Annotated in this window: 93 protein-coding genes and 1 tRNA gene (2 of these 94 running past the window's edge); 38 read left to right on the forward strand and 56 right to left on the reverse strand. The window is 57.7% G+C overall.

Annotated features, from left to right (window positions below):
- From purB to FDY93_RS13545, 4 genes are all read right to left on the reverse strand, one after another.
- On the reverse strand, positions 1–836 hold the 5' portion of the coding sequence (purB, locus tag FDY93_RS13530; protein ID WP_138236378.1) for an adenylosuccinate lyase. It extends 532 nt beyond the left edge of the window; 836 of the gene's 1,368 nt are visible here — the first part of the coding sequence; the start codon lies at positions 834–836; its stop codon lies off the left edge, out of view.
- A 70-nt stretch (positions 837–906) separates the two neighbouring features.
- Entirely contained in the window at positions 907–1,542 is a 636-nt protein-coding gene (hflD, locus tag FDY93_RS13535) for a high frequency lysogenization protein HflD (protein WP_138236287.1), read from the reverse strand.
- Positions 1,539–2,738, reverse strand: a complete 1,200-nt coding sequence (mnmA, locus tag FDY93_RS13540) for a tRNA 2-thiouridine(34) synthase MnmA (RefSeq protein WP_138236288.1) — start codon at positions 2,736–2,738, stop codon at positions 1,539–1,541. Before mnmA ends, hflD begins: the two co-directional genes overlap by 4 nt.
- A 268-nt stretch (positions 2,739–3,006) precedes the next feature.
- Entirely contained in the window at positions 3,007–3,642 is a 636-nt protein-coding gene (locus tag FDY93_RS13545; protein WP_138236289.1) for a pseudouridine synthase, read from the reverse strand.
- Between the two features lie 218 nt (positions 3,643–3,860).
- Here FDY93_RS13545 and icd point away from each other — a divergent pair, with 218 nt between their 5' ends.
- Positions 3,861–5,111 (forward strand): NADP-dependent isocitrate dehydrogenase, encoded by a 1,251-nt coding sequence (gene icd / locus FDY93_RS13550; RefSeq protein WP_138236290.1) that lies wholly within the window; start codon positions 3,861–3,863, stop codon positions 5,109–5,111.
- Positions 5,112–5,393: 282 nt separating this feature from the next.
- Here icd and cspD read toward each other — a convergent pair whose 3' ends face one another.
- Positions 5,394–5,678 (reverse strand): cold shock domain-containing protein CspD, encoded by a 285-nt coding sequence (cspD, locus tag FDY93_RS13555; protein ID WP_138236291.1) that lies wholly within the window; start codon positions 5,676–5,678, stop codon positions 5,394–5,396.
- A 357-nt stretch (positions 5,679–6,035) separates the two neighbouring features.
- On the opposite strand from cspD, the gene clpS reads away from it, so the two are divergent.
- On the forward strand, positions 6,036–6,431 hold the full coding sequence (clpS, locus tag FDY93_RS13560; protein ID WP_138236292.1) for an ATP-dependent Clp protease adapter ClpS: 396 nt from the start codon (positions 6,036–6,038) through the stop codon (positions 6,429–6,431).
- Positions 6,432–6,554: 123 nt separating this feature from the next.
- Positions 6,555–8,843: an ATP-dependent Clp protease ATP-binding subunit ClpA gene (gene clpA, locus FDY93_RS13565; RefSeq protein ID WP_138236293.1), complete on the forward strand. Its 2,289-nt coding sequence runs from the start codon at positions 6,555–6,557 to the stop codon at positions 8,841–8,843.
- A 126-nt stretch (positions 8,844–8,969) separates the two neighbouring features.
- Here clpA and infA read toward each other — a convergent pair whose 3' ends face one another.
- From infA to trxB, 4 genes are all read right to left on the reverse strand, one after another.
- Positions 8,970–9,188 (reverse strand): translation initiation factor IF-1, encoded by a 219-nt coding sequence (gene infA / locus FDY93_RS13570; RefSeq protein ID WP_010130378.1) that lies wholly within the window; start codon positions 9,186–9,188, stop codon positions 8,970–8,972.
- A 165-nt stretch (positions 9,189–9,353) separates the two neighbouring features.
- Positions 9,354–10,085: an arginyltransferase gene (locus tag FDY93_RS13575; protein ID WP_138236294.1), complete on the reverse strand. Its 732-nt coding sequence runs from the start codon at positions 10,083–10,085 to the stop codon at positions 9,354–9,356.
- 195 nt (positions 10,086–10,280) lie between these two features.
- Entirely contained in the window at positions 10,281–11,015 is a 735-nt protein-coding gene (aat, locus tag FDY93_RS13580; RefSeq protein ID WP_220446195.1) for a leucyl/phenylalanyl-tRNA--protein transferase, read from the reverse strand.
- A 98-nt stretch (positions 11,016–11,113) separates the two neighbouring features.
- Positions 11,114–12,055 carry a thioredoxin-disulfide reductase gene (trxB, locus tag FDY93_RS13585; protein ID WP_138236295.1) on the reverse strand — a complete coding sequence of 314 codons (942 nt, stop codon included), beginning with the start codon at positions 12,053–12,055 and terminating at the stop codon, positions 11,114–11,116.
- A gap of 697 nt (positions 12,056–12,752) precedes the next feature.
- On the opposite strand from trxB, the gene FDY93_RS13590 reads away from it, so the two are divergent.
- From FDY93_RS13590 to FDY93_RS13620, 7 genes are all read left to right on the forward strand, one after another.
- Positions 12,753–15,023 carry a DNA translocase FtsK gene (locus FDY93_RS13590; RefSeq protein ID WP_166215815.1) on the forward strand — a complete coding sequence of 757 codons (2,271 nt, stop codon included), beginning with the start codon at positions 12,753–12,755 and terminating at the stop codon, positions 15,021–15,023.
- 88 nt (positions 15,024–15,111) lie between these two features.
- Positions 15,112–15,744 carry an outer membrane lipoprotein periplasmic chaperone LolA gene (lolA, locus tag FDY93_RS13595; RefSeq protein WP_138236297.1) on the forward strand — a complete coding sequence of 211 codons (633 nt, stop codon included), beginning with the start codon at positions 15,112–15,114 and terminating at the stop codon, positions 15,742–15,744.
- Positions 15,737–17,101, forward strand: a complete 1,365-nt coding sequence (locus FDY93_RS13600) for a replication-associated recombination protein A (protein WP_138236298.1) — start codon at positions 15,737–15,739, stop codon at positions 17,099–17,101. Before lolA ends, FDY93_RS13600 begins: the two co-directional genes overlap by 8 nt.
- A 97-nt stretch (positions 17,102–17,198) precedes the next feature.
- Positions 17,199–17,573 carry a fluoride efflux transporter CrcB gene (crcB, locus tag FDY93_RS13605; RefSeq protein WP_138236299.1) on the forward strand — a complete coding sequence of 125 codons (375 nt, stop codon included), beginning with the start codon at positions 17,199–17,201 and terminating at the stop codon, positions 17,571–17,573.
- Between the two features lie 18 nt (positions 17,574–17,591).
- Entirely contained in the window at positions 17,592–18,866 is a 1,275-nt protein-coding gene (gene serS / locus FDY93_RS13610; protein WP_138236300.1) for a serine--tRNA ligase, read from the forward strand.
- Between the two features lie 18 nt (positions 18,867–18,884).
- Positions 18,885–20,264, forward strand: coding sequence for a siroheme synthase CysG (cysG, locus tag FDY93_RS13615; protein ID WP_138236301.1), 1,380 nt, complete (start codon positions 18,885–18,887; stop codon positions 20,262–20,264).
- A 171-nt stretch (positions 20,265–20,435) separates the two neighbouring features.
- A complete protein-coding gene (locus tag FDY93_RS13620) occupies positions 20,436–20,648 on the forward strand; it encodes a hypothetical protein (protein WP_240914244.1) in 213 nt (70 codons plus the stop codon).
- Positions 20,649–20,691: 43 nt separating this feature from the next.
- Here the strand turns inward: FDY93_RS13620 and FDY93_RS13625 are convergent, their stop codons facing one another.
- Positions 20,692–23,049 (reverse strand): penicillin acylase family protein, encoded by a 2,358-nt coding sequence (locus FDY93_RS13625; protein ID WP_138236303.1) that lies wholly within the window; start codon positions 23,047–23,049, stop codon positions 20,692–20,694.
- A gap of 378 nt (positions 23,050–23,427) precedes the next feature.
- Between FDY93_RS13625 and FDY93_RS13630 the strand changes: the two genes are divergently transcribed.
- The 6 genes from FDY93_RS13630 to FDY93_RS13655 all read left to right on the forward strand — a co-directional run bounded on the left by FDY93_RS13630 (position 23,428) and on the right by FDY93_RS13655 (position 31,000).
- Complete coding sequence (locus FDY93_RS13630; protein ID WP_138236380.1) at positions 23,428–26,043, forward strand: TonB-dependent receptor; 2,616 nt, start codon at positions 23,428–23,430, stop codon at positions 26,041–26,043.
- Positions 26,044–26,231: 188 nt separating this feature from the next.
- Positions 26,232–27,620 carry an ergothioneine biosynthesis protein EgtB gene (gene egtB, locus FDY93_RS13635; RefSeq protein ID WP_138236304.1) on the forward strand — a complete coding sequence of 463 codons (1,389 nt, stop codon included), beginning with the start codon at positions 26,232–26,234 and terminating at the stop codon, positions 27,618–27,620.
- A gap of 2 nt (positions 27,621–27,622) precedes the next feature.
- Positions 27,623–28,597 (forward strand): L-histidine N(alpha)-methyltransferase, encoded by a 975-nt coding sequence (gene egtD / locus FDY93_RS13640; RefSeq protein ID WP_138236305.1) that lies wholly within the window; start codon positions 27,623–27,625, stop codon positions 28,595–28,597.
- A complete protein-coding gene (locus tag FDY93_RS13645; RefSeq protein ID WP_138236306.1) occupies positions 28,581–29,114 on the forward strand; it encodes a DUF411 domain-containing protein in 534 nt (177 codons plus the stop codon). Before egtD ends, FDY93_RS13645 begins: the two co-directional genes overlap by 17 nt.
- Before the next feature lie 85 nt (positions 29,115–29,199).
- Positions 29,200–30,171: a hydrolase gene (locus FDY93_RS13650; protein WP_138236307.1), complete on the forward strand. Its 972-nt coding sequence runs from the start codon at positions 29,200–29,202 to the stop codon at positions 30,169–30,171.
- Between the two features lie 94 nt (positions 30,172–30,265).
- A complete protein-coding gene (locus tag FDY93_RS13655) occupies positions 30,266–31,000 on the forward strand; it encodes a hypothetical protein (RefSeq protein WP_138236308.1) in 735 nt (244 codons plus the stop codon).
- A 216-nt stretch (positions 31,001–31,216) separates the two neighbouring features.
- Here FDY93_RS13655 and FDY93_RS13665 read toward each other — a convergent pair whose 3' ends face one another.
- Complete coding sequence (locus tag FDY93_RS13665; protein WP_138236309.1) at positions 31,217–31,549, reverse strand: hypothetical protein; 333 nt, start codon at positions 31,547–31,549, stop codon at positions 31,217–31,219.
- Positions 31,550–31,742: 193 nt separating this feature from the next.
- Positions 31,743–33,011, reverse strand: coding sequence for a tyrosine-type recombinase/integrase (locus tag FDY93_RS13670; RefSeq protein ID WP_138236310.1), 1,269 nt, complete (start codon positions 33,009–33,011; stop codon positions 31,743–31,745).
- Positions 33,012–33,331: 320 nt separating this feature from the next.
- Between FDY93_RS13670 and FDY93_RS13675 the strand changes: the two genes are divergently transcribed.
- Entirely contained in the window at positions 33,332–35,764 is a 2,433-nt protein-coding gene (locus tag FDY93_RS13675; protein WP_138236311.1) for a phosphoketolase family protein, read from the forward strand.
- A 127-nt stretch (positions 35,765–35,891) separates the two neighbouring features.
- Here the strand turns inward: FDY93_RS13675 and FDY93_RS13680 are convergent, their stop codons facing one another.
- On the reverse strand, positions 35,892–37,781 hold the full coding sequence (locus FDY93_RS13680; protein WP_138236312.1) for a jacalin-like lectin: 1,890 nt from the start codon (positions 37,779–37,781) through the stop codon (positions 35,892–35,894).
- A 437-nt stretch (positions 37,782–38,218) separates the two neighbouring features.
- On the opposite strand from FDY93_RS13680, the gene FDY93_RS13685 reads away from it, so the two are divergent.
- Positions 38,219–38,710: a Crp/Fnr family transcriptional regulator gene (locus FDY93_RS13685; RefSeq protein ID WP_138236313.1), complete on the forward strand. Its 492-nt coding sequence runs from the start codon at positions 38,219–38,221 to the stop codon at positions 38,708–38,710.
- A 26-nt stretch (positions 38,711–38,736) separates the two neighbouring features.
- Here FDY93_RS13685 and FDY93_RS13690 read toward each other — a convergent pair whose 3' ends face one another.
- Together FDY93_RS13690 and FDY93_RS13695 are read right to left on the reverse strand one after the other, a co-directional pair.
- Positions 38,737–39,246 (reverse strand): acyl-CoA thioesterase, encoded by a 510-nt coding sequence (locus FDY93_RS13690; RefSeq protein ID WP_138236314.1) that lies wholly within the window; start codon positions 39,244–39,246, stop codon positions 38,737–38,739.
- Positions 39,247–39,294: 48 nt separating this feature from the next.
- Positions 39,295–40,362, reverse strand: a complete 1,068-nt coding sequence (locus FDY93_RS13695; protein ID WP_138236315.1) for a DNA-binding protein — start codon at positions 40,360–40,362, stop codon at positions 39,295–39,297.
- A 213-nt stretch (positions 40,363–40,575) separates the two neighbouring features.
- On the opposite strand from FDY93_RS13695, the gene FDY93_RS13700 reads away from it, so the two are divergent.
- Positions 40,576–41,583 (forward strand): site-specific integrase, encoded by a 1,008-nt coding sequence (locus tag FDY93_RS13700; protein WP_220446196.1) that lies wholly within the window; start codon positions 40,576–40,578, stop codon positions 41,581–41,583.
- 38 nt (positions 41,584–41,621) lie between these two features.
- Here the strand turns inward: FDY93_RS13700 and hypE are convergent, their stop codons facing one another.
- Genes hypE through FDY93_RS13755 form a run of 11 tightly spaced genes read right to left on the reverse strand, consistent with a single transcriptional unit; the run spans position 41,622 to position 51,650 of the window.
- Positions 41,622–42,659, reverse strand: coding sequence for a hydrogenase expression/formation protein HypE (gene hypE / locus FDY93_RS13705; RefSeq protein ID WP_138236317.1), 1,038 nt, complete (start codon positions 42,657–42,659; stop codon positions 41,622–41,624).
- Positions 42,649–43,755, reverse strand: a complete 1,107-nt coding sequence (gene hypD, locus FDY93_RS13710) for a hydrogenase formation protein HypD (RefSeq protein ID WP_246068580.1) — start codon at positions 43,753–43,755, stop codon at positions 42,649–42,651. The genes hypE and hypD overlap by 11 nt, the downstream gene beginning before the upstream one ends.
- Before the next feature lie 3 nt (positions 43,756–43,758).
- Positions 43,759–44,001, reverse strand: a complete 243-nt coding sequence (locus tag FDY93_RS13715) for a HypC/HybG/HupF family hydrogenase formation chaperone (RefSeq protein ID WP_138236318.1) — start codon at positions 43,999–44,001, stop codon at positions 43,759–43,761.
- Entirely contained in the window at positions 43,992–46,361 is a 2,370-nt protein-coding gene (gene hypF / locus FDY93_RS13720) for a carbamoyltransferase HypF (protein WP_138236319.1), read from the reverse strand. The genes FDY93_RS13715 and hypF overlap by 10 nt, the downstream gene beginning before the upstream one ends.
- A complete protein-coding gene (locus FDY93_RS13725; RefSeq protein WP_138236320.1) occupies positions 46,351–46,623 on the reverse strand; it encodes a hydrogenase/urease maturation nickel metallochaperone HypA in 273 nt (90 codons plus the stop codon). The genes hypF and FDY93_RS13725 overlap by 11 nt, the downstream gene beginning before the upstream one ends.
- Positions 46,605–47,090, reverse strand: a complete 486-nt coding sequence (locus FDY93_RS13730; protein WP_166215863.1) for a hydrogenase maturation protease — start codon at positions 47,088–47,090, stop codon at positions 46,605–46,607. The genes FDY93_RS13725 and FDY93_RS13730 overlap by 19 nt, the downstream gene beginning before the upstream one ends.
- Positions 47,087–48,451, reverse strand: a complete 1,365-nt coding sequence (locus FDY93_RS13735) for a Ni/Fe hydrogenase subunit alpha (RefSeq protein ID WP_138236322.1) — start codon at positions 48,449–48,451, stop codon at positions 47,087–47,089. The genes FDY93_RS13730 and FDY93_RS13735 overlap by 4 nt, the downstream gene beginning before the upstream one ends.
- Positions 48,438–49,259 carry an NADH-quinone oxidoreductase subunit B family protein gene (locus FDY93_RS13740; protein WP_138236323.1) on the reverse strand — a complete coding sequence of 274 codons (822 nt, stop codon included), beginning with the start codon at positions 49,257–49,259 and terminating at the stop codon, positions 48,438–48,440. Before FDY93_RS13740 ends, FDY93_RS13735 begins: the two co-directional genes overlap by 14 nt.
- Positions 49,235–50,053 (reverse strand): FAD/NAD(P)-binding protein, encoded by an 819-nt coding sequence (locus FDY93_RS13745; protein ID WP_138236324.1) that lies wholly within the window; start codon positions 50,051–50,053, stop codon positions 49,235–49,237. The genes FDY93_RS13740 and FDY93_RS13745 overlap by 25 nt, the downstream gene beginning before the upstream one ends.
- Positions 50,050–50,532: a cyclic nucleotide-binding domain-containing protein gene (locus tag FDY93_RS13750; protein ID WP_138236325.1), complete on the reverse strand. Its 483-nt coding sequence runs from the start codon at positions 50,530–50,532 to the stop codon at positions 50,050–50,052. The genes FDY93_RS13745 and FDY93_RS13750 overlap by 4 nt, the downstream gene beginning before the upstream one ends.
- Positions 50,529–51,650: a 4Fe-4S dicluster domain-containing protein gene (locus FDY93_RS13755; RefSeq protein WP_138236326.1), complete on the reverse strand. Its 1,122-nt coding sequence runs from the start codon at positions 51,648–51,650 to the stop codon at positions 50,529–50,531. Before FDY93_RS13755 ends, FDY93_RS13750 begins: the two co-directional genes overlap by 4 nt.
- A 132-nt stretch (positions 51,651–51,782) precedes the next feature.
- Between FDY93_RS13755 and FDY93_RS13760 the strand changes: the two genes are divergently transcribed.
- From FDY93_RS13760 to FDY93_RS13770, 3 genes are read left to right on the forward strand one after another with little or no spacing between them, the layout of a single operon-like run.
- Positions 51,783–52,331 (forward strand): GNAT family N-acetyltransferase, encoded by a 549-nt coding sequence (locus tag FDY93_RS13760; protein ID WP_138236327.1) that lies wholly within the window; start codon positions 51,783–51,785, stop codon positions 52,329–52,331.
- Between the two features lie 24 nt (positions 52,332–52,355).
- Entirely contained in the window at positions 52,356–53,354 is a 999-nt protein-coding gene (gene gap, locus FDY93_RS13765) for a type I glyceraldehyde-3-phosphate dehydrogenase (protein WP_240914247.1), read from the forward strand.
- 23 nt (positions 53,355–53,377) lie between these two features.
- A complete protein-coding gene (locus FDY93_RS13770) occupies positions 53,378–54,346 on the forward strand; it encodes a 1-phosphofructokinase family hexose kinase (protein ID WP_138236329.1) in 969 nt (322 codons plus the stop codon).
- Positions 54,347–54,379: 33 nt separating this feature from the next.
- On the opposite strand, the gene FDY93_RS13775 is transcribed toward FDY93_RS13770, so the two are convergent.
- The 3 genes from FDY93_RS13775 to FDY93_RS13785 all read right to left on the reverse strand — a co-directional run bounded on the left by FDY93_RS13775 (position 54,380) and on the right by FDY93_RS13785 (position 64,578).
- Positions 54,380–54,835, reverse strand: coding sequence for an Hsp20/alpha crystallin family protein (locus FDY93_RS13775; protein ID WP_138236330.1), 456 nt, complete (start codon positions 54,833–54,835; stop codon positions 54,380–54,382).
- 117 nt (positions 54,836–54,952) lie between these two features.
- Complete coding sequence (locus tag FDY93_RS13780) at positions 54,953–63,466, reverse strand: GH36-type glycosyl hydrolase domain-containing protein (protein WP_171018986.1); 8,514 nt, start codon at positions 63,464–63,466, stop codon at positions 54,953–54,955.
- Between the two features lie 122 nt (positions 63,467–63,588).
- Positions 63,589–64,578 carry a universal stress protein gene (locus FDY93_RS13785; protein WP_138236332.1) on the reverse strand — a complete coding sequence of 330 codons (990 nt, stop codon included), beginning with the start codon at positions 64,576–64,578 and terminating at the stop codon, positions 63,589–63,591.
- Between the two features lie 235 nt (positions 64,579–64,813).
- On the opposite strand from FDY93_RS13785, the gene ppsA reads away from it, so the two are divergent.
- Positions 64,814–67,231, forward strand: coding sequence for a phosphoenolpyruvate synthase (gene ppsA, locus FDY93_RS13790; protein WP_138236333.1), 2,418 nt, complete (start codon positions 64,814–64,816; stop codon positions 67,229–67,231).
- Between the two features lie 33 nt (positions 67,232–67,264).
- On the opposite strand, the gene FDY93_RS19495 is transcribed toward ppsA, so the two are convergent.
- On the reverse strand, positions 67,265–67,453 hold the full coding sequence (locus FDY93_RS19495; RefSeq protein ID WP_166214646.1) for a hypothetical protein: 189 nt from the start codon (positions 67,451–67,453) through the stop codon (positions 67,265–67,267).
- Here FDY93_RS19495 and FDY93_RS13795 point away from each other — a divergent pair.
- Complete coding sequence (locus tag FDY93_RS13795; protein WP_246068581.1) at positions 67,428–68,483, forward strand: TerC/Alx family metal homeostasis membrane protein; 1,056 nt, start codon at positions 67,428–67,430, stop codon at positions 68,481–68,483. The two genes, FDY93_RS19495 and FDY93_RS13795, sit on opposite strands and share 26 nt — an antisense overlap.
- Before the next feature lie 203 nt (positions 68,484–68,686).
- On the opposite strand, the gene FDY93_RS13800 is transcribed toward FDY93_RS13795, so the two are convergent.
- Both FDY93_RS13800 and FDY93_RS13805 read right to left on the reverse strand, forming a co-directional pair.
- The gene (locus tag FDY93_RS13800; protein ID WP_138236334.1) at positions 68,687–69,034 is read right to left on the reverse strand and encodes an AzlD domain-containing protein; all 348 of its coding nucleotides are present in this window, start codon (positions 69,032–69,034) and stop codon (positions 68,687–68,689) included.
- 28 nt (positions 69,035–69,062) lie between these two features.
- Positions 69,063–69,770 carry an AzlC family ABC transporter permease gene (locus tag FDY93_RS13805; RefSeq protein WP_138236335.1) on the reverse strand — a complete coding sequence of 236 codons (708 nt, stop codon included), beginning with the start codon at positions 69,768–69,770 and terminating at the stop codon, positions 69,063–69,065.
- A gap of 304 nt (positions 69,771–70,074) precedes the next feature.
- Between FDY93_RS13805 and FDY93_RS13810 the strand changes: the two genes are divergently transcribed.
- The 4 genes from FDY93_RS13810 (at position 70,075) to FDY93_RS13825 (ending at position 76,187) form a co-directional block, all read left to right on the forward strand.
- Positions 70,075–71,742 carry a VRR-NUC domain-containing protein gene (locus FDY93_RS13810; RefSeq protein WP_138236336.1) on the forward strand — a complete coding sequence of 556 codons (1,668 nt, stop codon included), beginning with the start codon at positions 70,075–70,077 and terminating at the stop codon, positions 71,740–71,742.
- Positions 71,739–74,243, forward strand: a complete 2,505-nt coding sequence (locus FDY93_RS13815) for an ATP-dependent DNA helicase (RefSeq protein ID WP_138236337.1) — start codon at positions 71,739–71,741, stop codon at positions 74,241–74,243. The genes FDY93_RS13810 and FDY93_RS13815 overlap by 4 nt, the downstream gene beginning before the upstream one ends.
- A 2-nt stretch (positions 74,244–74,245) precedes the next feature.
- The gene (locus FDY93_RS13820) at positions 74,246–75,061 is read left to right on the forward strand and encodes a CLCA_X family protein (RefSeq protein ID WP_138236338.1); all 816 of its coding nucleotides are present in this window, start codon (positions 74,246–74,248) and stop codon (positions 75,059–75,061) included.
- Positions 75,062–75,269: 208 nt separating this feature from the next.
- Entirely contained in the window at positions 75,270–76,187 is a 918-nt protein-coding gene (locus tag FDY93_RS13825; protein ID WP_246068583.1) for a mechanosensitive ion channel family protein, read from the forward strand.
- On the opposite strand, the gene FDY93_RS19500 is transcribed toward FDY93_RS13825, so the two are convergent.
- Complete coding sequence (locus FDY93_RS19500; RefSeq protein WP_166215906.1) at positions 76,177–76,329, reverse strand: hypothetical protein; 153 nt, start codon at positions 76,327–76,329, stop codon at positions 76,177–76,179. The two genes, FDY93_RS13825 and FDY93_RS19500, sit on opposite strands and share 11 nt — an antisense overlap.
- Before the next feature lie 92 nt (positions 76,330–76,421).
- Here FDY93_RS19500 and modA point away from each other — a divergent pair, with 92 nt between their 5' ends.
- From modA to modC, 3 genes are read left to right on the forward strand one after another with little or no spacing between them, the layout of a single operon-like run.
- The gene (gene modA / locus FDY93_RS13830) at positions 76,422–77,246 is read left to right on the forward strand and encodes a molybdate ABC transporter substrate-binding protein (protein ID WP_246068584.1); all 825 of its coding nucleotides are present in this window, start codon (positions 76,422–76,424) and stop codon (positions 77,244–77,246) included.
- A complete protein-coding gene (modB, locus tag FDY93_RS13835; RefSeq protein ID WP_220446197.1) occupies positions 77,233–77,925 on the forward strand; it encodes a molybdate ABC transporter permease subunit in 693 nt (230 codons plus the stop codon). Before modA ends, modB begins: the two co-directional genes overlap by 14 nt.
- Positions 77,915–79,063 carry a molybdenum ABC transporter ATP-binding protein gene (modC, locus tag FDY93_RS13840; protein WP_138236339.1) on the forward strand — a complete coding sequence of 383 codons (1,149 nt, stop codon included), beginning with the start codon at positions 77,915–77,917 and terminating at the stop codon, positions 79,061–79,063. Before modB ends, modC begins: the two co-directional genes overlap by 11 nt.
- 10 nt (positions 79,064–79,073) lie before the next feature.
- On the opposite strand, the gene FDY93_RS13845 is transcribed toward modC, so the two are convergent.
- The 3 genes from FDY93_RS13845 to FDY93_RS13855 form a co-directional block, all read right to left on the reverse strand.
- Complete coding sequence (locus tag FDY93_RS13845; RefSeq protein WP_138236340.1) at positions 79,074–79,880, reverse strand: TOBE domain-containing protein; 807 nt, start codon at positions 79,878–79,880, stop codon at positions 79,074–79,076.
- Between the two features lie 169 nt (positions 79,881–80,049).
- Positions 80,050–83,223, reverse strand: a complete 3,174-nt coding sequence (locus FDY93_RS13850; RefSeq protein WP_138236341.1) for an efflux RND transporter permease subunit — start codon at positions 83,221–83,223, stop codon at positions 80,050–80,052.
- Positions 83,224–83,228: 5 nt separating this feature from the next.
- Positions 83,229–84,443, reverse strand: a complete 1,215-nt coding sequence (locus FDY93_RS13855) for an efflux RND transporter periplasmic adaptor subunit (RefSeq protein ID WP_138236342.1) — start codon at positions 84,441–84,443, stop codon at positions 83,229–83,231.
- A gap of 373 nt (positions 84,444–84,816) precedes the next feature.
- Between FDY93_RS13855 and FDY93_RS13860 the strand changes: the two genes are divergently transcribed.
- The 3 genes from FDY93_RS13860 to xthA all read left to right on the forward strand — a co-directional run bounded on the left by FDY93_RS13860 (position 84,817) and on the right by xthA (position 88,875).
- Positions 84,817–85,458: a TetR family transcriptional regulator gene (locus FDY93_RS13860; protein ID WP_138236343.1), complete on the forward strand. Its 642-nt coding sequence runs from the start codon at positions 84,817–84,819 to the stop codon at positions 85,456–85,458.
- 389 nt (positions 85,459–85,847) lie between these two features.
- Positions 85,848–87,950, forward strand: coding sequence for a carboxy terminal-processing peptidase (locus FDY93_RS13865; RefSeq protein ID WP_138236344.1), 2,103 nt, complete (start codon positions 85,848–85,850; stop codon positions 87,948–87,950).
- Positions 87,951–88,059: 109 nt separating this feature from the next.
- Positions 88,060–88,875 (forward strand): exodeoxyribonuclease III, encoded by an 816-nt coding sequence (xthA, locus tag FDY93_RS13870; protein WP_138236345.1) that lies wholly within the window; start codon positions 88,060–88,062, stop codon positions 88,873–88,875.
- Between the two features lie 69 nt (positions 88,876–88,944).
- On the opposite strand, the gene FDY93_RS13875 is transcribed toward xthA, so the two are convergent.
- From FDY93_RS13875 to FDY93_RS13950, 16 genes are all read right to left on the reverse strand, one after another.
- Complete coding sequence (locus FDY93_RS13875) at positions 88,945–91,152, reverse strand: hybrid sensor histidine kinase/response regulator (protein WP_138236346.1); 2,208 nt, start codon at positions 91,150–91,152, stop codon at positions 88,945–88,947.
- Positions 91,153–91,221: 69 nt separating this feature from the next.
- Positions 91,222–91,431, reverse strand: coding sequence for a DUF2788 domain-containing protein (locus tag FDY93_RS13880; protein ID WP_138236347.1), 210 nt, complete (start codon positions 91,429–91,431; stop codon positions 91,222–91,224).
- Positions 91,432–91,572: 141 nt separating this feature from the next.
- On the reverse strand, positions 91,573–91,842 hold the full coding sequence (locus tag FDY93_RS13885) for an acetyltransferase (protein WP_138236348.1): 270 nt from the start codon (positions 91,840–91,842) through the stop codon (positions 91,573–91,575).
- A gap of 348 nt (positions 91,843–92,190) precedes the next feature.
- Positions 92,191–92,679 (reverse strand): type II secretion system protein GspM, encoded by a 489-nt coding sequence (gspM, locus tag FDY93_RS13890; protein ID WP_138236349.1) that lies wholly within the window; start codon positions 92,677–92,679, stop codon positions 92,191–92,193.
- 65 nt (positions 92,680–92,744) lie between these two features.
- Complete coding sequence (gene gspL, locus FDY93_RS13895; protein ID WP_138236350.1) at positions 92,745–94,121, reverse strand: type II secretion system protein GspL; 1,377 nt, start codon at positions 94,119–94,121, stop codon at positions 92,745–92,747.
- Positions 94,122–95,093 (reverse strand): type II secretion system minor pseudopilin GspK, encoded by a 972-nt coding sequence (gspK, locus tag FDY93_RS13900; protein WP_138236351.1) that lies wholly within the window; start codon positions 95,091–95,093, stop codon positions 94,122–94,124.
- On the reverse strand, positions 95,093–95,959 hold the full coding sequence (gene gspJ / locus FDY93_RS13905; RefSeq protein WP_138236352.1) for a type II secretion system minor pseudopilin GspJ: 867 nt from the start codon (positions 95,957–95,959) through the stop codon (positions 95,093–95,095). The genes gspK and gspJ overlap by 1 nt, the downstream gene beginning before the upstream one ends.
- A complete protein-coding gene (gene gspI, locus FDY93_RS13910) occupies positions 95,956–96,372 on the reverse strand; it encodes a type II secretion system minor pseudopilin GspI (RefSeq protein WP_138236353.1) in 417 nt (138 codons plus the stop codon). The genes gspJ and gspI overlap by 4 nt, the downstream gene beginning before the upstream one ends.
- On the reverse strand, positions 96,362–96,973 hold the full coding sequence (locus FDY93_RS13915; RefSeq protein ID WP_138236354.1) for a type II secretion system protein: 612 nt from the start codon (positions 96,971–96,973) through the stop codon (positions 96,362–96,364). The genes gspI and FDY93_RS13915 overlap by 11 nt, the downstream gene beginning before the upstream one ends.
- 18 nt (positions 96,974–96,991) lie before the next feature.
- The gene (gene gspG / locus FDY93_RS13920; RefSeq protein ID WP_138236355.1) at positions 96,992–97,420 is read right to left on the reverse strand and encodes a type II secretion system major pseudopilin GspG; all 429 of its coding nucleotides are present in this window, start codon (positions 97,418–97,420) and stop codon (positions 96,992–96,994) included.
- Between the two features lie 84 nt (positions 97,421–97,504).
- Positions 97,505–98,725: a type II secretion system inner membrane protein GspF gene (gene gspF, locus FDY93_RS13925; RefSeq protein ID WP_138236356.1), complete on the reverse strand. Its 1,221-nt coding sequence runs from the start codon at positions 98,723–98,725 to the stop codon at positions 97,505–97,507.
- Position 98,726: 1 nt separating this feature from the next.
- Positions 98,727–100,205 carry a type II secretion system ATPase GspE gene (gene gspE / locus FDY93_RS13930; protein ID WP_138236357.1) on the reverse strand — a complete coding sequence of 493 codons (1,479 nt, stop codon included), beginning with the start codon at positions 100,203–100,205 and terminating at the stop codon, positions 98,727–98,729.
- Positions 100,205–102,187, reverse strand: coding sequence for a type II secretion system secretin GspD (gspD, locus tag FDY93_RS13935; RefSeq protein WP_138236358.1), 1,983 nt, complete (start codon positions 102,185–102,187; stop codon positions 100,205–100,207). Before gspD ends, gspE begins: the two co-directional genes overlap by 1 nt.
- Before the next feature lie 88 nt (positions 102,188–102,275).
- Entirely contained in the window at positions 102,276–102,959 is a 684-nt protein-coding gene (locus FDY93_RS13940) for a type II secretion system protein N (protein WP_138236359.1), read from the reverse strand.
- A gap of 224 nt (positions 102,960–103,183) precedes the next feature.
- A complete protein-coding gene (locus tag FDY93_RS13945; protein WP_138236360.1) occupies positions 103,184–104,113 on the reverse strand; it encodes an electron transfer flavoprotein subunit alpha/FixB family protein in 930 nt (309 codons plus the stop codon).
- A complete protein-coding gene (locus FDY93_RS13950; RefSeq protein WP_138236361.1) occupies positions 104,113–104,862 on the reverse strand; it encodes an electron transfer flavoprotein subunit beta/FixA family protein in 750 nt (249 codons plus the stop codon). The genes FDY93_RS13945 and FDY93_RS13950 overlap by 1 nt, the downstream gene beginning before the upstream one ends.
- Positions 104,863–105,302: 440 nt before the next feature.
- Here FDY93_RS13950 and FDY93_RS13955 point away from each other — a divergent pair, with 440 nt between their 5' ends.
- The gene (locus FDY93_RS13955; RefSeq protein WP_138236362.1) at positions 105,303–106,940 is read left to right on the forward strand and encodes an electron transfer flavoprotein-ubiquinone oxidoreductase; all 1,638 of its coding nucleotides are present in this window, start codon (positions 105,303–105,305) and stop codon (positions 106,938–106,940) included.
- 166 nt (positions 106,941–107,106) lie between these two features.
- Here the strand turns inward: FDY93_RS13955 and FDY93_RS13960 are convergent, their stop codons facing one another.
- The 4 genes from FDY93_RS13960 to FDY93_RS13975 form a co-directional block, all read right to left on the reverse strand.
- The gene (locus FDY93_RS13960) at positions 107,107–109,830 is read right to left on the reverse strand and encodes a TonB-dependent receptor domain-containing protein (protein ID WP_138236363.1); all 2,724 of its coding nucleotides are present in this window, start codon (positions 109,828–109,830) and stop codon (positions 107,107–107,109) included.
- A gap of 161 nt (positions 109,831–109,991) precedes the next feature.
- Positions 109,992–111,653 carry a serine/threonine protein kinase gene (locus tag FDY93_RS13965; protein ID WP_138236364.1) on the reverse strand — a complete coding sequence of 554 codons (1,662 nt, stop codon included), beginning with the start codon at positions 111,651–111,653 and terminating at the stop codon, positions 109,992–109,994.
- Positions 111,654–111,934: 281 nt separating this feature from the next.
- Positions 111,935–112,489: a DUF1285 domain-containing protein gene (locus FDY93_RS13970; protein ID WP_138236365.1), complete on the reverse strand. Its 555-nt coding sequence runs from the start codon at positions 112,487–112,489 to the stop codon at positions 111,935–111,937.
- Positions 112,482–113,189: a TetR/AcrR family transcriptional regulator gene (locus FDY93_RS13975; RefSeq protein ID WP_138236366.1), complete on the reverse strand. Its 708-nt coding sequence runs from the start codon at positions 113,187–113,189 to the stop codon at positions 112,482–112,484. Before FDY93_RS13975 ends, FDY93_RS13970 begins: the two co-directional genes overlap by 8 nt.
- A 327-nt stretch (positions 113,190–113,516) precedes the next feature.
- On the opposite strand from FDY93_RS13975, the gene FDY93_RS13980 reads away from it, so the two are divergent.
- From FDY93_RS13980 to FDY93_RS13990, 3 genes are all read left to right on the forward strand, one after another.
- Positions 113,517–114,365: an acyl-CoA thioesterase gene (locus tag FDY93_RS13980; RefSeq protein ID WP_138236367.1), complete on the forward strand. Its 849-nt coding sequence runs from the start codon at positions 113,517–113,519 to the stop codon at positions 114,363–114,365.
- 122 nt (positions 114,366–114,487) lie between these two features.
- Positions 114,488–114,564, forward strand: a tRNA-Pro gene (locus FDY93_RS13985).
- A 212-nt stretch (positions 114,565–114,776) separates the two neighbouring features.
- Positions 114,777–115,343, forward strand: the beginning of a protein-coding gene (locus tag FDY93_RS13990; protein ID WP_181954064.1) for a hypothetical protein. Its footprint extends 612 nt past the window's final position; 567 of the gene's 1,179 nt are visible here — the first part of the coding sequence; the start codon lies at positions 114,777–114,779; its stop codon lies beyond the right edge, outside the window.

The raw sequence follows: 115,343 nt of genomic DNA on the forward strand, positions 1-115,343 counted from the left end.
ATGTAGCCCCAAATATCCCGGTCAAAGTCGATCAGGATGGTGTTGAAACGCGCGATGGCATCGAACAGTTCTGCAATGTAGTCGTGGGGTTCGATCTGGGTGGTGTAGGGGTTCCAGCTGAGGCCCAGTGAGGTCACGAATTCCTCCGCGTTCGCCTGCCAATCCACGTCCGGATAGGCAGACAGGTGAGCGTTGTAATTGCCTACGGCGCCATTGATCTTGCCGAGCAGCTCCACGTCACGTATCTGTTTGACCTGGCGGCGCAGGCGCGCGACCACGTTGGCCATCTCCTTGCCCACGGTGGTGGGGCTGGCAGTCTGGCCGTGGGTGCGTGACAGCATTGGCACATCGGCGAAGTTTTTCGCCAGGGTCGCGATCTCATTCACGATCTGGTTCATTGCCGGCAGCAGTACCTGATCGCGACCTGCGCGCAGCATCAGGGCGTGCGAGAGGTTGTTGATGTCTTCGGAGGTGCAGGCAAAGTGAATGAATTCGCTCACGGCGGCCAGTTGTTCGTCGCCTTTCACTTTTTCCTTGAGGAAATATTCCACCGCTTTCACATCGTGGTTGGTGGTGCGCTCGATTTCCTTGATGCGCTCGGCATCCTGCAGGGAGAACTGGCTGACAATATCGTCGAGGATCTGGTTGCTGTTACCAGTAAATGCCTGCACTTCCGCAATTTTGTCGTGGCGCGCCAGCTGCTGCAGCCAGCGCACTTCCACTTCCACGCGCGCGCGGATCAGGCCGTACTCACTGAAAATATCCCGCAGGGCCGCGGTTTTGCTTTCGTAGCGTCCATCAATGGGGGAAACCGCGGTAAGGGCGGATAGCTCGATGGTCATGGTGTGTCTCCGATATCAATATCAGCCGCTTGTGGGTACTTTCCCCGCGGCGGAAAAATAAAAATCAGTGTTCAAGGGTTTCGTACTTGGCCACCAGTGCATCCATGGCGGCAATCAGTTTCTTGCGCTGAAACAGCAGGTGCAGACGACGCCCGCCGAGCTGACGCCAGAGCATGGCGGAGCGCACACCGGCAAACAGCATGGTGCGGATCTGGTTGGCAATGCGCTGCTGTTGCAGGTAATTGAAATCTCCAAGCACCTGGATGCGGAAACGGAAGGTGCTCAGGGTGTCGCTGTAAATACTGGCGAGGTTTGCGTAGACGTTCTCGTGGCCGATGCCAAAGTGGTCGGTCTGGGTGCGGGCCTTCTCCAGGCGGCTGCCAATGATCGACAGCAGTCCGGGTTTTTTCGCCAGTTGGCGCTGAAGGTACAGGATCGAAAGCACATAGCGCAGGCAGTCGGTGTATTCCGGATGGCTGCGGGTGGCGAGCAGCTGGCGCGCGCCGCGCAGGCCCGCGAGCACTTTTTCCACGCCGCCGAAGACGTCCTCGGTGGTTTCGGGATTCTGCTGAAACAGGCTGAAGACCGCGGTTTCCATTTGCTCCGCCGGTGCGGTGCCGGTTTTGGCCAGCCGTTCCACCAGAATGGCCGCCTGGAAAACGCCGGCCAGCGCCAGTGCCTGATCTCGCCAGTTACTCAATTGTTGCTCCCTGCAGCTTGTTTGGTGTTTGCGATGTGCGGCTGTTCGATTTCACCGATGCCGGTCGCCTGCTCGATCACCGCGCCACCCAGGCATATTTCACCTTGATAAATGACCACGGACTGGCCCGGTGTCACGGCGCGCTGAGGTCTGTCGAAGGCGATCACCAGATCGCCGCTGTCACCGACGCTGACTAGGCAGTCCTGGTCCTCCTGCCGGTAGCGGGTTTTGGCCGCTGCGCGGAATTCACGTGCCGGCGGAGCGCCATTGATCCAGTGGGTCTGGGAAGCGGTGAGGCCTGTGGAGTAGAGCAGGGGGTGGTGCTTGCCCTGAGCCACGATCAGGACATTGCGCTCGAGATCCTTGCCCACCACATACCACGGCTGGTCGCCGGCACCTTTGACGCCGCCGATACCGAGCCCCTGGCGCTGGCCGATGGTGTGGTACATCAGGCCGCTGTGCTGGCCCATGACTTCGCCTTCGGGGGTCTGCATTTCTCCCGGTTGCGCCGGCAGGTACTGCTCCAGAAAATCCTTGAAGCGGCGCTCGCCAATAAAACAGATACCGGTGCTGTCTTTCTTGCTGTGGGTGATTAAACCGTGTTCTTCCGCAATGCGGCGCACTTCCGGTTTTTCCAGTTCGCCGATGGGAAACAGTGAGCGGGCAAATTCCGCTTCGCCCACAGCGTGCAGGAAGTAGCTCTGGTCCTTGTTGGCATCCAGCCCTTTCAGCAGGTAGGTGCGGCCATTTTCATCCCTCCGGCGCGTGTAGTGGCCGGTGGCAATGGCGTCGGCACCGAGCATCCCGGCATACTCCAGGAACACCTTGAACTTGATTTCACGGTTGCACAGGATGTCGGGATTTGGTGTGCGTCCGGCTTTGTATTCCGCCAGGAAGTACTCGAACACGTTGTCCCAGTACTCGGCGGCGAAGTTGGCTGTGTGCAGTTTGATGCCGAGGCGGGCGCAGACCGCTTCCGCATCCGCCAGATCCTGCTTTGCCGTGCAGTATTCGGTGCCGTCGTCCTCGTCCCAATTCTTCATGAACAGGCCTTCCACCTCATAACCCTGCTGCATCAGGAGCAGGGCGGCCACCGAGGAGTCCACACCGCCGGACATACCGACGATGACTTTTCTGGGAACATCTGCTAACTGGTCAATGGAGCTGGAGTGCACAGAGATATCCGAATCTGACATGGAATACCGGGTCATTACTACAGTGAGGGGCGCGACGGACTTTTCAACCCAAACGCCAAACCCCGAAAACGCCAAGTTTCGCGAAGCCCACCGAGGGGCGGAAAATGGGGGCGCATTTTACCTGCGAATCCGGTTGCTGACCAATCCGGAGAGGCAAGACTTGGTGCGCGCTCTGGGCGCGCAGCTAAAAAAATACGCGCCAGCTCCCTAACAGCCTAGCCGAACGGCTCGAAACCCTTTCCTCCGCGGTCCGATCACTACGTTTCAATCAGCGTTTGCGGCCCCGGTCGGGCCTGGATTTATAACTTCCAGGCCGCGCCGTGGGTCTGTTCTTGCGCTCAGGCTTAGCCGGCATCCGGGGGAGAGCGACCTCGACCTCCCGCTGTTCTCCGGGTTGCAGGCCATTGAGGTTCCAGCTGCCGACCGATTGTCGGATCAGGCGCAGGGTGGGGTGGCCAACGGCGGCCGTCATACGCCGCACCTGTCGATTGCGGCCCTCGGTAATCGTCAGTTCGATCCAGCTGGTGGGAATGGACTTGCGCTCCCGTATGGGAGGGATGCGGGCCCAGACATCCGGTTCGGCGATGACCTGCGCTTTCGCGGGTGCAGTGCGGCCGTCCTTCAGGTCGACCCCATGGCGCAGCATATATAGCGCCTCTTCGGTCACGTCACCTTCGACCTGTGCCCAATAGACCTTGGGCTGTTTGTGCGTCGGGTGTGCAATCTGGTGCTGCAGGCGACCGTCGTCTGTGAGCAGCAATAAGCCCTCGGAGTCGTAATCCAGCCGGCCGGCGGCGTACACCCCGGGCGTTCTGATGTAATCCGCCAGAGTGGGGCGGCCCTCAGGGTCGGTGAACTGGCAGAGGACCCCGTAGGGCTTGTTAAGCAGGATAAGTCGACTCATGGGGGCTGTCTGGGGTGGACCTACGGCCTCGGTTGTAATGAAACTACAAAAATGGGTGGATGCTGATATAATCCCGCCGATTTTTAGCCGGCTCGGCGTATGCAACGGCGCAAACAATGGGCGGCAACCATGACCGGCAGTGGAAATTTCGGCGCATTATGCCGGTTTTCCCTGGAAAAAGCCGGGCGTTTAGTCAAAGAGTTACGGGAGTCAACTTAATGGGTCATATCCAAGTGCCGGCCAACGGCGAAAAAATCACAGTCAACGCAGATGGTTCTCTGAACGTACCGAGCAACCCGATCATTCCGTTTATCGAAGGTGACGGCATCGGCGTGGATATCACCCCGGTTATGATCAAAGTGATCGACGCCGCGGTCAGCAAGGCCTACGGCAGCGACAAATCCATCGCCTGGATGGAGATCTTCTGCGGCGAGAAAGCGGCTGAAACCTACAGCGGTGACTGGTTCCCGGCGGAAACCCTGGAAGCGATCAAAGATTACGTTGTCAGCATCAAAGGCCCGCTGACCACTCCCGTGGGCGGCGGCTTCCGCTCCCTGAACGTTGCCCTGCGTCAGGAGCTGGATCTGTACGTATGTCAGCGTCCGGTGCGCTGGTTCAGCGGTGTACCTTCTCCGGTGAAAGAGCCGAACAAGGTAGACATGGTGATCTTCCGTGAGAACTCCGAAGACATCTACGCCGGTATCGAATGGAAAGCAGGCACCGACGAAGCGAACAAGGTCATCAAATTCCTGCAGGAAGAGATGGGCGTGAAGAAGATCCGCTTCCCGGAAAACTGCGGTATCGGCGTTAAGCCGGTTTCCGAAGAGGGTACCAAGCGCCTGGTGCGCAAAGCCCTGCAGTACACTATTGATCAGGACCGCGACTCCCTGACCCTGGTGCACAAAGGCAACATCATGAAGTTCACCGAAGGTGCCTTCGCCGACTGGGGCTACGAAATTGCCCGCGAAGAGTTCGGCGCTCAGCCGATCGACGGCGGCCCCTGGTGCAGCTTCAAAAACCCGAACACCGGCAAGGAAATCGTGGTCAAGGATGTAATCGCCGACGCCATGCTGCAGCAGATCCTGCTGCGTCCGGCCGAGTACGACGTAATTGCCACCCTGAACCTGAACGGCGACTACCTGTCCGACGCACTGGCCGCGCAGGTAGGTGGTATCGGTATCGCTCCGGGTGCCAACCTGTCTGACGAAGTTGCCCTGTTCGAAGCCACTCACGGTACTGCACCGAAGTACGCCGGCCAGGACAAAGTTAACCCGGGCTCCTTGATCCTGTCCGCGGAAATGATGCTGCGTCACCTGGGCTGGAACGAAGCCGCCGAGCTGGTTATCAAAGGTATGGAAGGCGCGATCGAAGCGAAGACCGTTACCTATGATTTCGAGCGCCTGATGGATGGTGCCGAGCTGAAATCCTGCTCTGCCTTCGGTGAAGAGGTCATCAAGCACATGGCTTGATTGGTCGCTGACTGAAAAAAGCCCCGCATCGCAAGGTGCGGGGCTTTTTTTTGCTTAGGGCATTTTTGCTTAGGTCACTGGATGTGGCACGAATGTGCCAGTGCTGGTACGTCAGCGACTTCCTGAGAGGGTGGCTCAGTGGGCTCGCGCAGGGGTATTCTCGAAAATCCCTGGATTGTGCCTGGAGATTTTCCGATCAGGCAGGCCTGGTTTCCGGGGCCCCCGCGAGGAGGTGTATTCCGGGTAGTGACGGGCCTATGCGCCCGATTTTTCACATCGCTATCAATCGAGTGCTTCTTCGGTCTCTTTCTCACGCACTACGTGCGCCTGCGGTGCCGGCGCAGGTGTTCGGGGCGTGTTGGCCGTGGCGAGATTAATATTCGCTGCATGATAGCCTTTATCGCCCTGAATGATATCGAAGATGACTTGCTGGCCGGCTTTCAGGGTACGGTAACCCTCCATCTGAATAGCCGAGTAATGCGCGAACAGATCCTCCCCGCCCTCATCGGCGAGAATAAATCCGTATCCCTTGGCGTTATTGAACCACTTGACGGTACCGGTAGGCATGGCGAAATCCCTCTAAATTGCCGGGGCGACTGCTGGCCGCCTAAAAATTTTCATTATTGTTATCGCGCTTCATGCGCTTCCTTATTCGCAATTCGCACAGAGTCATTTGTACGACTAAATGCTAGTGCTCTCTCATCCGCTTGGCGCGGGTAATACCTCTTGTAGCCAAGACCCTGGTAGTTGTCAAGCGAATCAGCGTTCCCGGACTGTGCCCACTGGCGTTTGGGGTTACAATGGCGTTTTACGATTTTCGCTACAGTGACTGATAGCAGCAAACCATTCCTGATTTGCCCCTGGTTAGAAGCGCCAGGGCGTCAGTACTGTGAACTAATTCCTGAAACCTGATTGACTTGCGCTATGGGAAAATCACAAATCATTAAACTACACTCGAACGATAGCGAGGGAGAGGACGGCTACCAATTTGGCGAGTCCGGTGGCGATACCGCGCTGGCCGAAGCCAGGCCGAGGCTCAAAAGACCACCGATGTACAAGGTGGTCATGCTCAATGACGACTACACACCAATGGAGTTTGTGGTCGAAGCGCTGGAGCTGTTCTTTTATGTAAACCGGGAGCGCGCCACTCAACTGATGTTGCAGGTGCACACTAAGGGAAAAGCGATCTGCGGTGTCTATACTCGGGATATAGCGGAAACAAAGGCCGCGCAGGTAAATCAGTTTGCTAGAGACCACGAGCATCCGCTGCTGTGTGAAATTGAAGCTGACGATGCCGATGAAAACGGCGAGGAGGGTTGAAATAGCAGTTCCGGCGCCTGTGTCCAGTAAGGCGTAAATTTCCCGGCCGTAGGGCGGAAAACATGAATACCGGGTGTTTAATTCCAACCCGGATGACATTGGCCAGTAAGGTTTGAGGTTCAGATGCTCAGCAAGGATTTAGAGGTAACGCTCAATCTAGCGTTTAAAGGTGCACGGGCGAAACGCCATGAGTTCATGACCGTAGAGCACCTTTTGCTGGCGCTGCTGGACAACGAATCCGCGGCGGATGTTCTGCATGCCTGCGGCGCGGATCTCAGTGCGCTGCGGCGGGAGCTGCTTGAGTTTGTGGACTCGACCACCCCCTTGATTCCGGAGAATGACACGGAGCGCGAAACCCAGCCTACGCTCGGATTCCAGCGGGTGCTGCAGCGCGCGGTTTTTCACGTGCAGTCATCCGGAAAAAAAGAAGTGACCGGAGCCAATGTGCTGGTGGCGATTTTCTGTGAGCAGGAAAGTCAGGCGGTTTACTATCTGAAGCAACAGAGTGTGGCCCGAATTGATGTGGTGAACTACATCACCCACGGTATTTCCCGTGTCAGCTCTTCCGGCGGCAACAACACCCACCACAGCCCGGACCCCTCGCCGGAGCAGGTGGATGAAGATCTGGGCGCAACATCTGAAGCTGGTGGTTCCGATCCATTGGAAAGTTATGCTACCAACCTCAACCAGGAAGCAATTCTTGGCCGTATCGATCCGCTTGTCGGCCGTGCGCTGGAAGTGGAGCGTGTCACTCAGGTACTCGCGCGCCGCCGCAAGAACAATCCGCTATTGGTGGGGGAGTCCGGTGTCGGTAAGACCGCGATTGCGGAAGGGCTCGCCCGCCGTATCGTTGACGGCGAAGTGCCTGAGCCACTACAGAACAGCACCATTTACTCGCTGGATCTCGGCTCCCTGTTGGCGGGCACCAAGTATCGTGGTGACTTTGAGAAGCGCTTCAAGGCCCTGTTGGCGGAGCTGAAGAAGCGCGACCACGCGGTGCTGTTCATTGATGAAATTCACACCATCATTGGTGCGGGTGCCGCATCCGGTGGTGTTATGGATGCGTCGAACCTCCTGAAACCGCTGCTCTCCAGCGGCCAGATGCGCTGCATCGGTTCCACCACATTTAACGAATACCGCGGTATTTTTGAAAAAGACCGCGCACTGTCGCGCCGCTTTCAGAAAATCGACGTGCATGAACCTTCTGTCGAGGAAACCGTGCAGATCCTGCAGGGGCTGAAGTCCTGCTTTGAAGATCACCACAAAGTGCGCTTTACCGATGCTGCGCTGGAAGCCGCCGCGCAGTTGGCTAATCGCCACATTACCGAGCGCTTCCTGCCGGATAAGGCCATCGACGTGATTGACGAAGCCGGCGCCTACCAGGCGCTGCTGCCTGCCGACAAGCGCACCGATATTATCTCTGTTAGCGAGATTGAGCAGGTCGTGGCGAAAATGGCCCGAATTCCTGCCAAGAGCGTGTCCGCGTCCGACAAGGCGGCGCTGGCGAAGCTGGACGACAACCTGAAAATGGTCGTGTTCGGTCAGGATGTCGCCATTGAGGCGCTCAGTACGTCCATCAAGCTTGCCCGTGCCGGTCTCGGTGCGGAAGAGAAGCCCATAGGCTCCTTCCTGTTTGCTGGCCCCACTGGTGTGGGTAAAACCGAATTGTGCCGCCAGTTGGCGAAGGTCATGGGGATCGAGCTGATTCGCTTTGATATGTCGGAGTATATGGAGCGCCATACGGTTTCCCGCCTGATTGGTGCACCTCCCGGCTATGTGGGTTTTGATCAGGGTGGCTTACTGACAGATGCGGTCACCAAACACCCGCACAGTGTGGTTCTGCTCGATGAAATCGAGAAGGCGCACCCGGAAGTGTTCAATCTGTTGCTGCAAGTCATGGACCACGGCACCCTGACGGACAACAACGGCCGCAAGGCTGACTTCCGAAATGTGATCTTGATTATGACAACCAACGCCGGCGCGGAATTGATAAGCCGCCGCTCGATCGGGTTTGCCAATCAGGACCACACAAGCGACGGGATGGAAGAGATCAAGAAGCTCTTCACGCCCGAATTCAGAAACCGCCTGGATAGTATTATTCAGTTCGGCGCGCTGAGCATGGATGTGGTTAAAACCGTGGTGGACAAATTTGTCGTTGAGTTGCAGGCGCAGCTGGACGAGTCCAGAGTCACACTCGAGGTGGACAATGCGGCTCGTGAATGGCTCGCTGTTAACGGATACGACGAGAAAATGGGTGCGCGCCCAATGGCGCGCCTGATCCGCGAGAAGCTGCGCAAGCCACTTGCGGAGGCTGTGCTGTTTGGAGATCTTTCGGAAGAGGGCGGCAAGGTGGAAGTGACCGTGGAAAATGATCAGCTCAAAATCAACACCGCGGTGCCGGCGCTGCATTGACGCTGTTCTCCATCTGGGCAGGCTCCACAGGAAGAACTGCGCAACCAAAAAAGCCACCTTGAAGGTGGCTTTTTTGTTGTCCGGGTCTTTGCGCTTCAGGATTATCGGCGCGGGCCGGAGCGGTATTCAGCGGGCGCGGTAGGTGATTCGGCCTTTACTCAGATCGTAAGGTGTGAGTTCAACTTTGACCTTGTCACCGGTCAGGATGCGGATGTAGTTTTTGCGCATCTTGCCGGAAATGTGCGCGATTACCACATGTCCATTTTCCAGTTTTACTCGGAATGTGGTGTTGGGCAGGGTGTCGATCACCTCGCCTTCCATTTCAATGTAATCGTCTTTTGCCATGCGGCAGGAACCTTTGATTAATGTGTACTTGCTATTCCGCCAGATAATTATGGCTCGCAAAATTGAGCCCGGCGGTACGACGGGCGTGCATTTTGCACGAAAAGTGGCAGTACGCCAAGTGAAACCACGAGTGCGGCGGAAAAGGGGGAGAATCGTGATTGGGCCTCAGGGTTGCGCCCCGTCTGACTTGAGCGTCCAGCGCCCGCCCTGGAGTATCTCCAGGGGTTGGAACTGGCTCTTATACGCCATTTTCTGGCATGCCGCTATCCAATACCCGAGATACAGACTGGGCAGCCCCAGCCGGCGGGCCCATTCAATCTGGTAGAGAATGGAGTAACTGCCGAGACCACGCTTGATTTCGTCGGGATCGTAGAAGGTGTAAATGGCCGATACGCCGCCAGTCAGAACATCGGTGACCGCCGTCGCCAGCAGCTTTCCGCGCGCGCGGAATTCGAGATAGCGGGTGGTGCCCCACGCATTATTGAGGAAGCTGCGAAACTGCTCCCTGGAAGGGGGGTACATTTCGCCATCCGCGTGGCGCTCTTCAATGTAGCGCGCGTACAAATCGTAGTGTTCGCCGGTGTCGATATCGTAACGGTGAAATACGTCCAGGTCGCGATTGCGGCGCCAGCAGCGGCGCTGGGCGCGGTTGGGAACAAACAGTTCCACCGGTACCCGTGCAGGAATGCAGGCCTGACAGTCGGTGCATTGAGGCCGATAGAGATAGTTGCCACTGCGGCGGAAGCCAAGCTCCGAGAGGCGGCTGTACAGTGGCTGATCTACTGGTATCTGCGGGTCGACGAATACAGTGGTGGCTTCCCGGTCATCCAGATAGCCGCATGGGTGAGGTAATGTGGCGAGCAGGCGCACGGAATCCAGCTGGGAATACTGGCTCATGCCTAGGGGCTTCCTGTAGTGGAGTCATATAGCGCGTGTTTTGCTGCCATTGTCGCTCTCTGTTATGTCGGCGTAACTAATTCAACTAGCGAGACCTGGAGTATCGGGCGGGGAGGGTGGCGCCCAGCAAGTACCGTTAGACCTGGATTCGAGGGTAATTTGCCGACGTTAAAAACACAAACCGGCAGCTGGTCACTACGCGTCGAAGAGGGATGGTGACAGCTCCGCAGGCCACGGATGAAGGAAATCCGGTTTATTCACTTCGGTCTCAAGGATTGCTTCGAACGATTCTCTGGGCACTTCTTCCGCACCGAGGCTCAGCAAATGCGGGTTGCTGACCTGGCAGTCGATCAAGCGGCAATCCCATTCGGCCAACTGTCGCACCAGATAGGCGAAGGCCACCTTGGAGGCATTGGTTGCATGGTGAAACATGGATTCACCAAAGAACATGCGCCCCACCGCGAGTCCGTACAGGCCTCCCACCAGCTCCCCATCCAGCCAGGTTTCCACAGAATGCGCATGACCAAGACGATGCATGGTTGCATAGGCTTCCACTATGTCATCGGTGATCCAGGTGCCGGACTGCCCGGCGCGTGGGGTCGCAGCACAGTTGCGTACCACACGATCAAAGGCGCGGTCGAATGTGATCTGGTAGCGTCCCTGGCGGATCACCTTGCGCAGGCTGCGGCTGAAGGTCAGAGTTTGCGGGCGCACAATACAGCGGGGCGACGGAGACCACCAAAGGATCGGCTGGTCATCGGAAAACCATGGGAATATTCCCCGGCGGTAAGCCGCGAGTAGCCAGTCGGGCGTCAGATCACCCCCAACGGCCAACAGACCATTGGGGTCTGCAAGCGCCTTGGCTGTGTTTGGAAAGCCAATGCGCTCCGGGTCCAGCAGGGCGAGTATCTCGTCGGTACCTTGGCTCAAGGAAAGCCCCTGTCGGCGGTTTCGTTGTTGATGCGTTCAAAATCCACGGAAGAAAAAGGCGGCTATACAGCCGCCTTTGCTGGAACCTGAGTGCAGGCTTATTGGGCGTCGAGATAGCGCTCCGCATCCAGCGCTGCCATGCAGCCGGTGCCGGCAGAGGTCACTGCCTGGCGGTAAATGTGATCGGACACGTCACCAGCGGCAAATACACCGGGGATGGAGGTTTGCGTTGCGTTGCCGTTGAGGCCGCTCTCCACCACGATGTAGCCGCCATTCATTTCCAGCTGGCCTTCGAAGATATCGGTGTTCGGTTTATGGCCGATGGCGATAAACACACCGGACACATCCAGCTCTTTGGTTGAACCGTCCTGCACATTTTTCAGGCGCACGCCGGTCACTCCCGCGTCATCACCCAGTACTTCCTCAAGGGTATGGTGCCAGCAAAGTGTGATGTTGCCATTTTGCGCCTTTTCCATCAGGCGATCCTGCAGGATCTTTTCTGCACGCAGCGTATCGCGCCGGTGCACCAGGATTACTTCGCTTGCGATGTTGGATAGGTACAGGGCTTCTTCGACAGCGGTATTGCCTCCACCCACTACCACAACTTTCTGATCGCGATAAAAGAAACCGTCGCAGGTGGCGCAGGCACTTACGCCGCGACCCTGAAAGGTCTGCTCAGAGGGAAGGCCGAGATACTGGGCGGAAGCGCCGGTAGCGATAATCAGCGCGTCGCAGGTGTAGGTCTCGTTACCCTTGAGGATAAAGGGGCGCTGCTTGAGGTCAACCTCGTGGATGTGATCGAAAAGAATATTGGTCTCGAAGCGCTCAGCGTGCTGCTGCATCTGCACCATCAGGTCTGGCCCCTGCAGATCGTGCACGCCACCCGGCCAGTTTTCCACTTCCGTGGTGGTGGTGAGCTGGCCTCCCTGCTGCATGCCGGTGATGACCACCGGTTTCAGGTTGGCGCGGGCCGCATAGATAGCCGCGGTATAACCGGCAGGGCCGGAGCCGAGAATAATCAGTCGGTGATGATTGCTCATGAAGGAACTCTCAATACTTCAATGTATAAAATTTGATCGCGAAAACAGCGCGCCAACGTCGCCGCGGTGGCCAATCATTACGGCGTCCGCGGGAGCAAGGCAATATGAATTGCGGCGAAATAATGGCTTAAACAGCAATATCGAGTCGCCGTTGGCAATATCAAGGTGCCGCCATTCGATATACAGGTATGGCCGGCAAAAAACGCCCGCAATAATAGGGGAGGTGACCCGGTGAACCAAATAGTTTGGCCTTATTTATCTTATTGCGGGTCTTTATAGGCTGAGTGAATGGTGGGCTGTGACGCTGTTTGATCGCTTGGATACTGAGACAAGGCTGTCATCTAATTCATCTAGTTTTATGTTAGGAATGCCTTAAGAACTAGATGTAAATTATTGTTTTTAAGAGAAAATTTATAAGTTAATGTGATTTGTTAACTGCGTGTGTGGTGGAAATTGCACCGGGGCTGTAGTACACAGAGTGCTGTAGTGAACCGGCACTTTCCGCGGTGACAACGCAAAAATTGACACTGTGTCGGCGCGCTTGATGCGAGACCGCAGTAAAATCCCGGCATCCGGCGCCAGGTGCGCTGCAAGATAAGTCGAGCGAGCTTCCACTGCCCGCGAAAATGAATATTGAGGTAAGCCATTGAAGGCTGAAAGCGAAACCGAGTCTGGTCCCGCCATTCCAGACTCACTCATGGCACGCATCCTGCGCGAGGGCGCGTTGATAGCCCTGTTGGCGGGCGCGCTGCTGGTGGGTATCAGTCTGCTGAGTTATAGCCCTGGAGATCCGGGCTGGTCCCACACCGGTAGCGGTGGCGGTATCGACAATGCCATCGGCCCCACTGGCGCGTGGCTGGCGGATGTCTGCCTGTCGTTGTTGGGATGGATGGCCTATCTGTTCCCGATTCTGATCGGCTGGCGTGCCTACCGTATTCTGCGCGACAAAAATGCGCGCTTTCACGGCCCGCTGTTTGCGTTGCGGGTTGGTGGCCTGCTACTGCTGTTGGTGTCCGGAGCGGCCCTTGCCACACTGTGCTTTGCACCGTCGGCCGAGCCATTGCCATTCTCAAACGGCGGAATTGTAGGCACCTCGGTGTCAGGTTTTATGGAATCCGGCCTGGGCTATGTTGGTGCCACCATATTGCTGCTCGCCATGTTTGCCATTGGTGTAACCGTGTTTACCGGTATGTCGTGGCTAAAGCTGTTTGAAGATATCGGGCGCAGTGTGCTGTATGTGTTCAGTTGGATGGGGCAGCGCGTGGCACGCGCGCGCAAAGACCGAGAGGAGCAACGGGTTGCCCGCGAGGCGGTGATTGTGCGCAAAGCGGCGGTTGAAGAAGAAAAGCAGCGTACCGCCAAGCGCCAACCGCCGCAGATCGCGCCGGTGGCGCCGCCGCCAAAGCAGAGCCCGCGCGCGGTGAAGGAAAAACAGGGTGAGCTGTTCAAGGGCCCGGTAACCGGCGACCTGCCACCGCTATCCCTGTTGGACGCTCCGGAAGCCAACAAAAAGGCCGGCTTCAGTCGCGAAGCCCTGGAGGCCCTTTCCCGCCTGCTGGAACTGAAACTCAAAGACTTCGGTGTGGTTGCCGAGGTTGTTTCGGTATTGCCAGGACCGGTGGTGACCCGATTTGAAATCCAGCCTGCCGCCGGGGTGAAAGTCAGCCGTATCACCAATCTGGCCAAAGACCTCGCGCGCTCCCTGGCCGTGATCAGTGTGCGGGTGGTTGAGGTAATCCCCGGAAAATCGGTCGTCGGGATCGAGATTCCCAATGAAAATCGGCAGATGGTGCGCCTCTCGGAAGTATTGGGCTCTGAGCTCTATGAAAAGGCGGGGTCCGCGCTGACGCTGGCATTGGGGCACGACATCGCCGGCCAGCCGGTGGTGGCGGACCTGGCAAAAATGCCACACCTGCTGGTGGCTGGTACCACCGGTTCCGGTAAGTCCGTAGGCATCAACGTGATGCTGCTGAGCCTGTTGTACAAATCCACACCGGATGAGGTCCGCCTGATTCTTGTGGATCCGAAAATGCTGGAACTCTCGGTGTACGAGGGTATTCCCCATTTGCTCACGCCGGTAATCACCGACATGAACGACGCCGCCAACGGCCTGCGCTGGTGTGTGGGGGAGATGGAGCGACGCTACAAGTTGATGGCGGCGATGGGCGTGCGCAACCTGGCGGGTTTCAACCGTAAGGTGAAAGAGGCGATTGCCGCCGGCGAGCCGCTGATTGACCCGATCTGGCAGCCGGACCCCATGTCCAGTGTGCCAGAGGCAGAGCAGACTGCTCCGCACCTCAAACCGCTGCCCGCCATCGTGGTGGTGATCGACGAATTTGCCGACATGATGATGATTGTCGGCAAGAAGGTGGAGCAGTTGATTGCGCGGATCGCGCAGAAGGCCCGCGCCGCGGGCATCCACCTGTTGTTGGCTACCCAGCGCCCCTCCGTGGATGTGATTACCGGTCTGATCAAGGCCAACGTGCCCACGCGCATGGCGTTTCAGGTCTCCTCGAAGATCGATTCACGCACCATTTTGGATCAGGGCGGCGCCGAACAGTTGCTCGGTCATGGCGACATGCTATATCTGCCGCCGGGTACAGCCCTCCCCGTAAGGGTGCACGGCGCCTTTGTGGATGACCACGAAGTGCACCAGGTTGTGGCGGACTGGTGCCGCCGCGGCGAGCCCGAGTTCATCGACGGCATCGTGGACGATTCCAACAACAGTATCCCGGTACCCGGTATGGCCACCGAGGGTGGCGAGGACGACCCGGAAACGGATGCGCTCTACGACGAGGCGGTCGCATTCGTGGCCAAATCCCGCAAGGCGTCCATTTCTTCCGTGCAGCGCCAACTGCGCATCGGCTACAATCGCGCCGCCCGCATGATTGAGGCGATGGAAGCGGCCGGTGTGGTCTCCGCCCAGCAACCGAATGGCAACCGCGAAGTGCTGGTGCCGGCGCCTTGAGTTTCCAATCAGCGAGCCAGGTTCAGTCCAGGTTCACCTGTCGAGGGCTAGGCTTTAGAGACTGGATCAGCAAATCTGGAACGCAACTATGAAATGCACATTTGGGAAACGCACACTGGGCATTCTTTTTATCGCATTGGGGCTTGGCGTCGGCACGACCGGCGCAAGCGCGGATGCCAGTGACGAGCTGAGCCGCCTGCTGCAGCCCCTTGGCTCCATCTCCGGCGGGTTTCGGCAGACCCTAAAGGACCAAAACGGCAAAACCCTGCAGAAGAGCAGTGGCAACTTTTCCGTCCAGCGCCCGGGGAAGCTTCGCTGGCAAACTGGCGAACCCTTTTCGCAGTTGCTGGTGACCAATAACCAGAAGCTGTGGCTGTACGATCCGGATCTGGAGCAGGTGACCATACGTCCGGTGGACAATCGCATGAAGGAGACGCCCGCCCTGTTGCTCGGCGGGAAGGTAGAAGAAATCCGCGGCTCCTTCAGCGTGGAAAACAAGAAAGGGGCTTACTACCTGACCCCCAAGCGCGCCTCTGCGCCCTTTAAATCCATGGTGATCCGCTTTGATAGCAAGGGGTTGCCGGCGGCCATGACTGTGCGCGATGGCATGGGTCAAACCACCGACATTCAGTTCAATGGCATGCAGGCCAACCCGAAGCTGTCGTCTTCCATATTCAACTTCAAACCGCCGAAAGGGACCGACATCATCCGCGATGAATGATCTTTTCCAGGCGCCGCCCCGGCACCAGCCTCTGGCCGCGCGCATGCGGCCGCAATCTCTGGCCCACTATGTGGGCCAGACGCATTTATTGGGTCCCGGTAAGCCACTGCGCGAAGCGGTGGAGCGGGGGCAGCTGCACTCCATGGTGCTCTGGGGGCCGCCCGGTGTGGGTAAAACCACTTTCGCGCGTTTGCTCGCGGAAGAGTGCGACGTGCGCTTTGCCACCTTGTCGGCGGTTCTCGCCGGAGTAAAGGAAATCCGCCAGGCGGTTGCCGAGGCTGAGCAACACGCGGCCCAGTTCGGGCGCGGCACCATCCTGTTCGTGGACGAAGTGCATCGCTTCAACAAGGCCCAGCAGGATGCATTTTTACCGTACGTGGAGGAGGGCACGGTAACCTTTGTCGGCGCCACCACGGAAAACCCGTCGTTTGAACTGAACAATGCGCTGCTCTCCCGATGCCGGGTATATCTGCTGCGCAGTTTGAGCCAGGAAGAACTGGTCGGCCTGTTGCAGCGGGCCCTGTCGGAAGATGAGGAGTTGCGTACGCGCAACATCCAAATGACCCCGGAAGTGTTGGAGCGCATTACCTTGAGCGCTGATGGCGACGCTCGCAGCGCGCTGAATCTTCTCGAAATCGCCTGCGACCTGTCGCGGGAAGAGGGGGGGCGCCAGGTTGTCGACGACGATGTTCTGGCGGAAGTGCTGAGCGCGGATGTACGACGCTTCGACAAGGGTGGGGATTACTTTTACGACCAGATTTCCGCACTGCACAAATCCGTGCGCGGCTCGGATCCGGACGCTGCGCTCTACTGGTTTGCGCGCATGATCGACGGCGGCTGCGATCCGCTGTATGTGGCCCGTCGGGTGGTGCGCATGGCGAGTGAGGATATCGGCAACGCCGATCCCCGCGGGCTGGAACTAGCGCTCAACGCCTGGGATGTGCAGGAACGCCTCGGCAGCCCGGAAGGCGAGTTGGCCATAGCCCAGGCCGTGGTGTATCTCGCCGTCGCAGCGAAAAGCAATGCCGTCTACAGCGCCTACAAACGGGTATTGGCGGATATTCGCCGAGAGCCTAGCTATGACGTCCCGATTCATCTGCGCAATGCGCCCACCAAGCTCGCCAAAGAAATGGCCCACGGTGCCGAGTACCGCTACGCCCACGATGAGCCGGATGGGTTTGCCGCAGGGGAAAACTATTTCCCGGAGGCCATTTCCGGGCGCCGCTACTACCATCCGGTTAACCGCGGCCTGGAATTGAAGATCGAGGAGAAGCTGCAGCGCCTGCGCGCCTTGAACCAGGCGAGTCCCTTGCAGCGCTATTCGCCCGTGCGCGCACCGGATACGGATAAGACGTAGCGATATACACGGCGCAAGGGAATAAAAAAACGCTAAAATCGTCGCCCACTGGCCCCCAGAAACGTATCGGCCAGGGGAATAATTAAAGGGGAGTTCCATGCAGTGGATCGCAATTGCGCTGGGCGGTGCCATCGGAGCAATACTTCGGCATCTGGTCGCCATCTGGAGTTTTCCGGTATTTGAAAACCGGCTTCCCCTCGGGACGTTTATCGTCAACCTGGTCGGCTCCCTGCTGATCGGCGTCGCCTACGTGGCGATCGTGGAACGCGGCATGCTCGGGCACGAGTGGCGCCTGCTGATCATGACCGGCCTGTTCGGCGCACTCACCACTTTTTCTACCTTCTCGCTGGAAACCGTGCTGTTGTGGCACAATGGCCAGCCTTTAACGGCGCTGGCCTATATAGCGGTCAGCCTCCTGGCGTGCCTGGCGGCCACCGCGGCCACCATCTCGCTGGGAATGAAATATCTGTAACGCGGTAATCAAACCACCATGCTCGATCCCAAACTGATTCGTACCCAACTCGACGACGTTGCAGCGGCGCTGGCCAAGCGCGGTGTGCAGCTGGACAAGGCAAAACTGGAACAGCTCGAAGAGCAGCGCAAGGAGCTGCAAGTGCGCACCGAAGCGCTTCAGAACGAGCGCAACAGCAAATCCAAGAACATCGGCCGTGCCAAGGCCAGTGGTGAGGATATTGCGCCGCTGCTGAAAGAAGTCGAATCCCTGGGCGGTCAGTTGACCGAAGCCAAGCAGGCACTGACCGAACTGCAGGAGCAGCTCGACGATATGCTGCTCGCGATTCCCAACCTGCCGCACGAATCCGTGCCGGAAGGCAAGGACGAGAGTGACAACGTGGAAGTGCGCCAGTGGGGCACACCGCGCAGTTTTGATTTCGAGGTGCGTGATCACGTCGACCTGGGTGCGCGGCTCAAAGGCCTGGATTTCGAAGTGGCGAGCAAGATTACCGGCTCGCGCTTTGCGGTGATGACCGGCCAGGTGGCAAAACTGCACCGCGCCTTGGCACAGTTCATGCTAGATCTACATATAGAAGAGCACGGCTACCAAGAAGCCAATGTGCCGGTCATTGTAAATAGCGATTCCCTGTACGGTACCTCGCAGCTACCCAAGTTCGCCGAGGATCTGTTCAAACTGGAGGACGAGCGTGGTTTCTACCTCATCCCCACGGCAGAGGTGCCCCTGACAAACCTGTACCGCGACGAGATTGTCGACGCAGCTTCACTGCCACAGAAGTTTGTCAGCCACACCAACTGTTTTCGCTCCGAGGCCGGCTCGCACGGGCGCGATACCCGCGGCATGATCCGGCAGCACCAGTTCGAAAAAGTTGAGCTGGTGTGGTTTGCCCACCCGGACCATTCCATGGACGCGCTCGAACAGCTCACCAGTCATGCGGAAAATGTTCTGCAAAAACTGAACCTGCCATACCGCACCGTGGTGCTGTGTGGCGGCGATATGGGTTTCGGTGCAACCAAAACCTATGACCTGGAAGTGTGGATTCCGTCCCAGGACAAGTACCGGGAAATCTCCTCCTGCTCACTGATGGGCGACTTCCAGGCCCGGCGTATGAAGGCCCGCTGGCGCAACCCGGAAACGGGCAAGCCGGAACTGCTGCACACCCTGAATGGATCCGGGCTTGCCGTGGGCCGTACGCTGATCGCGGTGCTGGAAAACTACCAACAGGCCGATGGTAGTATCGAGGTGCCGGAAGTACTGCGCCCCTACATGCGGGGTGCAACCAAGATCGGCTAAGCAGTATGGAATAAGACCTTGCGTTACCTGCCTCTCGCTTTTGATTTGAAAAACCGCCCCTGCCTGATTATCGGGGGCGGTTCCATCGCCACGCGCAAAGCGCGGTTACTGAATAAAGCGGAGGCCCGCCTGCTGGTGGTGGCTCCGGACATTACCGCTGAGCTGCGCCAGCTGGTCCTTGCCAGCGGCGGTGAGTACATCGTCGGCCGTTACCGCAGTGACCTGCTGGATCAGGCAGAGATGGTGGTCGCCGCCACTGCCGACAGCGACGTCAACGCACAGGTCTCCGCCGATGCCCGCGCCCGGCGTCTGCCGGTGAATGTGGTGGACTCCCCGGAACTCTGTACATTTACCTTCCCCTCCATTGTCGAGCGCGGCCCGCTGGCCATCGGCATCTCCAGCGGCGGTTCTGCACCGGTGCTTACCCGCATGCTGCGGGCCCAGATTGAAACCCTGCTTTCACCCGGTCTCGGCCTGATCGCCGAGCTGTCCGGCCGGCTGCGCGACAGCGTTAAAGCCGCATTGCCGGAGGCTCAGCGTAAGGACTTCTGGCACTGGGTATTCAACGGCCCGGTGATCGGGCAGATAGAGCGCGGCCACAAAGCCGAAGCGGAACAGGCGGTGCTGGATGAACTGCAGCGCTGGCAGGACAAACCTGCGCCGAGCGGCGAGGTGTATCTGGTCGGCGGCGGCCCCGGCGATCCGGACCTTCTGACCTTCCGCGCCCTGCGCCTGATGCAACAGGCAGACGTGGTGCTCTACGACAGGCTGGTTTCCACGGAAGTGCTGGAGCTGGTACGTCGCGACGCTGAGCGCATCTACGTTGGCAAAATGAAGCAGTTCCACTCGGTGCCCCAGGACGATATCAACCAATTGCTGGTGGATCTCGCGAAAGAGGGTAAAAAGGTGCTGCGTCTGAAGGGCGGCGATCCATTTGTATTCGGCCGCGGCGGCGAGGAGATCGACAAGCTGGCGGAAGCCGGTGTGCCATTCCAGGTGGTGCCAGGTATTACAGCCGCCATCGGCTGCTCGGCGTATTCCGGTATTCCGCTGACCCACCGGGACCATGCGCAGTCCGTACGTTTTATTACCGGCCACCTGAAAGAGGGGGATCTGGTGCTGCCGTGGGAAGAACTCATCACCAAAAACCAGACTCTGGTCTTCTATATGGGCCTGACAGGCCTTCCCACCATTTCCGAAAAACTGATTGCTCACGGCATGGATGCGGATACGCCGGCGGCGCTGGTGGAAAAGGGGACTACCCGCGATCAGCGGGTGATCGTCGGCACCATTGGCACCTTGCCGGAACTGGCGGAAACCCACAAAGTTGAAGCACCGGCGCTGACCATCATTGGTGGGGTAGTGACCTTGCGTGAGAGCCTGGGCTGGTACCAGTAACGCCCCCTTTAACCGAGCATACCGACCGGTCAGGTGCGAGACGCGCCGCTTGCTGACAACAACCCGTCCACTGGCAAACCCCACTCTATACTGTAGGAGTTGTTTGCCAGTGGTGGTTTTATGTTGTGGATACTGCTTCGATTTTATTGCACGCTTCTGGTGCGTGGCTTTATGCCCCGGGAGAGTGAAATTGCACTGCCCAACGAAGAAGACAGCCATCTGCGTCGCTATTCCCGCAAATACCGGGTTAAACGTAACTGGGTGAAGAACCTATGGATTGGCTCTTCACTGCTGATGATCTGCTTCCCGCTGTTGCCTTTTGTTCTCGGGCTGGGGCTGTTTACTTCGTTCCTGTCTTTCGCAATTCTCGACGAAACGGCCTGAACTGAATCTGGTGCCTTGTCGCTCGCGAAGTGGTGACCGAAATTTATTTCAGTGTTAACACATAGGCTTGGGACTGTTCAGAGAAGCTTGAGGGATTACCTTCAACCCAGTCCCGATGGCCATTGCCGAAAAACGGCGACAACGGATGCGCGCTCTGGCCGGTGGCCATGTGGAAGATTCCACGCTCCTCGTGACCGGGCGCTACCACCATGCGCTCGGACGCACCGTTGGTGGATGACTGGAAGCGCGGCATGTGGGAATCGCCCGGTAGATGGTCCTCTGGCATGGCAGTAAACCAATTCACTGCAGCCACTGCGCGTCCAAGCGGGTGCTGGATCTTGGCAGCGTTCTGCGCCCCCCATGTCTGTTTCTCAAAAGGCAAGCCGCCTTCGGACATTTCCTCCAACACCTTGTCCAATGCTGCCAGTTTTAATGCCTTCCAGGATCTGAACTCTGGATTTAACAGGTGCGTCGGTTCGTGGGCCAGCATTTCCCATGCCGGGTATTCCACTTGACGGTTGACCCGCCCGAACTCGAAATCCGGGCTATGGCGCTGCATATACGTCAGCACTGGCGCGGTAGCCAGGTCGATAAAGCGCATGCGGAAATTGCGCACGATGCGATAACCCACAGAGTCGGCACTGGCACGGCCGCCCCAGTTGATCACCTGGTGGCGCACCTGATCGTAACCGTCGACCGTGGAGAGCAGGGCGCTCAGTTGCTCCTGCCAGCGCTCAAGAAATACCGCGCGGTCGTCAAGCTGGATATTCAGCAGATCCTGCTCGGTAAAACGCTCGCGGGCAAACAGGTCATCACGGATCTGTTGCTGGCGTGCGCCGAGGGCATAGCCCCCGTCTCCCATCACTTTGAGGTATTGACCGTCCATAGTGCGGGAGTTTGCTGTCCAGATCCGATGGGAGGGTGGATTGTAGACATGCGGCTGCTCTTCCAGCGAAAGGTACCCGTCCCAGTATGCGGTGCCATCGGCCCAGCTTATTGAACGACTGCCGTCGAGGCCCACCCGGCGGGGAATTGGCCCGGCCACGGTCCAACCGATATTGCCGTCCACATCACCAATCACAAAATTCTGGTGCGGGAGACCCAGCTCCGGTGCCAGGTTCATGGCATCACGCGTGCTTGCGGTGGTTTCCAGTTTCAGGATATTCATATTGGCGCCGCGAGGATCGTGGGCAACCCAGCGATAGGCGAGGGGAACACCCTTGTGGTTTTCGGCAACCACAGGACCCCAGATAGTCTTGCGCACTTCAAGCCGGACCGGCGGTTTACCTTTGATCGCGATCTGTTCCGCTGCTATTTCGAAATCCTGCCAGCCATCGGGGGTGCGGTACTGTTTGCCGTCGGCGGATACATCCAGCGGAATCAGATCACCCCAGTCCGCAGTGGTATTGGTAAAACCCCAGGCAACCCTGCCGTTGCTGCCGGCAACAACGATGGGTCCGCCGGGCAGGGTGGCGCCACGCATCACGAAGTCAGTGCCGGGCACATTCCAGCCCGCGCGGAACCAGATATTCGGTACCGTGATAGCGAGGTGCATATCGTCGGCCACGATCGCCGCGCCGTGTTCTGTGAGTGCGCCGCCGACTACCCAGTTGTTGCTGCCGAAGATCATGTCTTCGCTTTCCATCTTCTGCTGCGCCATCGGCTCGTTATCCTGAACCAGTGCGGCGATATGAGTTTCCGGTAGCGCCAGAGGTCCGCGGGCGTCACCAATCAGAGGCGCATCCCAGATGCCGCCCTTGGGTACAAAGAATTCGTAAAGGTCAGCGGGCAGCAGATCTGCCAGTGCGTTGTCGCGCAACTCGAAATCGCCGGTATTGCTCTGCAAGGTCAGGTACATACTGAAAATGGCCAGCAGACTGTCGGCGGGAATCCAGGGGCGGGGCTCTGTGCGGAGCAGGGCGTATTCCCAGGGCGTGGCACCAAGCTGTTCCAGGCCGTAGTTCACACCGGAAGCGTAGTGCTCAAGCACCTGCCGTTGCTCTACCGGCATGGCGGCGATGTTGCGCTCGGCGCGGGCGCGGAACTGGTGAATCCGGATTTCCTGGTCGTGAGAAAGTGCCGCTTCACCCACTAGCTCCGATAACTCACCGGCGGAGTTGCGGCGTAGCAGATCCATCTGGAAGAAACGCTCCTGAGCATGCAGGAAGCCCAGTGCAAATGCGCTGTCGTTGCGATTTTCTGCCGTAATGAAGGCGATACCCTGCTCGTCGCGAGCGATGCTTACCGGGTTATCCAGCTGACCGGTGTGCAGCTCTCCATCGAGGAGCGGCAGGCTCTGGCGCAGCCAGATCCAGGTGGCCGCAGCAACTAGCAATAAAAGGACAGCCAGGGCAGTCAGGCCCTTAATCAGGCGGGCCGGCCAGGGGGAAATATTCAACATCGGTGCTTCTCTCGGGAAAAATCCAGAATCGTTATTTTGGGACTTAATCGGTCTTCCATCTATTTGTGTTCCGGCATGCTTTTGCCATCCGCTCCCTGGTACAACGCCGAAAAGTGTCACCGAGTGTAGCAGCGCCATGCTGCGTAAACTGGTTACCGGCGGACCTGTTCTGGTCAGAATACAATGCTTTGGTTAATTTTAGCGCCAATTTGGCGTTAAAAGCCTTGCAGTAATCATGTAGAACTGACTGGTCACCACAAAAAAGTCACAACAAGCTTTTCTTGGGACACGGCTACCCGTAAGATGGCCGAACATAACTATCCATAACAACAATTTTCCATCACGCTTTTCATATAACTAGAACGCGAGGACGCGATGATGTACGACGCCGATCAGTCCGGTAAAAACCGGTTCTTCACCCTGTCCACCCTTTCTGCCGCCATCGCTGTAACTACAGCGCTAAGTGGCGCTGCATCCGCTGCTGAGATTGAAGAAGTAGTGGTAACCGCGCAGAAGCGCGCGGAAAACCTGCAGGATGTTCCCATTGCCATTTCCGCTTTCACCGGCGACAACATGAAAGCGATGGGCGTAAAAACCGTGACCGACCTGGGCAAGTTCACCCCGGGCGTAGAAATGAATAACGACACCCCGCTGCAGCCCACCTACAGTATTCGCGGTATTCAAACTGGCGACTTCACCGTAGGTTCTGACCCTGCGGTGGCCGTGTATGTAGACGGTGTGTATACCGGCCGCGGCGCCGGCGCTGAAATCCCGCTGGCAGATATCGAGCGTGTCGAGGTACTCAAAGGCCCGCAGGGCACCCTGTTCGGCCGTAACGCCACCGGCGGCGCCATCCATATCATTTCCCAGAAGCCACAGGCTGATGACACCACCGAGCTGAATCTGACCGCTGGCAATTACGGCCGCCAATCTTCCGACCTGCTGTTGAACCGTCAACTGAGTGACAATCTGTACGCTCGCTTCACCGCATCCACCAACCGTCGTGATTCCTTCGCCGACAATCTGGCCGGCGGTTTCGATACCGGCAATATCGACACTCAGACCTATCGTGCCTCCCTGTTGTGGGAGCCGAGCGCCAATACCGAAGTCCTGTGGCGCGCGGATTACGGCGTCATGGACCAGGGCAGTGCACTGCGGACCTCCATCGTTCCGACGCTGCAGGCGGAAGCCGGTGGTACCGATGTGTTCGGCGACTACGCACTCGACACACCGACCATCGAAGATCGAGACTCCTGGGGCAGCTCTCTTTCCATTACGCACGATTTCGAGAACGTAACTTTTACCTCTATTACTGCCTATCGCGGCTTTGACGCGCATTTGCAGCAGGACGAAGACGGTACCGCAAATCCGGATTACATGTTCGGCTCCGCCAACTTCGACGAGCAGACCCAGTTCTCCCAGGAATTTCGTTTGAACGGCGCCACGGACACACTCAAGTGGACAGTTGGTGCTTCGTATTCACGTGAGAAACTGGAGCACCTGACCGAAGCCTATTTCACCGCCGGCTCCCTCGAGTCTTTCGCTGTATATGAAGGCATCAAGGCGGCGTATGCGAACTCCGGCATGAGCACCACTGAACTGGAGGACGAGGCAGTAAAACAGCGTCAACTCATGATCGCTGCCGGTCAGGAAGGTTATGCGGTATCCAGCTTTCTATATGACCTGATGATGGGCTCAGGCATGCTGGACGCTGCCATGGGTGAAGGCCTGGCACCGCTGGGACTGACCGCGGCCAATCTGAGTAAAGACGATATCGTAATGCAGCTGATGGGCGGAATTGCACCTTGGGTTGCCGCGGATACGCCTTGGAACGAGAACGTTCTGAATACTGGTGATTACCGCTCCACCGCTGTTTACGGCGATATGACTTGGAGCCTTACCGACAAGCTGGACCTGACCGTCGGTGCCCGTTACACCCAGGACGAGAAAGATTTCACCATCGAAACTGCCTACCAGAACACACTGCCGATCACCATTGGTGGGAATACACATCTGGTTGATGAAAATGGCGATCCTCTGGTTGTCACGATTCCTTTTGAAGTTGCCCCCGGTGTCGTGGTGCCAGTTCAAACCGACCAGTTGCCACTGCCGCAAGTAGCACTTAACCAGCCTTTCGGTATGGCCTTCTACAACAACGGTCAGCCAATGCTGGATTCCAAGTTGAGCGATAGCTGGAGCGATATTTCCGGCCGAATCGTGTTGGATTATCGCTGGACCGACGATGTGATGACCTTCGTGTCGCTGGCGGATGGTTTCAAGGCCGGTGGTTTCAACAGCTTGAACTTCGGTGACAACATCGATTCCTCATTTGATCAGGAGGATGTAGTCAACCTGGAACTCGGCTTGAAGAGCAGCCTGTTCGACAACGCCGTACGTTTGAATGCGTCCGTATTCGCTTATGAATACAAAAACCTGCAGGAGCTGGATCTGGTAGGTAGCCCAATTCCCAGCTACAACCTGCGCAATGCTGATGCGGAAGGGCGCGGTGCTGAACTGGAAGTCCAATGGGCGGCAACAGATAACCTGTTTATCGCTGGTAACTACTCCTACCTCGACACCGAGTACACTCGCTATCAAATCATTGAAGCCATTGGTGAAACCGAGGAAGAACATTCCCGCGTCGGACAGCCCCGCGTCGGTACCCCAGAGAACAAGTTCAATCTCATGGCTGAGTACACCTGGGAACTCGCCGCTGGTGGCGACGTCTCTGTGCGCGGCGACTACAACTGGACTGACGAGCGCGTGGGCTCCATCAGCGATCCGGCCCGTGTGATCCCGGATTACCAGCTGATGAACCTGCGCGCTGGCTGGAACAGTGCGTCCGACCGTTACTCCGCGGCACTGTGGGTGCAGAACGTCACCGACGAGGAAATTGCCGGTGGCTACGGCGGTACCGGTGCGGCCATCGGCGCCAGCCCGGCTTGGCGCTTCATGCCCCGCATGTACGGCGCAGACTTCACTGTTCGCTTCTGATTCTGGCATCGCGCCAGAAATAAGAGGGCCGGCACAATGCCGGCCCTTTTTTTGCCTCAAATTTACGTTGTTCGCATAACAGGAAAATTCCTGGCGTTGTTTACGTCGTCAATTCCTCTGTTCAGATGGGAATCCGCCACAATGGTTGTATGATCAAAGGCAGTTTTCGCAGTTAACCGGGCCAGAGGATGAGTCTGATTTCTGACACAGGTTCAGGGGTATACACCAATGTCGTGAGCGAGCAGGTATTCGACGACGCAAACCGGGATCTCTCACTGGATGAGCGCGCTGCGCTGATTGATCAATTCCACTGGGTCCGCCGCGAGACCGAAAGTCTCACCGATCCGCTCTCCGCGGAAGATATGCAACTGCAGTCCATGGCCGATACCAGCCCGAGCAAATGGCACCTGGCCCACACCAGCTGGTTTTTTGAAACCTTCCTTCTGCGTGATGCACTGCCTGGGTATCGGGTGTTTGATCAAAGTTTTCATCACATTTTCAATTCCTACTACAACTCCCTCGGCCAACCCTTTTCCCGTCCGCAACGTGGTCTGTTGTCGCGTCCATCCATCGAACAGGTATTTTCCTACCGCGCCCATATAGATCGGCATATCGAACAGTGGCTGATAGAGGAAGATGTGACTGCGGCCCAGGCCGAATTGCTCACTTTAGGTATCCATCACGAGCAGCAGCATCAGGAACTGTTGCTGACGGATATTAAACACGCGTTTTCCCAAAACCCTGTATACCCCGCTTATCGCGAAGATCTGGATCAATTCGCGGATGAAGTCGATGGCGGCACACCACTAGAGTGGTTACATGTACCCGAGGATCACTACACCCTCGGTAGCGATGGAGAGGGTTTCGGCTTTGACAGTTTCAGTTTTGACAACGAGGGGCCGGCACACCAGCGGTTCCAGCCGGCATTTCGCATAGCATCGCGACTGATCACCAACGGTGAGTATTTGGAGTTCCTGCAGGATGGCGGTTACCGCGAACCACGGTTGTGGCTTTCAGACGGTTGGAGTCATATCCAGCAAACAACGAAGCCTGGAGTTCAGCAGGCGCCGCTCTACTGGCGGGAAATCGACGGCGAGTGGTTTCAATTCACCCTTGCGGGCTTGCAGCCGCTGGACCTGAATGCACCTGTGTGCCATGTCAGTTTCTATGAGGCAGATGCCTATGCCAGTTGGGCTGGGCGGCGCCTGCCCACGGAATTCGAGTGGGAAATTGCCGCTTGGTTGCACAGCAAAAAAGACGCAGTGCAAGCCGCCAATCTGTTGGAAAACAGGCGCTTCCAACCGGTTGCAGAATACCCAACGGATGAACGCGATGTGCAACTGCTTGGCAATCTATGGCAATGGACTGCAAGCGCTTATGCGCCATATCCCGGGTATCGCGCCAGTAGCGAGGCGGTGGGTGAGTACAACGGCAAATTCATGTGCAATCAGATGGTACTGCGAGGTGGCTCCTGCGTCACACCGCGCAGCCATATCCGTATCAGTTATCGAAACTTCTTTTATCCGCACCAGGCCTGGCAGTTTACCGGCATCCGTCTGGCGGGAGATGTCCAGTGAACATGGCTATTATCAACGCTAATAGGGTAGTTCCGCTGAGTGGCGAAGACTTTCGCGGGCAGTTCGAGCGGGATGTTCTGGCGGGCCTGTCAGCCTCACAGAAAACTTTGCCGTGCAAATATCTTTACGATGAAACCGGATCAAAACTATTTGAAGCCATCTGCGAACTTGATGACTATTACCTTACCCGTACTGAAGCAAAAATTTTCGCGCGCAGCCTGCAAGACATGGCAGTTACACTGGGTGATAGCGTTATCCTGATTGAGCCTGGTGCCGGCAACTGCGAAAAAGCCGAGCCCTTACTTGAGGCAATGGATAATCCCAGAGCTTATTTTCCCTTGGATATCTCTCCTGAGATTCTTCTGGCCGCTCAGCATCGTATACGACACCGGCTTCCGGATCTGGAGATTGTCCCAGTCATTGGTGACTTTACCAGTGGTGACGCGTGGAGCCGCCTGCCAGTATCCAATGCGCGTAAAGTCATCTTTTTCCCTGGTTCCACCATCGGCAATTTTGCGCCCGAGCAGGCTCGAGACTTGCTCGAACGCTTTGCTGAGAACCTCGACTCCGGCGACGGCCTGCTTTTGGGCGCGGATCTGGTGAAAGACTCCGTGATATTGGAGCGCGCCTATCACGACAGCAATCACATCACCGAGGCTTTCAATAAAAACCTGTTAACCCGTATTAACAGCGAGCTGAACGGTGACTTCAACACGGATGCATTCGCTCACCGGGCGTTTTATCACAGCCTGCGCCAGCGGGTGGAAATGCATCTGGTAAGCCTGGTGGAGCAGCACGTTTCGGTGTCGGGCCGGCACTTCTCTTTCACAGAAGGTGAAACCATTCATACGGAGAACAGCCACAAATACACTTTGCCCGGGCTTCAGACACTATTGCGCGATACCGGGTTTTCCCCCGAAAAATACTGGACTGACGATAAACAACACTATGCCATCTGCTATGCCCACGTCCGCTGACTGCATCGGATATTCCGCGCGGATTATTTTTCTCGCCGGTCTGCTGTTCCTTGCCGCATTGGCCGGTGCGTGTAGTAATACTGGCCACTATGCCGCCACAAAGGAAGATGGAGCAGGGCGGCCGGAAGACATTATCGTCTACAAGTCACCATTCTGTTTGTGCTGCAAGGAATGGATGACTCACCTACAGCAGAACAATTTTTCCGTAGGCAGTGATAACGGGCTGGACACAGCAGCCGTCAAACAGCGCTGGGGTATTCCAGCCAGCATGCAGGGTTGCCACACCGGTGTTTGGCGTAATCAGTACGTATTTGAAGGCCACGTGCCCGCACGTCTGATCCGCAAGTTTCTCGCCAACCCGCCGAAAGACAGTATCGGCTTGTCGGTGCCGGGCATGCCGAAAGGCAGCCCTGGTATGTACCGCGGCGGCGAGTTCGAACCTTATGTGGTGTATCAGATTCAACGGGATGGGGAATACCGGTTTTACGAAAAGGTAACCGCACCCGAAGCCTCATAAACACCATAAACGATTGATCCCAATGCCCTGCGGCGCTAGGCTTGCAGCCTGAATTCTCCCAAGCTTTTCTCGCCCGGCGGCAGTCATGATTTCTCCGTTCACACCGGCCATTGGCCTCGGCAACTGCCACCTGCAGACCATTTTTTCCCGGTTTCACCGGCCCGAGCCGTGGATTCGCACCCAGTGCCAATGGCTGGATACACCGGATGGCGACCGCCTGGCGCTACACACACCGGCACAGCTGGTAGATGACCCCGCACGGCCACTGGTGCTGATTTTGCACGGGCTCGAGGGCTCGGTGGAATCGCCCTATGCGCAGGGACTGATGCATTCGTTGCTGGCGCTGAGTTTCCAGGTTGCTGTAATGCATTTCCGCGGCTGCGGCGGTATTCCCAACCTGTTGCCGCGCGCCTATCACAGTGGAGACAGCGAAGACCCTCGCTGGGTCGCCATGCAATTGCGCAACCGCTATCCATCGACACCGCTGATGGCCGTCGGCTACTCTCTTGGCGGCAATGTATTGCTTAAGTGGCTGGGTGAAGACGGAGAGGGCAGTCCATTGACCGCCGCAGTCTCCGTATCCGCACCGTTGGATCTGCATCTCTCCAGCCGTCGAATGAACAGCGGCTTCTCGCGTGTTTACCAGAAGCACCTGCTCGACAGCCTGCGAGAAAGCCTCTCCCGCAAGGCGCTTGATCCAGAAATGGCCCGACAGATGCCGCCGCTGAACGCGCCGCATGTCTTCAGTAACTTCCGCCACTTCGACGATCATTTCACCGCGCCACTGCACGGATTCTCGGGCGTTGACGACTACTACACCCGAGCCTCCAGCCGGCCGCTGCTGCGCAAGGTAGCCAAGCCCACATTATTGATCCACGCCATAGACGACCCGTTCGTCTGTCCATCCGCAGTGCCCGGCCCGTCAGATGTGAGTGACCAGGTGACGCTTGCCATCAGCCAAAGGGGAGGGCATGTGGGGTTCATCAGCGGTGCTCTGTGGAAACCGCACTACTGGCTGGAATCGGCAATTCCTGATTTCCTGTCGCAATTCCGGTGAGTGAAACTGTGTCGATTAGACGAGGGGTATAGCTGCCAAAGAACAGAACTTTCAAGTCTATGGTCGGTCAAACCTGTAAACTGCTGAAAGGCCTATGGTGCCGATGGACGTCAGCGCAGTAACCCCTTTTAATACCGGCAGCAGGACGCCCGATACTGTACGTCTGGCGATTGCTTTGGCTGTTGCGCTTAGCGTACATGCTATATTGATCGTCATTCCGATATCACAGAATCCACGCATTCCCAACGCTCCAGCGAACAATCGTTCGCCACTTGAAATTAGGTTAATGCGCAGCGCAAATACCAAAGCCAGAAAAAAGCCAAAGATCAACGCTCTTTCCGTGCCAAATAAAAGCCACAACGCAGAGAATTTCAAAACCGTCGAAGCGGAGCAAACTCCTGCTACCTCAACGCCCGATATAGAAGTGCAGAAAGGTTTAAAAGCTAATCTGCTATCTACTGAGACGGTGGTAAGTCAGTCCACCACCGAGCTAAAACCTGAGATTCATTCAGCGAGGCCCCTCAAGCCAACGGATCAACCGGCTGATTCCGGAGCCAAAAGCCGATCTACTGTATTCGACCCGGAATTGCGGAAAAAACTGGTTCACGAACGCAATAAGATTCAGAAATTCCACGCCAACGATGCAGCGTATATGACGGCCACGGGTAAGTTCGTACAACAGGGGGACCGCTGTTGGGATGTCGTGAAATTAGCGCCCGACGATGAGATCGGTGGCTCAGAGCAGTGGTTCAGAAGGAAATGTCCAATGAATGTTTCCAGGCCTTCATCGGATACTGACCGGCTGGCAGAAAAGTATGGTCTTCCCTAACTTGACATCACTTCGCCCCTCGATCTTCTCACTCTGTGCCCGAACGCGATTTTCTGTCTGAACATAAACGGTATCCGTGGTTGCCATGCTGGAGTGCCTAAGGTCTTCCGAGAGATCCTTGAGCGCGCGCCCGCGCTCAACTTCTAACTAAAAATGTCAAAGGCATGCAGGAGGAAGCAGCCACTCATCTAGCACCACCGAACGGCAGCACTTACTTCAATGGTGAACGGCATAGGCAGGCTCCGGAATGGAGGCATCAACATAAAATGACATGTACTGGCGAAATGTCTTGGTCACAGTCACATCCTGAAGAACAATTCGCTCAGAGTCAGGCTGTTTTGTAATTAATTTCACCAGGCTCAAATGGTAATTACCAGCGCGGTTGGCCTTCAGGTGTTCATCGATAATTCCGACGAGTTGTTCCGCAAGGGTGTACTCAGTGCCCTCATTCAGAAAGGCATCTTTCAATGATGTTTTGAATTCTTCCCAGCTAGATAGGGCAACGGAAAGACGTTCAATGGCGTGAAAAATCTGTTCTCCTGTAGTCATAAAATCCCCCTCAAGAAAAGAGGGCGAATCCTACTGGAGAGCGCACTGTTTCCCCAGTGTTTCTGACGCCACAAACAGGAATTTAACGACAGTTTTTTAGTTCACACCTATATACATATTCATTAGGCGTAAAGTTGAGCGGCAGGTTTAGATTTTCACGCCAGTACTTTTCTATCTAGCGTGAAAACCGTTGTTACTTGACATCTCGGTCCTTGCCACTTTGTGCCCGCACGCGATTTTCTGTCTGAACATAAACGGTATCCGTGGTTGCCATGCTGGAGTGCCCAAGGTCTTCGGACAGATCCTTGAGCGCGCGCCCGCGTTCCACTTCCATGCTGGCGCCGGTGTGGCGTAGCCAGTGGGTTGAGGCTTCGCGCAGTTTCCTCGCATTGTCTTCGCCCTCTGCCTGTCGCATTTCGTCGTAAGCGCGGTCGAATACCTGCTGTACGATTCGAGCCAGCTGTCGTGCTGTCATACCGCCCTGGCCGCGTATTTTTTCTACGATAGGATAGTTTTCAGCCACGGAGGGCAGGGGGCTAAGACCTCGGTAATGGCGGTAGCGCTTGAGATACGGAATAAAACTGGGAGGCACGGTGATATCCCGTAGTTTGCGCCCTTTTCCGAATACTTTGAGCCACCAGTTACCGTCGGAATCCTGCCAGAAATGGCTCATTACCGGTGTCCAGTTATTGCGCTCAGACAGTTCAGAAATCCGCAAAAACAGTGTTTTCAGTGCACAAATAACAAACAGGCTGCGCTCATAAATCGGATCCTCATCGGCCATACTGAGTGCCACATCGAACACATATTGCCACTGGACCTCGGTCAGGCGGCGAATTTCCTTGACCTGCGCGTCCTTGATAAAGTATCGGCAGTCGGTTTTGGCGATCTGCGCGGGATTGCCGTACAGGTATTCCTCGTTCATTAGGTACTTGTAAAACGCGATAATGCCGGTAAATACGCCCGCGAGTGTCTGCTGTGACGGCCGGTATTTTTTCTTGTCTGGCTCGGATTCTGATGGTTGGCTGTTTTTCGGTAATTTGAGCCTATATGGTGCCCACGCCAGGTTCTGGACAAAGTGGCCATTGCTCAGCTGAAATTTTTCGTGGTTTGCCAGGCAAATCCAGTCGACCGGCGGTTGCCAGCAAAAATCCGCATACTCCAGGATGTCCGCCTTGCGCAAACGATCCATTGGAGTTGCTTTTACTTGAAATAGCCACAGCAGGAAGCGCTCGGTCTCGTTGCGAAATCGCGTGAAAGTATGTTCGGATTTGTTGCGCCCGATATAGCTCAAAAATTCCTGCCCCCAAAGCCAGTGCGGCATCCACCAGGATTCGCCGGATTCTAGAAATGTCTTCAGCTCAGGGTAGTCATTGAAAAAGGTCTGATCCGGGTTCACCGGCTTGAAGCCTTTAAGCTCGGTGTAAGTTGGGTACAGCGGTACGGGTTTGGGGATAGCCATGCCTGGGTGCCTGAGCGGAAAAATTCATGAGAACCGTATTCTGGGTGCCCTCGCATACATTGTCAAACACTAAACAGTATTGGACATAGTAAAGGGTCTTGAATTGGTGCCTGATGCCTATCGTCCGCTAACCCCTCGCTAACCCCTCTCCGGTGCATGAGTATCAACGCGGCTGGTTACTCATTGGTTGCAGCAGATAGACGAATGCGGATCTGCTTCTCAATCGCCGGCACTAGATGCCACTGTATCCTTGAGTGTGGTTGGTCTATTACTGAATATTCAAGTTCCAGTTTGAGGGTCTGACACCCCTGCGAATCCCTATGAGTCAGCATATATACCAGCAACACCGCGACGAGCACCTGGCTCGTCGCTATCGCGAGCACGACAGCGAGTTTGCTGCCTGGGCCTCCGGTTCTGGGGTCATCCAACACCGCGCCGACACTCAGGTCAACGTGTTTCGGATGGCCTGTGACCTGAAAAACCGCGGCAAGGTTGCGAGTATTGTCGACGTTTTTCGTCTGCTCAGAGCCGCAGATCATCTGACCCTTGCGGCTATGTGGCTTGTGGTACATATGACATACGCCAAGCATGTGTATACCGACGGTCGCCCCCTTGCCGCCAAAGACTTTAAAGCCGACCCTCAGGGGCATACGGGCGGTGCTCTGAATATGGTTCCAGGCTACATTGGCTACCTGGCGGCCAACGCATTATGCGGAATCACCCGCAGTTGGGTTATGGGCCAAGGGCATTGCGTTGCCGCCATCGATGCCTGCAATCTGCTGGTCGGAAATATGGAGAAGGCACATGCTGATCGCTACGACTGGAGCGACGCGGGGCTGTCTCGCTTCGTACAGGATTTTTACTCCTATGCGCTGAATGCCCAAGGGGGGCCAGCGTCACCGCTGGGCAGCCATGTCAATGTGAATACCGCCGGCGGAATTCTTGAGGGGGGCTATCTCGGGTTCGCCGAGTTGCAATATGTGCATATGCCCCTTCCCGGCGAGCAACTCGTGGCCTTTCTCAGTGATGGGGCGTTTGAGGAGCAGCGCGGCAGCGACTGGGCGCCGCGTTGGTGGCGCGCGGAGGATTGTGGGCTGGTGACGCCCATCATGATCGCCAATGGACGCCGCATCGAACAGCGCTCCAGTATGTTTCAACAGGGCGGCCCAGACTGGTTTGCCGCCCACCTGCGCCTCAACGGATTCGACCCGCTGCTCATTGATGGCACTGACCCCGCGGCCTTCGCCTGGGCGATCTTCGAGTCGGAAGAACGGTTACAGGGAAGCGCGGAAGCGATTGCCTGCGGTACTGCACGTTACCCGCTGCCGCTGCGGTATGTTATTGCCACCGCGCCCAAGGGGTTCGGCTTTCCCGGTGCCGGTACCAACCGCGCCCATGGCTTACCGCTGCAGGGAAATCCCGCCGACAACGCAGACGCCTGCAACGCCTTTAATTTGGGTGCAGAAAAACTGTATGTGGCGGCGCCTGTGCTGCAGAGCGCACTGCCCTACTTTCTCACTCACCAGGCACAGAGTCGGGTTCATGAAAAAGATCACCCTCTTGCACGCCGCAATGTCGTGCTTAAGCACTTGCCACAGCCCGAGTGGTGCCAGGTCAATGAAGTTCACTCACCAATGTCGGCACTGGACGCGTATTTTGTGGCACTCACCAAGGCTAACCCGGAGTTGCGTGTGCGCGTCGGCAATCCCGATGAGCTGCAAAGCAACCGCTTCCATTCCACCCTCGCGCATCTGCGCCATCGCGTGTTCGAGCCGGAGGAAGGGAACGACGAAGCAGTAAACGGATCAGTAATTACCGCACTCAATGAGGAGGCAGTGGCGTGCGCTGCGCTGGGTAACAAGGGAGGCATTAACCTGGTGGTCACCTATGAAGCCTTTGCGGTGAAAATGCTCGGCGTCATGCGCCAGCAGCTGATCTTTGCCCGCCATCAAAAAGAGGCGGGAACGCCACCGCGCTGGTTGTCGACACCGTTCCTGCTCAGCTCGCATACCTGGGAAAACGGCAAGAATGAACAGTCTCACCAAGACCCAACGCTGTGTGAGGCTCTGCTCAGCGAAATGTCAGATACCAGCGTGGTACGTTTTCCAGCCGATGCCAATAGTGCCGTTGCCGCGTTGGTGGACTGCTACCAACGGCAGGGCGAGCTGCACACACTAATCGTGCCGAAACAATCCCTGCCGGCATTGCTGGACAGTGAGCAGGCGCAGCAACTGGTGCAGGACGGTGCTCTTTTATTGCGGGGCGACAACCAGGCTACGGTGTGTCTGGTTGCTATCGGCGCCTACCAGTTCCAGCAATGCCAGATGGCGTGGCAGAGACTGGCAGACCGCGGACTCAAGGCGTCGCTGATTTACCTGATGGAGCCCGGACGCTTCCGCAGACATTTCCGTGACGCCTGGGAACGCCAGGCCGGTGCCAGTCCCACCCTGGTCGCGCAGCTGTTTCCTGCATCCGTGAAGACAACACTAGTCGCGACTCACACTCGCCCGGAGGCCATATTCGGGCTGATTCCCATCCCGCCCGCAGAGTGCCTGGTGCATGGCTATCGCAACCGCGGCGGCACTCTGGATACTGAGGGTATGCTGTTTACAAATAGTTGCAGTTGGTTGCACCTGCTGCAGTCGCTCGCTGATGCGCAACAAACGCCACTTGCCAACTGGCTTGATCCATTAGAAATTGCAGCACTGAACGGAAGTGAAGATCCACGCCCGATGGTGCAATTCAACATCTGATTAAAGTGGAGTTCTTGTCTCGAACCCTGAGGGTGCTCGCGGGCAGCCGCTGCTGCCCGCGGGGTACAGATTAATTGGCTACGTAGAAGGACAGCATATACTTCCCTGCCCTACCACCCTGTCCGCTTTACACGTAGCGCTGGTAGCTCCAGGTAAAACGAATAGCTTCGAGCGCTGCATCAGACTGATAGCCATCGATCCGTATGAGAGCGGCATTGACGCCCTGGGGAGCGAGAGCAATGAAATAGTTGCCTCCTGATCCTCCGGTTCCGATCTCCCGGCCCAGGTTGGTGCGAAAAACCAATTGGTTAATGGCGCCGCCGGCACCGCCAAAAACGCCAACAATCGATTCATTCTCTTCCAGATCCCAACGGTGGCTCTCGCCACTGCTTGGGCTTCCATGCACCGGCCCGGGTTCGCCTCCGTAGATCATCTGGATCGAATCGATGAGATCACCGCTTCGTACAATAAGGCCTGTTACCGGCTCACCATGCGGGTCGTCACTGAATGCGGCATCTGATGGGTTGTTGTTCGAAAGGAGAAGGCTCTGGACCTCGTGAGTCTCCTGAGTGGGAATCAGCGTATTATCAGGGGCGAGGTATTTCCACAGTCGAACCGGTCCCAGCAGCGCATCGAGCTGGATTCTGTATTCATTCGCGACGTAAGCCCGGCGCCAGGCGAGTGCGTCATCTGCCCGGTCTCGCCCGGAATAAGACGGAGACTTGTAGTTGGCGGGAGGGTCCACCACATAGTAACTGCTACCTTCAGCCACTACGTCGATCTGATCTATTCGCCAGCTCATGGCTTCACTGGCTCCCTGGTTGGCCAGCCGGGTGAAGTTATCAATATGTTCGACAACCGACCTTTGGTGCATTTCAGGACTGGGGTCGGGATCACCATAGATATCTTCGTAAAAGAGAGCCTGCTCCCGGAGTACCAGCAACATAATGGTCCCCATGGGAACCATGAAGGTCAATGTGCTCGAGGGGTCTTCCTGGTCTATAAAGTATGGGGCGTCTCCTCTCAACTCTGTTAACAGCGCCGAGAACAGGCTGCCTTTCTGGTCAGTGCCATAGTCTGTATGGTTATAAGCTACCAGGGAGCGGTAGAGTCCATTAAGGGTATTTTTCAAGTAGTCGGCTTTGTCTTGGTCAATCAGGCTGCTAAGCAGGGCATCTATATAGAGTTCAATGCTGTCCCATACTTCCATCGGCTCTTCCTGATTGGGCCACAAGGCTCCCACAAGACCTCTCAGCGCCGATCCTACTTCGGGAACCGACCCGGCTATTCCGGCAATCAATGACTCCATGGAAGCACTGGAACCTTGCGATTCAAGACTCAACAGGGTTTCCACATTCTCGCTATTGGGGACACTGGGCTTCCAGTCTTTGGGCTGCGCGTCGAATATTTCCAGGCTCTCCAGCGTAGACATCGCGAACCCGCTGTTGAAGTTTTGAATCAGGGAGTTGGGGCCGAGGCTGATCGGTGAGCCATCCAGATTCTGCTTGGGATAGAGCTTCACCCAGGTTGATGGCCCTGTAGTGAGTGACCAGGGAGCATTTGTTCCACCCCACAGGGAGAAAGTATCGGTGGAGCCGGGTCCGTTGATTCTTGTTGGGTTGTTGCTGCTGAATCGGGGGGCGCCATAGAAGCGCACCCAGCACTCTCCAGGGGCGTTGATATCGGACGCCGGCCAGGAGATTGGGCGCTGGTTAAAAAGGCGAAAACTGTTGGTGTTGTCGCCCATATTGTAATCGTCGAGGTTGGGAAGGTTTGAACCTGGGTAGACGCGCAATACATTACCTGTGTAATTCTTGCCTTGGTACAACTCCAGCCATCCAGAAGGACCGGTTTTCAGTGAATCTACCTGGTCATCCAATCCTTTATCCAAACCATTGGGGTTATTGAGTTCGTAGTCATCCATGTTGGGAACATCTATTGGCTCGTCAAACTTCAACGTGCCCTTTTCATAGTCGGGATTTTCCCAAAACTGAACCCAGGTATCAGAGTTTTCCATTCTGCCTTCTCCATGTTGGCATCGACGCTTGTTAATACAACTTGCGCCGAGCGGGCATCCTAAAAGGGATTCAGACGCCTTCGGGAGAAAATATACTTATTGAAATATATTTCACTATTTTCATCTAACCCCTAAGCATCGAAAGTGATTGATTCTGTACTAAAAAGCGGCCTTAAATTCTCGAAAATCCTCAAGCGAAGACCGCTTGTGCTGGAGTCTATCAATACAAAAAAAATTTATAAATCAGAATTCAATCGCAGAAGGAAGGATGAATAGATTTTAAGAAAAAGTGTGAAAATCCGCGCCCGTCGGTGCTATTCGGTGCCTGATCGAATGCGCCTGCTCTCACCTCAATCTATGGCGCGCCGAGTACAGCCGCCATGATTGACCCATACTTACTCTCGAGTGCCCAGCGGGGCTGATTCGGGAAAGTGATTATGCAACTGATGGCGGGTGACCTTGCGATTGAGAAACTCGGGCTTGAGCATCTGAGAGAGGCTGCGGCGCTCGGCGCCCTGACAGATCAGGCAATTAGGTACCTGATGGAGAAGGGAAAAATACATACTCTGCGCAAAGACGATGTCCTGATTGAATCCGGTAGCCCTTCCGGTTCCTTTTTTATCGTCCTCAAGGGCGCACTGGCCTATTACCAGACACTGGACAATGGCAGCCTCGAGTATATCTATGACTTCCACTTTGGTGAGGCGATCGGCTTCGTCAGCATGATCGCTTTGACACCATGGCCGGGAACAACCATTTCCAAGGACGACAGTCTGGTATTGGAGATCAACTCCGATCTGTTTTATCAGCTGCATTGCGAAATGCCCCTGGACTTTGGTGTGCTGCTGATCAATCTTTCCCGGGAGCTGGCGCGGAAGATTCTCAACCTTATTCAGATGGTGGGAGAGTTAAAGCGCAATGGTCATTGATCATTGCCTATGGAATGCTTCCACTCCTATTCAGACATAACATTCTCGCCGCGAACTTTCGCCTTAATCGCGTCGTGTGCAGCCTCCTGCTCGTGCAATAGTTTGCGGCGCAACATGGCGGCCTCGAAACGCTGCTTTTCAACCACTGTTTGTGGTTCGAGTGGCGGCACAGGGACTGGTTTGCCACTTTCGTCCAGCGCCACCATCGTGAAGTAGCAGCTGTTGGTATGGCGTACAACCCGTGTATGGATATCTTCCGTAATGACCTTGATACCCACTTCCATGGAAGTATTGCCGGTGTAGTTCACCGACGCGAGAAAGGTTACCAGCTCCCCAACATTGATCGGCTGGCGGAACATCACCCGATCCACCGATAGCGTTACCACGTATCTCCCTGCGTAGCGGCTGGCACAGGCGTAGGCCACCTTATCGAGGTACGAAAGAAGCTCGCCACCGTGAACCTTACCGGTGAAGTTCGCCATATCGGGCGTCATTAGCACGCTCATACTGAGCTGGTGATCGCGGGTGTGTTCCATGTGTGCAGTCCTTGATAGTGGTGTGGTGGAACTTAGAGCCAGTCGCCGTTATACCACCGGCGCCTGATTTGTGCGCACAAGCTGTATCAGCTGTCCCTCCAGTTCCGCTCTTTGTTGAATTGCTAGCTGGTGCTCTGCACTCAAAGACGCAAGTGCATCTCGCTGCCGCTTTATCTCACTTTCGAGCTTGTTACGGGCTTCGCGCTGGAGTTCCGATTCTCTGGCAAGAACCGCGTTGGTGTTCGACAGTATGGCGACCTGTTCACGCAGGTCCCCGCCTTCCGTCGTCACTTGCTGAAGCAACTCCTGTTGCTGGGCGAAACTCCGCTGCAACGACTCAAACTCTGCGCGATTTGTCGCGAGTGCCTGCTGTGTCTCTCGCCGTTCAGACAGCTGCTGTGCGAGATCCGCGCGCAGTTCTTCGATCTTCTGCTCCCGGTTGGCGATCCTCTCGCCGGCGAGCGCAAGCTGCTCGTTCAGGTTCGCGATCTGGTTGTTCAGTTGCCCGTTGGACTGGCGGAACTGGTCGCGCTCCTGCTGGCGATCATCTGCAATGCGCTGCTGATAGTGCTCGAAGTGTTCGCGTACTGTGCGATTTTCCTGTTTGAGTTCGTCCAGGTCCGCCCGCAGCTCAGCGACCCGCGCACTGCCCTCTTCCCGTTGGTACTCACTTTTCGTCAGGGCTTTTTGTGTATCTTCCAGCGTTTTTCGCAGATTCCGGTTTTCTTCATCGGAGGATTGCAACTTTTGCTCCAGCTCTCGCAAGTTGTCGTTGCGCTCGTTGAGCGTATTGCGCAGCTGGGCAACTTCTCGCTGCACCTGCTCTACCGTTATCGCGCATTCTTCACGCGCGGCATCCACTTTGCGGTCGGCCTCCTCCTGTACCCGCTGGTGCAGTGCTTTCAATGCATCCAGCAGGTCTTTTGGCAGGCCGGCTGTATCGACCGAAGTGTCTCCGGTCTCGCTCTTCCAGCGTTTCAGCAGGGGGGCAATAGTGCTTTTGCTTCCAGTCCCGAGTTCCTCGCGCACGCGATCCACAGTTGGTTCATCGCCGCGGTGCCGGATGGATTCCGCCGCCTGGGCAATATCGAAGTAGCTGACGCCTGTGCGAGCCATCTGGACCCCTCGTATAACCGGACCGGATTAGTGTGAATATCGTTACGTATTACGTGTTACGTAATAATACATAATTTCTAGAATTATGGAACATCGTATGAACCTGTTTTATAACCTTCGATAATCAAACTTATCGTTCGTTATAGATTGCAGGTGTGAGAGAATGATGGCCATTCCGGTACAGATACCGCCGTTTCGCGAATGCCTCAAAGTATGAAAAAACAAGCACCAGACTCGCCGCGCAACACGCCTGCCAATTTACACAGCTCTGACTCCAGGGCGCTTGTATCCCGGGAAACTGTGCAGGCCTACCTGAATGCCGCCACCTCCGACAGCACCCGCAAGGCCTACCGGTCCGCAATCCGCCAGTTTGAAAAATGGGGCGGACGCTTGCCGACCGACAGTGAAACTCTGGTGCACTATCTGCTGAGCCGCGCGGAATCGCTCAACCCGCGCACGCTGGAACTGCACCTCACCGCCATCGGCCAGTGGCATCGCTACCAGGGCATCGCGAACCCGGTGTTGGAACCACTAGTACAGAAAACCATGAACGGCATCCGCCGGGTGCATGCCAGGCCCAAGCAGAAAGCCAAGGCGCTGCGCCTTGAACACATCGACGCAATGGCCCGCCACCTGCGCGCTCAAGCGGAGAGCAAAAAGAAGTACCGCGACCTGGCGCTGGTATTGATGGGCTTCTTCGGGGCATTCCGGCGCGGCGAACTGGTGGCGATCCGGGTGGAAGATCTGACATGGGAAGAAGAAGGACTGATCGTACGCCTGCCGCGATCCAAAACAGACCAGACCGGACAAGGGCTGTTGCGCGCCCTGCCCTTCGGCGCCAAAGTGGTTTGCCCGGGTACTGCGCTGAGAAACTGGCTAGATGCGGCCGGAATAAAAGAAGGGTCAGTGTTCCGTGCGGTCAACCGCTGGGATCAGGTACAGCAGAAGCCACTCAACGCCGGCGCCGTCAATCAACTGCTCAAACAACTTGGTAGCGAATGCGGTTTCGATTTTGTCGACAACCTCAGCAGCCACAGCTTCCGCCGCGGCCTTTCCACCTCGGCGGCGCGGGAAAAGGTGGAGTTTGAACTCATCAAGAAACAGGGCGGCTGGAAAAGTGACGCAACAGTGTGGGAGTACATCGAAGAGGGGCAGCGGCTTACCGATAACGCCGCGACGGTGCTGATGGAAAAGCTGGCGGCACTCTCTGAGGTCGATTAGGCATATCGCACAGCCGTTCGGGGGCGACAGCAATCGAATCAGCAGATTCTCGGCAGTTGCTCGCCCGGAAGCAGATCGAGCAGACGTTCGCAGCCGAGCAGGTTTCGCAGGATTACTTCCGGCCTGCCCGAGGTGCATACCTGCCCTATAGTCCGGCTGGCTGCGGAAACGGTATGGCGGCGCAGAATCTCCAACGCGGGTTGCTCCTGCTCCGGCGCCACAAAAACCGCGAAGCGCCCTTCATTGGCGACATACAACGGGTCGAGCCCCAACAGTTCGCAGGCACCTTCCACCGGTTCACTGACAGGCACCGCGCTCTCCTCAATCACAAACGAGGTGCTGCTTGTTTGCGACAGTTCGACCAGCGCCGTGGCAAGGCCACCGCGGGTGAGATCCCGCAGGCAGTGTACGCGTATGCCGGCTTGCAGCAGATCGCGCACCGGTGCATGGAGTGGCGCGCAATCGCTTTGCAGCTCGGTCTCGAACGCGAGACCTTCGCGGCTCGCCATCACCGCCATACCGTGGCGGCCGATATCGCCGGAAAGCAGTATCCGGTCTCCCGCGCGAATGGACGCGGGGCCGATCTGCCATTCGCGTTCCAGTACCCCGACACCGGCGGTATTGATGTAGAGCCCGTCACCCTTGCCCCGTTCCACCACCTTGGTGTCGCCAGTCACCAGCTGCACGCCGGATTGCGCCGCCGCACGTCCCATGGATGCCATGATGGTCGCCAGGGTGTTGAGTGGAAACCCCTCCTCCAGTATCAGGCTGCAGCTCAGATACAGAGGGCGGGCGCCGCTCATAGCCAGATCATTGACGGTGCCGAACACCGCCAACTCACCGATGTTGCCGCCGGGGAAAAACAGTGGCGAAACCACAAAGGAGTCGGTGGTAAACACCAGGCGCGCCCCACTGACAGGAAGCACGGCGGCATCGTGCATCTGGTCCAGCCAAGGGTTTTTGATGTGCGGGTAAATATAGTTCTGGAACAGATGCTGGCTAAGCGCACCGCCGCTGCCGTGTCCCAGGCGAATGGTTTCTTCGGTCTCCGCCGGAAGCGGGCATTCAATATTCATGGCTGGATTTCATCACTGGTGGCGATCTGGTTGCGGTAGCGGTAATAGGCGGCGCAGGGGCCTTCCGAGGACACCATGGGTGCCCCGGTTGGCAGCGACCAGCAAAATGCGGACAGTCCGCGGGCTTTTTCCGTCCCTGCATGATCTCGCCGCTGATGCAGCCGCTGTCGTCACGGGTCACGGAACGCTCGCGGGCAAATATGTTTCCGGCATCCAGCCGGGAAAATTCCGCGCGCAGGCGCAAGCCACTGGCCGGAATTTCGCCAACACCGCGCCAGGACTGGGACGCTACCTCGAACACCTGCTGCAGCATGTCCTGCGCGCGCTGGTTCCCCGCGCGGGCGACGGCGCGCGCATACTGGTTTTGTACCCGGTGTTCCCCGCGCTCAAGTTGCCGTACACACATCAGAATGCCCTGCAGGATATCCAGCGGTTCAAAGCCTGTGACCACGATGGGCACCCGGAATGTGTCGGCAAGCGCGTGGTACTGCGCATAGCCGGTTACTACGCACACATGGCCGGCCGCCAGATAGCCCTGCACACGGGTATCGGCGGCGCCGCTGACCGCGGCAATCGCCGGTGGTACCAGAAACTGTGAGACCAGCAGGGAAAAGTTCTGTAGCCCCTGTTCGCGGGCCAGGAACGCCGCCATGGCGTTGGCAGGCGCGGTGGTTTCAAACCCGATGGCGAAGAACACGACCTTGCGCGTGGGATTCTGCCGGGCGATTTCCAGCGCGTGCAGCGGCGAGTAGACCATGCGCACATCACCGCCCTGCGCCTTGACCGCGAGCAGATCGCGCTTGCTGCCGGGGACCCTGAGCATGTCGCCAAAGGAACAAAAGATAACGTCAGGGCGCGCAGCGATTGCGAGTGCCTGGTCGATGATTTCAAGCGGCGTGACGCAAACCGGACAGCCCGGGCCGTGTACCAGCGCGATCTGGGTTGGCAGGAACTGCTGCAGGCCGTACTTGACGATAGCGTGGGTCTGCCCACCGCACACCTCCATGATGGTCCATGGACGCGTGGTGGTGCGCGCGATCTCCCGCGCAATCCGCTCGATGTCATTGCGCTGGCGGTATTCGTGCAAGAATTTCATTGGTTATTCCAGTTCATCCAGTTCCCCGATTTGGGCAAGGTATTCAAATACCCGCTGCGCTTCGCGCTCGTCGATCCGGCTGATGGCAAACCCGACATGCACGATCACGTAATCACCCACCTCGGCGTGCGGTACATAGGCAATATTGATGTCCTTGCAGATGCCGCCAAAACTGACGCGCGCCGTACGCTCCAGCGGAGAACCGTTGAGGACTTCCTCAATCCGGCCGGGGATTCCTAGACACACAGCGCACCTCCTTGGCCATATGCCTCTCTGCAATGTGCCATGCAACGCGCGTAATACAGCTGACCCAGGGCGATGCCGCCATCGTTCGGCGGCACCTTGCGATGGGAAAGGACCTGAAAGCCGTTCTGTCGCAAAAGCGCGGCGGTACTTTCCAGCAGACGCCTGTTCTGGAACACGCCTCCGGACAGGAATACATGCTGTTCACCGGCACGGTGCACTGCAGCCAGGGCCATGTGTGCAAGGGTAGTGTGAAATGCTGCGGCCCTGTCGGCGGAAGACGTAGGGTAATTTGGGGCGAGTAGTGACATTAGCAGCGGCTCCCAGTCCAGCGCAGCGGTTGTCTCTGCATCACCCTGGATCTGGAACGGGTAACACACATCGGTAACCGCTGGCTCCGCGGCGTACTCCACGGTCATGGCCGCCTGCCCTTCAAAGCTAACCGAATCCACCAGCCCGAGAATTGCCGCCACTGCGTCAAACAGCCGCCCCATACTTGAGCAACGTGGTGTATTGATGCCGCGTTCGAGCGCCGTGCGCACAATAGCCAACTCGCCGATGTCGAAAAGTTGCTGCAACCTTGGGTTGGAAAATGCCTTCTCGCCCAGGCATTCAAAGAGCAGCCCGGCGAGTACACGGCGCGGTTCACGAATCGCTTGCTCACCGCCGGGCAGCGGGAATTCCCGCAGGCGCGCAATGCGATTCACGCTGCCCTGGCCATTCCAGTGCAGGCATTCGCTGCCGTAAATGCGGCCACCGTCGCCAAAGCCGGTGCCATCCCAACAAATCCCCGCCGCAGCGCCACGAAACTGGTGCTCCGCCATGCAGGAAAAAAAGTGTGCAACATGGTGTTGTACCTGCATCGGAACCGCCGATCCTTCCCCGGCGTTGTGTGCATATCGATTGTGTGCGTGTTGGTTGTGAGCCCAGCGCGTCGATACATAACCAGGGTGTTGATCACACAACACGTTCTCCGGCTGCAAACCGTGAACATGTGCTATGTCGGCAATGGCGCGTTCAAACTGTTGCAGCGTAATGCGGTCTTGCAAGTCGCCAATATGGGGACTGAGGTAGGTGGTGTTGCCATGGCATACCGCCACGCAATTTTTAAGGTCTGCACCCAGCGCGAGCCACGGCTGTTCGTCCGCGGCGGCGTCCAACGGCAGAGCCAGACCAGCAGGAGCGTAGCCGCGCGCCCGCCGCAGCAGCACCGGTTGCCCGTCCATTACCCGCACAACAGAATCGTCCAGTGGGCGAAGAATGGCGCGGTCGTGAAGCAGAAAGCGGTCGGCAATGTTGCCGAGCCGGTGTATCGCCTCGTCGTTGTCAATGCAGATCGGCTCACCGGACAGGTTGCCGCTGGTGGCTACCACGGTTCGCTGCAGGGTCTGCAGCAACAAATGATGTAAGGGGGAACTGGGCAGCATGGCGCCGAGATCCGGATTTGCCGGCGCCACCGCGGCGCTGATCGATGCACGCGCTTCCGGTCTGGCCTTCAGCAGCAGGATCGGGCGCTGCGGGGAGCACAAACAAGATTCTTCCAGCTCGGAGATGAGACAGTCTGCGCGCAGGCGTTGAATATCCGGATACATCAGCGCGAACGGCTTGTGCGGGCGGCGTTTGCGCGCCCGCAGTTGTTCTACGGCAGCGGTATTAGCTGCGTCCACCAGTAACTGAATACCGCCGACGCCCTTTATCGCGACGATTTGACCCGTGGCAATGTCGGCGGCAGCCTGCATAAGCGCATCGTCTCCGCTAGCGAGAACATTGCCGAACTGATCCTGAAGCAGCAACCGTGGCCCGCAGTCCGCACAGGCAATGGGCTCGGCGTGAAAGCGCCGATCCGCAGGATTGTCGTATTCCCGCTGACAGGCCGCACACAGGTGGAACGGCTTCATGGCAGTGTGGGTGCGGTCGTAGGGCAAATGCTCAACAATACTGAAGCGCGGGCCACAGGCGGTACAGTTGATAAACGGATAGCGAAAGCGGCGATTGCCCGCATCGAAAAGTTCCCGCAGACAGTCGTCACAGGGGGCAAGATCCGGTGGAATCCCGGCCATCGGAGCAGAACCGGTTTCACTGGCGCGAATGCGAAAACCGCTGTCCTGCTGTAGTGGGATCGACGCACTGGAAAGTGACTCAATTTCCGCCAGCGACGGTTTCTCCTGCGGCAAGGCTTGCAGGAAGCGGCAAAGATCCACACTGCGCCCCTGTACCTCCACACTCACGCCCGTGCCGTTGTTGGCTACCCATCCGCTAAGCCCGCAATCCACCGCCAGGCGATAAACAAATGGCCGGAAGCCGACCCCCTGTACCAGCCCGCGTATATCGAGCAGCAGCCGCTGCGGGGTTTCAGCTTTCATCGGGCTGCTCGAATTCAAGACTGTCGAGGACAATGTCCTGTGCTTCCGGGTGATGGATATCCGGCTGCTCTTCAATGTGTAACCTCAGTCCGTGAAGGCTGGTACCGATGGTCGCCTGCTCAAAGTGTTCGCGCAGATGGTCTGCCGAGATATGGGCGAGTGCGCCCAAACGAAGCCTGACCGCAACCAGCCTGCCGCCTTCACCTACCGCGAGCCGATGGATTTTGTCGAGCAAGTTGTTGATCAGCGAGTGCTCGTGCATGGCGCACCTCCGTTGTGCGTGTTGATCAGTGCAAGGATTTCCTGCGCTACAATATCCGCGGTCGCCTGTACCGCCGCCGACAGCCCGGCGCTGATGGCAAAGTGCCCACCGCAGATCCCGTAGATGTCCAGGCGGAGTGGCATTGCCTGTACCAGGCGTCCCAGATCCAATGCTTCCTTCAAACTGAATCCGTGGCTGGAAGACGTGCAGTGACTCGGCAATACAGACGCCGAAAGCCCGTCGCAGCGCACAATTGCGCCAATCTCAAGGTCACTGGCATCAACCGCGTCGACCAGGCACACGCAACGGTCTCTCCACATTTCCAGCAGGTTCATCAGGTCACCGCCACTTTCAATACAGGGAACGGCAGGTTCGATGTAGGGCCGCAGTCGATCGAGTACGTAGGGGCCGACGCCGTCGTCGCCGCGAAAGCGGTGGCCGAGGCTGATTACCGCCCAGTTGCTCACGCCCCGCGCTCCACATTGTGTTCGCCGGGGTCTATTCTCCCCGCGGTATTGCCGCTGCCCGCCTTGTCCAGGTGCAGTTGCAGGAAATGGGTGGAGCAGGAAATACAGGGGTCGTAGTTGCGGATGGCTTGCTCACACTGCGCCTGCAAATTTTTTTCCGGCAGATGCATGAACTTCGGCAGCATCAGGCGCAGGTCATCCTCGATAGTTTTCTGATTCTGCGACGTCGGCGCGACAATTTTTGCCTCGGTAATTTTGCCCGCATCATCTATCGAGTAGCGGTGATACAACAGTCCGCGGGGCGCCTCGGTAGCGGCAAAGCCGGTACCGGCCCGCGGTGCTGTCGGCACGCAGGCAATGTCCGGCTTGCGGTAATTGTCGATAAGCCGCAGGGCTTCATCGAACGCGTAGAGGACTTCCAGGCTGCGCACCACAATGCTCTGGAACGGGTTGGCACAGAAGGGTGCAAAGCCGACGTCATCGGCCAGCTGACGCACCAGTGGCGAGAGTCGATCAAAGTTGAGGTTGTAGCGCGCCATCGGGCCGACAAAATAGGCCCCGCGCCCAACGAGGGTACTGTGCAGCGCACTGCTGTACTCGATGTGTTCCTCGCGGAAGTGCTGGTCGTACTCGCGCACCGGTATCGCCAGGCCGCGGGTCGAGACTATGGAACCGCGGTTCATTGGATATTCACCGGCATCGGAGAGTGCGACAAATTCGTATTGCTCCGATTGCGCCCGCTCGAATTTCGGAAACGGCAACGACGCGGCCCAGCGCACCGTTGCCATGGCCATGTCCCGCGCGCACAGCAGTTGCTCGCGCAGCGGCTGTAATTCGTTGCGTGTCGGCACGCGGTAAAAGCCACCGACCCGCACGTTGATCGGGTGCACCTCCCTGCCCCCCAGCAGGCTGACGATGGCATTGCCGGCCTTTTTGATGTTGAGGCCATCCTGCACCAGTGTCGGGTGGTCTTTGGCCATGGCCACCGCACCGGTGTAGCCGAGAAAGTCCGGTGCGTGCAGCATATAGATGTGGAGTGTGTGGCTCTCGATCCACTCGCCGCAATAGATCAGGCGGCGCAGCGCCTGCAGCTCTGCTGGTAGGCTCAACCCTAGAGCATCTTCCATGGCATGCACGGCGCTCATCTGGTAGGCAATCGGGCAGATACCGCAGATGCGCGCAGTAATATCCGGCGCTTCGAGATAGTCCCGACCGCGCATAAAGCCCTCAAAGAAGCGCGGGGGTTCGAAAATTTTCAGTTTTACGTCGTGAACACCGGCGTCGTCGTAGCGTACATACAGTGCCCCCTCGCCTTCCACCCGCGCCAGATAATCCACCTTGATGGTCTTACTCTTGGTCACGTTCACCTTCCTGCCGTCGGCTGGCTTCCGCAAACACCGGGGCGGCCGCGTTGAAGTTGCGCAGGTTTTCGATCACCTGCACCTTCTCCGCGCCCAACTCCTCCTGCCACCAGTGGCAGAGCGACGCCGTATTAGGGTTTTCTTTTGGGCCATAGCAACCGTAGCAGCCGCGAGTATAAGTGGGGCAGATAGCACCGCAGCCGGCATGGGTAACCGGCCCCAGACACGGTGTTCCATGCGCGACCCAGACGCACACATTGCCGCGCAATTTGCACTCGATGCACACCGAGTGCGGGGGCACCTGGGGCGGGCGCCGGTGCAGAAAAGCGCTGATCACTTCCAGCAGTTGCCGTTTGTTGATGGGGCAACCCTGCAGTTCAAAATCCACAGGCACGTGGGCACTGATCGGCGTCGACGTTTTGAGTGTCTCGATGTATTCCGGGTGTGCATACACCGCGGCGATGAAGTCATCCACATCGGCGAAATTGCGCAGCGCCTGGATACCACCGGCGGTGGCACAGGCGCCAATGGTGACCAGTGTGCGGGACTGGGCGCGAACTTCGCGAATGCGCCGCACTTCATCCGGTGTGGTTATCGAGCCCTCCACCAGGGAAAGGTCGTAGGGGCCAGACTGCGGTGCACTGGATGCTTCCATGAAGTATGCGATTTCTACCCGGTCTGCCAGTTGTAACAGTTCGTCTTCGCAGTCGAGCAGGCTCAGCTGGCAGCCATCGCAGGAAGTAAATTTCCATACGGCCAGGCGTGGCTTTTCACCAGATGCAGCTACAGCGCGCGCAGGTTGAACCACGATCGCACACTCCCATAACAGAAGACCGGCCCGTCTTTGCACACAAAGTTGGGTCCCCACTGGCAGTGACCACACAGCCCAGTGGCACACTTCATATTGCGCTCCATCGACAGGTAGATGGCGGATTCCGGCAGCCCCTTTTTCAGCAACGTGTGAATGCAGAAACGCATCATCACTTCCGGGCCGCAAAGAAATGCGATGGTTCCTGCGCTTGAAATTCTCGCGGCTTCCAGTGGCTCAGTGATTACGCCCACCCGCCCTTTCCAGGCGCGATCCACATGATCCGCGTGATCCACGGTCACCGTAATATCGATAGCATCCGCCCAGCGCTCGAACTCCCGATAATAGAGCAACTCCCGCGGCCGGCGCGCTCCGTAAAACAAGCGCACCCGGCGTGCGCCGTGGTGCCCATTGAGCAGCTGGTAAATCACTGGGCGCAGAGGCGCGAGGCCAAGTCCTCCCGCGATGATCAGCACCTCTTTCCCCGCGATAGTATCGAGGGGCCAGCCGCGCCCAAAAGGACCGCGCACACCGATCACGTCTCCCTTGTTCAGGCGCTCGATTGTGCGAGTAGCCAAACCCTGACAGCGAATGGTATGTACATAGGCGTCGTCATCGTCCAGCGAGCCGCTCATGGAAATCGGCACTTCGCCAGTGCCAAACGCGTACAGCATATTGAACTGGCCCGGGGAAAACGCGGCGGGCCTGTTCCCGGTCGGCGCGCACAGACGTAGGGTAAAGGTACCCTCGAACTCATCATTGCGTTCATCGATGCGGAACAGCGTCGGGATCATTGCCCGCGATCCAGTGGCGGCCACTGCAGACTGTAGACGTCCATCAGCTGCATGCGCGTGGCGCGCAACCGCTGGGTAACGATGCGCGCAAACCGCTTCATCAGCTCATAGCCCATGGCGGGATCCGCCTCGCATTTTTCCCTCAGGCACTTGCCGTCCAGGCGGATAGCGTGCACTTCATCCTCGGCGCGGGCGTCAAAGGTCCACATATAGGGGGGAAACAGCCACGACCAACCGAAGATGTCGCCATTGTGCAGGGTCTGCAGGCAGAGCGCGCCGTAGTTCGGCACAAAGCATTCCACCGCGACCTGGCCATCCCGAATTAGAAAGAAGTGATCGGCCGGTTCATTTTCCCGTGCGATATACTCCCCCGTATTGTAGATGTGGTTTTCTCCGCATCCGGCAATGAAATCCAAGTGTTTTTCCTGCATGCCTGCGAAGAACGGGTGTTCGTGCAGCAGCTGCGCCATGCCTTTCATTGGTTCTCCATTTCCCGTATACGCAATAACTCTTCCGTAAGGTCGATCCCGACCGGACACCAGGCGATACAGCGGCCGCAGCCGACACAGCCGGATGAGTCAAATTGGTCGTGCCAGGTTGCCAGTTTATGGGTCATCCACTGGCGGTAGCGTGAACGTGTATCTGCGCGTACGGCACCGCCCGTGATGTAGCTGAAGTCTGCAGTAAAGCAGGAATCCCAACGCTCCCAACGCTCGGCGTTTTCACCCGTGAGATCCGTAGTGTCCTCCACCGTCGAACAGAAGCAGGTCGGGCACGCCATTGTGCAATTGGCACAACTCAGACAGCGATCCGCCACCAACTCCCACTCCGGACTTTCGTAATTGCGATACAGCAGATCTTTCACATCGGAGCTGTCAAAGCTTCTCGGCCCCTGCTCCATCTGTTCAGCGGCATGCTGGATGGATTTTTGTGCCAGTGCCTGCTGCCTCGCTTGCGCCGGCGTTAGAGGCAATTGCTTGAGAATATGTTCTCCTCGACCAGTACCCGCGTCGATCAGAAAATAGTGCGCATCACCGTCCATGACTTCGGTCATGGTCAAATCGGCCGGCAAGGTTACTTCGGGCCCCGTATTCATCGAGGTACAGAAACAGGTGGCGGCAGGTGCGGTACAGTTCACCGCGATCAGCAGTAGTGGTTGGCGTCGCTTGTCATAATCGTCATTGCGGAATGGGCCCTCTAGAAATACCCGATCCTGAATCGCGATGGCGTGCAACTCGCAGCTGCGTACCCCCATAAACGCCAGCCGCGGTGCCATTTCTTCAATCGCAATGATCTGAACCCCGTTTGCATCTCGCTCAGCGCGCCATACCGGTCTGCGCGGAAGCTGCAGAAACTGTTTCCACGAGTGCGGGCCAGCCGCGTAGCCAAAGTAAGCGCCGTCACCGCGCTTCCTGAGTCGATACCGGCCCTTTTCCTGATCGTCGGTCCAGTCTCGGGGTAGATCGCTGACGCTATGAATGTCGTCGTAGACGATTGCCCCATCGCGCAGAGTAGGCCCGATCAGGCGGTGTCCTTCCCGTGCGATGACCTGAATGAGCACATCCAGGTCATCTGCCTGCAGCAGGAACTTTTGCATGTCACCACGCCCTATCCCGCCGAAGATTAAGCACGAATTGCTACGGCGGTTTCGGTGGTAGCAAACGTGCGGAACTATTATTCAGGCAGAGTGTAGGAACTGACGGTCTGACTTGAGAGGAGACAGGTGACAATGTCGAATGAAAAGCATCGCGAGGCACTATCCAGAACGGTCACTGAAAAATTGCGCAATGGTCAGGTGGTGGTCATTCGGCCGTTAGACCGGAGCGATATTGACCTGGAGCGTGAGTTCATTACCAATCTCTCACTAGAATCGCGCCATTTTCGTTTTCTCGGTGGCGTCGGTGCGCCGAGTGAAAAGCTGCTCCAGCAGCTGACAGACATCGACCATGACCAGCGGGAGGCTTTTATCGCCACCATCGACGAGGATGGCCATGAAGTGGAGATTGGGGCATCCCGCTATGTCCTGGAGTCCACCGGTAAAGCTGCCGAGTGCGCGGTGGTGATTGCCGATGCGTGGCAGATGCAAGGGCTGGGAACACTGTTGCTGAACCGCCTGATCGAGTCGGCGCGCGCGCGCGGTATTGACCACCTCTATTCCATCGACTCGGCATCCAACGCAAAACTGCGCGAAGTGGCACGCAATATGGGCTGGGATTGCCGCACCGACCCGGAGGATCACACCCAGGTAATCTATACGCTCGATCTCACAGCCGTATAGCCGCACGCACATCAGGATAGAATGATGAGAATCGGCATTAACGGACTGGGACGAATTGGCCGGCAGGTACTGCGAATTGCCCTTGAATCACACCAGGGTGGACTGGAGGTGGTTCATGTGAACGACCTGGCCAGCGTGGATAACCTCGCCTACCTGCTGGAACTGGATACCACCTACCACACAAGGGATCTGGCGGTACACGGCGAAGACAATGTTTTGATGATTGACGGCCTGGCTATTTCCGTCAGCGCGGAGGAGGATCCTGCCCGCCTGCCCTGGGGCGAGAAAGGTGTCGATGTCGTATTTGAATCCACTGGTATGTTCCGCACCAGAGCGGGCGCCGCAAAACACCTTGCCGCCGGCGCCAAAAAAGTGCTGATATCCGCGCCCGGCAAGGGCATGCTCGACGGCCACTTCGTTGTTGGTATCAATGATCACCGCTATGACCGCCACAGACACAAGATCATTTCCACCGCGAGCTGTACAACCAATTGCCTGGCACCTGTGGCAAAGGTGCTGGACGATGAGTTCGGTATCGAGCATGGAATGATCAACACCATCCATGCCTACACCTCTTCACAGAATCTGCTTGATGGACACAACAGCAAGTTCCGCCGGGGGCGCGCCGCCGCCGCCAATCTGGTACCCACAACCACCGGTGCGGCAGCAACCATCGGCCTGATTCTGCCGGCGCTTGCCGGCAAGTTGCACGGCTGCGCCGTGCGCAGTCCACTGAAGTGCGGTTCCCTGCTTGACCTCACCTGCACCCTGAAAAAAGGGACCAATGTCGATGAGGTCAACAACGTATTCCGACACTGGGCGGAAGGTCCGTTGAACGGCATCCTAGCGGTCGACGACCGGGAGTTGGTGTCGAGCGACATCGTCGGCAAACCCTACAGTGCGATTGTCACCACCAAAGATACGCTGATGGTGGGGGACCGATTTCTCAAGGTGTTCGCCTGGTATGACAACGAGTGGGCGTTTTCGCAACGCTGCGTGGATATGATTACGCGGATGCTGTAGCAATCCGCACGTTTGCCGCGCTTATGAGCATTGCAACCATTACTCTGAACCCCTGCATCGACAATACGGTGCGCGTTCCGCAGATCATTCCCGACTGCAAATTGTCGTGCACCAACGTACGTGCCTATCCCGGAGGCGGAGGTCTTAACGTCGCACGTGTCATCCACCGGTTGGGTACCGATGTGCACGCCTACTGGACCTGCGGTGGTGAGAATGGTCGGCGTCTCGCCCAGTTTCTCGATGATGAGCATGTCCCGAACACACCGGTCCCGATCAGCGAGTCTGTGCGAGAGAATCTGATTGTGCAGGAAGAATCCAGCGGAAATCTGTTCCGATTTGGCATGCCCGGCCCCCTACTCTCTGACACGGAGCGCGACCGCTGGAAACGCCAGGTTCGCGAGATCTCCCCATCCTCTGAGTTCGTCGTATTCAGCGGCAGCTTGCCGGAGGGAACACCGCCAGAGTGGTACGCCGAACTGTTGCGCGCTGTGCCCGCTGGAATACGTGTGGTCGTCGACACAAAAATGGCCGCGCTGCGCCATGCACTCAAGGTTGGTGTCTGCCTGATCAAACCCAACGTGCGCGAAATGGAAGAGCTGGTTGGGCACGAACTACGCGATGACGCCGCCATCGAGCGTGCGATGCGCGACGTAATCGAGCGCGGCGGCGCTGAAGTTGTAATCCTGTCCCAGGGCAGAGCCGGAGTATTGCTCGCGACCGCAGACAGACTGGAACGGATAAGCGCGCCGTCGGTACGCTTGCGCAGCAAAGTCGGGGCCGGCGATGCGGTGGTTGGCGGATTGCTCGCTGCCCTGTCCCGTGGCAAGGCGCTGCCCGACGCGGCGCGATTTGGTGTGGCCGCCGGCGCGGCCGCGGTCATGACAGAGGGCACCGAACTCTGCCACCGCAAGGACGTCGAGCGAATGTACGAAATGATGAGATCAAACAAGAAAAAGGGCCATGCTGGCCCTCATTTCCCTTCGAGCGAATGATGCAGAAAGCAGCCCAGAATCTACTGCCTGAATCTACTGAATGTTAATCCGCTTTGGTTTCGAGACTTCCCGCTTGCCAATGGTCAAGGTAAGTACACCGTCCTTGCCCTTAGCGGAAATATTATCCGGGTCCGCGGTTTCAGGTAGGTTAAAACGCCGGTAGAAGGTGCCATGAGAGCACTCTGTGCGCATGTAACCTTCCTTTTTCTCTTCCTTTTCCCATTTGCGTTCGCCGCGTATTACCAGGCAGCCATTGTCGAGGGTGACCTCAATATCCTTTGGGTCCACGCCCGGAATGTCGGCTTTTACCAGGAAGTGGTCGTCTTCTTCCATCACATCCACGGATGGCCGCCACTGATGACCCGACATTTCACCCTCTTCTTCAAAGATCGAAGGCCAGCGATCCCCCATGGCCCGTGTAAGCTGATCAAAATCGTCCTGGAAACGATGCCAGATATCCGTTGGTCTTCTGCTGGATGGTAGTTTCATTTGGTTCATTCCTCAGTTAATCGGGGGCCTGCCCCGGCAAGTTGGCTGACGAAAAAATTATAGGAAAACACATCCGGTCTCCACATACCTGGTGCGCACACGACCGCCAAATTTCCGTTATCCGACGCGATCTGCCTGTGCGGTATCAAACACGCACACGACCTTGTGGGTCGCACCATCGTCGATGAGCGAGATATCCCCGGCGGGTACGTTTTCTCCGTCCACAGTCAACGCGGTGATTTCACCCAACGCCCCACCGCAATGTTGCACCTCGATGTGGTAGCGGCTGTTTCCGAAGCGCAGCGAGAGCTGGTACTGATTCCACGATTGCGGCAGGCAGGGCTGGATTTGCAGTCGGTTTCCGTCGCAGATTTTTATACCCAATAACGCTTCCAGGGCGCCGCGATACAGCCACCCGGACGCACCGGAATACCAGGTCCAGCCGCCGCGGCCGACGTGAGGCGCCACACCATATACGTCGCCGGCCAGTACATACGGCTCAGTGCGATAGCGCGCAACACCCGCCGCACTATCGGTGTGGGTTATCGGGTTTATCAGGCTGAACAGGTGGTGCGCACGCTCGGTGTGGCCGAGACCTGCGGCGGCCCATACCGACCAGGTGGCGGCATGTGTGTACTGGCCACCATTCTCGCGAATGCCCGGCGGATACCCCTTGATATAGCCAGGATCTTTTTTTGTTTTATCGAAGGCGGGTTTCAGCAACAGGATCTGTCTTGCATCTTCCTGAACCAAATGCTCATAGGCCGATGCCATGGCCTCTCGCGCGCGCTCGGTCGGCGATTCCTGAGACAGTACCGACCAGGTCTGCGCGATCAGATCAATCTTGCACTCGTCGCTTTGCTTGGAACCGACCGGTGTACCGTCGTCGTAATAGGCCCGCCGGTACCAGGCGCCATCCCAACCACTGTCTTCCACCTGCTGGCGGAAGTTCTCGCCGAGTCGCCGGTAGTAGTCAGCGAGGGCGCTATCGCCGATGTGTTCGCACAGAGGTGCCATGTCGCGGCACACCCGCAGCAGAAACCAGCCCATCCACACACTCTCACCGCGACCGGTTGTACTAATGCGGTTGAAGCCATCGTTCCAGTCACCGTTGCCAATGACCGGTAAGCCGTGTGGGCCGACCGCACTCGCTCTTTCAATGGCGCGGCAACAGTGCTCATAGAGGGAGCCGTATTCGTCGCTGGTATCGAAATCTGCATAGCGCTCGTGTTCGTCTTTCTGCAGTGGTGCGCCTTTGAGATAAGACACGGACTCGTCAAGGATCTCATAATCGCCCGTGTGGCGAATGTACTGTGCGGTAACGAACGGCAGCCACAGCAGATCATCGGAACAGCGGGTGCGCACACCGCGCAACGGATTCTCATGCCACCAGTGAAGTACATCGCCGTCCTGAAACTGGCGCGACGCAGCGCGCAGGATATGTTCACGGGTCCATTCCGGATGCGTCCACAATAGTGCTTGCACGTCCTGCAATTGATCGCGAAAACCAAATGCCCCGCTGGACTGATAGAAGCCACTGCGTCCCCACAGCCGGCAGGCGAGCGTCTGGTAAGGCAACCAGCGATTGACCATGAGCTCTGTGGCTTTGTCCGGAATCTCGACCTGTACACTGCCGAGGTAGTCTTCCCAGAATTGTTCGAAGGCCATGTCTGCAGCTTCCGCCCGCTGCGGTTGTCGAAATTCCTGAGCGAGTGCAAGTGCGTGGGCGCGGTCTGTCCCCTCGCCCATCACAAAATACACCAGCTGGGTTTCTCCCGGGCCCAGATCAATGTGCACCTGGTAGGCGGCGCAGGGATCGCCACCGCACTGCACACGCCCTGAGAGTCCGATGCGGAAGAGCGCCTGTGGCGCTTCCAGACCAACCGCGTCGCCGAGAAATTCGTGGCGGTCAGTGGTCAATCCGTGCGGAGGCAGATTGGAGGTAAGAAACGCTACCCCGGGTTTGGTATCGGGCACAAAGGCATTGCGGGCAAGAAGCGCGGCCGTTTCGGCATCGTATTCACACACCAGATATGGCCAACTGTTCGCTCTGACCAGCCCCTGAACCCACTCCACGTAGTATGTGGCGGTGAGCCGGCGCGGCCGATCCCAGCAGTTGGTGAGCGTCAGGCGCCCAATTTTTACCGGCGCTTCACGGTCCACTGTTATCCGCCAGATCTGCACAAGGCCATGGCTGTTGTGGTGGTATTCCGTATAACCCGCACCGTGGCGCACCTGGTAGGCACCGTCGCCGGGGCGCGGCGCCGGTGTGGGTGACCAGACCTCTGCGGACTCCTCATCCCGCAGGTACAGCACTTCTCCGCTGGGATCGCGTACCGGATCGTTGTTCCAGGTAGTCAACCGGTGCTCGCCGCTGTTGCCGGCCCAAGTGCAGCAGGAACCGCCCTCCGACACCAGGCAACCGAAGTCCGGATTGGCAATCACATTTACCCAGGGCGCCGGTGGGCGCTGGCCTGGCTCCAGGTGCAGAATGTACTCGCGCCCGTCCGCGGAGAAACCGCCGAGCCCGTTGTCGAACTGCAGATCCTGTGGGCGCACCAGTTCTGGTGTTGCTTGCGGCCTATGATCGGCCGGACCTACGGGCACAAACGGAGGAAGCGGCTGTTTTAGCGCCTGCCAGGCGGTTTCGGCTTTTTGCAACTGTGTGCGCACCGTACCCGCGCCGGAATCGAGCACCACCCGCGCAGCCGCGAGCAGTTGAATACGAGCTTCGCCAGACAGTTCCTGCCCTGGCACCATGACCACAACACCTGCCAGCTTGCGCAACGTGCGCCCGCGAACCTCCACAATCCGCTCCTGCAACCGATCGCGAATCTGCTGCTCGTAACCAGCCGACTCTTCGTCGATGATCACCAGGTCAATACCCACACCGCGCCCACACCAATAGGTATGTGCCTGCAATATTGGCTCCGCAAAATCGAGTTCATGGGAATTGCGGATATGAATTAACAAAATCGGGTTGTCGCCGGAAATACCCCGACTCCAGAGCGCGGGCTGAATATGGCGGCTGTGGGCGAGCACCCGGGACGGCGCCCGCAACGTTGACACCGGCGCAAGCACGGTCGACAGCAGATCCGCCATCCAGCGCATTTCACCGGCGGTGATATGAAGATTGCGCAGCTCCTGTTCAGACTGCATGCGCGCAAGATCAAACACCCAGCGCGCTTTTGGCCTTGAGCGATAGCCACTCAGCATCGACAGCAGTTCTCGGCGGGACTTGCTGATACCGGTCAGGTACACGACCTCAATTTCCGACTGGGGTGGAATCACCACTTCCTGTGCGGCAGCGATGACCGGATCAAGTACAGGCCCGGTCGTGCCGCTGAACCCCATCAGACCGTCCCGCATCGCTTTGGGATCCGCGGCGGTGCCGCCGCGTCCGAGAAAGCGCACGCGGTCTGTTTCCCACGCGAGTCTGTGGCGCACACCCGACTGAACCAATACGGAATGCGCAAGATAAATCGGTTTTTCGTTGCTGCCGCGCGGACGGCGCCGGTAAATCATCACCTGATCTTCCGGCAGGTACTGGCTTTCCACAAACAGCTTGGCAAATGCAGGGTGCCGCTGATCCTCGCGCTCCGGCGCCAACACCACCTCTGCAAAATCAGCCAGCAACAGGCGGCGCTCACGATTGCTCTCATTCTTGATGATCAGACGGCGCGCTTCCACATCGTGCTGTGAGCTCACGGCAATGTGCATCCGGCAGAAAAGTTCTGCTTCGCGGCGCTGGAATTCGACACTTTGCGGTGAAAAATGGGCGGTGCGCTGGCTTTGTTCCGCGCCGCATGGCGATTGGCCGACAGAGAACAAGTGATCACTATCAAGATCGCGCACATAGCAGAAACGCCCCCACTGGTGGTGCGTCGGATCCGGTTGCCAGCGCGTCAGCGCGATGTTGTTCCAGTAAGCACCGCCGGCGCCATCGGCGGCGAGTACCAGGGAATAATGCCCATTGGAGAGCAGGTTGTATTGCGGGAAACCCCGAGCCGGCGCGGCTGTCCAGGTTTCCAGCACCACTTCACTGTGGAAGCTGCGCATGACCCCCGGGCGACGCCAGGGCGTGAGAGCCTGCGGCGCAACCGGCATGCGCTCATGCAGCAGCGGTGTGATACCGGCAATGCGCACGTCGCTGTGGAAGCGACGCAACATAATGTCCCCGTGAAGAAAGTTGTTTACCGCCAGTAAAATCATTCCCTGGTGGTGGCTCATGTACGAGCGCACTGTGCGCGCGCGCCGCGGTGCCGGTTTGGCGGTGCGGCCAAAATCAATCGCCTCATGCAGCCCGAACTGGCCGTACCCTCCATGGCTGCGCAATTGCCGCAGGTTTGTCATCACCCGGTCCGGACAAAACGGCAACGCCATCATGGAAGCATAGGGTGCGATCACTAGTCGCTCGCCGAGATCCCGTTTAAAACCAATACCGGGCACACCAAAAGCGCGGTACTGATAGTGCAGATGGCTGTCGAGTTCATAGAAGCCCGATTCGGCAATCCCCCAGGGCACCCCGAAGCGGTCGGCAAAATCTCGATGAATATCAATGGCATTGCGACAGGCTCGCCCCATCAGACTATGATCGGGCGTTTCCATCAGGAGCCGCGGCATCAGATACTCAAATAATGTAGCGCTCCACGACATCAACGCCACCCGCCGCTGAATGTGGCGGAAAGGACGTTCCAGATGCCGCCAGTGCCGCGCGGGGATATCACCCTTGGCGATGGCGATGAACCCGGTCAGACGGGATTCGGAAGCCAACAAATCGTAATAGTTGGGGTCTAGGGCTGCGTCGTTGACGTTGTAGCCGATATGAAACAGGTGGCGATCCGAGTCGTAGAGGAAAGCGAAATCCATTTCCTCCGCCCAACCCACCGCCCGCGCAGCAAGCCGGGAAATATCACGACGGTAGCGCCCGGCGCTGTCTTGTGCCACGGCCAGTGCGCGCTGCATCTTGTCACACCAGGCATCGGTCTCTTGTTGTGCATGGTCACCAGCGCCGGCAAGCTCCCGTTGCAGCGCCCGCAACTGGTCTCCGGCACGTGTACAGACCGACGCCAGCGACGACAGAGTGATCGGCCCGCGCAACGTATCCGCCAGCGCCCGGAAATTCTCCGCAGTGAGGCTGCCCTCCTCCCGGCAAGCACGCGGCGGCGCAGCCAGCAGCCGTTGCCAGGGTTCGAGATTGTCCTCATAGCGCCTGGCGGCCACGGCATGCTGATGTAGTTCGTCGAGCCAGTGACGCAAACGCCCCAGGGATTCCGCACTGAAATCTTCATCGCGCTCGATCATCGTCAGGACCCGGTCCTGCAGCGAGGGCACTTCCTGCTCATAGACATCGTCAATAATTTTCCACCACGGATCTCGCTCGGCGCGCACTTCCAGACGGGCGCGCAATCCGGTGATCGTTTCGACAATCTCGCGCACTTCGACGGCCGCCGTATCTGGATCAGACGGCTGCAGCGTCTCCGCCACAATACCCAGGGTATCGGCGATACCCATCACTAACTGTCGACCGCTCAATTCCGTGTTGTGTAAAGAATTGAGGCCACTGGCAAGAGCCAGCAGACTGCCGGCGAGATTTCCGCTATCCACCGTGGATACGTAGCGCGGATTCAGTGGATGCAGCTCGCGGGTTTCATACCAGTTGAGGAAATGTCCCCGGTAACGCTGCAGGCCACGCATCCGCTCAAAGCTGTTGTTCAGACGAGCCAGCAGTTGTGTGAGGTCGAGATAACCAAAGTCATAAGCGCTGAGTGTGGCGAGGAGCCCGAGCCCGATATTGGTCGGGGATGTGCGTCGCGCGAGCACCGCAACGGGTTCTTCCTGGTAGTTATCCGGAGGGAGCCAATGATCATCCGGCCCCATGAAATGTTCAAAAAAATACCAGGTGCGCCGTGCCAGCAGTCGCAATTCCTGGGTGTCTTCTTCGGAGAGATCCGGTATGGCAATTTTGTGCGGGCGATTAATGCGCAGCGCCAGCGACGGCAGTAACAACCACACGAGAAGTAGCGGCGCCGCCACCAACAGGCTGGCGGGGGCGGAAACTGCCAGCCAGACTATGATGCCCGCTGCCAGTACCGGCGCTATCCAGAGTTCACGCCAACACTTGATGGCCGCATTGTTATTCCCGATCGCTCTGTTTATATGCGCGGCCGACGTCCACTGCAGAAGATGCTTGTGAGAGATACCGAGCCGGTACAGCGTTCGCACAATGGCATCGAGCGAGTTCAGTGACTGAGCTGGAAGCAACGCCAGCGACAGCAACCAGTGCAAGGCGCGTTGGTGCAACGCGGCGGGCCCCGCGCCCAGATGACGGCGTACGCGGCGCGGATCGGCCACACACCGCCACAGTAAAGAAAGCAGTTCAAGCCACAGCGGTGCGGCGGACAGCAACAGCAAACCACATGTCCAGCCCCAGGCCGTGCCGGGCAGGACGCCGCTCCAGGCCAGAACAAACAGCAGTAGCAGACTGGGTGCTTCCAGGCTGCGACGCAGATTATCCGCGACTTTCCAGCGGTGAATAGCGGGGAGCGGATTCAGTATTTTCTCGCCACCTTCAATACTGACCCGCTTGCACAACCACGGCAGCAGTTGCCAGTCGCCGCGAATCCAGCGGTGCGAGCGACGCAGCAGCGCGAGTATGTTCGGAGGGTACTGCTCGTAAAACACCGAATCCGAAAGCAGTGCGGCGCCGCCGATGGCTCCTTCGAGCAGATCGTGGCTCAGGATCGCATTCTGCGACAACTGCCCGGCCAGGGTGCCGGAAAACACCCGTGGATCGTAAATGCCCTTTCCGGCAAATATCGCTTCGCCGAACAGGTCCTGATACGCGTCAGAAACCGCGTGTGTGTAAATATCCACAGTGCGGTCACCGGAGAAAATCTCACTGAAAACCGTATCCGCAGCGCCAACGGGATCGGTTTCCAGGCGCGGCTGCAGGAAACCGTGGCCTGCCACAACCCGGCGACTGCGCTCATCGATGACAGCGTGGTTCAACGGATGCGCCATGGTGGCGATAAGCCGTGCCGCTGTACCCGGCGGCATTTGGCTGTCGGCATCAAGAGTGATAACAAGCTGAATTTTTTGCAGTTCATGCCGGTCACCGGTGCCACTGATGAAACTGTGATCCTCGTGGCCTCGTATCAGGCGATTGAATTCCAGCAGTTTGCCGCGTTTTCGCTCCCATCCCATCCAGCAGTTTTCCGCCGGGTTCCAACGCCGTTCACGGTGCAATAACAGAAATGGCGCCCGGCCCTCGCTGTCGGAATAGCGTTGATTCAGGTTGTCGACCGCTTCCCGTGCGGCCTGCAATAGCACCTCGTCTTTGTGGTGAATCTGGCTTGGTGCATCGGAAAAGTCGCTCAGCACGATATACACCAGGTTTCGGTCACCATTATTGAGGTAATTGATTTCAAGGCACTGCAGTACCCTTGCGATGTCTTCTTCATCTGCGAACAATACGGGCATGACCACGGCGGTGCGATACTCCGCCGGCACGCCTCGTTCAAAATCCATCTTCGGCAGTTTACGGGGAGGGAGGCCATGGGTTATTAGCCCATTCAACAGCGCCAGCGCGACACCTACCAGCAGTACTCCCGCCGCCGCGAGCGTCAGCAGTGCAACTAGGGGGGCAGTGCCTTTCCCAAACAGATACACTGCCAGCAAGAGAATGGGCGGAACAGAAAACAGTGCCAAGGTGCCAAAGTAGAATCCGGATGCGTGATCAAGCAGCTTTTGATGAAGCCTCTGATAGGGCTCGGCGTGGTAGCCGACCGCCTCCTCCAACGCTGTGTGCCCTTCTCCGATCAGGTAATAGCCTACATGACGCCGGCGAACATCCTCCGTTTCTTGTTCGCAAAGCCTGAGCACCTGCTCGGCAACACGATGCTCGGCCAGCGCGCTGCCGCGAGAGAGCATCTCGACGACACCGCTATACTGGTCTCGGGTTTCGAAATCCATTTTGTCGTATGCGCCGGTAGGATCGGCTGCCAGTATTCGTTCAACGCGACTCAGGGATTCAACGAATTTTCGCCAGTCGTGGGTACGCAATTCGCGAAGACTGATAACCACGCTGGCGATGCCGACGCTTTCTGCATCGGCTCCTGTCTCAACCTGTGTAAGTGCCACGTCGGCAAACTGTACCAGCTGATCCAGCAGGCTCAGGCGCAGTAAAGCCGCCAGTGCCCACAGTTCGCCAGTGGTGAGAATGCACTCGTTCTGATAGAAGTCGACAAGTTCGTATACCGTTTCAAGATCCAGCGGCTGCCGGACAGGACCAATCAGTGCCACAGCGAGCGCATGTGCGCGTAGATCCACCCCACCGTCTTCGGCGGCAATCTTGGGTAACTGCCGGAGATACTTGCGCGGCAGGGATTCGCGCACGAGTTCGAGGGCTTCCTGCACGACATGGCGGTTATCCAGCAACCACTCTTCGCTGCGGCTTCCTTTTTCACCACTTTCCACACGGGCAGACAGACGCTGATAAATACGCTGAAATTCCTGTTCCAGACGCCGTAGTTGTGTGCGCAGAGGGTAGTAGCGTGCGGAGGAAACCAGGTGCCGGTGGCGCCGCGACAAAGCCAGGATATCGTCATGGCGTTGGCGGTCATCATCCACGGCGGGATCATTTTCCCTATCTGCGTCTACAGAGACCGGCGGTACCGGGCTTCGGGATACATATTTGCGCGAGAAAAATTTGCGCGCACGGCTGAATCGGTCAGATTTTCCACGGCGCAATTTCATGAATGTGCAGAACCATCTTGTGCTAGTGCCAAATGGGACTGCTGGCAGAACTCACCGCCGGTGCGCAACGACTGCAACTGGGCATCGGGCAAGTCCTGAAAAACGAGGACCGGAAGATTGCTTTGACAAATAACCGTGTGGCAAAGCGTTCCTGTAACCTGTTGCGCGCCGGTGTGCCAGTCGTGGGCGCTCATGGCGATCAGATCAACCCCCTCTTCAGCCGCCGTTGCGTATATACGTTCGGCAACATTCTGCGCAATTAGAAGCCGCGGTCGCACCTTAATACCATTTTTCAACTGATTGGCAATCTCTTCCAGATATGCCTCGGCGGCACGTCGGTTACACTCGACGAATTTCTCGCGTGTTGCGTGTTCCTCACGGGTGATTGGCATTCGCCTCGGCATTTCCGGTACCGCAATTACCTGCAGCAAAATGATCTCTACTTCCTGTCCTCGCATAAGCGAGGCCACATGGCACGCTACCCACTCCGAACGAGGAGAACCATCCATGGACACCAAGATACGTTTGTACGCCGTTTTCTCTTCCGCCAGGGACGCTTCCCCCGGCCGCACAACCAGGAAAGAGCGACCGGCACCAGAAAAGACCTTCTGCGCCGTGCTGCCGAAATCGAAACGGCTGATACCCCCTTTCCCGTAAGCTGTGATTACCACAAGGTCGATAGAATTTTTTTCACAGTATTCAACGATCTGCTCCGCAGGGCGCCCCTCCACAATGGCCAGCGTCACATCAACGCCCTGAGCGGTAATTTTTTCTGATACCCCGTTCAGATAGCTGCGTATTTCCGCCCGTCGCAAGCGCCAGTCTACGGGGTCGGCACAGTGTTCATCGACATGTGAGGGGGGTTTCTGCACATGCAACAAGTGAATATCAGCGCCGCATTGACGCGCCAGTGAGACTGCATCGGTTATGGCCTGTTCAGCCAGTGCGGAACTATCCAGCGGCAACAGTATGTGCTTGAAAGGCATAGTGGCTCCCCCGAGCGAATCGGCAGCAATATCGTCGGTGATAAGTTATCTTCAGGTCTGACACAGGCGCCGGCGGAGTTATACGAGCATATCCTGCTCCGTTTATACCGGTGTCCAGTAAGTGAAATGCGGGAAATCAAAACGCGCTTAGAGCTTAGCTCGACTATTTTGAGAAATACAAAAATTCCCCTAACTCAAGTGCAGATGTGCGCCATAACCCGGGAGCACTTTCCGTATGAAAGATCACCAGTACATTCGATGGTTCAAGGACATCGGCCTGGCCAATCTCGCTGAAGTCGGTGGCAAGACTGCCTCGCTGGGTGAAATATACCGTTCGCTTCAGCCCTTGGGCATACGCGTTCCCAACGGATTCGCGATCACATCCGCCGCTTACCGCGACATGCTTGATCGCGCCGATGCCTGGGGGGCACTGCGATCGGTTCTGAAAACAAGTACCGACGGTGATCCCGGTCAACAACACGACGCTGCCAAACAGGCGCGGAGCATCGTCTACGAAGCGGGATTGCCCGACGAACTAGTGCAGCAAATCACAGCTGCCTACATCGAACTGTGCGAGCAGTATGGGCCTGATCTGCGCGTAGCGGTGCGTAGCTCAGCCACAGCGGAAGATTTACCTGACGCGAGTTTTGCCGGTCAACACGACAGTTTTCTCAACATCGGTAACAAGGAAGGTCTGCTGGAGGCTTGTCGGAAATGTTTCGCCTCGTTGTTTACTGCACGGGCAATCAGTTATCGCGAAAAAAACGGGTTTGACCACTTCAAAGTATCGCTCGCTATCGCCGTCATGAAAATGGTGCGCGCCGATCTTGCCTCAAGCGGAGTGATGTTTTCCCTGGATACGGATAGCGGCTTCCGCGATGTCGTGTTTATTACTTCGGCATATGGCCTCGGAGAGAATATCGTTCAGGGTACCGTGGACCCAGATGAGTTCTATGTCCATAAACCCACGTTCGCCCTCGGGCATCGCTGTGTACTGCGCCGGCAACTGGGCGCCAAACAGCAGACACTGGTGTGCGATGACGATATCAACAGCCAGAAACTGCACAATATCGACACCCCCGAGGTTAAGGGGGGCCGCTTTAGCCTGAGCGATGACGACGTATTGACCCTCGCACACTATGCAATTGAAACCGAAAATCACTACAGCGCGCAGCGCGGCGCGCCCTGCCCGATGGATCTGGAGTGGGCCAAAGACGGTGACGACGGCCAGTTGTACCTGTTGCAGGCGCGCCCGGAAACTGTCGCCTCACGGAAACCGCGCAACCTGCTGAAACGCTATCACTTGCGCGACAAGCCGGATAAGGCTGCACTGTTGGCCAGCGGGCGCGCCATCGGCAGCGCCATTGCCAGCGGTACGGTTCGCCGCGTGGCCGACGTGAGCGCGCTGTCGTCATTCCGCGATGGCGAGATCCTGTTCGCGGAAAGCACCAGTCCCGATTGGGGCCCTGCGATGCGGCGCGCGGCGGCGCTGGTCACCGAGCGCGGCGGGCGCACCTGCCATGCCGCCATTGTTGCCCGGGAATTCGGCATTCCTGCTATTGTCGGTATCGGCAGTGACCACCAGCTGGACGACGGCGCTTTGGTGACGCTGTCCTGTGCCGAAGGGGATACCGGTCGGGTCTACCGCGGTGAAATTCCCTTTGAGGTGACCACCACCCAGCTCGACCAGCTGCCGACACCCAAAACAAAAGTGATGATCAATCTCGGCAGTCCGGAACAGGCATTCCGGTTGAGCGCGCTGCCCTGTAACGGTGTCGGCCTCGCGCGTATGGAATTTATTGTCAACGAATACATCAAGGCGCACCCGATGGCGCTGGCGTGTCCGGACAAGGTCCCGGAAGAAAGCGCGCGCCAGGCACTGAAAGCCCTGACCGAACACTATGCCAGTGGAGCCGATTTCTTTATCCAGAAACTCTCCGAAGGCATCGGCACCATCGCCGCCGCTTTTTATCCGCGCCCGGTGATCGTGCGCACCTCGGACTTCAAGACCAATGAATACGCACGTCTGATCGGCGGCAGCCACTTCGAGCCCCACGAGGAGAACCCGATGCTCGGCTTTCGCGGTGCCGCGCGCTATGCGCATCCCGCCTACGCGGAGGGCTTTGCGCTGGAATGCGCGGCACTCAAACGCGCGCGCGAGGATATGGGGCTGACCAACATCAAGGTGATGATTCCCTTCTGCCGTCGCATTCCCGAGGGCGAGCAGGTATTGCAGGCCATGGCGGAGCACGGCCTCAGGCAGGGCAACAACGGTCTCGATGTCTATGTGATGTGTGAAATACCGAACAACGTGGTGCAGATCGACGCCTTCAGCCAATTGTTCGATGGCATCTCCATCGGCTCCAACGACCTCACGCAACTGGTACTCGGTGTGGACCGCGATTCCGATGTCGTCGCGTTTGATTTCGACGAGCGGGACCCCGGGGTAATGGAAATGATCCGCCTCGCCGTGGAGGGCGCACAGCGCAATGGCATTCCCGCGGGTATCTGCGGTGAAGCCCCATCCAACTATCCTGAAGTGGCGGAGTATCTGGTGAAACTGGGCATCACCTCCATCAGCCTCAGCCCCGATGCGTTGCTGCGCACCATCGAAAAAGTGGTGGTAATAGAACAGCAGGAACAGGTCAGCTAGCAGCTATTGGCTGGGTCCGTATTCATTCAATGATCAGAGCGAGGCGATCACCATGCACGCAACCAACTGGTATCCCAAGCTCGCCAAATCAGCGGCGCGTTTCTGCGGTCGGCCAAAAATATTTGCGCCCGCCGTCGCGACCACCTTGCTATGGGCCATCGCCGGATAACTGGTAGATATGCTGGCAATACCGCCCATGATCTGGATCTGGATTGCATTCATCGCGTTTGTGCTGCTAATGCTGGCTCTGGACCTAGGTGTGTTTCATCGCCACGCCCACGAGGTTAATTTGCGCGAAGCGATGCTGTGGTCGGCGGTCTGGATAACCCTGGGTTTGCTGTTTTCCGTCTTCGTCTGCTTTGCTTACGACGCCAAACTGTTTGGACTGGGTACCGAGCCCGACGCGGTCGATGGCCTGTTGAACAGCGGCGCCAGTGCCACCCAGAAATATCTACTTGGCTACGTGATTGAAAAGTCCCTCAGTGTGGACAATATCTTCGTCATCGCGATCATTTTCGATTACTTCCACATACCGAGAAAGCATCAGCACCGGGTACTTTTCTGGGGCATCCTCGGCGCACTGGTACTGCGCGGACTCATGATCGCGCTGGGCGCCAGGCTGGTGGCGGAATTCCACTGGATTCTCTACTTGTTCGCGATTTTCCTGATTCTGACCGCGCTAAAAATACTGCTGCTAAAGTCCGATTCCCCAAATCCCGGCCGCAATCTTTTGGTGAGGCTGATCCGGCGCATCGTTCCGGTCACCGAGCGATTGTACGGTCAGCGCTTTATGCTGCGCGCGTCAACCATCGTTGCCCTCGCGGCCGGAAGGCAGGACGGTCAGGATCCAGCGGTAGCACAACTGCCTCCAGGCAAACTCCTGTTGACGCCGCTTGCGCTGGCACTGATCGTCGTCGAGACAAGCGACGTGATTTTCGCGATCGATTCCATCCCCGCCATTTTTGCCATCACGGCCGATCCGTTCCTGGTGTTCACCAGTAATGTGTTTGCGATCCTCGGCCTGCGCTCATTGTACTTCGCCTTGTCCGCCGTTATCGCCAGGTTCCATTACCTGAAAACCGCGCTGGCACTGGTGTTGATAGTCGTGGGCATAAAAATGCTGCTGGCAGACTGGTTACATGCACTGGTCGGGTCACACTTCAATCTGTATCTGCTGGTGGTGGTGCTGGCGATTCTCGCATCCGGCGTACTGGTGTCCCTGATCGTAGAGAATCGCACCAGACAGAAATAGCATCCTGTGGATACAACGCGACAATATGAATGCGAGAGGGATTTTCCGATCCACAGCAATAGCCTCCCGAGCGCATAGTGACGGTCGCGGAAGATGTGCCGGTCCATTGTGCGGCTGGTGGACTGCAGGGGTTCCACCGTTAAAGTAAAGGTCACGCTAGGCACACTTTGACACATGGTCGCCGCAACACATTCGCCATCCCATCACACAATGGCATTTGCCAGGATGATCACCACCCCATAGGACGCGACACCGACAAACACCGGCCATCCCAGCGATCTGGTCCAGCGCCACACCAACAGGGTCACCATGGCACCCAGCGCCGTCGCGAGCCAGGATGCGAGGCCGGCCTCTCCCGGCACAAGCGATACTCCAAACATAGCCGCGATCATCAGCGGTCCAAGCACACTGAGCCAGGTGGGCATGGATTCCAGCGTATTTTTTGCTTTGCGTTGAACCAGATGGCGCTGCATCCACACCAGTGGCAGGGCCCGCAAAAGAAAGGTTCCAAGTGCGCATGCAAGCAACGCAACCCAGACACCAATGTTCATTCCGCTATTCATTCCGTCGCGTCCTCCACTACCTGAGCGCGCCCATGCCGAAAAAGACCACAGCCCCAGCGACGGCTGCTACCGGAATCGCCGCGTTGGTCATACCCATCAGGGTAAACAACAGGGCAACCACTGCGGTACAGCCCAGTGCCAACGACCACAGCCACGACGTAAACCGCGGGGCCAGCAGCACCAGAAACAGCGCCGGCAACGCAAACGGCATAACGTCGCCAAGCAGCGGCCACTGCTGTGTCAGTTCCTTACCGGCAATGGCGCCCACTGCGGTACCGCCAATCCAGCTGAACCAGGCCACCAGCATTGCGCCGATAAACCATCCCAGGCGGTCAGCAGACGGCAGCTGCGGCAGCCGGGTATGGGCCAGTGCAAAGATCTGGTCTGTTAGACCATGCATCAGCCACGGCCACAAACGGCTGGTCGAAAGCCATGGCGCCAGATTGGGTCCATAGACGACATGGCGGGCATTGATCAGCAACGTCATCACCACGACGAACCAAAGAGGCGCGCCCGAGGCGATCATCGCCACAAACAAAAATTGCGATGCACCGGCATAGACCAGTGTCGAGATTGCCACCGCTTCCCAGCTGCTGAAACCAGACTGTAGCGCAATCAGCCCAAATGAAATGGCCACCGGGATATACCCCCCCAGCAACGGGATGGATTCGCGGGCCCCCAGAAGCAACGAATGGTAATTTGAGGTGGCGACTTGCTGGCTCACAGAGTGCCACCTTTATACAGGTCGACAATTGTGTTCAGGTTGCGGTCATGTCGACCGTCGCGGAAATGCCATCTCCTCGTGTCGAGAGACGAATTACTCACGGGTACCTCTTTGATTGTGTGGCAAAAGAAATGCTTTATATGAAAAATGCTCCGTGAAAGAAACACCCGGCTATCCATCTAACAGCCACAATTCATATGACCACTAACGGAATGTCCGGTCGCGATCCCGTTTGTTCCCCTCGCCCAAGTGCTGTATAACCATCCAGTTTCATCCAGACAGCATCTGATCATACGCCGCAACCATGTCCGCCCCTGTTGAACTACCTTCAGACTATTACCTGGCGAACTTCCTCGCCCTCCTTGACTTCGTTATGTCTCGCTACGAGGACCTGCTATCAGCGGACGAGCGCGGGTTTTACGCAGATTTCCGAGCGCTGGATGTGGACAGCCAACGGCTGTACGTGCGGCTGCTGTCGCGCAAAGGCAGGCCCTCCGCAGCCGGTGCCCTGTTTCGCCAGCGCAAGCTCGCCTACGCCGAGATTGGTGACCTGTCTGCGGCCGCAGAGCGGCTGGTGCAGGTGGGATTGCTGCTGCGCAACCCCGATCTGGTGATTGCGGAAATTCTACCGCTGTTCAGCAAAGCGGAGCTGCTGCCACTGAGCGAAATACCCCTCCCCCAATCCGTCAAGCGGCCCGCGCTGGAACAGGTACTGCTGGCACAGGACATACCACCAGCAACCCTGCTTGCAGCCGAGCCGATTCTCGCGGTGCAGGCTGCGGTGCATTTTGACACCTTCAAACTATGCTTATTCGGCAATCTGAACCAGGACCTGACCGATTGGGTACTGCGGGATCTGGGCCTGTACCGCTATGAGCACTACCCGCTGGATCGCGAGAATCTGCCATTCCAGAGCCGCGCGCAAATCGAGCAACATCTCGGCTATTACGCTGCACTCGTGCACTTTGAGGAAGACATTGAGGCAGGGGCCGATGCGATTGCGGCCCTGGCGGCGCAGCTCCCGGTAAACACGCAGCAGGACGCCACTCTGCAACGCCGGCTCGACCGCCTGCGAGTCGCCATGGCCCGGCAACTGGAACGGCTGGATGCACTGGATGCGGCGGATCAGATTTACCGGGCCTGCGCGCACCCACCGGCACGGGAGCGGCGCGCACGCATAGCGGTAAAACGCGGCGATAGTCAGGCGGGGTTAGCGCTGTGCCGGGAGATACTCGCGGAACCTCTCGATGAAGCGGAAGCGATCTTCGCGGAGAGCTTCGGTTACCGCACCGCCAAACGGGAAAAAAACCTGCACGGATGGGAGGCGCCCGCGCGCTACCGACCACCGACCGAAACTGTCGCCCTGCCCGCAGCGCAGGAGTGCGTGGAGCTACTGGCGGCAGCGTGGCTGCAACAGCTCGGCGATTGCCACTACGTAGAAAATACCCTGTTTAACGGCGTGTTCGGGCTGTTTATTTGGGACATCGTGTTTGCGCCGGTTGCCGGGGCATTTTTCCATCCGTTTCAGATCGCACCCGGCGATTTCCGCACGCCGGACTTTTACCGCGCCCGTCGTGACATGTTCGAGCAGCGCCTCGGCGAACTGGCGGATGAGCGTTTTGCGGAGCGGGTCTGGCGAAATTTTGATGCGAAATACGGTATCGCCAATCCGCTTGTCGCCTGGGAGGCGTTGTCCGAGCCGCTGCTGCGTCTGGCGCTCACGCGCATCCCCACCGCACACTGGCTGGTACTGTTCCGACGCCTGCTGAGCGACATCACCAGTCACCGCAGCGGTCTGCCGGACCTGATCCTGTTTCCGGAAACCGGGGGCTACGAGCTGGTGGAGGTGAAAGGCCCCGGCGACCGGTTGCAACAGAACCAGCAGCGCTGGCTGGCATACTTCGCCCGCCACCGGATACCGCACCGGGTACTGCACGTCGAGTGGCAGCAGAATGACGGCAACCAGACATGACAACGCGTGAGACACTAAAGCTGTCGGTGGGCGAGCTGGTGGCATTTTCCTGCCGCCGCGGCGATCTGATGGCCGACGCCCCCGCCGGCCCAACGGCGCAGGAGGGCATCCGCGCACATCAGCGCTTGCAAAAAAAGCGACCGGCGGGCAGCGAGGCAGAATACCGGCTGCAAGTGGCCTGCCCGCTGGATGGCCAAACCGTACAGCTGAGCGGCCGCGTGGATATCCTGCACCCGCAGCAGGATTTGCATCGCCCGGCGCAACTGGATGAAATCAAGACCACCTACTGCACGCCGGATAAACTGCCCGAGGCGGTGCGGGACCTGCACTGGGCGCAGTTGAAAATCTATGGTTTCTGCTATCTGCTGCAGCGCCAGGAGGAAACCGGAAAGCGCCCTGCCCCGCAGGATCGCCTGCTGCTGCAGATGCTGTGGTACAACCTCAAACAGAAAAAATCGCACCCGGAACGACGCGAATTCAACTGGCCGGAGCTGGAAGACTTTGCCCACAATGCCATGCGCACGTACCTGAACTGGCACCACGCCTGGCAGCAGCACCGGCTGGCGGTGCGCACCAGTGCGCGCGCTCTGGAATTCCCCTTCCCGGATTACCGGCCGGGCCAGCGCGAACTGGCCATTGCCGCCTACCGCTGTCTGCGCGACGGTGGCGAGCTGGTGGTAGAGGCGCCCACCGGCATCGGCAAAACCGTGAGCACGCTGTTTCCGGCCGTCAAGGCGTTGGGGGAAGACCATCTGGATCAGCTGGTGTATCTCACTGCAAAAAATTCCGGCCGCCAGGTGGTGCGGGAAACTACGGCGCGTTTGCAGGCCCTCGGACTTGCGCTGTCGCTGCTGGAAATCCAGGCGAAAGACAAAACCTGTGCCTGCCGCCAGGGGCTTTGCAGCCCGGACGCCGACGGTATCTGTCCGCGCACCGTCGGTTTCTTTGACCGGCTGCCGCAGGCCCGCCAGCGATTGCTGGGAGTATCACGTCTCACACCCGACACCCTGGCAAAAGTGGCAGACGAGTTTCAGCTGTGCCCGTTTGAGCTATCGCTCCAGATGCTGCCCTGGGTGGATCTGGTGGTGTGCGATTTCAACTATGTATTCGACCCTCTGGTACGCCTGAACAGCCTGCAGACGGGCGACCGGCGCCGCGCGCTGTTGGTGGATGAAGCCCACAACCTGAGTGAGCGCGCCCGCGGCATGTACACCGCCGAGCTGACGCGCAAAGAGAGCCGGCAGGCGGCGCGGGATTGCACGGGTCTGCCGACGCTACGCCGGTCGATACAAGCGCTGGTACGCGCGCTGGATCAGTGGGTCGGAGAGCGTACCGACGCCGAACGCTTTGCGGCAGGGGCGGATCGGGACAATACCGAGGTGTGGGTGTCGCCGCTGACTAATCCGCCTACGCAGAACGCCGACGCGAAGCATGTACAACGCCCCGAAAGCGTAATGATGGCCGCGCACAAAGTGATGGCCACAGTCAGCCAGATGTGGGAGCAATCGCAACCACCACCGGAGGAAATCCGCGAATGGCTGCACAATCTGTATCGGTTTCTGACCATTATTGGACTGCCCGCTCTCCAGCATCGCTGCCTGACCCGGAGAGCGCATCCGGATACGCCCTGGCAGAAACAGGCACTGAAACTGTTCTGCCTCAACGCCGCGGAGTATCTGCAGCAGTGTTACCAGCATTTCCAGGGCGTGATTCTGTTCTCCGCCACCCTCCGCCCCGCGGGTTATATTCTTCCGCAGCTCGGGGTCGCGGCAGATGCTCCCTACTTCGCACTGCCGTCGCCGTTCGTCCCAGAGCAGATGGGCACTTTCCTGTGCCCCTTTGTTGATACCCGCTACCGCGCGCGGGACAGTGCCGCCGATGCATTGGTGGATCTGATTGCGCGGGTGTATCAAAGCCGCCCCGGCAATTACCTGGTATTTTTTCCCTCCTACCGGTTTCTGCAACAGGTGGCCGAGCGTTTCTCGGCACAGCATCCACAAGTGGATATCATCCAACAGACGGCCGCCGCCGGCGAGCTGGAGCGTGCAGCCTTTCTCGAGCGTTTCAGCGAAAACCGCCGCAGCCTGGGTTTCGCCATCATGGGTGGCATTTTCGGCGAGGGCATTGATTATGTGGGTGAGCAACTGGTGGGGTGTATTCTCGCCGGGGTCGGATTGCCGCAGATCAGCGAGGAACAGGAGTTATTGCGACACGCGATGGCGAGCACGGGCGGGAATGGTTTCGATATCGCCTACCGCTATCCCGGTCTCACCCGGGTGCTGCAGGCGGCGGGGCGCGTGATCCGCACCGAGACGGATCGCGGCGTGGTGATTCTGGCGGATACCCGCTTTGCCGAGCCATTTTACCAACCGCTGCTGCCGGCGCACTGGCGATTGCAAACCTGCGCCACCGGTGAGGCGTTATCGAACGCACTCGGAAATTTCTGGGCCTCAGCCAAAGGTATTGACCTGGCACCCACACTCAGGGCGGAAGTTGAATAGTCATGGTATCGAAACGCGAGTTCTACCGCCGGGGCCCAATACACAGCGACAGACAGCGCGACGGCCCCCCTGTGAGTTTTGTAGATGTGCGACGGAAATTTGGTTTCCGCGCCATCAGCATCGGCCGCTGGGTAACGGAGGCGGAGCGCGACCGCGCCGCGGGATTGTTCTACGACGCCCTGGCGGACCTGATGTCGATCCTGCGCGGGCCGGAGATTCTGATCTCCCTGCGCGAGACCCTCGCCTTCCAGTACGGTATCGGCGGGCGGCCGGGCACCATGGCCTTTTACGAACCGGCCACGCGTACCTTTTCCCTGGCAAAAAATGCCGGACCAGGCTCCATCGCGCACGAGTGGTTCCATGCGCTCGATCACTACCTGGCGGACAAGGCATTCGCGGATGCAGTTGGCCGCCGCGAACCCAGGCATATCTATGCCTCCGATGCCTGGTTGCGGGACGCGACACCGGTTCCCCACGGTATCAACGATCTGCTGTTCGCCTGCTTCCGCGCCATCATGCTCGACGAAAGCGGGGAAAACCCCAGCGCGCTGTTCCGCGTTTCCTGTGCCGCGGACAAGGCCAATGGCCGTGTGTATTACAGCGACCCCGCAGAAATCTGCGCGCGCGCCTTTGAGGCCTTCGTTCAGGACGCGAGTATCAGCAACAACTTTCTGGTCGCAGGCACCAAAGCCAGCGAAGAAGCACGCATGGGGCTGTATCCAACAGGCACGCACCGGCAGAGCATCAACGACGCGTTCGAGCGCTATTTTTTCCGCTTGGGGGGTGCGCTGCGCGCGGAGCAATTGCGCATTCCCTAGAAAAACGACTGCGCGGGCGCCTCTCGACCACCTCCTGCCACCTGCTCACTGCATTTTCAGTGGTCTCCCGTTGCTCATCGCGGCTTCCCTGGTTGCGGCAATTTCCTCCAATCAGCTACACTGCCGCCGGAATTAACCCACGCCAGCAGTGACCGCGCCATACTCTGATTCTCACCCCGGCGAATTGCGTTTGTGCCCGGAGAACACCATGCGATTGGCGACGCCTCTTCCCGATTACCGTATTACCGAGCCGTTCATGAGTAGCGATTTATTACGCCAATTACTGCACAACCAACTGGTCTGGAGCATTCTCCTGATTGTGGGTGTGGTGCTGGCGCGATACCTGCTCTCGCAGATGTTCAAGAATTCCAGCTGGGCGCGGCAGGATATCCGCCGCCGGATTCACATGGTGCACAACTTCGGCAACCTGGTGATGGTGGTCGGGCTGTTCGCCATCTGGGTCTCCGAGCTGCGGGATTTTGCCCTGTCGATCGCGGCGTTTTCTGTGGCGATTGTGATTGCACTGCGGGATGTGGTGCAGTGTCTGGTGGGAGGCATCTACCAGGCGAGCATGCGCTCCTTCACCATTGGTGACTGGGTGCGTATCGGCGACCAGTTTGGCGAGGTGATCGACAACAACTGGCTCAGCACCACCCTGCTGGAAATTGATCCCCACGGCCTCGGCAACGGTTATACCGGCACCACGCTGTATGTGCCGAACAGCGTGTTCTTTTCCCAATCGGTAAAGAATCTCAACTTCATGCGCCGCTATATCGAGCACACCTTTTCCATCGTGCGCGAGAGCAAAGGGCAGAATCCGTTTGTGGTCAAACAATTCATCACTGACCGCGTACTGCAATACTGCGAGTCCTTCAAGGACGTGGCGGAACGCTACTGCAAACTGATTGAAAACCGCATGGGCGTGGAGCTCGCCAGCACCGAACCGAAAATCGAGTTCCGCACCAGTGATATCGGCCACGACGTGCTGACCATCACCCTGTTCTGCCCGCGCGAAGCCGCCACCGAGATCGAGCAGAAGGTGACCGAAGACTTCTATCGTTTCTGGTACGGCAACACTGGCAGCAATACAGAAGCCGGCCAAGCCGCGACCCCAGTCAAAAACTGAACGTCATCTGACTGTAGATATAGCTCGTGGGGGCGGTATTATCCCCTGCGTTATCGGCACTGTGCGCCGCATAGGCGTCGCCTTTATCCAGCAGCGCCAGGCCAAATTCCGTCTGCCACTGCTGCCCGATAGGAATCTGCACACGTCCCTATGCTTGATCTGGCCCGCTATATACATGACTATATAGCGGTGGCAGATTATTTAGCCACGCCTGTCCACTCAAGGAGAATTGAAGTGCGAAGGTCACTGTGGGGTATTGTCATGCAGCGCAACATGCTGGTGATGAAAGGTCTGCTTGCGCTTGCGGTGATACTGGCAGGCAGCGCGCGCGCTGACGAGCTGACCGTGGCCGTGGCTTCGAATTTCACCGCGCCGATGCAGGAACTTGCGCGGCAGTTCGAGGCCCGCAGCGGGCACAAGCTCAAATTATCCTTCGGCTCATCGGGAAAGTTCTTCGCGCAAATCAGCCACGGCGCTCCCTACCATGCGTTCTTCTCTGCGGATCAGGCGAAGCCCGCCAAATTGGTAGAGCTGGAACTTGCCGATGCCAGTAGCCGCTTTACCTATGCAGAAGGCAAGCTGGCTCTGTGGTCCCGGAAGCCCGAGCTTGTTGACGCCGAGGGTGAAGTGCTAAAACGCGGCGAATTCCGCAAACTCGCACTGGCCAACCCGAAGCTGGCGCCGTATGGCGCAGCGGCGGTCGAAGTGCTTCAGCACTTGCAGCTGGAAGAGCAAACCAGAGCGCACTGGGTACACGGTGAGAACATCTCCCAGACCTACCAGTTTGTCGCGAGCGGTAATGCGGACCTCGGCATGGTGGCACTGTCGCAGATTCTGGAAAACAGAAAGGTCGCGGAGGGCTCAGCCTGGATTGTGCCCGCACAGCTCTACAACCCGATCCGGCAGGATGCCGTGGTACTGAAGCGCGGCGCCAACGCGCCAGCACTGCGTGAATTCTGGACTTACATACAGAGTGCCGAGGCGAAAGAGATCATCCGCGCCTACGGATACAGTACTCCGCCACAAGACGGTAACGGGCGCGATAATGCTGACAGATGACGACCTCGCGGCCATCTGGCTGACACTGCGCCTGGCCACCACCGTTACAATCCTGCTATTGATTATTGGCACGCCTCTCGCGTTGTGGCTCGCAAATACCCGATCCCTGGCAAAGGGCCCCGTGAGCGCTCTGGTAGCACTGCCACTGGTGTTGCCGCCCACCGTGATCGGTTTCTACCTGCTTATGTTCATGGGGCCATCCGGCCCCATTGGCCAGCTTACCGAGACGCTGGGGCTCGGCACCCTGCCGTTTACATTTTGGGGGTTGGTGGTGGCTTCCGTAATTTATTCACTGCCGTTTGTGGTCCAGCCGATCCGCAACGCCATTGAGGCGCAAGGCGCGCGCCCTTCAGAAGTCGCGGCAACACTGCGCGCCAGCCTCTGGGACCGGTTCTGGAGTGTAACGCTGCCACTCGCCAAACCCGGTATTCTCACCGCGTCCGTATTGGGTTTTGCTCATACGGTGGGTGAATTCGGTGTGGTACTGATGATCGGCGGGAATATTCCCGGTGAAACCCGAGTGGTATCGGTACAGATCTACGATCACGTGGAAGCGCTCGAATACGCTCAGGCACACTGGCTGTCTGCGGTGATGGTCGGCTTTTCATTTGTCGTGCTGCTTGCACTGTACCTGCTGCAGCAGCGCAAATCTGCGTTAGGAACGCCCTATGGGATTTGATCCCGACCTCCTTACTTCACCGGCGACAAGGATTCGCGGGTATTTCCACCTTCCCTTGCCACGCGGTGACAACGAGCGGCAATTCACCCTGGACGTGAAGCTGGATATTCCGGGACGCGGTGTGACCGGTATCTTCGGATCCTCCGGCTCCGGCAAGACCACCCTGCTCCGCTGTATCGCCGGGTTGCAGTTTTGTAAAAATGGCAGCCTCTCGGTCAAGGGGGAAGTGTGGCAGGGAATGGAAAAAACACTGCCGGTACACCAGCGCCCGCTGGGGTTTGTCTTCCAACAACCCAGTCTTTTCCCCCACCTGACCGCTGAACGCAACCTGTTGTTTGCGCGCAAGCGTGCCTGGAAATCGGTTTCACCGACGGAATATGAACAGATCATTGCACTGATGGGAATCGAGCATCTACTCGGCCAGCGGCCTGCTGCGCTATCCGGTGGCGAGCAACAACGTGTTGCCATTGCTCGGGCATTGCTGATCAAACCCAGCCTGCTGTTGATGGATGAACCACTCGCGTCCCTCGACCAGATGCGCAAACGGGAAATCCTGCCCTATCTGGAAAAACTGCACCGCACGCTGGATATCCCAATACTCTATGTCAGCCATGCCGTCGAGGAAATTGCCCGCCTCGCAGACCATTTGTTGCTGATGGAAGACGGCAAAATTGTACGCGAGGGACTGGCATCCGCGGTTCTCTCGCGCACAGATTTTCCGGTACCGTTGGGCGATGACCTGGGAGTAGTGGTTGACGCGCGAATTGCCGAGCGCAGCAGTGAGTGGCGCCTGGCACGGGTGCAGTTTCACGGCGGGGACTTGTGGCTGCGGGACAGCGGTGAGGCGATTGGCGAACCTATTCGCGTGCGTATTCTCGCCCGCGACATCAGTCTCTCCCTGGATGCCCATACGCGCACCAGTATTCTCAATCGGTTGCCGGTGCGGGTACAGGAAATAACGGCGGACAGCGACCCAGCCATGGTTTTGATGCGCCTTGAACCAAAAATGCAAAACGCCAGCACAACCACAGAGACGTGCCTGATTGCACGCATCACCCGCAGATCCCTACAGCAATTGAAAATCACGAAAGGAAGTGAACTCTGGGCGCAGATCAAATCCGTTGCCATTGTTCGTTAGCTACAGAAAATCACTCCATCATCAAAATCACGCTAGACGCCTTGAAGAAAGCACTGGCCTCATCCCCCACCGCCAGCGCCATCTCATTTACACTTTCGTTGGTGATGATGGCACCGATGGATTTGCCATTGCCGAGATCGAGGGATACATCGCTGTTCACTGCACCCGGTTCGATACGGCTCACACGTCCGCGGAACTGATTGCGCGCGCTGGTTTTCAGGACCGCCTCTTTGGCCAGGATGACCCAGGAGGCCTTGACCAGTGCCAGCGCGCTGATACCGGTTTCCAGGCCGAGCGTGCTGACACTTTCATCAGTGATTACCGCCACGAGAGGCTGCCCGGCACCGATATCTAGGATCACCTCGGCATTCACCGCACCGGCTTTGATCTTGGTTACCATGCCGCGAAACTGGTTGCGCGCGCTAGTCTTCATTGTCATGGTTCCCGCAAATTCAGCAACATCCGCAAACTCCCGCACCTTGCGCCCGAGGCGCTCGACAAATAGCGCGTGCTCTTCTTCCAGTGCGGAAAATCCGCGCAACACTTTTTCCCCCATCTCCGTGAGTGCAGTACCGCCACCCAGTGAGCCACCAGCACTGCGCACCACCAGCGGCGCACTGGAGAGATTGTTCATGGCGTCGATGCGATCCCATGCGGTTTTGTAGCTGATGCCCACCGCCTTTGCCGCGGCAGAGATCGAACCACACTGCGCAATGGCCCGCAGTAATTGCGCCTGCTGGCCGGCGAACGACGCTTTGCCGTTGCCACCAATCGCGAGGTTGCCGTGTAGTTGAGAGTGTCCGGATTTCTTTGTCATCGCTGCAGTCTACCGGGTTTACGAGTGTAAATCTCACGGACAATTTGGAGCCTTGGAAAATAAAGCTACTGCCTGGCTGCAGTCATCGTGGAACAAAAAAGGCCGGGCTGCTGAAGCATTACCCGGCCAAGGTTTACAGTCTGGTCAATTCCGCCGCGGCGGTTTCCCGTTACGCGGTCTCTGTGCGCGGTTCGGGCGATTTGGTGTCCAGCGCGAGCTTAGCGGCAATATCTTCGCTGTCGCTCGCGGCCTGTTTGCCACCGAACAGTTTCTGCACCACCACAAAGAACAGCGGGATGAAGAAAATACCCAGCAGTGTGCCCACGATCATGCCCCCCAGCACGCCGGTACCGATGGCCTGCTGCGCGCCGGAGCCGGCGCCGGAGGCGATCGCCAGCGGCAACACACCGAGACCGAACGCCAGCGAGGTCATGATGATCGGGCGCAGGCGGTCGCGCACCGCGTGCATGGTGGCCTCAATCAGCTCCATACCCGCTTCCAGGTTCTGCTTGGCAAACTCCACAATCAAAATCGCATTCTTGCTGGTCAGGCCCACGGTGGTGAGCATGGCCACCTGGAAGTAGATGTCGCGTTCGAAGCCGCGCAGGTTGCTCGCAAGAATCGCACCGAGGATACCCAGCGGGGCAACCAACAGAACCGCGGTCGGTACCGTCCAGCTCTCATACAGTGCCGCGAGGCACAGGAACACGATCAGCACCGACAGCACATACAACAGCGTGGTCTGCGAGCCGGCCTGCTGCTCTTGATAGGAAAGTGCAGTCCACTCGAGGCCGAAGCCTTCCGGAAGCTGGCTGACAAGACGCTCCATTTCCGCCATGGCTTCACCGGAACTCACACCGGGTGCGCCCTGCCCCTGGATCTGTACCGCCGGTACACCGTTGTAGCGCTCCAGGCGCGGCGAGCCGTACTCCCAGTCAAACGTGGCGAAGGAAGATACCGGCACCATCTCGCCGTTGCTGTTGCGCACGGACCACAGACGGAAGTCTTCCGGGTTCATACGGAACGGCGCATCCGCCTGCATGTACACACGCTTGATACGGCCGCGGTCGATGAAGTCGTCGATATACTGACCGCCCCAGGCAACGCCGAGAGTGCTGTTGATATCGCCGATGGAAACACCCAGCGCAGACGCTTTGGCATTGTTTACTTTCAGTTTGAACTGAGGTGTATCTTCCTGGCCGTTCGGGCGCACGCCGGTCAACAGCGGGCTCTGTGCGGCCATTCCCAGCAACTGGTTGCGCGCGTTGATCAGCGCCTCGTGCCCCTGGTTCGCATTGTCCTGAAGGTACATCGCGAAACCGGCAGAGGTACCCAGTTCCGGCATGGCAGGCGGCGAGAAGGCGTAGGCAATCGCGTCCTTGATCTGGCTCAGGGCGCCCATACCGCGCATGGCAACAGCATTGGCCTGCTCGGACTCTTCTTCGCGTTCGTCCCAGTCTTTCAACTTGATGAAGGCCATCGCGTTGTTCTGGCCGCTACCGGCAAAACTGAAGCCCTGCACCGAGAATACGGACTCCACCAGGTTGGCTTCATTGTTGAGGAAGTGATCCTCGAGTTTCTCGACCGATTCCATCGTGCGCTCCTGGGTCGCGCCCACCGGCGTCTGTACCAGCGAGAACAGCACACCCTGGTCCTCTTCCGGCAGGAAGGAACTGGGTGAGCGCACGAACAGGAATACCATCACTGCGCTCAACAGCACAAAGAGCACCATAAACCGGCCACTGCGGGCGAGAATACCGCGCACACCGCGCTGATAAGAGGCCGCGCTGCGATCAAAACTGCGGTTGAACCAGCCGAAGAAACCCTTCTGGCTGCCGTGGGAACCCGGTTTGAGCATGGTGGCGCAGAGCGCCGGCGTCAGCACGATGGCAACGATCACCGAGAACGTCATGGCGGCAACAATGGTTGCCGAGAACTGGCGATAGATAATGCCGGTGGAGCCATCCATAAACGCCATAGGCACGAATACTGCCGACAGCACCACACCGATACCGATCAGTGCGCCGGTAATCTGCTTCATGGATTTCTTGGTCGCTTCCTTGGCAGAGAGTTTCTCCTCGTGCATCACCCGCTCGACGTTTTCCACCACCACAATGGCGTCGTCCACCAGCAGGCCAATCGCGAGCACCATGGCAAACATGGTGAGCATGTTTACGGAAAAACCGAGCACCGAAAGCACCCCGAAAGTACCCAGCAGTACGACAGGCACCGCGATGGTCGGAATGATGGTGGCGCGCAGGTTTTGCAGGAACAGCAACATCACCAGGAAGACCAGGATGACCGCTTCCACCAGCGTCTGGATCACGCCCTTGATCGATACTTCCACAAACGGAGTGGTATCAAACGGAATCACTGTTTTCAGACCGGTGGGAAAGTTGGGGCTCAACTCCGCCAGTTTGGCCTTGACGGCCTCGGCAGTTTCCAGGGCGTTAGCACCAGTGGCCAGGGAAATCGCCACACCGGTGGCGGGCGCACGGTTATAACGGGTCAGGAAGTCGTAACTCTCAGTACCCATTTCCACCCGCGCCACATCACCGAGCGTCAACACGGAGCCGTCGGGGTTCGCCCGCAGAACCACATTGCGGAACTCTTCCGGTGTCTGCATACGGCTCTGCGCGGTGATGCTCGCGGTAAGCTGTTGGCCGTCCACCGCCGGGGTGCCGCCGAGGCTGCCGATAGCCACCTGGGAGTTCTGATTGCGTACGGACGTCATAATGTCGGTGGGCGTGAGCTTGTAGGCATCGAGCTTGTTTGGGTCCAGCCAGATACGCATGGCGTACTTGGAACCAAACACCTGGATGCTACCCACGCCGGGCACACGACTGAGCGGGTCGACGAGGTTGGACACCACATAGTCTGCAATGTCCTCTTTCTTCATGCTGCCGTCGGTAGACACAAAGCCCGCCACCATCAGGAAGCCGGCGCGCCCTTTACCTACCGTCAAACCCTGGCGCTGCACGATCTCCGGCAACAGCGGCATGGCCAGCTGCAGCTTGTTCTGCACCTGAACCTGCGCAATATCCGGATCGGTGCCATTGGCGAACGTCAGGGTGACTTCCGCCGTGCCGATGGACTGGCTGGTGGCAGACATGTACAGCAGGCCATCGAGGCCTTTCATGTTCTGCTCGATCACCTGGGTCACCGAGTCCTCAATCACCTTGGCGGAGGCACCCGGATAGGCGCCACTGATGGAAACCACTGGCGGGGCGATATCCGGGTAGCGTTCTACCGGCAATTTGGATATCGCAAGGCTGCCAAACAGCATCACGACTATAGCGATCACCCAGGCAAAAATTGGGCGATCAATGAAAAATCCTGCCATCGCTATTACCCCTTGCTGGCGTCGCTCTGTGCTTGTTCGGTTTTGCGTTCCGCAGATTGATTGGATGGCGCAGGCAGATCCACCGGCGCTGGAGCGGCGGCCTCACCCGGATTCACCACCACACCGGGGCGGACTTTCTGCAGCCCTTCAACGATCACGCGATCGCCCGCCTTCAGGCCGCTTTCCACCAGCCAGGAACTTCCCACGGTCTGGGATACCTGCACCGGACGCACCTCTACGGTGTTGCCTTCGCCCACCACCATCGCAGTGGTATTGCCCTTCGGATCGCGGGCAATGCCCTGCTGCGGCACCAGGATGGCGTTTTCACGCTGGCCACTGCCCACCGAGGCGCGCACATACATGCCCGGCAGCAGCGTGTGTTCCGGGTTCGGCACCACCACACGCAACCGCACACTGCCGGTAGTCGGGTCGACACTCACTTCAGAGAATGCGAGTTTGCCAGCGTGGGGATAGGGACTGCCGTCTTCCAGCAGGATGGTCACTGGCAGATCGTCGGTGCTCTCCATGGTGCCCGCTGCCAGCGCCTTGCGCAGGTTGAGCAGCTCGCTGACCGACTGGGTCAGGTCCACATAGATAGGGTCCAGCTGCTGGATAGTCGCCAGCGCGGTCGCCTGATTGGTGGTCACCAGGGCACCCTGGGTAACGGAAGAGATCCCAATGCGGCCGCTGATCGGCGCACTGATCCGGGCGAAATCCAGCGTCACCTTGCTGCGCTGCACCGCGGCCTTTGCCGCCGCCACATCGGCCTTGGCCTGTTGCAATGCGGCAACCGCGGAATCGTTGTCCTGCTTGCTCACAGCGCCGGTCTTTACCAGGGCTTGAGTACGATCCGCCTGCAGCTTTGCAACATTCAGCGAGGCTTGTGCTCGCTCCAGCGAAGCGCGGGCGCTGTCGTAATCCGCCTGGTAGCGGGCATCATCCAGTTGATACAGGGCGCCCCCCGCCTCTACCAGACCGCCTTCTTTAAACAGCTGGCTTTTGACGATGCCGTCCACCTGGGGACGCACTTCCGCCACTTTGTAGGGATTGGTGCGCCCCGGCAGTTGACGGGTCAGGGTGACGGGTTCGGTGGTGAGGGTAACGACGGTAACCTGTGGCGCGTGTCCCTGCATGGCCTGCTGTTCTTCTCCGCAGGCTGACAACAGTGCTACGACAAGCAACAGGCTGCCGGAGATCAGCGACTTCTTCTTCTGCAACATGACGACCTCGTAATTGCATCCATACCGGCGCCCAGGCAGGCACCACTGAAGATTAAATTCTTGATAAAAAACAGCGCCCTCGGCCTGGACCTGATGGACCAGTCCGAGAGCGATGCACTCAAACGACCGTGACGGGCTGACTGAATACCCGGTCAGTTCGAAAGAGAAATGAGTCACCAGACATATATGACTTAATGACGACTTGGCCCGAATTTAAATACATTCATGAATGAATATCAAGTATTTATTCATGCGTGAATGTAAAGTAAGATCAACGCCGCGCTCACTGGCCCCTCCCGGGCCCGCTTGAACTTCCACGCAACTGGCCGAGCCGGTGTGTGGGCAGCCCACACCGATCAATCAGGTAGTAACAATGGCCAAACGCACAAAGGAAGACGCACAGGAAACCCGCGAACGGATTCTCGACGCGGCAATTGAAGTCTTTGACCAGCGGGGCGTTTCCCGCCCCTCCCTCTCGGAAATCGCCGAGTTGGCGGGCGTCACTCGCGGTGCGGTATACGGCCACTTCCAAAACAAGACCGATCTGTTCAGTGCTCTTGCCGATCGCATCCAGCTGCCAGACGAATCCCTCTGCCAGGCGCCGCAGCAGTCCTGCGACCCCCTCGGCGAACTGCGTACGCGCTGGCTGTTCCTGTATCGGGAACTAATGGCCAATGAGCAGTTGCGCAGAATTTTCACCATCATCCTGATGCGCTGCGAATGGGTGCCGGAAAACGGTGAGATCAACCAGCGCTGTGCCCAGGGGCACGCGGAGGGCACTGTGCGCCTGCGCAACCTGATTGAAAACGCCGTGTCCGTCGGGCAGTTGCCAGCAGACCTGGATATCCAGGTGGTGGTACCGGTAATACACGCCGGTATTCTCGGCCTGCTACAGGAGTGGCTGATGAATACCGAGGCGTTCAACATCGCCGAGGTGGGCGCCCGCCACGTGGAGGCGATGATCGAGATGCTGCAAACCTCCCGCCACCTGTGTAAACAGGCCGTCCACGCCTGATCCAGAGGGTCTGACCGACACTTGCCAGCAGGCAACAGCGTGAGGGGGTATTGTGCAGGGCAAATATGGCAGTGGCGCGCGCCCTATCGCAGAACAGCCTCGGTTGATCGAGTTTTGTGCACCAACCCCCGGGGCCTGCTGAAATTTTGAACACCCGTCAGTGGCAGACTGAGTAATTTCCCATCGACCATTCGCTGGTGGCGGCAAAAACGTTTTACAGATCAGCGCAAAGAGGACACCTTTCGCCTTGTATCGGAAGCATTGCATGCCTTTCGGAGCTTTCAGCCTTTATACTTGTCCTAAGCTATAAGTCGCCACTGCCCGGAAGCCCTCTTCCGGCCGTTCAGCCAGTGGGGCGCCTTGAAGTAGGACGTATAAAGAGACTCCTTATGCTTAGCAACCGAATAGCCGCATTGGTTTCCGGCCTTTCCTTTTCCTTCCTGGTACTCATCTCGCCACTCGCACTGGCGGAAATCGAAGATCTCAAACCCCATCAAGACCAGGGGGGCACCGCCCGCGAGATCGTCAGCAAGCTTGAGATGCTGCACTACAACAAGCTCAAGGTGGGCGACGAAATGTCCTCGGGGCTCTGGGACGAGTACATCGACAGTCTCGATCCGAGTAAAAGCTACTTCCTCTCTTCAGATATTGATGAGTTTCGCCAGTGGCGCACCAAGCTTGACGACGACCTGAAGGCCGGCAATGTGGATCGCGGATTTGCGATCTACAACCGCTATCGCCTTCGAGTGTCTGATCGCCTCAATAACATCATTTCCCAGCTGGACAACGGCCTGCCGAAATACGACTTCAGCGTCAACGAATCCCTCGAACTGGACCGGGAAGACAGCCAGTGGCCGCAGTCCATAAGCGCTGCGGATGATCTCTGGCGCAAGCGTATGAAGGGCAGCGTGTTGAGCCTGCGTCTCACGGGAAAAACCGATGATGAAATCGCCGACTTGCTGAAGCGCCGCTACAAGGGCCAGCTCAAGCGCCTGGGCCAGCAAAATTCAGACGACGTGTTTGAGCTCTACATGAACTCCCTCACCCGCCTGTACGACCCGCACAGCAATTATCTGTCGCCGCGCTCGCTGGAAAACTTCAACATGAGCATGTCGCTGTCGCTGGAAGGTATCGGCGCCGTGCTGCAAATGGAAGACGAGTACACCAAGGTTGCACGCCTTGTGGCCGGTGGCCCCGCCGATCGCACCGGCAAGATCAAGCCGAACGACAAGATCGTGGCTGTGGGTCAGGACAAGGAAGGCGAAATGGTCGACGTGGTCGGCTGGCGCCTGGACGACGTGGTGGACCTGATCCGCGGCGCCGCTGGCAGCTACGTCCGCCTTGAAACCATTCCCACCGGTGGCGACGGCACGCACCGCACCATCACCATCCAGCGCAGCAAGGTGAAACTGGAAGACCAGGCGGCGAAGAAAGCCGTGTTTGAATTCACCGAGGGCGACCAGACCTACAAAGTCGGTGTGATCAACCTGCCCACGTTTTATATCGATTTCGAGGCCTATCGTCGCCGCGATCCGAACTACAAGAGCACCACCCGCGACGTAGCCCGCCTGCTGGATGAGCTGGAAAAAGAAGGTGTGGACGGTGTGGTATTGGACCTGCGCAACAACGGCGGCGGCTCCCTGCAGGAAGCCACCATGCTGACCGACCTCTTTATCGATCAGGGCCCGGTGGTGCAAATTCGCCACGCCAATGAGCAGATCTCCCGCCACAACCGCTCGCGCTCCCGCGCCATGTATCGCGGCCCGCTAATAGTCCTGATCAACCGTCTGTCTGCATCCGCATCGGAAATTTTTGCCGGCGCCATTCAGGACTACAATCGCGGCCTTGTAGTGGGCAACCAGTCATTCGGCAAAGGCACGGTGCAAACTATGGCACCGCTCAAAGAAGGTCAGCTGAAGATCACCCAGTCGAAGTTCTACCGGGTTTCCGGTGACAGCACTCAGCACGCGGGTGTGTCTCCGGATATCAGCATGCCGCAGTTGATCGACAGCGAAAGCGTCGGTGAGAGCGCCTACGATACCGCCCTGCCCTGGGACCGTATCCACGCAGTGCGCCACGCCAAGTATTTCAACCTGAAAGAAATGCTGCCTGAGCTGACCCGCAAGCACGAAAAACGCACGGAAACCGATCCGGATTTCGTGTACCTGCGCGAGCAGTTCAAGTATCAGATCGACCAGACCAACAAGAAAGCCGTATCCCTGAATGAATCGGTGCGCGAACAGGAGCGCGAACAGATGAATCAGGACGTCCTGGCGATGGAGAACAAACGCCGCCTCGCCAAAGGCCTTGAGCCTTACGAGAGTTTCGAGGCGCTTGAGAAAAGTGAATCCGAAGATACCGAGCCAGTCGGCGGGCCAGTGGAAATCACTCTGGAAGATGACCCCGTGCTGAACGAAGCCGGCTTTATCATGGCAGACTTCATCGGGCTCACCAAACGTAGCAGTTCACCGCAGGTTGCCAACTTCGACTGAGTTGTAAACAAAAACAGGCCGGGCAAACCGGCCCTGAATCACGCCAGGCCCGGCATTCGCACGACGAATCCCGGGCTTTGGTTTTTTGAGAATTTAGGGGAGGGAAGAATTGAAAGTTATCTCATTTAACGTCAACAGCATTCGTGCGCGCCTGCATCAGATGGAAGCGCTGGTGCAGACCCATTCGCCGGATATCATCGGCTTGCAGGAAACCAAGGTTACGGACGAGGAATTCCCACTCGATGTCATGCGGGATCTCGGGTACGAGGTGATCTACTTCGGCCAGAAAACCCACTATGGTGTCGCCCTGCTCTCCCGCTACCCATTTCTGAAAAAGCAATATGGTTTTCCCACCGATACCGACGATGCCCAGCGCCGCCTGGTTGCGGGACAGTTCGACATCGGCGCCGACAAGCCACTTACCGTGATCAACGGCTACTTCCCGCAGGGAGAAAACCGCGAGCATCCAATCAAGTTTCCGGCCAAGCGCAAGTACTACGCCGACCTGGATGCCTACCTGAATAGTGAGTGTGACAAGAATGCACCGGTGCTGGTGGTGGGGGATATGAATATTTCCCCCACTGACCTCGACATCGGCATTGGCGAGCCCAACCGCAAACGCTGGTTGAAAGATGGAAAGTGCAGCTTTCTACCGGAAGAGCGCGAATGGCTGGAAAAATTGCAGGGCTGGGGATTGGTCGATACCTTCCGGGCGCAGAACCCGGAAACCAATGACCTGTACAGCTGGTTCGATTACCGCAGCCGCGGCTTTGAGCGCGAACCACGCCGGGGCCTGCGCATCGATCTGATTCTCGCCAGCCAGTGTCTTGCCGAGAAATGCGTGGCAACCGGCATCGACTATGATATCCGCGGAATGGAACGCCCCTCGGATCACGCGCCGGTATGGGCGGAATTCAAGCTCTGATTCACTGTTTGGCTATCAGGGTGCTATCGCGGCCCGCGAAATAGCACCCTTTTGCCGATACGGTATCGGTCACTCCCCGAGCCAACGCTCCAGGGTTTCCGACAGACTGTCTTTACTGAGGGGCTTGGTGAGGAAGTCATCCATCCCCGCCGCCAGACAACGCCCCTCAAACTGCTCTTCCGTGGTACTGGTCAAGGCGATAATCGGCAGACGGTCATCGGGGGAGAACTCACTCTCCCAATGGCGCAGCCGCTCGATGATCTCCGCACTGTGAGCGGTATTTTGCTGGCAGTCCACCAACAGAAGGTCATAGCTCTTGCCTGGCAACTGGGCGATGGCCGCGTCCACCGACGGCACGACCTCCACCTGATATCCCAGCGCCTGCAACATCTCTTCGGTAACTCCCTGGTGCTGGCGGGACTCTTCAATCAATAACAGCTTACGCTTGCGACTGGTCTCCGCACCGGAGCAGACCACCCGGCGGCTGGTTTTCTTGGCACCGCCGAACAGGCGCACGACCAGCGCATCATGGAATTCTTTGCGAGTCAGCGGGCGCGGCAAATACTGCGCTTCCGGAGACACTGCGGCGAGCGGCGCAAAATGCTTTTTGTGCCCCAAACTCCCCAGGCACAACAGCGGGAATCTCACTGCAGACTTACCTGAGGCGGAACTGATCACCTGCGCCACCCCGCTCAGTAGTCTAGAGTCGCTCATGGCCGGCGCCAGAATCACCAACTGCCCTCGCGCCGCAGCCTGCAATAGCTCGTCAGTGGGCTCGGTACTGCCATCCGCCCAGTTCTTGCTGGTCACTTCCATGCCGAATGACTGCAGCATCTGCGCAATTCCAGTAACGAACAGACCCTTTTGGTGCAATAGCAGCACCTCTGTGTCCTGCAGGCGCCGATCCGGCTCGAGATAAATACGCTGATTGGGTTCAATCTCGAATTTGATCACCGCGAGATAGCGGTTGCCGTCGTCTGACGAATGCAATTGCAGGAAACCGCCCATGGCTTCCGCCAATCCCCTCGCAATATTCAGGCTGAGACCGGTCGTGACCTGAGTGGTGTCCTGCCGCGAAAACGCGCCGAACAATTCGGACTCGTCTGGCAAAATTTCACCGCAGCCGTTATCGCTCAGCTTGACGGTCAACTGCCCTTCCCCGGCGCTCAGCTGCTCGAATGCGGCCTCACCCCAGAGTTCGCCGCTTTGGGCGATTACCGTCGCAGAGTCCACCAGATTGCGGATCAGCTGGGCGGTCTTGCGATTGTCGCCAGTCACCATCACTGGCAGATCCTCGCTGATCTGAAAATTGAACTCGAGGCGCTGACGTTGGGCCGCGCGGGCGGCCACTTTGAACGACTTTTCCAGAGTGCGCACCAGATTGAACGGCGCTCTGCGCAAGTGGATATCCTTGCGGGCCACTCGGGTGAACATCCCTACGTTGTCGACCAGTTTGAGCTGTTGATTATTGGCGTATTTCGCCAACCGCAGCCACTCCCGCTGGCGCTCAGACAGCCGGTCGCCCTCCAGTAGCGCCAGCGCACCCAGTGAGTCCGACAGCTGACTGCGGAACTCCTGCCCCACGTTGACCAGAAACTCATTGGTGACTTCCACCGCGGCATCTGAATTCTTACGTGCCGCGGCAAGCTTGCTTGCCTTTTGCTGCAACTCCTGCATCGCCGCCACCCGATCCCAGTAGTTTTCCGACTCGCGACGCGCCTGGTGGGCCATCAGCCACACGAAGGCGAGTGTCAGCGCACCGTAAATCGCCCCGAGGAGCTCCCCGGTCATAAACCCCTGCAGTGCAACGGGAATCAGGGAAGCCGCAAAAAACCAGGTAAGAAAACGGTAATAAGGTGCGAATACCGAAGCCACACTCGCACAGAACACGACCGTGTACAGCCACAGGAATTGGGTGGAAGGTGAAAATCCCAACAGGAATACATGGCAGAACAGAATGATGCCCCACCAGATAGCGCCAATTGTGGAGGCGAGGAAGTAGCGGTGCCGCCAGCGCTTCGGGCCGGTGGCATAGATTTGTTCAAAGCGGAACACATAGTAGCCGCGCACCAGAGTGACCAGCACCAGCCCTATGGCCAGGACCAGTACCAGCCTGGGAGCCATACTGCGCAGTTCACCGATGGCAATAGCGATGGCAAATGCCGCCAGACTGAACAACAAACCCCGGCGACTGTACTTTGCGATGCGGGTATCGGTGTTGCGGCAGACACGACGGTCCTTCTGGACCTTCAGTTCGGGGTGATCAAATAGCGGCATAAGACAATTCCGGTGAACGCTCCCTGTACCCAGTCCCGCGCGGATGGCGCAGGGGCAGCGACTGAGGCCTTACTGGCCGCCCAATCCCATAACTTCAACCAGTACGGTTTTCACCACAAAGCCCAGCAAACCCAGGCCAAGGGCGATAAACAGGATAAAAGTCCCAAAGCGCCCCGCTTTGGACTCCTTGGCCAGATTCCACACGATAAAGATCATGAACAGGATCAGGCCGCCAATTCCCAGCACCAGGGAGTACTCTTCAAACAGCTCAAAGCTCATGGCACAAATTTTCCGCTTCGGTTTCCGGACTCAAAACACCCCCGACGTCCAGCAGCCGGAGAAAAATTGGCGCGTATTGTATAGGAGGTATTGGTACGAAACCACGAATTAGCGGCAGATGGGAAATGGATCGCCGAGTACTCACGCGCCTTGATAATAGTCACTGTCGTCGACACGGGTACCACATTTAATGCGGCGGACCTCCCGGTCCCGGTAGCGGCTGTCGTGCCAACAGCGCGGCAGCGCCTCGCCAGACAGGAATTGCAGTTGCGCCTTGTCGAATACCTCAGGATCCTGCACCTCCTCCCCCCAGAGATAGCGTCCGACCACGGTCAGCTCATAAGGATTGGTAAGGGTAACAACATCGGCAACGTCGACAAGATGGTTGGTTCCGGAATCTCTTAACAGCATTATCGGCCCCTATATCGTATCAGTACCCCTGAGTATAGGGAGAATCCGGCGCCATCTCCGCTGGAATTTCGCACCGAGCTTGCACTGTATCAGGCGCAAAGCCCTCCGTCGGAACGACAAAGAACCCAAAAAACCAGATCCTCCCCCTGAAAGAATCAACCAAAAGAACAAAAAAATAGAAAGGTTGAACGAAAGAAGGCCCTTAAAAACGGAAGGAAGCATTTGAGGGCCCGCAACGGGAAGCGTACAGGCCACTCTTCCAGGACTGCCGCGGCAGAAGCCTTTGCGCAGCCCAGCCACCAGCAGATTTACGCCGCGCGCACCCCCTCAGCGGAACAGCGCTCGGAGTCACCGTTCCAGCGTCAGGCGCGCAGACACCATCCCCTCTTCGGCTAGAGCGTCAACACTGACGGAGCGGATGATAAAGCGCTGTTGCAACAGTGTGTTGAGCCAGGGCTGTAGATCCTGGTAGCGGGCTTCGTCAATCCAGAGGCGGATACGCCCATCCCCCTCGGGCTCAAATCGCTTGATCGTGACCTTGTGGTTGTTGGCCGCGGCCGTCACTCGCTGCAACAGCGTCCCCTGGCCCTGAGCTTCGCCACCACTGCTGCGCTGAATGCGCTCGAGCTGCGGACGCTGCTGCTCAATCCACGCCAATAGCTCCCGCGACTGCTCAGCTTCCGCGCGGGCATTGTCAAAGAATGACTGCGCCGGCTTGAACAGCCCAAATACGATGAATATGGCGCCAAGGAATAACCCCAGCATTCCCAGCGCGCGCTGGTCGTTGGCGGGCAGAGCCGCCCACTTCCGCCGCCACTGTTCAATGGTCTGTTTCATATTGATTGGTTGATCATCATTCTGGTTACTTGGCATACCCGGCAAGCGACGGCCGAGGTAAGGATTCAGCGCAGCCGGATACGGCCGGATACGCCATCTTCCAGTTCATTCGCCGCGAGCAGCTCGGCCTTGAACTGGCTGCCGCCATTGAGCTTGCCGACTACCGTATCCAGCTGCCCGAGATTGGCGGCACGCAACTGCAACACCAGCTCTCCACGATTGCCATCGAAACGCAGTGACTGCAGCTTCAGCTCTCCCGCTTTGCCGGAGTTCCATACGGTGCTCAGTTGCTGTAACTGACTGGCAAATTCGCCGCCGCCCCCGGATGCCTGATTTAGATAGCCAGTGACCTGGCGGCGCAGATCCGCACTGGGGGAATCACCGGGGAAAATCTCGCTGAACAGATTGCGGGCGGCGTCATCTGCCCGGCCGGCCTGTACGCTGTAATAGATTCCACCGCCCACAAAGAAGATCAGCTGAAGTACAAAGCAGGCCGCAACGGCGATCGCCGGCTTCATCCACCAGGGACCAGCGTCGGTTTTGCGGGAAATCTGGTAATCCCCGGTCAACAGGTTGCCCGGAACCGTATTGCCCTGAGCGTTCAGCCACGTCGCCTCCGGCCCATCCTCAGTCACCTGCACGTCGCCCAATTGCTGAAACGTGGCTAGTTCCAGCTCGGTGGCATTTCCAAGCACGCGCAAGGACGTTACCTGATCACGGCTAGCGGAAGATTCATCCTCAGCATCCTGCGCAAACAGGCTCTCGGCAATGATCCCGGCAAGCGGGCGACTAACCGTCAGACCGCGCCCGGCGGCATGCCAAAAGTGTGCGCTGTCACGCTCCAGCCAGATCGCAGACTCGGCGCCAGCAAGCAATCGGTACTCAGGGATGGCCGCAATCACCGGCCAGCCGAGGCGCTCAAGCTGATGCTTGAGTATGCGAAGCTTTTCGCTGGCGACCGCCATTACGCAGCAGAGATCACCTGCCACCGGCTCGCAGACAAAGTGCAGGTCATCCACATCTTCCGCCAGCTGCTCTTCGACCATATAGCCAAGTGCGCTGCTCTGACGCCGCGCCGCGCGGGGCACCACCTCGAGGCCACTCCAGACCCAACTGCCAGGCAGGACCAGCACCGCTTGCTCGGCGGGCTCAAACGCAAGCAACGTCTCCGCAGATGGGGATGATTCATCTCCGGCTTCCGCCGTGTCGACAGCCCCGCCCTCTGTTGCCCCGTCTGAGTCGGCCGCCACCGCCACCCCAGGCATAGAATCAACTTCTTCAGGGACAAATGCCCGCTGGAACTCGTCGTCGGTGGCAACCGTGCACCAGCCGCCGGGTTGCCAACACTGCAGGAGCACGCTGCCAGCGGGCAGCGCCCGGTCACCGGCGTGCGCGCCGGCACCCGGCTCCCACAGGCGCAATAATTTCAGTTCCTGGCTCAATCAATCCCCCAGTAATTCCTGCAAAAACTGCCCGGAAAATTCACGCCGCTGGCGCTGTATCACTTTCACACGGCCGGTTCTGGTATCCAGTTTCAATATCGACTCCCAGTACTGGCGATGCTCAAGCCCCAACTGCACCGCGATATGCGCGACATAATACGCGCTGTTGAAATCCACTTCCCCCCCGCCGGAGATCCCGAACCCGGACAGATCCGACATCTGCGCAAAGGGGGTGCCGCTTTCCCGCTGCGTAATCAGCCCGGGAATATTTGCGCTCGGGAATATGGCCTCCAGCAGTTCCTGGGAAGCAGTATTCGCATTGACCTTGGTGCCCGCTTCCGGGAGCGCGCACAGCTGCGGCTCGATCAGTCGCCACTCTTCGGCTTCCAGCCCCTGTACGGCACTCAGTTCAGACACATCGGTAATCAGGGTGTCCGGGGTGCGATGCGCCAGCTCCAATCCTAGATAGCCGGTATCTTCAGTGTCCGATGCCAGAGGCGTGTCGCCTGGATCGACCCAATCCTCGATGGCCAACGCACTTTCTTGGCGCCCACCCAGGTTGCGCACCAGGCGCTTCAGAATTTCACTGCTCTCATTACTGCCGCCGCCAGCTCGACGCAGAGTTAAATTATTTACATTAAAACATGCCTGCATGTCTTTGATTTGTATGCGTATTTTCCCGTTACTCGGATTGAATTCCGCCAGCCGTTGGGCCCAAGCCTCCGCCAAATTGTCACTGGCATTGCCGGCATTGCGATCTTCCTCGAAGTCCTTCTCCAGCGCGATGATGGCCCAGGCCTCGGCGCCCTGAACGAATTCTGCCAGCTGGGTATTGGCGAGGATCGCGCTGGTGCGGGAAATCGCCAGGCGATTGCGGGTCACTGCATGGGTAACCGCGGCAATGGCAATGACCATGACCAGCAGCACGGTGATCAGCGCGACGCCGCGCTGCTTTAGGAGACCGGCGCGCATCACTGCGAATCCCCCGGGTTTTCACTGCCCTCGCCGTCCCTGCCACTGCCACCGCTGTCGCCACGATCGCCATCGTCGCCAGTACTGTCTTCCCCGGTACTGTCTTCCCCGGTACTGCCTCCCCCGTTGCCGTCTTCGCCATTTTCACCACCGCTGCCGCCACCGGAACCCGAGCCACTGCCCGATTCGATAACGTATTCAGGCAGTGAAAACACGCGCCGCATCTCACCGGCACTGCGAGTCAACAGGGTAATTTCGATCGCTTCGGGGAGCCGCAGGTCTGCTTCACCGGGTGTGGTAGTGGACGATGCTGGCGGCCACTGAGCCAGCCAGACCTGGGTATCGGGATCGTAGTAACGCACATTGAGATCGAGAATCCCGTCGAGAATGGGTTCCGCGACGGGTTCCGAGTCCGGCCCCCGGTCAAGAACCCGCCAGCGGCTGCGCAACAGCAGCGCAGTATCGTCGTCCTCATTGATCTCGCGCCCGCGCACCGAGTCCTCTTCCGGGTAGCCAATACCGTAGTGCAGACGCAACAGGTTGCCGCGGGGTTCACCGGTCAGATTGGCGGCGCCCAGGCGGGTAAACTCGAATTCGTTGGCCACACCCTGAAACGCCGGCTCATAACCGCTGTACGCGTTCTTCACCGGGCGCACGGTCAACTGCCGCAGGTCGTCATCCAACCGGTACATGGCCATGGACAGGCGGCGCATCTCTTCAGCGCGCCCGGTGAGTACGCGGTCGGTGGTGAAAAAGGACTCCAACAGAGAATATGAGCCGATACCGATGATCGTCACGATCACCAGTACCACCATGACTTCTATGAGCGTGAAGCCGCGACTGCGACCCAGGTGCGGGCTGCTCATGAGCTCACCGCTGTGGGGTCGGCCTGAGCGACCCAGGAATCAATGGTGAGAATCGGCGGTTTGTCCGGCCAGCCCACCTGCACGACGATATGGCGCATGCGGGGTTCGCTGGTAGCTTTCACTTCGGCACTGACCTGCCACTCGCGCTCAGACAACACCATCCTTTCCGTCTTCTTGCCGATAGGCGGCCAATCGGTGCGCAAGCGAATTTCCGCCAGCGCCTGCTGCGCCACCCAGTTGGCGGCAAGGCGCTCTTCCAGCGCCGTCTGTTGTCTCACGCTGTCCTGCATAGTCTTCAGGACACTCGCGGCAATTACCCCGAAAATCACCAGGGCGACCAGCACCTCAACCAGCGTGAAACCACGCTGGGCATCTGGGGCACAAGAGCGGGCAAAACGGGGCTCAGTAATCATCCGCCTGCCACTCCAGTTCCATACCATTCAGCGTGCTGTAGGAAATAATCGCGCCTCGGTCGATGTCACCGTCTCTCAACAAAAAGAAACCGATCTCTACCGGCAACACCTCTCCACTGGAGAGCGCGGCAAACTGCGGCAGCAACTCTTTCTCGTCTTTCTTACCGCGCGAGCCACTACTGCTGCTACTGCTGCGCTTTCCGCCGAAGCTCGACTGCTCACTGCCGGGTAGATCCGTCTGCGACAACACCTCAATACGCATGTTGGGCGGCACCTCATGGGCAGTAAAACGACGGGCGTTGTTGGCGTTCGGCACGGCAGAAAAGTCAATCTCCTGCCACTTCATGGTGCTGGAGTCGTAGCGCACCACCTGGTAGCTGCGCTCTTCAAACACCACCCCGTAATGGGCCTTGTCGATCAGCGCTCGATCCGCCACCAGATTGAGAAGGTTACCAAGCCGCTGGACCTCTCCGGTCCAGTGACGGCTGTCGGTATTGTTCAGCGACAGCGTCGCCATACCCGCCAGTGAGGCGATGATCACGATCACCACCAACAGTTCGATCAGGGTAAACCCCTGCTGATACCGGGCGACAGCGCGCATGGGGGAGCCGAGTCAGACTCAGAGTTCGGAGGCGACGAGGTCAGCGGACTCGCCTTCACCGCCCGGCTTGCCATCTGCCCCAAGGCTGAACAGATCGTAGGGGCCGGAGCTACCGGGGCTGATGTACTGGTACTCGTTGCCCCAAGGATCTTTCGGCGCTTTCTTCAGATAGGGTTCATTCCAGTTCTTGGCCTCCGGGAAACCGGACGGTTTGGTCACCAGCGCCTCCAGCCCCTGATCAGAACTCGGGTAGACAAAGTTGTCCATGCGGTACATGTCCAAGGCGGTGGAAATAGCCCGCAGATCTACGGTAGCGGCCTTGACCCGCGCCTCGCCGGTACGGCCCATGATATTCGGCACTACGAGTGCGCCCAGCACACCCAGAATCACGATTACCACCATGATCTCGATCAGGGTAAAGCCCCTGCTCTTGCGCATGTTTTTCATCTTCCACCTCGCTATAAAGGATTGTGCAGCAACAAGCTGTGTACTTTGCCGCATTGCTCGTCTTTTGAACAGATCTGAAGGCCGTCAGACCACCAGCTGGTTCATGCTCATAATTGGCATCATGATGGCCATTACAATAAACAGTACGATTCCCGCCATCACCAGCAGCATGATGGGCTCGAACAGGCTAACGAAGGCCGTTACCGCCCCCTGTAGATCCCGCTCCTGGTTTTCCGCCGCACGCACCAACATCTGGTCGAGGGTACCGGAGGATTCGCCACTGGCAATCATGTAGGTCATCATCGGCGGGAAGTACTCTACGTCTTCCAGCGCCCGCCGCAGGCTACCACCCTCACGCACGAACTTCTGCGCGACCTGCAGCCGCTCTTTCAGGTAATCATTACTCATCACCCCGCTGGCGATCCCCATGGCCTGCACCAGGGGCACGCTGCTGCCGGTCAGGATCGCCAGGGTACCCACATAGCGTGCACTCTGCCCGCCGCGCACCAGCCAGCCGATCACCGGCATTTCCAGCAAACGGTGGTGGAAACGATAGCGGAACCCGTCCCGCCGCAACAGCAACATCCAGCACACCGCCAACAACACCAGGGCCGGCGGAATCATCCAGCCCCAGGCGGAGATAAAATCGCTGATGGAAACAAGAATTCGCGTGGCGAGTGGCAGCTGCTGGCCGGTACCAGTGAACACCTCGATCACATCCGGCACGACGTAGACCATCAGGCCCGTGACCACCAGTACACAGATAACCACCAGCACCAGCGGATAGATCAGCGCCAGCTGCACTTTCTGCCGAAATACCTGCTGGTTTTCGGTGTAGTCGCCAAGGCGCTCAAGCACATCATCGAGATGCCCGGAGTGTTCACCGGCCTCAACGGTGGCGCGGTAGAGCTTGGGGAATGCGCGTGGGAAACTGCCCAGCGCCTGCGCGAAACTATGGCCTTCCAACACCTTTGCGCGCACCGCGAGCACAATGCGACGCACTTTCTGGTTGCGGGATTGGTTGGCGATAGCGCCGAGGGTTTCTTCCAGGGGAATACCGGCGCGCAGCAGTGTGGCGATCTGCCGTGTCAACAGTGCCAGCGCCTTGATGCCAAGCCCGGGACTGCCGGAGAGCACACTGCCCGATGCCATGGCGCTGCCGGACTCAGATGCCGGTGCGACCTCCAGCGGGATAAGACCTTTCGCCCGCAGCTGCTGTCGGGCCGCCTTGGCGCTGTCAGCCTCGAGCGTCCCGCGGTTTTTGCGCCCACCGCTGTTGAGCGCCGTGTACTCGAACGCACCCATGTCAGGACTCCTGGGTTACCCGCAGAACTTCTTCCAGTGAAGTGGTTCCCGCCAGCACTTTTGCCATGCCGTCGTCGCGAATGCTCGGCCCCAGTTTACGGGCCTCCTGAACCAACGCGCTTTCGGAAGCGCGATCGTGAATCATCTGGCGCAGCCTCTCGTTCACCGGCACCAGCTCATAGATACCAATACGGCCAAGATAACCGCTGTGATTACACTTGTCGCAACCTCCGGGGCCATAAATGGTGGCGCCCTCCCCCTCCGGCAGGCCGAGCACGCGGCACTCGAAGGCGTCCGCGGCGTGCGGCTGTCGGCACTCGGGGCAGAGTACCCGCACCAACCGCTGGGCCAGCACACCAATGACACTGGACGACAACAGGAAGGGCTCAATACCCATGTCGACCAGGCGAGTGACCGCCCCGAGCGCAGTATTGGTGTGGAGCGTAGACAGCACAAGGTGACCCGTCAGACTCGCCTGGATGGCGATCTGCATCGTCTCCAGGTCGCGGATCTCCCCGACCATCACCACATCCGGGTCCTGGCGCAGGATCGCGCGCAGGCCACGGGCAAACGTCATGTCCGCCTTGGTATTCACCTGGGTCTGGCCGACGCCCTCCAGGTTGTACTCCACCGGATCTTCTACGGTAAGAACGTTTTTCTCGCGATTGTTGATACTGGCGAGACCCGCATAGAGAGTGGTGGTTTTACCGGAGCCGGTGGGGCCGGTCACCAGCAGGATACCGTGAGGACGCCCCAGCAGGTCCATCATCACCTTGAGATCCCGCTCGGCCATGCCCAGGTTGCGCATGTCCATCTTGCCAGCCTGCTTGTCCAGCAGACGCATCACCACCCGCTCGCCGGCAGAGGACGGCATGGTGGAAACCCGCACGTCCACTTCGCGCCCCCCCATCAACAGGGAAATCCGGCCATCCTGGGGCACGCGCTTTTCCGCGATATCCAGTTTCGCCATTACCTTAATACGGGATACCAACAGTGGCGCCAGGGCGCGACGGGGCTGCAGCACTTCACGCAGCACGCCGTCCACACGAAAGCGCACAACGAGGCGCTTTTCAAAGGTCTCAATATGGATATCCGAAGCCCCCTGCTTTAGGGACTCGGCAAAAATAGCATTGATCAACCGGACGATCGGGGCATCGTCCTCCTGCTCGAGAAGATCTTCGGTTTCCGGCAGTGAGTCTGCCACCGCCGCCAGATCCATATCTTCACCGAGACTTTCAACGTCGGAAAGGTTGCCGCCCTCGCGGTTTTCGTACTGGCGCTGCAGAGACTGCTGGAAACTGTCCTGATCCACCGCGGTAACACCCAGCGGCAGTTCGCACAGCCGCTGCACCTCTGCCAACACACCCGGGTTCAACGGCGCAACATATTGCAGCACCGGCGTCCCCTCCACTTCCGCCAGCAGCACTTGATGACGTTTGGCAAAGGCGTAGGGCAGACGTTTGACCGCAATCACCGCCATTACTTGAAGTCCTCAGGCTCCACCGGAGGAGCCTCCTCCTGTTCCATACTGGCGGGAGGCGGCAGAAGATCCGGAAGTACTTCACCGCGGTTCCAGTCCCACACGCGGCTGGTGTTGTCACGCAGATACAGTTGTTTCTCCTGCATGTCGCGATAGCGACGGCGGGTCTCCTCGTAGCCGGCTACTTGAGAACTAAGAATTTTCGGGCGCAGGAACACCATCAGGTTGGTCTTGTCGACGGATTTGTCCGAGTTGCGGAACAGGCGGCCAATACCCGGAATATCCCCGAGCAGCGGCACCTTTTGATTGATTTCTGTAACTTTGTCTTCAATCAGACCGCCCAGCACCAGAATCGCGCCGTCGTCGATCAGCACCTTGGTGCGGATCTCGCGCTTGCTGGTAACAATATCCGCAGCCCCTTCGGACGACGGCAACACGTTCTCCACTGTCTGTTCGATTTCCAGGGTCACGGAGTTGTTGTTGTTGACTCGCGGCGTCACCTTCAGCGTGGTACCAATGTCCTGGCGCTGGATGGTGGTAAAAGGATCGTTGTTGCTGCCGGAAAGCAGCTGCTCACCGGTAATAAATGGCACGTTCTGGCCGACGAGAATCTCCGCCTCCTCGTTATCCAGCGCCATGATCGTGGGCGTGGACAGGATATTGGCGTTGCTTTCACTGGCCATGGCGTTGACCGCCACCCGCACATCGGTGCCACTGAGGAAACCCAGGTTCAGGCCAGAGCGAGCCAGATTGGCGGGCGCCAGTGAAAAGGGGTTGAACTCTGAGAGCACATTACCGTCGGAGTCAACGATGGGGGTTTCCGCAAAATCATTCTCAAAGCCGGCGAACACATCGTCGTCGTTGCCGGCGATCCACTTGACGCCAAGCTTATTGCCAGTACCTTCGGTGACCTCAACGATAATCGCTTCAATCAACACCTGGGCACGGCGCACATCCAGCTTGGCGATCACGCCTTTCATGGTTTCCAACAGCGACGGCGGCGCCGTGAGAACGAGCGCGTTAAGCTCTTCGTTCACCTGAATACTCACCTCGACATCGGCGACCTGCTGATCCTTCTCGGTCTTCTGGATGCTGCCGCTCATCCCCTCAAGGATGGGCTTGAGGTCCGCCGCGCTGGCGTACTGCACATATATCACCGCGGTGTTACCTTCACCGGAGAGCGGTTGATCCAGGCGTTCGATCACTTTTTTGAGTTGCTGGCGGGTAACCGGATCGCCGGTCAGCAGAATCGCATTGGAGCGCTCGTCCACGGCAATCCGCAGCGGCTGCACGTCATTGCCCGCCTGCTTGCCGCCCCCCTGGAGCAATTCGTTGATTACCTGCTTGACCTCCTTGGCAGAGGCGAATTCCAGCGGCACCAGCTCGATGTCGATGGCACCGGCGCGGTCCAGTTGTTTGATCAGGCGGACAATCTGTTCGATGTTGGCGGCGCGGTCGGCAACAATCAGGGTGTTGGTATCGGCGTAAGCCGCCAGGTGGCCGGTCTGGGGGATCAGCGGTCGCAACATTGCAATCAGTTGAGCCGCGGAGATGTTTTCCACTTTAACAGTGCGCACGACCAATGCTTCGCCAGGAGCCCGGGTAAGCTCGTCGACCACCGGGATGGCCTGCTGCTTGGCCAATGCATCCGGCACCACTTTCCATGCGTCGCCCTGCTCCACCAGGCTGAAGCCGTTTACCTGCAAAACCGACATGAATACGTCAAACGCCTGCGAGTGGGTCATTGGGTCGCCGGCAACGACGGTGACCTTACCCTTCACATTGGGGTGGACAATGATGTTCTTACCGGTGAAATCCGCCGCCCAATTAATCAGGTCGCGGATGTCGGCGTTATCCAAAGAGAGCGTCACACGCTCAGGAGAGGGCTGCACCCTTTCAGAGGAGGTCTGAGCCAGCACCGAAAACGACAGTAAAAAACCCAGGGCGACCGCTACCAGCCGTCGGTGAAGCACGCAAATCATTATAAATCTGGCTCTAATTCTTATAAGTGTCAGTTACATGGTGGTCTTGAACAAAGCGCCCCAATGCCCCCGGGCGCCGCGCGAATGACTAACGCGTGGATTGTCCGCCCTGCCGTTCTCTCGCCATTTCCCGCAGCTGCTCCAGGCGCTCGCGAATGGACTGCTGCTTGTCCGCCCGGTCAGACGCCGCGCTGGCGCTAATGACTTCCGCAGCCTGGCGCGCGTAATTGGCGTACTGCTTTGGAACAGTAGGTCGACCATCCGCATCCGGATAGGTCAGTTTTTCCATCTGCCCGTTGCGTCGAAGGATAATATGGTCGACTTCCACAGAGTAAACTTCTGCGCCACCCGGCAGCTTGTGCCCGACATACACCCGCTCGGCGGGCTTGCCGCGCTCGGACACCAGCGCACTGGCGCGATCGTTAACGCTGCTGCTGAGCACGCCGGAAAGTACCAGATTCAGCTGTGTGATGGGAATGTTGGCGAGGTCAATTTCGGGAGCGCGTTCACTTTTTACCGCGGCGACACCGAAAAAAGCCGTGGCCGGAAGAGAAACAGCGGTATTCGCGCCAACACTTCGTGCACTGCGCTCGGCGAGCAAGCCGTCATCGGCTTCGGAAGGTACTGCCAGATGGCCGTACGCCATAAGATTGACCGCCAGCCAGCCGCCGATGACCGCGCTGGTCGCCAGCAGACTGCGCCGTGCGGCACCATTGGCTCCGCCTGTAGAACCCTGCAGAGCGGAGGTGATTGTGCGCTTCACTAAAGACATGACTAAACCCGTCTTATTCGCTCCCCGCTATACCGCGGGCAGCTCATTCTTCCTTATTGGGCGCCTATTCTCGGGGCTCGAACCGATAAAGGCAATGTTACAGGCCCCAGAAGAACAAAACTTAACCAACAAAACACTATCGCAGCACGAAACCCAATAAGCTTCAGCAATAAAAAAGGCGGCTCACGCCGCCCTTTCACTGATCCCAGTATATGGATCCTGGGTTACAGCTTTGTTTCAAGCTCTGGCACGGCATCGAACAGATCAGCCACCAGGCCATAGTCAGCTACGGAGAAGATGGGCGCCTCTTCATCCTTGTTGATGGCCACGATTACCTTGGAATCCTTCATGCCCGCCAAATGCTGGATGGCACCAGAAATACCAACGGCGATGTACAGGTCCGGAGCGACGATCTTGCCGGTCTGCCCTACCTGCATGTCGTTGGGCACAAAGCCCGCATCCACCGCCGCGCGGGATGCACCGACCGCCGCACCCAGCTTGTCGGCAACCTTGTACAGCAATTCAAAGTTATCGCCATTCTGCATGCCGCGGCCACCAGAAATGACAACGCGCGCAGCGGTAAGTTCCGGACGGTCGGATTTCGCCAGCTCTTCGCCAACAAACTGGGAGAGGCCAGCATCGTCCACAATGTCGACAGACTCTACGGCCGCACTACCGCCCTCGGCAGCTACCGGGTCAAACGCGGTGGTACGCACGGATGCGACCTTGATGGCATCGGAACTCTGTACTGTAGCAATCACGTTACCGGCATAGATCGGACGCTTGAAGGTATCCGGGCTTTCAACAGCAATGATGTCGGACAGAGGCTGAACATCCAGCAGCGCGGCAGCGCGCGGCAGCATGTTTTTGCCGGTGGTGGTGGCCGGGGCCAGCACATGGCTGTAATTCTTGCCCAGGTCGGCTACCAGCTTGGCTACGTTTTCTGCCAGCTGATGCTCATAGGCGGCGTTGTCGGCCACCAGAACCTTGCTCACCCCTTCCGCTTTAGCGGCAGCTTCCGCCACGGCACCACAACCGCTACCGGCAACCAGCACGTCGATATCACCACCGATAGCTTTGGCGGCGGCCACGGTATTGAGGGTTGCGCCTTTGAGTTCGGCGTTATCGTGCTCTGCAATTACAAGAATGCTCATCAGATTACTTTCGCCTCGCTTTTCAGTTTTTCCACCAGTTCCGCCACATCGGCGACCTTGATACCCGCCTGACGCTCCGCCGGCGGCTCGACCTTCAGAGTCTTGGTGCGCGGGGCAATATCCACGCCCAGTTCATCCGGGGTGGTGGTATCGAGAGGCTTCTTCTTGGCCTTCATGATGTTGGGGAGAGAGGCGTAGCGCGGCTCGTTCAGGCGCAGGTCGGTAGTGACAACCGCGGGCAGCTTCAGCTCAACGGTCTGCAAACCACCATCGATCTCACGGGTTACCTTAACCGAGGCGTCTTCCACATTCACTTCGGAGGCAAAAGTGCCCTGCCCCATGCCAGTGAGAGCAGCCAGCATCTGACCGGTCTGGTTGTTGTCACCGTCAATGGACTGCTTACCGAGAATAACCAGTTGCGGAGATTCTTTCTCCACCAACGCCTTAAGGCACTTGGCCACCGCCAAAGGCTGCAGCTCGGCATCGGTCTCTACCAGGATACCCCGGTCAGCACCAAGTGCCAGCGCAGTGCGAATCTGTTCCTGACACTGCTTGGAGCCCATGGAAACAGCGACGATTTCACTGACCACACCCTTCTCTTTCAGGCGAACCGCTTCTTCTACCGCGATTTCGCAGAAGGGGTTGATGGACATCTTCACATTGGCGGTGTCCACGTCCGAACCGTCCGCCTTAGGGCGAACTTTCACGTTGTAATCCACAACGCGTTTCACAGCTACAAGAACTTTCATGAAAATCCCGTCTCAGTAGTCTACTTGGAAGTTGCGACCCGGCAGCCAAAACAGCGCTGACGCAACATGGGTAACTCGGGCAGCCTCCCGGCCGAGTGCGATGGCGGCCCTGCCAAACCCCCGCAGCGCGGGCAATTTTCGGCACCAGCGAGCCAACCAAAAGTTCAAACAGTTGTTTGAGCGGCGTGTATGTTGGCGCTTTCAACAGGCAAAATCAATAGTTGAATACTAAGCCTAGCAGCCATTCACAGGATCAATTTCAGGCCATAATTTGGGCGTATTTTGACGGGCTGAAGCTCGGTATTTGCGCTGCTTTTGCCACCGGAAATGAAAAATCCTGCAATTGGTAGGAGGAAGGTATCGCCGATATAATGCGTCGGCTTATAAATCACCTGCCATAATTCGGCGGCTGAATAACTACACATGCTGAGGAGTGACCTGTGGAACGCGAGTCAATGGAATACGACGTAGTGATCGTGGGCGCCGGCCCCGCCGGACTTGCCGCCGCGTGCAAACTGCGTCAGATCAACGAAGACATTTCCGTTTGCGTAGTGGAAAAAGGCTCCGAGGTTGGTGCGCATATTCTTTCCGGCGCAGTCTTCGAACCTACTGCGCTGAATGAACTTTTCCCTGACTGGAAAGAACGCGGCGCGCCTCTGGAAACCGCAGTAAAGGGTGACGATATCTACGTACTGCGCGGCCCCGAAAAAGCAATCAAGGTCCCCGGCATGCTGGTGCCCAGCACCATGCATAACGAAGGTAACTACATCATCAGCCTGGGCAACCTGTGCCGCTGGCTCGCAGAGCAGGCCGAAGCCCTGGGCGTTGAAATCTTCCCTGGCTTCGCCGCCGCAGAAGTACTTTATAACGAAGACGGTTCCGTAAAAGGCATCGCTACCGGCGACATGGGCGTCGGCGCCAACCGCGAGCACAAAGACAGCTACATGCCAGGCATGGAACTGCACGCGAAATATACCCTGTTTGCCGAAGGTTGCCGCGGCCACCTGGGCAAGCAACTGATCGCCAAATTTTCCCTGGACGCAGGCCGAGATCCGCAGCACTACGGCATCGGCATCAAGGAAATCTGGAAGGTCGACAGCGCCAAACACCAGCAGGGCCTGGTAATACACACCGCCGGCTGGCCGCTGAACGAATCCGGTTCCGCCGGTGGTGGCTTCCTGTATCACCTGGAAGATGATCAGGTGGTTGTCGGCCTCATCACCGATCTTGCCTACAGCAATCCGCATGTCAGCCCATTTGACGAATTCCAGCGCTACAAGCACCACCCGGTGATCAAGCAGTACCTGGAAGGCGGTCAGCGCGTGGCTTACGGCGCGCGCGCCATTACCAAAGGCGGCCTGCAGTCGCAGCCAAAAATGACCTTCCCTGGCGGCCTGCTGATCGGCGACGATGCCGGCACCCTGAACTTTGCCAAGATCAAGGGCAATCACACAGCGATGAAATCCGGCATGCTGGCTGCAGAATCCGTGGCCGAAGCACTGGCCGCAGAGCGCGCTGGCGATGAGCTCACCGATTACAGCGAGCGCTACAAAAACAGCTGGGCCTGGAAGGAGTTGCACATGCAGCGCAACTTCGGTCCCGCACAGCACAAGTGGGGCAACATCCTCGGCTCCGCCTATGCGTTTGTCGACATCAACCTGTTCAAGGGCAAGCTGCCCTGGACCCTGAGCGACAGCAAAGCGGACCACGCGCAGCTGAAGCCCGCCGCCGATTGCAAGAAAATCAACTATCCCAAACCAGATGGCAAACTGAGCTTTGACAAACTCTCCTCGGTGTTCATTTCCAACACCAACCACGAGGAAGACCAGCCCTGCCACCTGACATTGAAAGACAGCGACATTCCGCTAAACCACAACCTGCCGATCTACGACGAACCCGCGCAGCGCTACTGCCCGGCCGGTGTGTACGAAGTGATTGAAGAGGCCGGCAACAAGCGTTTCCAGATCAATGCGCAGAACTGCGTACACTGCAAAACCTGCGACATCAAAGACCCGACCCAGAATATTGTCTGGATCGCACCGGAAGATGGTGGTGGTCCCAACTACCCCAACATGTAAAGACTGTTGCAGTGAGTTTTCCAGGGCTCCAATGGCGCCCTTTTTTACACCCACCCATCTCAATTCCACAAAGTTCAAAACGAAAAAAGCCAGCTGCCGGTAATGGCAGCTGGCCTATCAAGCGATCCCTGTTGGTTTGTAGCTTCCAGGAATGTTTTTGGTGGTTTTAGAATTGGTATTGGGCACTCAGCGAGAACGACTGACCGGGCTTCTCTTCGAACACAATCACGTTCGCACGCTCAATCTCAATGGCCTCATCCAACAGGTTCTGCATTTTGGCCTTGACGGTGATTTCCGCGGTCGGATACCAGGAGTAGGTCAGATCCAGGGAGTGGAATGGCTGCTCGTAGGCATCAGGCGCAAGGTTTCGCCCAGCAAGGAACAGGCGATCACCAAATACGTTGTAGCCAAGCGTCGCAGAGTGCGCACCATCCGGAGAATCGAAACCAAGTACCATATTCACTACGTACTCGGATGCACCGGTCATTTCACGCACTGGGTTGGTTGGCTCATCGGCATCCGGACCTGCAACCAGTTCGGTTTCCTGCAGAGTGAGGTTGCCCTGCAGGAAAAAGCCATCCATGAAACCGCCCATGAAACCCAGAGTCTTCAGGCCTTCGATTTCAACACCGGTGATTTCTCCAGATTCCGCATTGATAATCTCACGCGCTTGGTTGGTGTCACTAGCAGCAATCTCAAAGAATTCAATCGGATTTTCGATGTCCTTGTAGTATGCAGAGATAGTCAGATTGTCGCCATTGCCAAAGAACCACTCACCGCGAATATCGAAGTTGGTCAGCTCTGACGGGCGGACATTAGGATTGCCCTGTATCGGCCAATCCGTCACAGGATCAATATAAATCGCGTCAGTGATCTCACGTAGATCCGGGCGCACGGCAGTTTTACTGGCACCGAAGCGCAGCTGGAAAGTTTCAGCCCAGAGAGAGCCCATGTAGGTCAGGGACAGCGAAGGATAAACCGCGTCATCTACATAGGTTGCCTCCGCCAGTTCTTCCGGATCCATCGGAATCTGAGGGTCGTCAATGCTGTAACCATAGGGGTTCCAGTCCAGCGCGACCTGGTTGTACTCTTCCCAACGTGCACCAGCTGAGAGCCTCCACGTCTCGCTCAAAGTCCAGTCGACCTTACCAAACGCAGCATCGGTCAATGTCGCGGCGATATAGCTTTGGTTGTTAACGCCAGCCCGGTCAAGAACATAATCATTATCGGGGTTGGTAATCTGGGAATCACCAAATACGTCACCCAGGCTGCCACTGAGGGAAGCCGGATCGTTGACATTCAGTGCACCGAGACGAAACTCTGTCTGCTTGTAGCTCCGGCCTTTTTCAGTCCGCGCGTACCCTCCACTCAGCTCCAGAGATGAGCTGGAAAATTCCAGCGGCAGGGTTGCACTCCAGCCGTAATTGATGACTTGGTCTTCCAACTCGGTAAAACGGAATCCGGAGCTGTTCACACCAATACTGACTGCAGAGCTAACGGTTCCACCATTGGCATCGGTGACGGTATCGGCATTGATACTGACCTGATTAGGGATGTCGGTTTCCGCGGTAGCATCGGAGTAGAACCAATCAACCTTCAAATCATCCGGGGTCCAGTTAAGCAGGCCGCCGGGTACAAGCGCTTTACTCGCCGGCCCCATCTGGTGGCTACCCTTCACCTGATTCAGCCTCAGGTTGCGCTCCTCATACTTGATGGCATACTCTCGGAAGCCACGACCGTCTGAAACTTCGCGGTTTTCATTGAAGTAATCGCGAATGGAAGTTTCATCATCCGTATTACGCAGATATAGACTGGTGAATGTCACTTCCTGTTCATCAGCATACCGAATACCCAAATTCAGGTTTCCGCTGAGATCCACAGAGTAAGTAGAGGTATTTTCGGTATCGGGACGTTCTTCCGGAAAGCCGTACGCACGCTCGAATGTTTCTTGCTCACGCCATTTGTTCTTGTAAGAAGCGCCCGCCAAGAAGCCCACTTCCAAATCATCGCTCAGAACAAAACTGTTGCCGATAGCGCCTTTGATATCCATGTCCGGGTTGCTGGAATCTTCCACAATATCAACATTGCGATTCAGATTCAGAGCCAGCTCACGATTAAGCTGCTGTGCGGCAGCAATTGCTTCAGAAGGTGACCCATATGTATTACCTTCAGCTTCGAGCACCTTGCGGATATCTTGAACACCCAGACGCCCTTTAAAGCGCTGCAAAGCAGCCTGCAGCTCCACTGGCAGTGCTCGGGTGCCATCGTCGGTGCCGAAGCTATCATCACCACCACCTGCGTAACTCAACACATCGCCGTCAGTTTCGCTATTCGCACCGCTCCCCAACTCGATGAAGTAAGTCAGAGACTCCGGAATGCTTTTGGTGCGGATATCAACGTTACCACCACCAAAGGTAGCCGCTTGGTCAGCAGAGTAAGTTTTCTGTACCGCAAGGGAGTCAACCACTGATGTGGGGAAGATATCCAGCGGGATTACATTGCGTGTCAGATCTGGTGACGGAACATTGGCACCATTCAATGTAGTACTGGAATAGCGTTCACCAAGACCGCGAACATACACGAATTTGTCGTTAACCAAAGACAAACCCGACACTCGACGCAGCGCTGCTGCCACGGTGGAGTCGCCCACACGACCAATCATTTCCGAACCGAGAATATCGGTTACAACTTCTTCATCCAAACGCTCCATGACCAGCGTTTCCGCAGAGTCTTTCAGCCGCCCTTGAACCATCACCTCTTCAATCTGCTGCGCTTGCGGACCCGCGACGCTGTCCATCTTCACTTGAGCAAATGCATTAGGAGCAATGACTGAGGCCGTGGCGATAGCCAGAACCAGCGGCGCTCGTTGAAATTTTTGTTGCTTAATCATTTCCCAGGCCTCTTATCGTTCCTGCCTATTGTTCGGACCGCTTGATCTTGTGTGCAGTAATTGATTAAGCGCACGATTCAAAATCAAGCAGGGCGCCGTCTCCAGATATTGAAGGCGGCGCCCCTTTAAATTGGGAGATACTTCCCAATCGTACTCAGCTATTATTGCTGCTCGAACCACAGAGGCTGAGCACGGCTGCCATCGTGCAAGCCGTAAGTCCAACCCTGGGTCCAATCAGTACCGCCAGCGCTCAGTGCGCCGAAGAAAGCACGCTCGATCGGACTGATGGTGATGGCCGTATCGTTTACTACCATGCTGCCAGTAGCAATAGAGAAGACAGAGGGAGTGCCTTCAAGTACCTGGAAGCCGGTGTCGGCAGTTGCAGTCGGGTTAAGAGCTGCATCTGCGGCGACGTTCGCAAAAACGTTGCCATTGGCTTCAGCCCACGCGAGCAGACTGTCAGCACCAATCGGGCCACCTTTGGTCTTGTCGGCACAGGCGAAGATGTTGGAGGTGATCGCTGCTTCGGTACCAGCGTCCAGGGCAGCAGCGGTTTCGTCGCTCTCAACCCGCACACAGTAGTTGCTACCGTCAGCCCCGGTGGCGTCTACTTTGAAGGAACCGATAACCATAGAGTTGGTGATCGTCGGGTAGATACCCTCGCGGAAGCGCCAGCCAGCGCTAGGATCGTGAGTTACAGTATCGGCACCAGCACCAGAGATAATGCAGGTCAGACCGTCAATTACCGGGCGGCTATTTAGGCCAGCGGCAATCAGGCCGGAGTAATCGTTGGCTCCGTCATAAGAACCGATACCATCGGATTCAATACAATGGTTACCATCGGTTTCACTCTGGATTACCAGAGCGTTGGTGATAGAGCCACTCCAACCTTCGTCGATGTCGATAGAATCGTCACGTACGTACATGGCAAGGAAATTTTCGAAGCTTACTGCACCACCGAACATTTCAATGCCGTCATCATAGGTGGAGTAAACCTGAAGATTCTTGACGATAGTGCCACCACCTACAGCACTGAAGGTAATACCGTTCAGTTCATCACCATTGGCAACTTCCGCACCAGTGTGCTTAACACGCACGTACTCCAGCTGGCCTGAGCTATCGTCGTTGTTGTCGCCACCGTAGTTGGACTGGTCTTTACCGGCAGCACCTTCCGCCAGTACGTGACACTCAGAGGTTTTCATTTCGGCATCGTAGACACACTTGTTAGTGATACCGAAGCCGTTGATGACCATACCACCCCACTGTTGTACGTCTTCAGCGCCAACAGTGCCTTCAACATCCGACAAGGAAGTGAAGGTGATGGGGTCTTGGGCGGTACCAACCGCAAGCAGCTGGGAACCGCGGTTGATTACCATAAATTTGGTGCTGTTCGGGAAAGCGATAGTTGAGCCAGCCTGAACGGTCAGTTTGGCACCGTCACCACCTTCAGAGATACCGGCGGCAGCCATGGTCGTATCGTCGTCATAATTATTTCCAACGAAAAGACTACCTTCGAAAATGTGCGCGCCGCCATTTTCAAGAGCAGAGATAACCAAATCGACAGTCAGCGGGTTACCGGAGTCGACGAATGCTGCGTTATAGGTACAGTTTCCAGTAGCGGAATCGAAAGTGCCCTGCTTAACGGACCCAGCTTTCTCGTAAGAGGCGCATGGGTTTTCAATAGGAGTAGGATTGCCAGGGGTAGGATTGTTAACGGAATTGTCGTTATTTTCCGGAGCAATAGTGATGCCACCGCTATCACAACCAGCCAGCAAAGCAGAAATCGCAGCTGCCAGCAGCAGCTTGTTGGATACAAGTTTCATGAATCCCCCTAACAAGGATGAAGTGAGTTAATCCGTGACTATTTTTTTAAAGCCAAAGCAATTTGGACGAGGGGGAGTCTAGGAAGGGAGTGTTGCGAAAATGTTACGGATGAAAGGTGCTAAGAAAAAAGTGGAAGAAATAATTCAAAAATATTTCAACATGAAATATTTGTTTCAGATTAATTTCTGAATCATTTCGAGATTATTTCGGAGAGGTTCTAAACGGTCAAACTTTAGCCAGACGCACTACCAAAAAATAGCTGGCCGGACGAGACCGGTGGTCAGTACTCGCCCAGCAGGAACTCTTCCCCATTACTTTTCAACCACATCTGGCAGAGGCGAGCAGGCGGTTCGCTGGGTTGGCGGGGTTCTGCCCAGTCGATCAACTGGTAGTACACATCCCGAGACATCCTGCCCTCAAGGCCAGCGCGGACCTCGACATAGGGGATAGGCAGCGGCGGATCGCCGAATGGTTTGAGCAACAAGGGATGGGCCTTGTCGAGAGGAACGACATCACCGGTATTGGTAGTCAGCAATATCTGCTCACCATCGCGGGCAGCCTGAGTGATCAAAAATGGAACATCTTCCACACGAATACGCCACTTTTCTACCGGTGTTACCAGATAATAGTGGCGCCCTTCCCGCTTGAGGATGCTGGCAAACAGATTGACCAGTGGCTGGCGCTGGATTTCGGCTCCCTCGTGAATCCAGTGCCCATCCGACCGGATCACCAGGTCCATGTCGCCGCACAGGTCCGGATTCCAGCTGGCCACCGGTGGGTGGCCGCGGAATTCCTGCTGCAGCTTTTCCAGCTGCTGAAACAGTGGCTCAGCCAAAGCTGCTTCCCGGTGTTGAAGACGGATTGTGAGTGCTGTGACTGGAGGGCTCCTGCTGGGTCTGGCCAGCGCCTCGGCGGCCGGAGATATCGCCGATATGCACGCCCACGTCCATGATGAACTCCATCAACCCCTCGCGGTCCTCAATCACATCCGCGAAAGACTTGGAGTGATAGAGCTCCACTGCGCCCTGCACCAGAGCCCAGTAGGTCGAATAGTAGTAATAAGCGGGCACCTTCTTGAGCACGCCCTGCTCCATACGCCGCTCGAACACCCGATTCAGGGCCGAAGCGTTGGAGTTCCTAAGGGCATGTAGCTCGGCAATCATCTCCGGCGCCAGGTTCAACGCGATGATTTTCTCCTCGAGCCGCTGAAACAGGCGGTCGCGGGCCGGGTCCGCCATGCGGGATTCGAAGTAGGCGCGCGCCGGCGCAGTGATGTCCCCCTGCTCTGCAGTGGCCACCGCACTCTTCAGACGCTCGGTGAGGGACTTCTCATAGTCCATCAACAAACGCATGTAAATCTCTGTTTTTGAAATGAAATGTTTGTAGATGGTGCCCTTGCCGATGTCCACCCGTTCGGCAATCTGCTCTACCGTTACCTTTTCTTCACCGTGCTCCAGGAGCAGCTCCAATGCCGCATCCAGGATACGCTGCTCCCGCGCCCGAAAACGCTGAACCTTCTCTTTTGCCTTATCCATACTTCCGACCTTAGCTGTCCGTACAATTGGAGACTGAAATTGACTATCCATTCATGAATGATAGGCAATTCCCCCGCGATGGAAAAGAAATTCAAGGTATCCGGCGCCGAATACGCGAGGCGCGGCGCCATTAGATGCCCCCATTGCTGCGCAGCTGGCTATAGGCGCCGCAACCACCCGCCCCGCTGCATATTGATACTGCCGCTGAGAGGATCAGCAATAGCCACGGAGGCTGTAATTGCTATCATTGCGCGTTACCCGGAACGCCGGCCTTTGTGAAAGGTCGCCGGCGTCCCTAAGCACCAACACTGGACAGATGGGCCCCTGATGCAGCAATCCCTGAGCACGCTATTGGACGTAGAACGACTCGACAGCAACCTTTACCGCAGCCGAGCGCATGTGGAGAACTACCGCAAGGTACTGTTCGGCGGGCAGGTACTCGGCCAGGCGCTGATGGCTGCCGCCCGAACGGTGGAAGACCGTCTGCCGCACTCTCTGCACGCCTATTTTCTGCGCCCGGGCTCCAGCGAGATGCCGGTTATCTACGACGTGGACCCCATCCGCGATGGCGGGAGCTTTACCACCCGCAGGGTGGTGGCCCGCCAGAACGGCAAAGCCATCTTCAATATGTCCTGCTCCTTCCAGATTGCCGAGCCGGGCTTTGACCACCAGGCCGAAATGCCCACCGATGGCATCGTTCCACCGGAAGAGTTGAAGAACACTCAACAACTGGCGGAAGAAGCTGGAATGAACGGCGCCGCCAGCAACCAGCGGCGCTATATGGTGGACTTCCGCCCCATTGACCCCATGAGCTACTTCGATGCCGAAGTTCGCGAGCCCCGCTGTATGTTCTGGTTCCGGGTGGATGGCCAGCTGTCAGACGACCCGATTGAGCACCGCAGCGCCCTTTGCTATGCCTCGGACATGGCGCTGCTCGGCACCAGCCTGCAACCGCACAAGATCAGTCTGTTCGACCCGCACCTGATGCCAGCCAGTCTCGATCACGCCATGTGGTTCCACCGCGAATTCCGCGCGGATGAATGGTTGCTTTATGTGACAGACAGTCCCTCTGCCAGCGGCGCCCGTGGTTACTGCCGAGGGCAGATTTTCACCCGTGACGGCCGCCTCGTGGCCTCTACCACCCAGGAGGGTCTGATCAGGCAGATCAAAGGTTGACCAACTGCGGGGAAATTTAAAGAAACTGCTAAATTTAATGAAATCAGTGGTTTACAGAAGCTTGGCGGTTGCTATAATGCCGCCCGCTTCGCAAGGAAGCCTAAGCCAAACGCTTAGTATGTCGGTGAGTAGCGCAGCCTGGTAGCGCACTTCGTTCGGGACGAAGGGGTCGGAGGTTCGAATCCTCTCTCACCGACCATTTCATTTACACCCCCCGCCTTCTCTCTTCACGCGTTTCCAGCTGTTTGCGGCACTGATACTCTCTTTCGTTGTCACACAATGTATCGCGCGCAGCGCCAGATTCCGGCGCGCAACACAAACCTGTTACGCATGTGGAGCCGAGCCCAACTGATGTCTTTCTTTTTGCGAGTAGCAACCCTCCTGACCGCCCTGATTCTCTCGGCAGGAGTAATGGCCGCCGACCCCGAATATTACGATGTTTACTACAAAGCCCGCCTGAACCCGGAAAAAGGGGTGGCCCACGTGAGTATTACCCTTCAGGGCCAGGAACTTCCCAGCGAACTGACCCTGCGCCTGAATACCAAGCGACACCTCAACCTGGAGGGAGGCAAAGAACTAAAAATCGATGGAGATGACGCAGTCTGGCGCCCCAAAGGCAAGCGCTCGACAATCCACTACGACTTCGTCATCGACGAAAAAAAATCCCAGGGACGCTACGACTCCCGCATCACCGACAAGTGGGCAATTTTCCGCAGCGACAAGCTGATTCCGCCAGTCTCCGTACGCGCAGCCAGCAATCTCCAGTCACGCGCAACGCTCGAAATAGAGGCGCCTGAAAAATGGAACGCCCTTGCACCCTATGTAAAAGACGAGGACGGTGTTTTTCAATTGAAAGACCCCGGCCGCCGATTTATCCGCCCCAAGGGCTGGATGATTGCCGGGCGCATCGGCAGCAGACAGGACATCATCGACGGAACCGACGTAGTGATCGCCGCCCCACTGGGAAAAAATGTCCGC

Origin of the sequence: Microbulbifer harenosus (assembly GCF_005771435.1) — a bacterium.
GTDB lineage: Bacteria > Pseudomonadota > Gammaproteobacteria > Pseudomonadales > Cellvibrionaceae > Microbulbifer > Microbulbifer harenosus.

What these genes read in the sequence shown, in the direction of transcription:
- trxB (WP_138236295.1), bottom strand. Translation starts at nt 12,055, where the DNA reads ATGAGCAATCATCACCGACTGATTATTCTCGGCTCCGGCCCTGCCGGT.
- cspD (WP_138236291.1), bottom strand. Translation starts at nt 5,678, where the DNA reads ATGCCTACCGGTACCGTCAAGTGGTTCAATAACGCCAAGGGATACGGA.
- FDY93_RS13600 (WP_138236298.1), top strand. Translation starts at nt 15,737, where the DNA reads ATGAATGATCTTTTCCAGGCGCCGCCCCGGCACCAGCCTCTGGCCGCG.
- FDY93_RS13775 (WP_138236330.1), bottom strand. Translation starts at nt 54,835, where the DNA reads ATGAAACTACCATCCAGCAGAAGACCAACGGATATCTGGCATCGTTTC.
- FDY93_RS13695 (WP_138236315.1), bottom strand. Translation starts at nt 40,362, where the DNA reads ATGGCTCGCACAGGCGTCAGCTACTTCGATATTGCCCAGGCGGCGGAA.
- FDY93_RS13645 (WP_138236306.1), top strand. Translation starts at nt 28,581, where the DNA reads ATGCCCACGTCCGCTGACTGCATCGGATATTCCGCGCGGATTATTTTT.
- FDY93_RS13725 (WP_138236320.1), bottom strand. Translation starts at nt 46,623, where the DNA reads ATGCACGAGCACTCGCTGATCAACAACTTGCTCGACAAAATCCATCGG.
- FDY93_RS13770 (WP_138236329.1), top strand. Translation starts at nt 53,378, where the DNA reads ATGAGCATTGCAACCATTACTCTGAACCCCTGCATCGACAATACGGTG.
- FDY93_RS13845 (WP_138236340.1), bottom strand. Translation starts at nt 79,880, where the DNA reads ATGACAAAGAAATCCGGACACTCTCAACTACACGGCAACCTCGCGATT.
- FDY93_RS13745 (WP_138236324.1), bottom strand. Translation starts at nt 50,053, where the DNA reads ATGATCCCGACGCTGTTCCGCATCGATGAACGCAATGATGAGTTCGAG.
- FDY93_RS13545 (WP_138236289.1), bottom strand. Translation starts at nt 3,642, where the DNA reads ATGAGTCGACTTATCCTGCTTAACAAGCCCTACGGGGTCCTCTGCCAG.
- gspI (WP_138236353.1), bottom strand. Translation starts at nt 96,372, where the DNA reads ATGATTACTGAGCCCCGTTTTGCCCGCTCTTGTGCCCCAGATGCCCAG.
- FDY93_RS13670 (WP_138236310.1), bottom strand. Translation starts at nt 33,011, where the DNA reads ATGGCTATCCCCAAACCCGTACCGCTGTACCCAACTTACACCGAGCTT.
- clpA (WP_138236293.1), top strand. Translation starts at nt 6,555, where the DNA reads ATGCTCAGCAAGGATTTAGAGGTAACGCTCAATCTAGCGTTTAAAGGT.
- FDY93_RS13650 (WP_138236307.1), top strand. Translation starts at nt 29,200, where the DNA reads ATGATTTCTCCGTTCACACCGGCCATTGGCCTCGGCAACTGCCACCTG.
- FDY93_RS13785 (WP_138236332.1), bottom strand. Translation starts at nt 64,578, where the DNA reads ATGCCTTTCAAGCACATACTGTTGCCGCTGGATAGTTCCGCACTGGCT.
- FDY93_RS13755 (WP_138236326.1), bottom strand. Translation starts at nt 51,650, where the DNA reads ATGCAAAAGTTCCTGCTGCAGGCAGATGACCTGGATGTGCTCATTCAG.
- FDY93_RS13675 (WP_138236311.1), top strand. Translation starts at nt 33,332, where the DNA reads ATGAGTCAGCATATATACCAGCAACACCGCGACGAGCACCTGGCTCGT.
- FDY93_RS13850 (WP_138236341.1), bottom strand. Translation starts at nt 83,223, where the DNA reads ATGGCAGGATTTTTCATTGATCGCCCAATTTTTGCCTGGGTGATCGCT.
- crcB (WP_138236299.1), top strand. Translation starts at nt 17,199, where the DNA reads ATGCAGTGGATCGCAATTGCGCTGGGCGGTGCCATCGGAGCAATACTT.
- FDY93_RS13945 (WP_138236360.1), bottom strand. Translation starts at nt 104,113, where the DNA reads ATGAGCATTCTTGTAATTGCAGAGCACGATAACGCCGAACTCAAAGGC.
- FDY93_RS13865 (WP_138236344.1), top strand. Translation starts at nt 85,848, where the DNA reads ATGCTTAGCAACCGAATAGCCGCATTGGTTTCCGGCCTTTCCTTTTCC.
- gspK (WP_138236351.1), bottom strand. Translation starts at nt 95,093, where the DNA reads ATGCGCGCCGGTCTCCTAAAGCAGCGCGGCGTCGCGCTGATCACCGTG.
- gspE (WP_138236357.1), bottom strand. Translation starts at nt 100,205, where the DNA reads ATGGCGGTGATTGCGGTCAAACGTCTGCCCTACGCCTTTGCCAAACGT.
- FDY93_RS13750 (WP_138236325.1), bottom strand. Translation starts at nt 50,532, where the DNA reads ATGAAAGGCATGGCGCAGCTGCTGCACGAACACCCGTTCTTCGCAGGC.
- FDY93_RS19495 (WP_166214646.1), bottom strand. Translation starts at nt 67,453, where the DNA reads ATGAATGCAATCCAGATCCAGATCATGGGCGGTATTGCCAGCATATCT.
- gap (WP_240914247.1), top strand. Translation starts at nt 52,356, where the DNA reads ATGAGAATCGGCATTAACGGACTGGGACGAATTGGCCGGCAGGTACTG.
- FDY93_RS13875 (WP_138236346.1), bottom strand. Translation starts at nt 91,152, where the DNA reads ATGCCGCTATTTGATCACCCCGAACTGAAGGTCCAGAAGGACCGTCGT.
- FDY93_RS13960 (WP_138236363.1), bottom strand. Translation starts at nt 109,830, where the DNA reads ATGATTAAGCAACAAAAATTTCAACGAGCGCCGCTGGTTCTGGCTATC.
- gspF (WP_138236356.1), bottom strand. Translation starts at nt 98,725, where the DNA reads ATGGGTGCGTTCGAGTACACGGCGCTCAACAGCGGTGGGCGCAAAAAC.
- FDY93_RS13630 (WP_138236380.1), top strand. Translation starts at nt 23,428, where the DNA reads ATGTACGACGCCGATCAGTCCGGTAAAAACCGGTTCTTCACCCTGTCC.
- FDY93_RS13980 (WP_138236367.1), top strand. Translation starts at nt 113,517, where the DNA reads ATGCAGCAATCCCTGAGCACGCTATTGGACGTAGAACGACTCGACAGC.
- hypF (WP_138236319.1), bottom strand. Translation starts at nt 46,361, where the DNA reads ATGAAAGCTGAAACCCCGCAGCGGCTGCTGCTCGATATACGCGGGCTG.
- clpS (WP_138236292.1), top strand. Translation starts at nt 6,036, where the DNA reads ATGGGAAAATCACAAATCATTAAACTACACTCGAACGATAGCGAGGGA.
- modB (WP_220446197.1), top strand. Translation starts at nt 77,233, where the DNA reads ATGCTGACAGATGACGACCTCGCGGCCATCTGGCTGACACTGCGCCTG.
- FDY93_RS13575 (WP_138236294.1), bottom strand. Translation starts at nt 10,085, where the DNA reads ATGAGCCAGTATTCCCAGCTGGATTCCGTGCGCCTGCTCGCCACATTA.
- icd (WP_138236290.1), top strand. Translation starts at nt 3,861, where the DNA reads ATGGGTCATATCCAAGTGCCGGCCAACGGCGAAAAAATCACAGTCAAC.
- hypE (WP_138236317.1), bottom strand. Translation starts at nt 42,659, where the DNA reads ATGAATATTGAATGCCCGCTTCCGGCGGAGACCGAAGAAACCATTCGC.
- FDY93_RS13690 (WP_138236314.1), bottom strand. Translation starts at nt 39,246, where the DNA reads ATGGAACACACCCGCGATCACCAGCTCAGTATGAGCGTGCTAATGACG.
- egtD (WP_138236305.1), top strand. Translation starts at nt 27,623, where the DNA reads ATGGCTATTATCAACGCTAATAGGGTAGTTCCGCTGAGTGGCGAAGAC.
- FDY93_RS13685 (WP_138236313.1), top strand. Translation starts at nt 38,219, where the DNA reads ATGCAACTGATGGCGGGTGACCTTGCGATTGAGAAACTCGGGCTTGAG.
- gspM (WP_138236349.1), bottom strand. Translation starts at nt 92,679, where the DNA reads ATGAAACAGACCATTGAACAGTGGCGGCGGAAGTGGGCGGCTCTGCCC.
- FDY93_RS13680 (WP_138236312.1), bottom strand. Translation starts at nt 37,781, where the DNA reads ATGGAAAACTCTGATACCTGGGTTCAGTTTTGGGAAAATCCCGACTAT.
- FDY93_RS13760 (WP_138236327.1), top strand. Translation starts at nt 51,783, where the DNA reads ATGTCGAATGAAAAGCATCGCGAGGCACTATCCAGAACGGTCACTGAA.
- FDY93_RS13655 (WP_138236308.1), top strand. Translation starts at nt 30,266, where the DNA reads ATGGTGCCGATGGACGTCAGCGCAGTAACCCCTTTTAATACCGGCAGC.
- FDY93_RS13810 (WP_138236336.1), top strand. Translation starts at nt 70,075, where the DNA reads ATGTCCGCCCCTGTTGAACTACCTTCAGACTATTACCTGGCGAACTTC.
- FDY93_RS13590 (WP_166215815.1), top strand. Translation starts at nt 12,753, where the DNA reads ATGGCACGCATCCTGCGCGAGGGCGCGTTGATAGCCCTGTTGGCGGGC.
- FDY93_RS13950 (WP_138236361.1), bottom strand. Translation starts at nt 104,862, where the DNA reads ATGAAAGTTCTTGTAGCTGTGAAACGCGTTGTGGATTACAACGTGAAA.
- lolA (WP_138236297.1), top strand. Translation starts at nt 15,112, where the DNA reads ATGAAATGCACATTTGGGAAACGCACACTGGGCATTCTTTTTATCGCA.
- FDY93_RS13915 (WP_138236354.1), bottom strand. Translation starts at nt 96,973, where the DNA reads ATGCGCGCTGTCGCCCGGTATCAGCAGGGGTTTACCCTGATCGAACTG.
- FDY93_RS13880 (WP_138236347.1), bottom strand. Translation starts at nt 91,431, where the DNA reads ATGAGCTTTGAGCTGTTTGAAGAGTACTCCCTGGTGCTGGGAATTGGC.
- FDY93_RS13795 (WP_246068581.1), top strand. Translation starts at nt 67,428, where the DNA reads ATGATCTGGATCTGGATTGCATTCATCGCGTTTGTGCTGCTAATGCTG.
- FDY93_RS13820 (WP_138236338.1), top strand. Translation starts at nt 74,246, where the DNA reads ATGGTATCGAAACGCGAGTTCTACCGCCGGGGCCCAATACACAGCGAC.
- gspD (WP_138236358.1), bottom strand. Translation starts at nt 102,187, where the DNA reads ATGATTTGCGTGCTTCACCGACGGCTGGTAGCGGTCGCCCTGGGTTTT.
- FDY93_RS13620 (WP_240914244.1), top strand. Translation starts at nt 20,436, where the DNA reads ATGCCCCGGGAGAGTGAAATTGCACTGCCCAACGAAGAAGACAGCCAT.
- egtB (WP_138236304.1), top strand. Translation starts at nt 26,232, where the DNA reads ATGAGTCTGATTTCTGACACAGGTTCAGGGGTATACACCAATGTCGTG.
- FDY93_RS13965 (WP_138236364.1), bottom strand. Translation starts at nt 111,653, where the DNA reads ATGAAACTTGTATCCAACAAGCTGCTGCTGGCAGCTGCGATTTCTGCT.
- serS (WP_138236300.1), top strand. Translation starts at nt 17,592, where the DNA reads ATGCTCGATCCCAAACTGATTCGTACCCAACTCGACGACGTTGCAGCG.
- FDY93_RS13625 (WP_138236303.1), bottom strand. Translation starts at nt 23,049, where the DNA reads ATGTTGAATATTTCCCCCTGGCCGGCCCGCCTGATTAAGGGCCTGACT.
- gspJ (WP_138236352.1), bottom strand. Translation starts at nt 95,959, where the DNA reads ATGAGCAGCCCGCACCTGGGTCGCAGTCGCGGCTTCACGCTCATAGAA.
- gspG (WP_138236355.1), bottom strand. Translation starts at nt 97,420, where the DNA reads ATGAAAAACATGCGCAAGAGCAGGGGCTTTACCCTGATCGAGATCATG.
- FDY93_RS13800 (WP_138236334.1), bottom strand. Translation starts at nt 69,034, where the DNA reads ATGAACATTGGTGTCTGGGTTGCGTTGCTTGCATGCGCACTTGGAACC.
- infA (WP_010130378.1), bottom strand. Translation starts at nt 9,188, where the DNA reads ATGGCAAAAGACGATTACATTGAAATGGAAGGCGAGGTGATCGACACC.
- FDY93_RS13885 (WP_138236348.1), bottom strand. Translation starts at nt 91,842, where the DNA reads ATGCTGTTAAGAGATTCCGGAACCAACCATCTTGTCGACGTTGCCGAT.
- FDY93_RS13975 (WP_138236366.1), bottom strand. Translation starts at nt 113,189, where the DNA reads ATGGATAAGGCAAAAGAGAAGGTTCAGCGTTTTCGGGCGCGGGAGCAG.
- FDY93_RS13825 (WP_246068583.1), top strand. Translation starts at nt 75,270, where the DNA reads ATGCGATTGGCGACGCCTCTTCCCGATTACCGTATTACCGAGCCGTTC.
- ppsA (WP_138236333.1), top strand. Translation starts at nt 64,814, where the DNA reads ATGAAAGATCACCAGTACATTCGATGGTTCAAGGACATCGGCCTGGCC.
- FDY93_RS13700 (WP_220446196.1), top strand. Translation starts at nt 40,576, where the DNA reads ATGAAAAAACAAGCACCAGACTCGCCGCGCAACACGCCTGCCAATTTA.
- FDY93_RS13940 (WP_138236359.1), bottom strand. Translation starts at nt 102,959, where the DNA reads ATGTCTTTAGTGAAGCGCACAATCACCTCCGCTCTGCAGGGTTCTACA.
- modC (WP_138236339.1), top strand. Translation starts at nt 77,915, where the DNA reads ATGGGATTTGATCCCGACCTCCTTACTTCACCGGCGACAAGGATTCGC.
- FDY93_RS13665 (WP_138236309.1), bottom strand. Translation starts at nt 31,549, where the DNA reads ATGACTACAGGAGAACAGATTTTTCACGCCATTGAACGTCTTTCCGTT.
- FDY93_RS13855 (WP_138236342.1), bottom strand. Translation starts at nt 84,443, where the DNA reads ATGTTGCAGAAGAAGAAGTCGCTGATCTCCGGCAGCCTGTTGCTTGTC.
- FDY93_RS13860 (WP_138236343.1), top strand. Translation starts at nt 84,817, where the DNA reads ATGGCCAAACGCACAAAGGAAGACGCACAGGAAACCCGCGAACGGATT.
- mnmA (WP_138236288.1), bottom strand. Translation starts at nt 2,738, where the DNA reads ATGTCAGATTCGGATATCTCTGTGCACTCCAGCTCCATTGACCAGTTA.
- hypD (WP_246068580.1), bottom strand. Translation starts at nt 43,755, where the DNA reads ATGAAATTCTTGCACGAATACCGCCAGCGCAATGACATCGAGCGGATT.
- FDY93_RS13815 (WP_138236337.1), top strand. Translation starts at nt 71,739, where the DNA reads ATGACAACGCGTGAGACACTAAAGCTGTCGGTGGGCGAGCTGGTGGCA.